Annotated in this window: 80 protein-coding genes and 1 tRNA gene (1 of these 81 running past the window's edge); 55 read left to right on the top strand and 26 right to left on the bottom strand. The window is 38.9% G+C overall.

Annotation, left to right across the window (positions count from 1 at the left end):
- Positions 1–297 precede the first annotated feature (297 nt).
- The gene (locus tag ABJN95_RS09120) at positions 298–501 is read left to right on the top strand and encodes a hypothetical protein (protein ID WP_348370073.1); all 204 of its coding nucleotides are present in this window, start codon (positions 298–300) and stop codon (positions 499–501) included.
- Between the two features lie 17 nt (positions 502–518).
- On the opposite strand, the gene ABJN95_RS09115 is transcribed toward ABJN95_RS09120, so the two are convergent.
- The 3 genes from ABJN95_RS09115 to ABJN95_RS09105 all read right to left on the bottom strand — a co-directional run bounded on the left by ABJN95_RS09115 (position 519) and on the right by ABJN95_RS09105 (position 6,857).
- Positions 519–2,501: a putative porin gene (locus tag ABJN95_RS09115; protein WP_348370072.1), complete on the bottom strand. Its 1,983-nt coding sequence runs from the start codon at positions 2,499–2,501 to the stop codon at positions 519–521.
- 113 nt (positions 2,502–2,614) lie between these two features.
- Complete coding sequence (locus ABJN95_RS09110; RefSeq protein ID WP_348370071.1) at positions 2,615–4,033, bottom strand: hypothetical protein; 1,419 nt, start codon at positions 4,031–4,033, stop codon at positions 2,615–2,617.
- A 10-nt stretch (positions 4,034–4,043) separates the two neighbouring features.
- Entirely contained in the window at positions 4,044–6,857 is a 2,814-nt protein-coding gene (locus ABJN95_RS09105; RefSeq protein WP_348370070.1) for a TonB-dependent receptor plug domain-containing protein, read from the bottom strand.
- A 226-nt stretch (positions 6,858–7,083) separates the two neighbouring features.
- On the opposite strand from ABJN95_RS09105, the gene ABJN95_RS09100 reads away from it, so the two are divergent.
- From ABJN95_RS09100 to ABJN95_RS09075, 6 genes are all read left to right on the top strand, one after another.
- Positions 7,084–7,680, top strand: a complete 597-nt coding sequence (locus tag ABJN95_RS09100) for a ribonuclease HII (protein WP_348370069.1) — start codon at positions 7,084–7,086, stop codon at positions 7,678–7,680.
- A 31-nt stretch (positions 7,681–7,711) separates the two neighbouring features.
- Entirely contained in the window at positions 7,712–10,168 is a 2,457-nt protein-coding gene (locus tag ABJN95_RS09095) for a ribonuclease HII (protein ID WP_348370068.1), read from the top strand.
- Positions 10,169–10,361: 193 nt separating this feature from the next.
- Positions 10,362–11,717 (top strand): OmpA family protein, encoded by a 1,356-nt coding sequence (locus ABJN95_RS09090; protein ID WP_348370067.1) that lies wholly within the window; start codon positions 10,362–10,364, stop codon positions 11,715–11,717.
- A 3-nt stretch (positions 11,718–11,720) separates the two neighbouring features.
- Positions 11,721–12,419, top strand: a complete 699-nt coding sequence (locus tag ABJN95_RS09085; RefSeq protein WP_348370066.1) for a hypothetical protein — start codon at positions 11,721–11,723, stop codon at positions 12,417–12,419.
- A 314-nt stretch (positions 12,420–12,733) separates the two neighbouring features.
- A complete protein-coding gene (locus ABJN95_RS09080; RefSeq protein ID WP_348370065.1) occupies positions 12,734–13,342 on the top strand; it encodes a hypothetical protein in 609 nt (202 codons plus the stop codon).
- 151 nt (positions 13,343–13,493) lie between these two features.
- Positions 13,494–16,292 (top strand): CHAT domain-containing protein, encoded by a 2,799-nt coding sequence (locus ABJN95_RS09075; RefSeq protein ID WP_348370064.1) that lies wholly within the window; start codon positions 13,494–13,496, stop codon positions 16,290–16,292.
- On the opposite strand, the gene ABJN95_RS09070 is transcribed toward ABJN95_RS09075, so the two are convergent.
- The 4 genes from ABJN95_RS09070 to ABJN95_RS09055 all read right to left on the bottom strand — a co-directional run bounded on the left by ABJN95_RS09070 (position 16,289) and on the right by ABJN95_RS09055 (position 19,022).
- Positions 16,289–17,026: a tetratricopeptide repeat protein gene (locus ABJN95_RS09070; RefSeq protein WP_348370063.1), complete on the bottom strand. Its 738-nt coding sequence runs from the start codon at positions 17,024–17,026 to the stop codon at positions 16,289–16,291. The genes ABJN95_RS09075 and ABJN95_RS09070 overlap by 4 nt on opposite strands.
- Positions 17,027–17,035: 9 nt before the next feature.
- Positions 17,036–17,638 carry a sigma-70 family RNA polymerase sigma factor gene (locus ABJN95_RS09065; RefSeq protein ID WP_348370062.1) on the bottom strand — a complete coding sequence of 201 codons (603 nt, stop codon included), beginning with the start codon at positions 17,636–17,638 and terminating at the stop codon, positions 17,036–17,038.
- Between the two features lie 340 nt (positions 17,639–17,978).
- The gene (gene lipB, locus ABJN95_RS09060) at positions 17,979–18,695 is read right to left on the bottom strand and encodes a lipoyl(octanoyl) transferase LipB (RefSeq protein ID WP_348370061.1); all 717 of its coding nucleotides are present in this window, start codon (positions 18,693–18,695) and stop codon (positions 17,979–17,981) included.
- A 171-nt stretch (positions 18,696–18,866) separates the two neighbouring features.
- Complete coding sequence (locus ABJN95_RS09055) at positions 18,867–19,022, bottom strand: YqaE/Pmp3 family membrane protein (RefSeq protein ID WP_138660057.1); 156 nt, start codon at positions 19,020–19,022, stop codon at positions 18,867–18,869.
- Positions 19,023–19,142: 120 nt separating this feature from the next.
- Between ABJN95_RS09055 and ABJN95_RS09050 the strand changes: the two genes are divergently transcribed.
- The 14 genes from ABJN95_RS09050 (at position 19,143) to gap (ending at position 36,394) form a co-directional block, all read left to right on the top strand.
- Positions 19,143–20,195, top strand: a complete 1,053-nt coding sequence (locus ABJN95_RS09050; RefSeq protein ID WP_348370060.1) for a LuxR C-terminal-related transcriptional regulator — start codon at positions 19,143–19,145, stop codon at positions 20,193–20,195.
- A 166-nt stretch (positions 20,196–20,361) separates the two neighbouring features.
- Positions 20,362–20,922 (top strand): thioredoxin family protein, encoded by a 561-nt coding sequence (locus tag ABJN95_RS09045; RefSeq protein ID WP_348370059.1) that lies wholly within the window; start codon positions 20,362–20,364, stop codon positions 20,920–20,922.
- A gap of 162 nt (positions 20,923–21,084) precedes the next feature.
- Positions 21,085–22,776 carry a lysine--tRNA ligase gene (lysS, locus tag ABJN95_RS09040; protein WP_348370058.1) on the top strand — a complete coding sequence of 564 codons (1,692 nt, stop codon included), beginning with the start codon at positions 21,085–21,087 and terminating at the stop codon, positions 22,774–22,776.
- Between the two features lie 150 nt (positions 22,777–22,926).
- Complete coding sequence (locus ABJN95_RS09035) at positions 22,927–25,662, top strand: PSD1 and planctomycete cytochrome C domain-containing protein (protein WP_348370057.1); 2,736 nt, start codon at positions 22,927–22,929, stop codon at positions 25,660–25,662.
- A 60-nt stretch (positions 25,663–25,722) separates the two neighbouring features.
- Entirely contained in the window at positions 25,723–27,234 is a 1,512-nt protein-coding gene (locus tag ABJN95_RS09030; protein WP_348370056.1) for a DUF1501 domain-containing protein, read from the top strand.
- A 169-nt stretch (positions 27,235–27,403) separates the two neighbouring features.
- Positions 27,404–28,276: a sugar phosphate isomerase/epimerase gene (locus ABJN95_RS09025; protein WP_348370055.1), complete on the top strand. Its 873-nt coding sequence runs from the start codon at positions 27,404–27,406 to the stop codon at positions 28,274–28,276.
- A gap of 23 nt (positions 28,277–28,299) precedes the next feature.
- Entirely contained in the window at positions 28,300–29,694 is a 1,395-nt protein-coding gene (locus ABJN95_RS09020; RefSeq protein WP_348370054.1) for a c-type cytochrome domain-containing protein, read from the top strand.
- A gap of 50 nt (positions 29,695–29,744) precedes the next feature.
- Entirely contained in the window at positions 29,745–31,175 is a 1,431-nt protein-coding gene (locus tag ABJN95_RS09015) for a DASS family sodium-coupled anion symporter (protein WP_348370053.1), read from the top strand.
- A gap of 195 nt (positions 31,176–31,370) precedes the next feature.
- Entirely contained in the window at positions 31,371–31,931 is a 561-nt protein-coding gene (locus tag ABJN95_RS09010; RefSeq protein ID WP_348370052.1) for a TetR/AcrR family transcriptional regulator, read from the top strand.
- Positions 31,932–31,980: 49 nt separating this feature from the next.
- Entirely contained in the window at positions 31,981–32,388 is a 408-nt protein-coding gene (locus tag ABJN95_RS09005) for a nuclear transport factor 2 family protein (RefSeq protein WP_348370051.1), read from the top strand.
- A gap of 27 nt (positions 32,389–32,415) precedes the next feature.
- Positions 32,416–33,396, top strand: a complete 981-nt coding sequence (locus ABJN95_RS09000) for an alpha/beta hydrolase (RefSeq protein ID WP_348370050.1) — start codon at positions 32,416–32,418, stop codon at positions 33,394–33,396.
- Between the two features lie 268 nt (positions 33,397–33,664).
- Positions 33,665–34,285, top strand: coding sequence for a pyridoxamine 5'-phosphate oxidase family protein (locus ABJN95_RS08995; protein WP_348370049.1), 621 nt, complete (start codon positions 33,665–33,667; stop codon positions 34,283–34,285).
- A 10-nt stretch (positions 34,286–34,295) separates the two neighbouring features.
- A complete protein-coding gene (locus tag ABJN95_RS08990; RefSeq protein ID WP_348370048.1) occupies positions 34,296–35,393 on the top strand; it encodes a serine hydrolase domain-containing protein in 1,098 nt (365 codons plus the stop codon).
- 11 nt (positions 35,394–35,404) lie between these two features.
- The gene (gap, locus tag ABJN95_RS08985; protein ID WP_348370047.1) at positions 35,405–36,394 is read left to right on the top strand and encodes a type I glyceraldehyde-3-phosphate dehydrogenase; all 990 of its coding nucleotides are present in this window, start codon (positions 35,405–35,407) and stop codon (positions 36,392–36,394) included.
- Between the two features lie 291 nt (positions 36,395–36,685).
- On the opposite strand, the gene ABJN95_RS08980 is transcribed toward gap, so the two are convergent.
- Positions 36,686–37,084 (bottom strand): hypothetical protein, encoded by a 399-nt coding sequence (locus tag ABJN95_RS08980; RefSeq protein WP_348370046.1) that lies wholly within the window; start codon positions 37,082–37,084, stop codon positions 36,686–36,688.
- A gap of 499 nt (positions 37,085–37,583) precedes the next feature.
- On the opposite strand from ABJN95_RS08980, the gene ABJN95_RS08975 reads away from it, so the two are divergent.
- From ABJN95_RS08975 to ABJN95_RS08955, 5 genes are all read left to right on the top strand, one after another.
- On the top strand, positions 37,584–40,073 hold the full coding sequence (locus ABJN95_RS08975; protein ID WP_348370045.1) for a zinc-dependent metalloprotease: 2,490 nt from the start codon (positions 37,584–37,586) through the stop codon (positions 40,071–40,073).
- Positions 40,074–40,275: 202 nt separating this feature from the next.
- Positions 40,276–40,428 (top strand): hypothetical protein, encoded by a 153-nt coding sequence (locus tag ABJN95_RS08970; protein ID WP_348370044.1) that lies wholly within the window; start codon positions 40,276–40,278, stop codon positions 40,426–40,428.
- Between the two features lie 268 nt (positions 40,429–40,696).
- Positions 40,697–41,143 carry a hypothetical protein gene (locus ABJN95_RS08965; RefSeq protein ID WP_348370043.1) on the top strand — a complete coding sequence of 149 codons (447 nt, stop codon included), beginning with the start codon at positions 40,697–40,699 and terminating at the stop codon, positions 41,141–41,143.
- A 292-nt stretch (positions 41,144–41,435) separates the two neighbouring features.
- On the top strand, positions 41,436–42,557 hold the full coding sequence (locus tag ABJN95_RS08960) for a VCBS repeat-containing protein (RefSeq protein ID WP_348370042.1): 1,122 nt from the start codon (positions 41,436–41,438) through the stop codon (positions 42,555–42,557).
- A 25-nt stretch (positions 42,558–42,582) separates the two neighbouring features.
- Positions 42,583–43,539 carry an MBL fold metallo-hydrolase gene (locus tag ABJN95_RS08955; RefSeq protein ID WP_348370041.1) on the top strand — a complete coding sequence of 319 codons (957 nt, stop codon included), beginning with the start codon at positions 42,583–42,585 and terminating at the stop codon, positions 43,537–43,539.
- Between the two features lie 5 nt (positions 43,540–43,544).
- On the opposite strand, the gene ABJN95_RS08950 is transcribed toward ABJN95_RS08955, so the two are convergent.
- Positions 43,545–43,943, bottom strand: coding sequence for a response regulator (locus tag ABJN95_RS08950; RefSeq protein WP_348370040.1), 399 nt, complete (start codon positions 43,941–43,943; stop codon positions 43,545–43,547).
- A 303-nt stretch (positions 43,944–44,246) separates the two neighbouring features.
- On the opposite strand from ABJN95_RS08950, the gene ABJN95_RS08945 reads away from it, so the two are divergent.
- The 4 genes from ABJN95_RS08945 (at position 44,247) to ABJN95_RS08930 (ending at position 46,202) form a co-directional block, all read left to right on the top strand.
- Positions 44,247–44,480 (top strand): thioredoxin family protein, encoded by a 234-nt coding sequence (locus ABJN95_RS08945; RefSeq protein ID WP_348370039.1) that lies wholly within the window; start codon positions 44,247–44,249, stop codon positions 44,478–44,480.
- Between the two features lie 62 nt (positions 44,481–44,542).
- Positions 44,543–45,268, top strand: coding sequence for a hypothetical protein (locus ABJN95_RS08940; protein WP_348370038.1), 726 nt, complete (start codon positions 44,543–44,545; stop codon positions 45,266–45,268).
- Positions 45,265–45,528, top strand: a complete 264-nt coding sequence (locus ABJN95_RS08935) for a DUF2024 family protein (protein WP_348370037.1) — start codon at positions 45,265–45,267, stop codon at positions 45,526–45,528. The genes ABJN95_RS08940 and ABJN95_RS08935 overlap by 4 nt, the downstream gene beginning before the upstream one ends.
- A gap of 53 nt (positions 45,529–45,581) precedes the next feature.
- Positions 45,582–46,202: a MarR family winged helix-turn-helix transcriptional regulator gene (locus ABJN95_RS08930; protein WP_348370036.1), complete on the top strand. Its 621-nt coding sequence runs from the start codon at positions 45,582–45,584 to the stop codon at positions 46,200–46,202.
- Between the two features lie 3 nt (positions 46,203–46,205).
- Here ABJN95_RS08930 and hemL read toward each other — a convergent pair whose 3' ends face one another.
- Genes hemL through ABJN95_RS08910 form a run of 4 tightly spaced genes read right to left on the bottom strand, consistent with a single transcriptional unit; the run spans position 46,206 to position 49,600 of the window.
- On the bottom strand, positions 46,206–47,486 hold the full coding sequence (hemL, locus tag ABJN95_RS08925; RefSeq protein ID WP_348370035.1) for a glutamate-1-semialdehyde 2,1-aminomutase: 1,281 nt from the start codon (positions 47,484–47,486) through the stop codon (positions 46,206–46,208).
- A 3-nt stretch (positions 47,487–47,489) separates the two neighbouring features.
- Entirely contained in the window at positions 47,490–48,356 is an 867-nt protein-coding gene (locus ABJN95_RS08920; RefSeq protein ID WP_348370034.1) for a glucosaminidase domain-containing protein, read from the bottom strand.
- Positions 48,353–49,258, bottom strand: coding sequence for a pyridoxal-phosphate dependent enzyme (locus ABJN95_RS08915; protein WP_348370033.1), 906 nt, complete (start codon positions 49,256–49,258; stop codon positions 48,353–48,355). Before ABJN95_RS08915 ends, ABJN95_RS08920 begins: the two co-directional genes overlap by 4 nt.
- 18 nt (positions 49,259–49,276) lie before the next feature.
- Positions 49,277–49,600 (bottom strand): hypothetical protein, encoded by a 324-nt coding sequence (locus ABJN95_RS08910; protein WP_348370032.1) that lies wholly within the window; start codon positions 49,598–49,600, stop codon positions 49,277–49,279.
- A 288-nt stretch (positions 49,601–49,888) separates the two neighbouring features.
- On the opposite strand from ABJN95_RS08910, the gene ABJN95_RS08905 reads away from it, so the two are divergent.
- From ABJN95_RS08905 to ABJN95_RS08890, 4 genes are all read left to right on the top strand, one after another.
- Positions 49,889–50,047: a DUF5522 domain-containing protein gene (locus ABJN95_RS08905; protein WP_348370031.1), complete on the top strand. Its 159-nt coding sequence runs from the start codon at positions 49,889–49,891 to the stop codon at positions 50,045–50,047.
- A 79-nt stretch (positions 50,048–50,126) separates the two neighbouring features.
- Positions 50,127–50,702, top strand: coding sequence for a DUF4136 domain-containing protein (locus ABJN95_RS08900; protein WP_348370030.1), 576 nt, complete (start codon positions 50,127–50,129; stop codon positions 50,700–50,702).
- A 235-nt stretch (positions 50,703–50,937) separates the two neighbouring features.
- Positions 50,938–52,689: an aromatic amino acid hydroxylase gene (locus ABJN95_RS08895; protein ID WP_348370029.1), complete on the top strand. Its 1,752-nt coding sequence runs from the start codon at positions 50,938–50,940 to the stop codon at positions 52,687–52,689.
- A gap of 173 nt (positions 52,690–52,862) precedes the next feature.
- The gene (locus ABJN95_RS08890) at positions 52,863–54,137 is read left to right on the top strand and encodes an acetylxylan esterase (RefSeq protein WP_348370028.1); all 1,275 of its coding nucleotides are present in this window, start codon (positions 52,863–52,865) and stop codon (positions 54,135–54,137) included.
- Here ABJN95_RS08890 and ABJN95_RS08885 read toward each other — a convergent pair.
- Positions 54,127–54,738, bottom strand: coding sequence for a DUF4230 domain-containing protein (locus ABJN95_RS08885; protein WP_348370027.1), 612 nt, complete (start codon positions 54,736–54,738; stop codon positions 54,127–54,129). The two genes, ABJN95_RS08890 and ABJN95_RS08885, sit on opposite strands and share 11 nt — an antisense overlap.
- A gap of 139 nt (positions 54,739–54,877) precedes the next feature.
- Positions 54,878–55,846, bottom strand: a complete 969-nt coding sequence (locus tag ABJN95_RS08880) for a GSCFA domain-containing protein (protein ID WP_348370026.1) — start codon at positions 55,844–55,846, stop codon at positions 54,878–54,880.
- 147 nt (positions 55,847–55,993) lie between these two features.
- Between ABJN95_RS08880 and ABJN95_RS08875 the strand changes: the two genes are divergently transcribed.
- Positions 55,994–56,815 (top strand): dienelactone hydrolase family protein, encoded by an 822-nt coding sequence (locus ABJN95_RS08875; protein WP_348370025.1) that lies wholly within the window; start codon positions 55,994–55,996, stop codon positions 56,813–56,815.
- A 59-nt stretch (positions 56,816–56,874) separates the two neighbouring features.
- Here the strand turns inward: ABJN95_RS08875 and alaS are convergent, their stop codons facing one another.
- Positions 56,875–59,502, bottom strand: a complete 2,628-nt coding sequence (gene alaS, locus ABJN95_RS08870; RefSeq protein WP_348370024.1) for an alanine--tRNA ligase — start codon at positions 59,500–59,502, stop codon at positions 56,875–56,877.
- Between the two features lie 99 nt (positions 59,503–59,601).
- Between alaS and ABJN95_RS08865 the strand changes: the two genes are divergently transcribed.
- From ABJN95_RS08865 to ABJN95_RS08845, 5 genes are read left to right on the top strand one after another with little or no spacing between them, the layout of a single operon-like run.
- Positions 59,602–60,579, top strand: a complete 978-nt coding sequence (locus tag ABJN95_RS08865; RefSeq protein WP_348370023.1) for a M23 family metallopeptidase — start codon at positions 59,602–59,604, stop codon at positions 60,577–60,579.
- Positions 60,579–60,908 carry a MerR family transcriptional regulator gene (locus ABJN95_RS08860; protein ID WP_348370022.1) on the top strand — a complete coding sequence of 110 codons (330 nt, stop codon included), beginning with the start codon at positions 60,579–60,581 and terminating at the stop codon, positions 60,906–60,908. The genes ABJN95_RS08865 and ABJN95_RS08860 overlap by 1 nt, the downstream gene beginning before the upstream one ends.
- A gap of 56 nt (positions 60,909–60,964) precedes the next feature.
- Positions 60,965–61,564, top strand: coding sequence for a LemA family protein (locus tag ABJN95_RS08855; RefSeq protein ID WP_348370021.1), 600 nt, complete (start codon positions 60,965–60,967; stop codon positions 61,562–61,564).
- Between the two features lie 9 nt (positions 61,565–61,573).
- Positions 61,574–62,011, top strand: coding sequence for a TPM domain-containing protein (locus ABJN95_RS08850; RefSeq protein ID WP_348370020.1), 438 nt, complete (start codon positions 61,574–61,576; stop codon positions 62,009–62,011).
- On the top strand, positions 61,992–62,786 hold the full coding sequence (locus ABJN95_RS08845; protein WP_348370019.1) for a TPM domain-containing protein: 795 nt from the start codon (positions 61,992–61,994) through the stop codon (positions 62,784–62,786). The genes ABJN95_RS08850 and ABJN95_RS08845 overlap by 20 nt, the downstream gene beginning before the upstream one ends.
- A gap of 76 nt (positions 62,787–62,862) precedes the next feature.
- Here the strand turns inward: ABJN95_RS08845 and der are convergent, their stop codons facing one another.
- The 4 genes from der to ABJN95_RS08825 form a co-directional block, all read right to left on the bottom strand.
- Positions 62,863–64,167, bottom strand: coding sequence for a ribosome biogenesis GTPase Der (gene der, locus ABJN95_RS08840; protein ID WP_348370018.1), 1,305 nt, complete (start codon positions 64,165–64,167; stop codon positions 62,863–62,865).
- 174 nt (positions 64,168–64,341) lie between these two features.
- Positions 64,342–65,862 (bottom strand): choice-of-anchor I family protein, encoded by a 1,521-nt coding sequence (locus ABJN95_RS08835; protein WP_348370017.1) that lies wholly within the window; start codon positions 65,860–65,862, stop codon positions 64,342–64,344.
- Between the two features lie 108 nt (positions 65,863–65,970).
- The gene (gene era, locus ABJN95_RS08830; RefSeq protein ID WP_348370016.1) at positions 65,971–66,855 is read right to left on the bottom strand and encodes a GTPase Era; all 885 of its coding nucleotides are present in this window, start codon (positions 66,853–66,855) and stop codon (positions 65,971–65,973) included.
- A complete protein-coding gene (locus tag ABJN95_RS08825; protein ID WP_348370015.1) occupies positions 66,842–68,206 on the bottom strand; it encodes an amino acid carrier protein in 1,365 nt (454 codons plus the stop codon). The genes era and ABJN95_RS08825 overlap by 14 nt, the downstream gene beginning before the upstream one ends.
- 192 nt (positions 68,207–68,398) lie before the next feature.
- Here ABJN95_RS08825 and ABJN95_RS08820 point away from each other — a divergent pair.
- The 6 genes from ABJN95_RS08820 to ABJN95_RS08795 all read left to right on the top strand — a co-directional run bounded on the left by ABJN95_RS08820 (position 68,399) and on the right by ABJN95_RS08795 (position 71,875).
- Positions 68,399–68,471 (top strand) — tRNA-Met (locus ABJN95_RS08820).
- 357 nt (positions 68,472–68,828) lie between these two features.
- Positions 68,829–69,200, top strand: a complete 372-nt coding sequence (locus ABJN95_RS08815; protein WP_348370014.1) for a VOC family protein — start codon at positions 68,829–68,831, stop codon at positions 69,198–69,200.
- A 245-nt stretch (positions 69,201–69,445) separates the two neighbouring features.
- Positions 69,446–70,432, top strand: a complete 987-nt coding sequence (locus ABJN95_RS08810) for a helix-turn-helix domain-containing protein (protein ID WP_348370013.1) — start codon at positions 69,446–69,448, stop codon at positions 70,430–70,432.
- Positions 70,433–70,526: 94 nt separating this feature from the next.
- Entirely contained in the window at positions 70,527–70,967 is a 441-nt protein-coding gene (locus ABJN95_RS08805; protein WP_348370012.1) for an SRPBCC family protein, read from the top strand.
- A 2-nt stretch (positions 70,968–70,969) separates the two neighbouring features.
- Positions 70,970–71,293: a hypothetical protein gene (locus tag ABJN95_RS08800; RefSeq protein ID WP_348370011.1), complete on the top strand. Its 324-nt coding sequence runs from the start codon at positions 70,970–70,972 to the stop codon at positions 71,291–71,293.
- A gap of 150 nt (positions 71,294–71,443) precedes the next feature.
- Complete coding sequence (locus ABJN95_RS08795) at positions 71,444–71,875, top strand: VOC family protein (RefSeq protein WP_348370010.1); 432 nt, start codon at positions 71,444–71,446, stop codon at positions 71,873–71,875.
- Between the two features lie 115 nt (positions 71,876–71,990).
- Here ABJN95_RS08795 and ABJN95_RS08790 read toward each other — a convergent pair whose 3' ends face one another.
- Positions 71,991–72,281 (bottom strand): hypothetical protein, encoded by a 291-nt coding sequence (locus ABJN95_RS08790; RefSeq protein WP_348370009.1) that lies wholly within the window; start codon positions 72,279–72,281, stop codon positions 71,991–71,993.
- Positions 72,282–72,329: 48 nt separating this feature from the next.
- Here ABJN95_RS08790 and ABJN95_RS08785 point away from each other — a divergent pair, with 48 nt between their 5' ends.
- From ABJN95_RS08785 to ABJN95_RS08750, 8 genes are all read left to right on the top strand, one after another.
- The gene (locus tag ABJN95_RS08785; protein ID WP_348370008.1) at positions 72,330–73,088 is read left to right on the top strand and encodes an SOS response-associated peptidase family protein; all 759 of its coding nucleotides are present in this window, start codon (positions 72,330–72,332) and stop codon (positions 73,086–73,088) included.
- 120 nt (positions 73,089–73,208) lie between these two features.
- On the top strand, positions 73,209–74,084 hold the full coding sequence (locus ABJN95_RS08780; protein WP_348370007.1) for a polysaccharide deacetylase family protein: 876 nt from the start codon (positions 73,209–73,211) through the stop codon (positions 74,082–74,084).
- 226 nt (positions 74,085–74,310) lie between these two features.
- On the top strand, positions 74,311–75,198 hold the full coding sequence (locus ABJN95_RS08775) for a hypothetical protein (protein ID WP_348370006.1): 888 nt from the start codon (positions 74,311–74,313) through the stop codon (positions 75,196–75,198).
- A gap of 85 nt (positions 75,199–75,283) precedes the next feature.
- Entirely contained in the window at positions 75,284–76,009 is a 726-nt protein-coding gene (locus ABJN95_RS08770) for a helix-turn-helix domain-containing protein (RefSeq protein WP_348370005.1), read from the top strand.
- A gap of 60 nt (positions 76,010–76,069) precedes the next feature.
- A complete protein-coding gene (locus tag ABJN95_RS08765) occupies positions 76,070–76,585 on the top strand; it encodes a VOC family protein (protein ID WP_348370004.1) in 516 nt (171 codons plus the stop codon).
- Between the two features lie 194 nt (positions 76,586–76,779).
- Complete coding sequence (locus ABJN95_RS08760) at positions 76,780–77,247, top strand: response regulator transcription factor (protein ID WP_348370003.1); 468 nt, start codon at positions 76,780–76,782, stop codon at positions 77,245–77,247.
- Positions 77,248–77,360: 113 nt separating this feature from the next.
- Positions 77,361–77,858: a DUF4199 domain-containing protein gene (locus ABJN95_RS08755; RefSeq protein ID WP_348370002.1), complete on the top strand. Its 498-nt coding sequence runs from the start codon at positions 77,361–77,363 to the stop codon at positions 77,856–77,858.
- A 36-nt stretch (positions 77,859–77,894) separates the two neighbouring features.
- The gene (locus ABJN95_RS08750; protein WP_348370001.1) at positions 77,895–78,323 is read left to right on the top strand and encodes a VOC family protein; all 429 of its coding nucleotides are present in this window, start codon (positions 77,895–77,897) and stop codon (positions 78,321–78,323) included.
- Between the two features lie 198 nt (positions 78,324–78,521).
- On the opposite strand, the gene ABJN95_RS08745 is transcribed toward ABJN95_RS08750, so the two are convergent.
- Positions 78,522–78,851, bottom strand: a complete 330-nt coding sequence (locus tag ABJN95_RS08745) for a YegP family protein (RefSeq protein ID WP_348370000.1) — start codon at positions 78,849–78,851, stop codon at positions 78,522–78,524.
- 546 nt (positions 78,852–79,397) lie between these two features.
- Positions 79,398–79,889 carry a DinB family protein gene (locus ABJN95_RS08740; protein ID WP_348369999.1) on the bottom strand — a complete coding sequence of 164 codons (492 nt, stop codon included), beginning with the start codon at positions 79,887–79,889 and terminating at the stop codon, positions 79,398–79,400.
- Positions 79,890–80,240: 351 nt separating this feature from the next.
- Between ABJN95_RS08740 and ABJN95_RS08735 the strand changes: the two genes are divergently transcribed.
- The gene (locus ABJN95_RS08735; protein WP_348369998.1) at positions 80,241–80,480 is read left to right on the top strand and encodes a YgjV family protein; all 240 of its coding nucleotides are present in this window, start codon (positions 80,241–80,243) and stop codon (positions 80,478–80,480) included.
- On the opposite strand, the gene ABJN95_RS08730 is transcribed toward ABJN95_RS08735, so the two are convergent.
- The 3 genes in view from ABJN95_RS08730 to ABJN95_RS08720 are tightly spaced (at most 41 nt apart) and all read right to left on the bottom strand, a layout consistent with a single transcriptional unit that may run on beyond the window.
- Positions 80,475–81,497 carry a Gfo/Idh/MocA family oxidoreductase gene (locus ABJN95_RS08730; RefSeq protein ID WP_348369997.1) on the bottom strand — a complete coding sequence of 341 codons (1,023 nt, stop codon included), beginning with the start codon at positions 81,495–81,497 and terminating at the stop codon, positions 80,475–80,477. The two genes, ABJN95_RS08735 and ABJN95_RS08730, sit on opposite strands and share 6 nt — an antisense overlap.
- 41 nt (positions 81,498–81,538) lie before the next feature.
- Positions 81,539–82,888 carry a TolC family protein gene (locus ABJN95_RS08725; RefSeq protein WP_348369996.1) on the bottom strand — a complete coding sequence of 450 codons (1,350 nt, stop codon included), beginning with the start codon at positions 82,886–82,888 and terminating at the stop codon, positions 81,539–81,541.
- 33 nt (positions 82,889–82,921) lie between these two features.
- Positions 82,922–84,543: the final stretch of an efflux RND transporter permease subunit gene (locus ABJN95_RS08720; protein ID WP_348369995.1), read on the bottom strand. Its footprint extends 1,642 nt past the window's final position; 1,622 of the gene's 3,264 nt are visible here — the last part of the coding sequence; its start codon lies beyond the right edge, outside the window; it ends in the stop codon at positions 82,922–82,924.

The raw sequence follows: 84,543 nt of genomic DNA, 5'->3' as shown, positions 1-84,543 counted from the left end.
ACAACCAAAAAAAAATCCCAGGCTCCGTAATCTCGATCTAATTCTTTTATATACCCAATCTCTCAAATATATAATTCGATTCTTTATAATATTACACAACATCTCTGTTGTGCGCTGTCTCTACAATTTGTCAATGAACTTCAAACAAAAAACCGAAACTCTTCTATCAAGGTATATACCTTTCATGCGAACTTCAGCTTTTCAAGACTTCAGGCGTATCTCAGCCTCAAAGCGGGTGCAAATATAAGATGGTTTTCTTGCTTACACAATAGCTAAATGATTTTTTTTGAAAACCTTATGAAAAAAAAATTCAACTGCTTGATTATCAGAATTAAGAAGATGAAAAATAATTTGATCGAGCTAGCGATAACTCCCTTGTTTGTATTCTTTTCTATACCATCAATCTTTATTGGCGGCATGAAAAAAGCGAGTGGTGATGGCCTTGCATTATTTTTTCATACCCCCATCACCACAAAACCAATAAACGAACCGCTTTTTTAAAAGTGTTTCATAATCAACTATGAAAAGAAATTCCACACTAAACCAAAACGTATCACAAAGTCTCGATACGGATAATCAGGGGCAGCAAAGTAATTGTTCTTACTGAAAGAAGAATTGAAGTGTTCGGCTTTTAAAAATATTCGAGTTTGCTGCACCTTGGCATTGATGAAAAAGTCAAGTAAAGGATAGCCTCCTAGTTTTTCGACATTCTGTGTATAGAACTCTCCTAAGAGCGGATTGTAAGCATCCATATTGTAGGCCGTAAAATACTTAAAGGTGACCCCAGTTTGCAAGAACATGGCTTTCTTAAAAATCTCTGAAGAAAAGTATAGCGTATTTCTGGTAACCAACTGAGGTACATTAAGTACATCATTCGACTGATTCACATTTTGATACATTATTGTATTATTCAAAGCAAAACCTCCGACTTTAAACTCCTTCCTATACTTTACCTTCAAATGCTGAATACTACCATCTTCCTGAAAGGGTTTGACAAAAATACTCTCGACCCCATCTTCAGCTATCACCGTTGGATCTACTGCAAAGTAGGTATAGTTATCTAAGTTGGTAACTTTCGCTGACAAATTTCCCCAAGTTTGCGAATCAAAACTCGCCTGAAGACTATTTATGCGCTCGTTTTTAAAGGTTGCGGTATTCTGCCAATTGTAGTTCAAGTAGTCGCTTTGATACAATAGAAAATTAAAATCGGGCATTCTCGCCGAAGTATGAAAAGCCACCGTCATTTTGTTCTTTTCATTGAAACGATAACTTGCCGATGCATCTATTATATTACCAGTGAGGTCACCTACTACTTTATACTTAATTCCTCCGCGCACCAAGAAACCTCCTATTTGCTTTTCATAGTTCGCACCTAGTGCAATCTCTTCTCCTTTTAACTGGCTTTCAATGCGCTGTGTATCTGTAACCAAAATACTATTGAAGGAATAATTGTAATTGTACAAACTTAAATTGGCTTGAAGGCTGCCCAAAGTGGCATTGTAAAAGTCAACGCTTACCTGATTGTACATGGTCTTCAGATTTGCCCTATCATTAATACTAGGTAAAAAACCTTCTCCAAAATAACTATTCTGCTGTGCTTGAATAAACTGATAGTACTTTGTTTCATAATTGAATTGATGACCAAGGGCCAATGAGGTTTTTTCAACTCGACTTGAATCTTTTTGTTTTTTAATGAGCTTGTACTTATGATCTAAAAAATACCGTTTCCCCAAGATTCTATTGCTGGCGGTTTCATTGTCAAACCTCACATCAATCTTGACCCTATTGGTAAAATCGGTATCGCCTGACTCGAATTGCTCTCGGTTTGTTAAACCTCCATTTTCCTCCGCATCTACACTTTGTGCAGCAATATGAGCCCTAAGACTGTATCTTCCATTTCTAGTCACATAATTGGTGGTTGCTCGAAAGTTGCCTGATTCTCCTTCATCAAAATTATATTTTCCCAAAGAACGCATGCCTTCGTAACCGATTGAAAAATTCAGTCTCCGTGAGGTATTGAATGTGAGCAGTGCATCTAACAATTGGCCTTGCTCGAAAGTGGTCTTAAAAAGGAGATCAGTCATTGGGGTAGCTACATTATAGTAGTTGATGTCCTCCATTTCTGCATAGTTAAAATGCTTGGCTTTCGCCCCAAGTCTAGGGTACAAATTCCTTCTTTCAAAATCGACACCTAATTTGTTATACGGCTGACCCACATTGGAGAAAGGCATTAATTCAAAATCATCAGTTCTTAGATAATTGTACTTATACTCCTTATCAATAGTTATGGTGGTATCTAAAAAAGTGGTATCTCGTCTGAAAGAAATTATCTTGTAATCTTTAATAGTTATTTCAGAAGATGTTGATTGTAGCACTCTTTTCTTGTCCGTACCAGGCTGCCTTGAAAGCGAATCAGATTCTTGAATTGGAGAAGGAGGGTCATCTTGTGCAAGTAGGCAGTTACCCATCATTATAATTACTACCAAAAGAATATATCTCATTGTATGCTATTACCGAGCAAAGTTAATTTTTTTTGTTCGTAATAAAATGTGAAAGTTTAGGCAAAAAAAATCCCCCGCTTTGCGGAGGATTTTTAGGTACTCTATGCTCAAAGTTATTCAAAGGGAACTACTTCGGTCGCACTTTTGTTTGCTACTAGAACAGCGCTTAAATCTATAGCTGTTGTGGCCGTACCAGCGGTAGCGTCATATGTTATAGCATCTAAATCAGCTACGACTGCTGAGATGAAGGATGGAATTAGTGGTGTAGTACCTGCGTCACCTTCATTGATATTCTCATTTAGGAGAATTTCATTTTCATCAATCACTAGCTTAACACCCATATCAACAAAACGAAGTCCTTCAGCAATGAAAACTTCTTGTCGCGTTCTATACAACAAGGTAAGGCCCGCGTCATCGTCTGCCATTGCCGCAATATCAGCAGCAGTCAAAGAAGTACCCGAAACAGAAGGAACATCAACATTACCAGCCTGTCGGTCAAGCACTAAACCTGATCGCCCATTTACAACTACCGTTGTTTTGTCGGGTCTTGAACCTGGTTCTACTTCAATTCTTGCTTCGATTGAATCGTCAATATTTCGAACTTCTCGAGTTCCAACCAAATCAATCAAGGCTGTTAAATTTGTTCTAGCAGCTGCGATATCATTATCTGATAAGGCCGCCTCTGCTAAAATTAACAAGGCCTCTTCAGCTTTCATATAGTGTACCGGTGCATCTTGTTCTGTATCTAAAAAAGAATATTTTGGATCTAGAAAATCTAATGTCGGTAACGGTTGTAAATCATCAAATGTCGCTCTTTCATAAAGTGCGTCTTCGAACGTATTGTCAGGATTATTTGCTTCGTCAAATATAGCCATCCTATCAAATGCAGGATCTAAAGCTAAGGCCGCATTAGCCGCTTGTACAGCTCCGGTCTTATTTCCCAAATAATAATTTGCTCTAGCTTTTGCCAAGTGATACTCCGGCTTTGCATTGGCGCTAATTGCAGCATCGAAAGCAGTGATTGCATTTTGATAGTGCTGTTCGGCAGCAATTGGAGCACCTAATGGCTCAGCAGGCAATGCAGAAAAGTACATTGCTGAGAACAAATAAGACAATCCTTCAAAGTAATTGTATTCAGCTTCCGTTGCAGCCGTAAAGTTCGGATCACCAGGTCCTACACTGTTCTTTCCGAATAGTGCAAGCTCTCTAAGACGTTGTATCGCCCGTTGGGTATCCCTCATATCAGGATCAGTGATCTGGATATTTAATCCATCCATAAACTGATTAAAGAAGGTTTGCGTATTTACATAGTTATCTGAACCTAACTCAGACAAAACTAAGGTCTCATTAAAAACAAGAGCTAGTTGACGCTCTAAACCAGTCAACCAAATGGTTGATGAGTTAGGCTGACCAACCACTGAAGCCTCTGAAAGGTTAGGGTTTTCAACTACTGTGAAGTCTACTACTTCGCCAAAGTCTCCCGAACATGAGAAAACCAGAATGGCTAAGAAAAATATTGTTATTTTTTTCATTGTTTTTTTTTTAAAATTCAAATCTTAGAGATGCAACGTAAGTTCTTGGTGCAGATTCCGTTCCATATGCAAATCCACCACTGGCAAAACCATTTTGAGCTGCAATACCAGAACCTGTTGTTTCAGGATCAAACTGACCAGCAGTCCAGTTGAATGGGTTGGTAACGGTAACCCCAAGACGAATATTACTGAACAAAGGACTAGCAATATCTCCAAAGTTATATGAAGCACCCAAATTTCTTACCTTAAGAAAATCATTGTCAAAAACAAAGAAGTTCACATAGTTGAAAGGAGAAGTAGTTCCCACTAAGTCTTCAGGAATACCGGTGTCGTCGGCACCTCTTAAATGACGTAGCAAGAAACTTAAATCGGTGATTTTACCACCAAATTGATAATCGGCAGTTGCGAAGAAGCTAAAATCTCCCCAAGAATAGTTTATACCCATAGAACCAAAGTTTGGTGCGAAAGTATCACCTAAAGCTGTATTCGCTTCAAAGGCATACGTGCCGTCATCTTGCAACACAGCTGCAGTACCTCGTAAGTAACCTAAACTCTGACCTTCCTCAACTACAGAACCAAGTACTGTAAATCCACCGACCACGAAAGCTGGTGCGCCACCAGAATCGGTCACTAAGTTCTCATTAGTGTTGTACGATAAATTTATACTTAAATTATGCTTGTCTGTTTGAATAGGCGTAGCCCTCAGTTCAAATTCATAACCTTTGTTTTCAACCTCTCCAATATTTTGAATTTGATTCAATTGACCTGAAGAAGGTGCAGATTGTGGTGTAAACAAAGCGTCCTCAGTAATACCCAGATATCTGGTTCCGCTTAAAAATAAGCGATCACTAAAGAAACCTAATTCAACTCCAAACTCTGTTGTTTTTACTCTTTCAGAAACTAATTCATCATTTCCAGGGTTGTTGAAAGTGAACGAAGGTCCACCTAAAAATGGATTTAATGCGAAGGTTCTGTCTTGCTGAAACGGTCTGGCAAAATTGGTAGCCTCACCATAGTTAGCTCTTAATCTAATAGTAGATACGATATCGCTAATTTTGGCTGCTTTATAAAAATCGTGGTCACTAAAGTTGTAAGTGATTCCCACCTTAGGCAATAGTAATGGTTTTGTATCCGAACCTGATGCCGTGTTTTTATCTAGCCTACCTCCAAATTCTAGGAAGGCCACATCATAAATACCTATATTTTCTAAAAAGTAAGCTCCGTAGTTTGCATTTTCAAGAACAAAATCTGAAAAAGCCTGTTCAGCAAAGTTATTTAAAGAACGCGTACCATCAACACCTCCAGAACCATCTAAACGATTTTGTCTATCACTAGTTCTAAAGAACTGTCCACCAAGAACTGTAACAAATGAAAAGTTTTCAGTATTAGCTCTGTGCGTAAAGTTTAAATCAGTGGTAAGGGTAAAAGCCGATCTAAGTACTCGACTTAGCGAACCTTGATCAGTTGTACCTTCGGCGATTGAACCTAAGGCAACTAAGAGTGCATTACTTTGCAAATCTTCCTGAACGGTATTTCTATTATCAATTCCGACAGTTGCGTTAATTTGAATAGCGTCGTTAACATCATAGATAAACTTGTTCGATGCGGTAACACGGTTGGTGGTACTCGTAATATCTACTAAAGGGCCTATATTGTTTGAACGCTCAAGCTCGCCTTGCCATTCTTCATCTGTTAACTCATCTAAGTTTCCGCGACCAGCACCCTCAAAAGCAGAAAATCTAGAAAAGCTAGTGTTCGCACTAAAATCTAGATTCGACTCGAAGTTAACAAAGGACAAAGAACCTTGATATCTCAATCTATCAGTCACTTTGGCTGTTAAACCAAATGTGAAAGATCTTCTAATTTGCTCATTTAATAAATTAAAGCTATCGTCTTTATATAAGCTACCTCCAAAATTATAAGAGAATTTATCGGAGCCTCCGCTTAAACCAACTTTGAATTCTTGAGAAATTCCATCATCAAATAATGCTTCAGCTGTACGCTCGTATTTTAAGTAGTCATCTGTAGCCTTGATAGCGCCAATATTACTTTCAAAGAAAGCACGGCTTTTACCGTCTCTACCTTTTTTGGTAATAATTTGAATAACCCCGTTCGCAGCATCTGCACCATAAAGCGTTGTCGCAGCACCACCTTTAATATATTCTATTCGCTCAATAGATTCAACAGGAATATCAGCCAAGGCAGAAACGTTTGCTCCACCTGTACCAATACCTAATTGCGGGTTGGAGTTTAGGTTATCAACTCGAACACCATCTATGATCACCACAGGAGTGGCAGAGGTTGAAGCAGAAATCGGCCCTCTAGTTCGTATGATAGCTGAAGTACCAGGCTGTCCAGAACTCAGACGTATTTGAGCACTTGGCGTTGTCGACTGTAATAGTTGGTCAATTTGATTCGCAGGAAGCCTGTCAATATCCTCAGAATCTAATACATCTACTGTTGTAGATAACTTTCTACGGGCGATACCTGAACCTTGTCCGGTAACAATTACCTCTTCCAAGGCTTCCGCATCTTCATCCATTTGAACATTCATCGTATTGGAAGAACCTACAATTCTTTCAACCGTTTGTTGTCCGAGGTAGCTAAAACGCAAAGCTTGCCCTTCTTCTACCATAATGGAATAATTTCCATCAAAATCTGTTTGAGTACCTGTTGTTGTTCCCACAACTACAATAGATACACCAGGTAAGGGTAAACTATTTTGATCAGTCACCGTACCTGAAACTGTGTTCTCTTGCGCATAAGAGAAGTTCATGCATAGCACCAACAATGGCACTAACATCCATGTTAATTTCTGTCTCATAAAGTAATTTTTAAATTAGTCTGCGGTAAAAGTGAGAATAATTCGCCACGCACACAAAAGTTTCACGAAATGCGACCATATTCTGTTAAAAAAAACCTGATATTTGCGAACAAATTACTATGCACGCATAATTAGTATACATTTTGCATTTTTTTAACATATTACGCAAAAAAAATCTTACAAATTTTGAATTTAATTGAGAAAATGTTAAAAAATCTCCTAAAATATGCTTAAAAGGCATTTTTGCTTCTCTAGAGAAGCTGGCACAGACGAGGCAGGAAGAGGTTGTCTAGCAGGTCCTGTAACTGCAGCAGCATTGATTTTACCGTCAACTTTTGAAAATGCACTTCTAAATGACTCGAAATTGCTTTCTGAGAAGAAGCGAATTCATTTGAAACCAATTCTAGAGCGAGATGCTTTGAGTTTTGGAGTAGCACATATTTATCCTAAAGAAATCGATAAGATAAATATTCTAAATGCCTCCATATTGGCCATGCACAAGGCCCTAGAACAGTTAACAACCCTACCAGAATTTATCATTGTGGATGGTAATAGATTTAAATCTTTTAAAGGTATACCACACAAATGCATCGTTAAGGGAGATCGTAAATATATGAGCATAGCTGGCGCCTCAGTTTTGGCAAAAACCGCCCGTGACTTATATATGGAAGAATTGCATAAGGAATACCCGATGTACAATTGGAAACAGAACAAAGGATATCCTACAAAAGAACATCGAGAAGCCATTCGAAAATATGGCATTACCAAGTATCACAGAAAAAGTTTCAGACAATTGCCAGAGCAACTTACGTTAAAGCTTTAAAAATCCTAACTTTGGTTAAAACCTCAGGTAAATGAAAAACGGCATTTTAGTCCTGCTCTTTTTTTTACTTTTTAATTGCTCAGACCAAGACAGCACTGCCTTACCAATTCTGAGCTATGTTCCTGAAAATGCATTTTTGATTGTTAAAATCGAAAATCATGAAGCGTTCAAAAATACAATTGAAAACAATGATTTCTTATCCGATTTAGCGACCTCAACTACCTACAATAGCATTCTTGAAAAAGTGCAATACCTCAAATACTTGTCACCAAAATCGGAGAGTATTTTAGCACTAACCCAAACTTCCGATAATCAATTTGAATTCGTATACGTTACAGACCAAACAGCCGATCTTATCAACTTAGATAGTATTCAAAACAAAACCGTGGAAAGCATAGCATTTGCGAATGCTACTTTTGATCGGTATACGATCGAAGACATACCTTTTTACAGTTTAGTGGCTAATCAAAAAGCCATTTTCAGTTCTTCAAAAATATTGCTAGAGCAATTGGAGGGGAAATTCACAACCCAGCAACCCGAAACACTTAAAAAACTTTACACCATTGCTAATGAAAACAAACCGGCATCGATTTTTATCAACTTGAATAACAGCAACTCGCTGATATCAACCATTGCTAAGGAAAATTCGAAAATGATGGTATCAGGCTTTTCTGATTGGATCTCCCTAGACCTCAAACCCAATCAAAAAAATCTCAATCTGAGCGGGGTAAGTATTGCCAATGATTCTACATGGAATTATATTGATCTTTTTGCCAATACCAAACCTTTGCCAAACCTTACAGCATCATTTGCTCCTGCGCAAGCCGACGCTATTTTATCATATACCTTTGAAAATTATGCCACTTTTGCGAAAAACCAGGAGCTCGCATTAAGAACGGTCTCTCCTGTAGACCCTCCTTTGAATTCGGTCGAAGAAATTGGCTTTATCTATATGAAGGGTGAAAGAGCCATCCTCTTGAACACCTATGGTGCTGAGGGTATTTCAGAATATCTGGTTAGCCAAAATACAGGAGTCATAGAATATCAAGGCCAAGAAATTTTGGAATTTCGTGACCACGACTTTTTAAATAGCCGCTTTGCTCCTCTTGTTAAAGACTACAAAGCGAATTTCTGTGTAATCCTAAAAAACGCCTTTGTCTTCTCTGAAGAGCAAGATATGCTAAGAACAATTATCCGCAACTATAAAAATGAGGCTACTTTTAGCAATACATCGGTCTTTAAAACCTTAAATGAGGAAATCGCAAAAGAATCAAGCATTCTTTTTGTTTCCAATTCAAAAAATGTCGAAAAAATCCTTAAGGAAGACTTTTCTACTGCCTTTTCTAATGATCTAAAGAAAATTAAACTTTCCGACTATGGTCTCGCAGCCCAAAGCATTGCAGACAAGAATTTTTATCATACCAATATCGTAATTCAAAAAATCAAAAATGAAACCAACTCCACTACTGGTGTCTCGCATCTTTTCAAGCTAAATTTGGATGCTGACATGGCTACAAATCCACAATTCGTAACCAATCATAATACAGGAAGAAAAGAAGTCATTGTACAAGATCAAAATAATATGCTGTATCTGATTTCCAGTACCGGAAAAGTTCTATGGAAAAAGCAGTTGGGCAGCTTAATTCAAGGGGAAGTCAAACAGGTAGACCTATTTAAAAATGGTCGCTTGCAATTGGCGTTTACAACCAACAACCAGTTTATGATTTTAGATCGTAACGGAAAAGAAGTTGAGAAATTCACGCACACATACCAAGGTGGAAATCTAAATTCATTAGCAGTTTTTGACTATGACAAGCAAAAGAACTATCGTTTTGTGGTGACTCAAGGAGAGAAGACTTTCATGTACAACAGTAAAGCTGAGATCGTAAAGGGGTTTAAATATATAAAGGCAGCGCAGCCTATACTAGCGGCTCCAAAACACATTGTATTAGGGAATAAAGACTTTCTTGTTTTCAAATTAAAGGGGGGGTCTCTAAAGATTTTAAACCGCGTTGGCGATGTACGGATTCCTGTTAATGAAAAAATAGATTTTTCAGATAATGAGGTTTTTAAATACAAAAACAAGTTCGCTGTAACGGATAAAAAGGGAGTGTTATATCAGATCGATTTAACTGGAAAACTAACCAAAACCAATTTCAACCTCTCCAATGATCATGGCATGGCAGCTACCGATAATACGCTGGTATTGATGAATGATAACATATTGACCATAAAGGGAAGGAAAATCGAACTTGATTTAGGGGTGTATACTCAACCCCAAATATTTTACCTTTACAATAAGATTTATGTCAGCGTTACCGATCTGCAGAATGAAAAGACCTATCTATTCGATAGTCAAGCAAAACCTATCAAAAACTTTCCGATTGATGGCTCTTCAAAAATAGATTTAGAAGATATTGACGAGAACAAAGACCTTGAACTACTAGTTAAAGAAAATAAGAACTCGCTGATCGTTTACAAAATGTGATCTGTTTACGCGATTTTCCGATTATACAGTATTTCATACCATGAGTACATTTTCAAGTGCCTTTTATAAGTTTGGAGTTACGGTAAGACGTTAACCTTTGTATTTTGACGGCATTAAAGGTTACCTGTAGATAGAATCAAAGCAATTATTACTGATCTTTTTTTGTAACTTATTGAACACTAAATTTTTACCCATGAAAAACGCACCCTTGGCCATTAAATTTCTTTTTTCTTTGGCATTTCTGTTTTTGTTTTCAAATCAAGCCAATGGGCAGATTTTAAAAAAACTTGCCAAGAAAGCCGAAAAAGCAGCGGAAAGAACCGTAGAAAGAAGAGTTGAACAAGAAGCTTCAAAAAAAACAGACCAAGCGCTGGATAGCATTTTAGAACCTGGAAAAAAAGGAAAACAAACAAAATCTCCTGTTCCTTCAGAAGAAAATCCATCAAATGTCGACAAGACTGATTCAGGCCCAAATTCTAGTGACACTCAAAATTCAGAAACACCAAATACTTCGGCTTCAAATAGTGCTCGCGAACAAATAAAAGTTTACAGCAAATTTGACTTTGTACCCGGTGATAAACTACTGTTCTTTGATGATTATAAAAATGATTTCATAGGTGATTTCCCATCCAAATGGAATACCGATGCGGGAGGCGAAATAGTTACTATCGGCGAGTCTCAGCAAAGATGGCTAGAACTGAAATCTGGTTACAGCATATTTTATATACCCGATGTGCCACAACTTCCTGAAGAATATACGGTTGAATTTGATATTGCAGCTATCGGCTTAGACCGCAAAACATCTTCTACAACAAAACTTGCAATGTATATAAGTGATGACGAAAATTTTAAAAAAGGAGATAATTATGCCTATGCCGAAATACCCTTCTGCCAATATAGTGCTATTGGCATTACTATTGAGAACCACATCAACAAAAAGCGGTTGATTCGCAGTACAGTAAAAGCTGATTTAAGGGATGAAATTTTAGACTATCCACATATAGCAATTGCCGTCAATAAGCAACGCTATCGCTTGTGGGTCAATGAAGTTAAATATATTGATGTACCAAGGCTAGTACCTACTGGAGCCATTCTTAATACCATAAAATTTCAGGCAAACGGTTTTCAAGATGGAAAGGAAAAAGTATTTATAACCAATTTAAAAGTCGCCGAAGGTGGTGTCGACCTGCGCAGAAAACTACTTTCAGAAGGAAAAGTTTCTACTAATGGAATTCTTTTCGATACGGGTTCTGCTAATATTCAACCACAGTCAATGGGTATCATTAGACAGATTTCGCAAGTGCTGCAACAAGACACCGCCATCAACATAAAAATTATAGGTCACACCGATGCCGATGGCCAAGAAGAAACCAATATGACACTTTCCAAAAAACGTGCAGAAGAAGTTATGAAGGCATTGATTTCCATTTACAATGTAGCTCCAGAACGTTTAACAGCCGAAGGTATGGGTGAATCTCAACCTGTAGGAGACAATAGTACACCAGATGGAAAAGCACAAAACAGAAGAGTAGAATTTGTAAAACAATAAAAAATGAAAAAAATAATCCTTACCACCCTTATTACTGTATTCGTCTCAGTTTGGGTTAAAGCCCAAGACAACTGCAGTTCATATTACCCTATGGTGGAGGGCTCTACATTTGAATATACCAACTATAACAAAAAAGGGAAAGTTGATGGCGTTACCAATTATAAAGTTTCAGCGGTTACTTCTGAAGGTGCGGCCACTAAAGCCTCTCTTGATTTAAAAATGTCAGATAAAAAAGGAAAAGAAATTTTTAATTCCGAATACAGTTTTACCTGCGAGAACAATATGGTCAAAATAGACTATCAATCATTATTTCCTGCTCAAATGATGAAACAATACAGCGAGATGGATGTGGAAATGGATATTACAGGAACAGATATCGAACTACCCAACGACTTGAGCGTAGGAGAAGATTTGGCCGATGCCAACGTCGCAATAGCGATGAACATGAGTGGCATTAAAATGAATATTTCGGTTGACCAAACCAACCGTAAAGTTATAGGCGAAGAAAAGGTAAGCACGCCAGCGGGCTCCTTCGACTGTATTGTACTTGCCGAAACTACAAGGACAAAAACAATGGGAGCGAATATGGAATTTAATTCTAAACTGTGGTTGGCCGAAGGCGTTGGCATGATCAAACAGGAAACCTATAAAAAGAATGGTGATTTGATGGGCAAAACAGAACTCACCAAGTTTTCGAAATAGTTCAACTTCAAATATTCAATAAAAAAAACCGAGTCAAATACCTCGGTTTTTTTATGTCTACTAATACATAATTTTACATCCGTACTTTGTTCCTTACCGTTTATACCACAAAGTAGGTCAGGCACACAAAATATACTGTATATCAGCCTATTACGACTATTTTTAATGGATGTTACATATGTGACACCCCTTGTTACATATGTAGTACGTTTCGAAGGTATTTGATTTTACATTTGAAACCGAAATAAACTAGTTAACCCTTCGAATTTTTGAACATTAAAAAAGTAAATGAATATCAACTAAAAATGGTAACAATGAAAACAAAATTTACCTTATTAATGGCATTTTGCCTTATTCTTTCTTCTTGTATAAAAGATTTTTATGCTCACCCTGATGACAAAAACGGAATTTTAACCGAAACAAATTACTTTTATTCAGAGGATTTTAAAACCGAATTTTTGCAAATTCAAATTGCAAAATTAGATGAGGAAATAAAAGAACTCATTGCTGGTGGAGCAGATGCAACTGATAGCAAGCTTATACTGGTTAAGCAAAAAAGAGAAGAAGCGTCAAATGCAGTTACGGCTATTGCATCATATAGAGAAGCGGTCTATAAAAGGCGTCCACCTATTCCAGGGCCATGCCCCAAAGACCAAAATTGTTATCCGAATTTACAATACCTTGCCGTACCACCGGGCCTAGCCTTTTATGAGCTACTAGTCTTTGATGCTAATGGTAGTGTTATTGGCAAAACCGAGGGAAACCCGGTTGCGCTTGATAATGTAGGTGGATTGTTGGATTATGTAGTTTTTAAGTTCGACAACCCAGACTATCAAGGGGCAATTCAAATACAGGTTAAAGAGAAACTCAATTCAGGAGATGCTATTTCTGAGTTTGTTTTAGATTCTAAAATCGGTCAATAGATATTCCTGAGTTTATCAAATAATTACTAGTCAAACTGGCTCCTCAACTAGGGGCTAGTTTGTTGACTGATGTTTCTAACCGAAGGAGCCGTAACCACTATCGGTTTTCAATTGGCGACTTTAACTACTAATTTCTAACAGTACCCAGGGCATGAAACTACAATCATATGGTATTTGTTTAGTATGCTTGATATGCAACAGCGGCTTTAGCCAAGACTATGAAGAACGCCTTGCTGCTCTTGAAGATAAGGCTTATCAACATTTCTACTCGAACAAAGATTCAACATACTATTATTTCGATGAAATCAATGAACTTGCCTTGGCTAATAACCAATTCGCAACGGCTATCGACAACCTGAATTATGTCTGCTTTTCTGCTGGTTACTTTTATGATCTTGATAAAATCAAATCTACTATTGATGAAGCCGACCAGTTGGTACAAAAAAACAGCAATGTCTTAGATACCCTGCCCGATCGCGGAGAATTTCAAAAAAACTACCTCAACTTCAACAAAGGTATTTACTTCCATAAACTGGAGGATTTTAAAAAAGCAAAGTTTTATTTCAGCGCCATTGTTAAACAAATATTGAGAAAACCAAACTATCAAGACAACATTGACTATCTAGATTTATTATCGCAATGCTATAACTTCATTGCTCAAATGAATGCTGTACAGAAAAGGTATGAAATAGCCAATGACTATTACGAAAAAAATATTCGCCTTTTTCAGCGTTTTAAATCCAACGATATAGAAGGGCTACATAAAGTTTACAATCTTTATGGAAATTCATTGTATGAAGAAGGAAATTATGAAAAAGCCAAAACGCTATGGTTAACTTCTCTCGCTTTCAATGAAAAAAACTATACCCAAAGAAATAGGAACAGCTTTGTAACCACTAGCATACTGCTATCAAAAGTATATAAAGACTTGAACCAAATAGATAGCGCAACCTATTTTCTCAATAAAATAAACCAATATAGTGTGGAGAATGATCCCTTTGTTGACAGATACCTCATAGCAAAGGGAGAGATTCATATTAAAGAAGCCAACTATACGAAAGCGCTACAAACCTTTGAAGATGCTATTCGTGTAAGTCTGGAAACCGATAAACCGCGTTTAAGAAAAAAAATAGGCGATCTGTATTTTGAAATGTCAGATGCTAAAAAGGCATTACAAAATTATGATAAGGGCATCACCGAACTCAGCGCAACACACAATTCGGTGGTCAACGAATCTAATCTTAATCCCGCTGCGGTTGGCCAAAAGAACACCCTGTTAAGTCTATTGGCGGCAAGGGCCAAAACACTGGCTACAATGCGAGATTCAAATGCCAAGCTCGCTGTTTTGGGTTCGGTTGATTTAGGACTAGAGACACTTGACCTCTTGAAGCCAACTTTCAAAAATCAAACGGATAAGCTCGGTCTCATCGAAGAAGCGTTTACACTTTTTGAAGTAGGCGTCGAGACGGCCTATCAACTTTGTAAAACCAGCAACGATCAAAAATACATTGATACCGCCTTTGAATATTTCGAAAAAAGTAAATCTGTTTTGCTTCTGGAAGCAATTTTGGGAGCCAAGGCCACGCAATTTGCCAATATACCCGATACACTCTTAGAACATGAACGTCGGCTAAAATCAGCGATTACCTTTATCGAAAAACAACTTAATCAGGCTACGAAAGCAGATATAGACAAGGAAGATCGACTTTTTGAATTACAAGAAGAGCATCGTCAGCTCATAAGCAAAATCGAGACAGATTATAAAGACTATTACGATCTCAAATACAATACCCAAACGCTACCGCTTATTGAGGCACAAAAACTCTTAAAATATAACGAAAAATTAATTTCGTATTTCTATGGAAACAAAGCTATTTATGCAATTGGAGTTGATAAAAATTCGAAACATATTGAACGTATACCGTTGAGTAGCTCACTTGAAAAGGAGATCAAAGAAGTACACCATATGTTGAGCGACCCAAAGTCAGCTATTTCAGTTTTAGCCACCTTAACTAATAAGCTTTTTTCAAAACTAGTTGCCCCAGTGGTGACACCTAATGAAAAGCAGAAATTGATTATCATTACTGACGGACTGCTGAACTATATTCCCTTTGGAGCTTTAAATACTAAAGCTAACGGCCTTGTTTATCTTATAGAGAAAAATGCACTTAGTTATGTAAATTCTGCAACCTTGTACGCCCATCTCTCAGCGCGCAATAAACAAGAAGGCAACTTACTCGCCTTTGCACCTAACTTTAGCGGAGAACAAGTGCAAATTGATCCTAATCGTGCTAATTTATTGCCGTTACCTCATAACAAAAGGGAAGTAAAACAAATATTAAACTCCTTCTCGGGGCGATCTTTTATCAATGAAAAAGCTTCACTCCAGAACTTTACTTCACAGCTTTCCAAGTATCGCATACTGCATTTAGCGACACATGCAGTTTTCAACGATGCCGCTCCTGAATACTCCTTCCTGGCATTCTCAACTGCGAATAAGGAAGAAAATTTGCTTTATGTTAGCGATTTGTACAATCTTCAGATTCGAGCCGAACTGATTACATTAAGTGCCTGTGAAAGTGGCGTAGGCGAACTGAAGCGAGGTGAAGGTTTTCTTAGTCTCGCGCGGGGGTTTTTCTTCAGCGGAGCATCAAGTATTGCTAGTACACTTTGGAAAATTAATGACGCTTCGACAACAAGCTTGATGGATTCCTTTTACAAGAATCTAGCCGATACGTACCCTAAGGATTTGGCACTTCAAAAGGCGAAACGTTCATTTTTAGACGCCAATCGTCAAAACGGATTGTCACACCCTTATTACTGGTCAGGCTTTATCATTTCAGGAAATACCGCATCTTTAATGACCAACAGTTATTGGGTTTGGATCGCGCTAGGAACACTACTAACGGTAGTAGCGGGATTTTTTGTTTTCGGAAAAAAGGAAGGTTAATCCAATTCCTTTAATAAAGCCACAGCCTTTTCCTTATTATAATCATAACCATTTATGAGTTTCTTAAGCTCAGATTCTGCTTCCGTTATATCTTTTTCCTTCAATGCAATCATGGCCAAATACCAATGCGATTCAGCAACAAAATTGTCTGCCTTAACAATCGTTTCTCTGAAATAAGCTTTGGCTTGGTCATTCTTTCCAGCATTCAAATAGGATTGGCCAAGAAAGAAATCGATATAAGGCTGTTTCACTTCCGAAGGTATTTGCTCGAACTTTTCAATAGCAGCATCGTAATCTCCAGATTCATATGCTACAAACGCATTTCTTTCTAGCGATTCTTCCGATCCGCTACGGGTAATGGCATAGACTGTGTTTGGATATTCTTGAAAGTTTTGGGCGTACAATTCTTCATATTTATTCGATGTGCCATCTATATATCCAATCCATGCCAATCCCATCAACAAGGTGATTGAGGCTGCAATAGCCAGACTGCGATACGACTTTTTCAGAGATGATTTTGGTATTTCTCTCGCAATTTCTTTCTCAAAGGAAATTAACTTGGCCTTTACATTCTGATTTTCTTCAGCCTTAATAGCACGTTGCAAGTTCTGTTCAAAATCGAACCTCGCCTTAAATTCCGCATCCGAATCTAAAAGTTCATCGAACATTTTCCGCTCCTCTTGAGTAAGCTGATTTGAAAAATAATTGGTTAATAATGCTTCCTTATCCATCATCGGTCTGTGTTAGTTTGCCGCTATACGTTCTCTAAGTGTCTTCATACACCGTGATTTGGCACTTTTTACTACATTTTCACTGTTGTAAGTGGCATGATCCATGATCTCCTGTATGGTAAATCCTCGATAATAAAATAGGGTCAAAAGTTCTTGACATTGCTTCCCAAGTGTACTAAAATATTTTTGCAACAATTTTTGCTCTGTAGTTAGACTGTTTTCCTCCATTTCCAAAGTACTTACCAATTCATCTTCCTCTCCAACAAGGGCTAAATCAAATTCAGAGCTTATCTTTCTTTTGTTTTTCTTCATCTGATCGAATATCAAATATTTGCCAATTCCGAAGAGATAAGTAGAAATACTACTCGTAAAACTTTCCACTTTTCCGCTCATTACATTATCATAAAAAATAACATACGCATCTTGATAAATATCGATGTTCTCCTCCTCAGACAAATGATATCGACGAGCAAAGTTTAAAAACTTATCCCTATTTTCTTCGTACACCCTTCTAAGGACACTGTCGGATCCCTTTCTCAATTCTTCGAGGGTAATATCTAATTGTTTCTTGTGCACTTTAATAGTTTGGAGGTGAAGAAGGTTAACAGCGTTCATAGCTAATTTAACATTTTTTAAAAAAGGAAACGTTTAGATCCTTCAAATACCCCTAAAAATCAGGCCTTTGTAGTATTCCTATTACAAATTATTACCTACTCGAGTATTTTAAGTTTCCGCTGTTAACCTTTCATAAGCACTTTCATTAAGAAGGGGAACCTTAAAATAAAACCTATGAATACTGAAGAGAAATTGGAGTTTATTAAACAGCTGTTGTTCTTAGCGCTAGCAATTGCTTTACTATTTCTTGTATATATAAATCAAGGGTAAAGAACCAGTAGAAAACTAGAAATCGTACACAATTATTGAATCCTATTTTAGAAATAGAAAGCCCTCGGCTCTAAACCGAGGTTTTTTCTTTCACCATTTCAGCTTCAAATAGGCCTTGAAAATGGCGAAGTAACTTTTGTTTTACTTCCGCTACATCGACCTCTTTTTTACCCAATTCTAGATTCAAAGACGTAACGGCTTTATCTTTAATTCCACAGGGAATCATCAAATCAAAAAATCCTAAATCAGCATTGACGTTCAATGCAAAACCATGCATGGTCACCCATCGCGATGCTCGTACGCCCATGGCGCAGATCTTTCTAGCAAAAGGGGTCCCCACGTCTAACCAAACACCAGTTTCACCTTCGGAGCGTTCTGCTGTTATACCGTATTCACTCAGGGTCAAAATGACCATTTCTTCTAGAAGTCTAAGGTATTTATGAATATCAGTAAAGAAGTTGTCGAGGTCTAGAATCGGGTAACCCACAATTTGTCCTGGACCATGATAGGTAATGTCTCCACCCCGATTGGTTTTATAGAATTTTGCACCCTTACGCTCAAGTTGTTTTTCGTCTACCAGAAGATTTGAAAAGTCACCGGTTTTACCTAAAGTAAAAACATGTGGGTGTTCTACCAATACGAAATGATTCGGAGTTTCTAGATTTGCCTCTTCCCTCCGATTCTTGATTTTGATATCTAAAGTTTCCTGAAAAAGTTGTTCTTGGTAATCCCAAGTTTCTTTGTAATCCTTTAGACCGAGATCTTGTAAAATGACCTTCTTATTCATAGGTGCAAAGATACTAAAATGTATAAGGGTAAGACCTCCCCCAAAGTTCCCCCGAAAAGGAGAAAGTCAAACCCTTTAATGATTATATGCTATTAATCAATAAACTAAACTTTGCTGTGACTACTAACCCGCTTTAGTTGGGTTTATAGGTTTTCAGTGATCAGAATCTGATCAATTCGGGTTATTTAAAATTACCAAAGCCGCAATCACCCCAGGAACCCATCCACAAAGGGTTAGCAAAAGAACAATTAGAAAAGACCCGCATCCCTTTCCGATAACGGAAAGTGGCGGAAAAATAATGGCAAGTAATACTCGTAAAAAACTCATTTGATTTGGATTTTTGATTGATGACCCCGCTCCTTTGCAGAGCAAGTGTACTTATATGTAGCAAATGTATCTATAATGTTACAAAATCTTCTAATTTAGAGGCTTATAAGCATTGCCCTTATGACAAGAAAGATCATTATCATAGCCCTATTGAGCCTAAGCTTTGCAAGCTATTCGCAGTACAGCTTTGAGGGTCAAATAGCGGAAAATGTGGAGGGAAAGACTGTTTATCTTTCCATAATCGAAGATTATCGCAAGCTTTCACGGCCGTACTTTGAACAGATCATAAAGAAAACCAAGGTCGATTCGCTTGGATATTTTAAATTTCAGGGAGATAATTTATCACTAAACAACCGCATATACCGTATTCACGTTGACGAATGTTCGGAAGAAGCTGTTGATACGAATCATTTTTTGGGAAGGTGTGAAAACAGCAAGAGTATTCTCTTTATCGCTAACAACACAGATGCGATAAGCTTCCCCACTTCGTTTGCCGATGAAGTTCTATGTGAAATTACTTCTACCAACTCTAAATCGGATGCCTTTCTTCAAATTGATGCTTTGAAAGAAGTAATGGCTATTGATTTTTACGATTACCGGAGTGAAGCCAATCAAAAATTGAATTCCAAAAAATGGTTCAAAAAACTGCAAGATTTTGGGCAAGATCTCGAAGAACCCTTGGCAGAACTCTATATTTTCGACTTTTTATCAGATAAACGCAACGAAACCTATTCTCATTATTTAAAAGATATATCCAAAAACGATTATTATAACGCATTAGGTCAGCGTCTTGTAGCAAAATATCCAAACACGGTTTTTACAGAATTGTACCAAACCGAGATTGCCACAGATCTGCAAATGGCTGCTCAAACCAAAGTGGCATATGCATATTGGAAATGGATTTTAGGCAGCCTACTGCTACTTTCTGTCTTATTCAACATCTATTTCATCGTTCGACAAAAATCTCTTCGAAAACATCACAAAGATCAAACTTTAGGAAAATTGACCACACAAGAGCAGAAAATTGTCAATGAAATTTTAAAGGACAAAACCAACAAAGAAATTGCTTCGGGTTTATTCATCAGCCTAAGTACGGTCAAAACCCACATCAATAATCTTTACAAAAAATTGGATGTTACCTCACGTGACGAAATAAAGCAGTTGTTTAGCTAACTCCTCTTGCCTCTCAAAAACCAGAAAGTGCATTAGGGGTGCTTTTGCATTTGAGCTTGAACTTTAAATTTCCACCCTGGGTCTAGTCCTTATTTCCATCCTATGAAATACTTTTTCGAATTTTAAATTAGACAACTTTCGGTCCTAAATTTTAAAACCGAAAATTATGAATCGAATCATTCAACTATTTTTTCTAGTGGCTCTTTCTGCAACCATTTCTGGGCAACAAATCAATCAAGAAGTTAAAATCGAGGGCAATCAACCCTTTATGGTGGGTCAAATTGACCTTGACGGACTCAACTCCAACTCATATCAAAATTGGTACAGTACCAATCACAATGCATACAAGGTCGACGCAGAAATAGTTTCAGCATTCAAAAATGATTTAGTGAAACATAAAATTCTAATCTTCATGGGCACTTGGTGCGGCGATAGTAAACGGGAAGTACCCCGATTTATTAAGATTTTGGAAGCAGCGGATTTCCCTATGGAAAACCTAAAAATAGTAGCTGTTGACCGCAGAAAAGACTACTACAAAAAAAGCCCGACGGGAGAAGAATGGGGTCTTAGCATCAAACGTGTGCCCACTTTTATTTTCTATAAAGATGGCAAAGAAACCAACCGAATTATTGAAAGTCCGATTACCTCTTTAGAGGCTGACGTTAAAGCGATTGTTACTGCAGCTGAATACACCCCAAATTATCCTACATCACTGCATTTTGATTAATGAGTTTTGCCCAGATGCTTGGTACGCCATGTCAGCAGTTCAAATTAGAATTCAAAGAAAGACATTGCGTATCACGCTAAGGGCATTAAACCTTTATTCAAAGCCATTCCACTTTAAAATAAAATCCTGAAACCCTATATTTGCGCCTTAAATCGTAGCGCAATGCAATTGTCGGAACAAGAAATCATCAGAAGAGAGAAATTGGCCAAATTACGTGAGCTGGGTATTGACCCCTATCCTGCGGCTTTGTATCCTGTAAATGCCACTTCAGAAGACATCAAAAAGAATTTCGTTGAGGCTAAGAAAGTGGTGGTTTCTGGTAGATTAATGTCACGCCGAATTCAAGGAAAAGCTTCTTTTGCTGAATTGCAAGATAGTGCCGGACGTATTCAGGTATATTTCAATCGCGATGAAATCTGTACAGGAGAAGATAAAACCTTGTATAATGAGGTCTATAAAAAGTTGTTGGATATAGGAGATATCATTGGAATTGAAGGTGAGCTTTTCACCACTCAAGTAGGCGAAAAAACGATAAAGGTTCAGCACTTTACCATTTTGTGTAAAACCCTACGACCATTGCCCCTTCCAAAAAAGGATGCCGATGGAAATATTTACGATGAATTTAATGATCCTGAATTGCGCTACCGCCAACGGTATATTGATTTAGTAGTAAATCCGCATGTAAAGGAGACTTTCGTGAAGCGCACCAAGATTACAAACAGTATTCGTCAGTTTTATAATGAGAAAGGATATTTGGAGGTAGAAACACCAATTCTTCAGCCTATTCCTGGGGGAGCGGCTGCAAGACCTTTTCTAACACATCACAACGCGTTGAACATTCCGTTATACCTGAGAATTGCTAATGAATTGTACTTAAAAAGATTGATCGTTGGCGGGTTTGACGGCGTTTATGAATTTTCAAAGGATTTCAGAAACGAGGGAATGGACCGTACCCACAACCCCGAGTTTACTGTAATGGAGCTCTATGTGGCCTACAAAGACTACCATTGGATGATGGATACTACCGAACAACTATTAGAAAAAGTAGCCATAGACGCTAATGGAACTTCTAAGGTAAGGGTTGGAGAAAATGAAATTGAATTCAAAGCGCCTTACGCCAGAGTACCAATTTTGGAAGCCATTAAAATTCATACAGGAGTCGACGTATCTGGAATGGGTGAAGTTGAGCTTCGTGAAACGGCGCAAAAACTGGGGCTTGAGGTTGACGAAACCATGGGTGTCGGTAAGCTTATTGATGAAATTTTTGGTGAAAAGTGCGAACACTATTACATACAACCCACCTTCATCACCGACTATCCGAAAGAGATGAGTCCGTTGACCAAAGAACATCGTGACAATCCTGCTTTAACAGAACGCTTCGAATTAATGGTTAATGGAAAAGAATTAGCCAATTGCTATTCAGAATTGAACGACCCAATTGACCAACGTGAACGTTTTGAAGAGCAATTACGACTATCGGAAAAAGGTGATGACGAGGCCATGTTCATTGATCAAGATTTTCTTAGAGCCTTGGAATATGGTATGCCCCCTACCTCTGGTATCGGAATCGGCATAGACCGTTTGGTGATGTTATTGACTAATAATTCTTCGATTCAAGAGGTGTTGTTTTTTCCTCAGATGCGGCCTGAAAAGAAAGCTGTTGAACTTACGGAAGAGGAAAAAGCCATTGTCGCCATTTTAAAACCGCAAGGTACGATGGAATTAGCAGTGCTTAAATCTCAGGCAGGACTCAGCGGTAAAAAGTGGGATAAGTCGATGAAAGCACTCTCCAAACATGGTCTTACCAAAGTCAACAAAACAGAAGATGGTTTGTTTGTAGAATTGTCTTCTTAGACGGCTAAGCGCATATTACCAATTACCATATTTGCAACAATTTCGGATCATTTTGATTACTTCGGCATTGTTGTGGAGGCTTTCCGAATTTTTTACCTTCAAAATTTCCTATATTTATGAGAGCTAGGGCATTAAGCTAGCTGTCGATCTATGAAAAAGTATGTACTTATCGTTGGGGTTCGGTTGCTGTCAGTTTGTCTCGGCATTCTTTTAATTCAATCATGTGAATCATCAGAGCGGGTCGACTTTAGCACTCAAATCAAACCCATACTCAACAACAAGTGCATCACCTGCCATGGCGGTATCAAAAAAAATGCCGGTTTTAGCCTTTTGTTTGAAGAAGAAGCTTTTGCCGATACCGAATCTGGGAAACCAGCAATTATCAGAGGAGATGCTTCTGGCAGTGAACTCATTCGACGGATAAAGGAAAACGATCTTGAACTCCGCATGCCCTATGAAAAACCAAAACTTTCCGATGCGGAAATCGAGCTATTGACACGATGGATCGATCAAGGTGCAGAATGGGGTGAACATTGGGCCTATTCGCTTCCAGACAAGGTGGAGCCTCCTGTCTTTTCCCAAGAAGCTAGCTTTACTTCGATTTCATCCAAAAAGTTCGTTCAAAATAGTATCGACAATTTCGTCGCAGCACGATTAGAGAGCGAACAACTCACCCCAAACGCTCCAGCTGAAAAAAATACGATAGCTCGCCGAGTCGCTTTAGACCTTACCGGCTTGCCTCCAAATTCCAAGATTTTTAACGCATTTGTTTCTGGTGATCTATCTTATGAAAACCTGATCGATAGTTTGTTGTCAGATCAGTCGTACGGAGAAAAATGGGCAAGTTGGTGGTTAGATATGGCGCGTTATTCTGATACCAAAGGCTATGAAAAAGACCAAGGTCGAAGCATTTATGAATATCGTGATTGGGTCATTAAAGCATTAAATAGAGACATGCCTTACGACCAATTTACGGTAGAGCAACTTGCTGGCGATTTGCTACCAGAACCGTCGGTAGATCAACTCATTGCCACAGCTTTTCATAGAAATACGATGAACAATGACGAAGGAGGAACAGATGACGAGGAGTACCGTGTTGCATCGGTTATCGACCGTGTTAATACCACTTTTGAAGTTTGGCAAAGCACCACCATGGGTTGTGTACAATGCCATAGCCATCCGTATGACCCATTCAAACATAAGGAATACTATAATTTGATGGCTTTCTTCGATAATACTAGAGATGAGGATATGCCCAGTGAGGCACCTGTGCTAAAATTCTATTCCCCAGAACAACAACAAACAGTTGACCGCATAAATGCCTGGGTCGCACAATATGGAAGCAAGAAAACTACAAAGCAATATCAAGATTTTCTTTTGTACAATGAACCCGTGTACAATTCACATCACTTAAAGGATATTCAGAACGGTTCCTACGACGACCATGCGTCTACCGTTCTTTGGGACGAAGGCACTGCAAGATTTGAAAATGTTTCCTCAGAGAGAGCTACAGCCTTGTATTTAAAATACAACGCTGGTATAAGTGGTACTACAATTACCTTCCGAAAAAACAGCTCGCAAGGAGAAATTCTGGGGCAAACCAGAATTAATAAAACCAAGGGAAGCATCATCCGTAAAATTCCATTTCAGAAAGTAGATGAAAAGTTTGACCTCTATATCGAAACCAATAATGATGGTGTCGCCAAAGAAGTTAATATTATCAACCTGTATTGGGTAGCCCTTTTGGATGAACTTCCTGGGAAAGAAAAATATGGGTATGCTAGTATAAACAACAGCCTATTACAAGTGCTGAACAGCCATACACCTACTGTACCGATCATGATCGAAAATCCAGATCATATGAAACGAACGACTCAGGTGTTTGAACGGGGAAGTTGGTTGACAAAAACGGATACGGTCTTACCCAACACTCCTAAAACTCTTAATGCATGGAATGACGATTGGCCAAAAAACCGATTGGGACTTTCACAATGGATAGTAAGCAAAAATAATCCGTTGACAGCTCGAACTTTAGTCAATCGCGTTTGGCATCAAATTTTTGGTCGGGGATTGGTTGCTACTATTGAAGACATCGGCTCGCAATCAGAACCACCATCTCACCCTGCTCTGTTAGACTGGATGGCGTTACGATTAATGAACGAGCATAACTGGAGTATAAAATCACTTATCAAAGAAATTGTGATGTCGGGTACCTATCGTCAAAGTTCTGAGAACAATCCTGAGCTCTATCAAAAGGACCCGAATAACGAACTGTACGCTCGTGGACCGAGAATTCGTTTGAGTGCAGAACAAATACGTGATCAAGCCTTAGCAGTATCCGGACTATTAAGTTCAAAAATGTATGGTCATGGCGTAATGCCACCGCAACCCGAAGGAATTTGGCAAACCGTTTATAGCAACGCCAAATGGATTGAAAGCAAAGGAGAGGATCGATATCGTCGGGCCGTTTACACCTATATGAAACGCACGAGCCCCTACCCCTCTTTTATGAGCTTTGACGGAGGCAGTAGAGAAGTTTGTTCGATACGTAGAACGGTAACCAATACACCATTACAAGCTTTGGTAACACTGAATGACCCGGTTTACCTAGAAGCTTCCCATGAGCTGGCCAAGGCGATGCAGGTCTCCGAAAACCCTGAGGAAAATATCAGCTTGGGATACGAAAAAGCGACCTATACCAAAATAACTCCGGTAAAATTAGAAGCGTTAAGAGAACTCTATGAAAACTCCTTAGAAGAATTTAAAAATGAAAATACCAATGAACCGTTCTTTCATTTAGAAAAGAAACCGAGTGCTGAACTTGCAGCACTGACCATAGTAGCCAATGCAATTATGAATCTGGACGAGTTTTTAACCAAGGCCTAAAAAAGGGATTAGCGTTGGTAGCGAATTGAAGTATAGTAAAGAACGTAGCGAAACAGATGGATGAAAGATAATCTTGAGAGTCTGCTTAAGGAATATTTACAGCGGGATGCGCAATCGACAACCCGGAGGCACTTTATTAAAAATTGTGCCCAGGGTGTTGGCGGACTAGCCTTAAGCTCTATTTTTATGGGCTGTGATCCGCTAGTAAGCCCGAAGAAAAAGACAACTATGACTTTTTCAGAACGAGATTTGAATCCGTTGGCAACTTTGGCACCACCCTTTAGTCCGAAGGTAAAATCGGTCATTTACCTGCATATGGCAGGTGCACCTTCCCAATTGGAAATGTTTGATCACAAACCCGAACTACTCAAATTAGACGGACAAGATTGTCCTCAATCGCTACTAGAAGGCAAAAAATTTGCATTTATAAAAGGAACTCCCAAACTACTGGGTCCACAGGCAAAATTCAAACAAGAGGGCGAATCAGGCAACTGGGTTTCTAATTTTATGCCACATTTCAAAAAAGTGGTGGATGATGTGGCCTTTTTGAAAGCGGTGCACACTGACCAATTCAATCATGGCCCTGCACAGCTTTTTATGCATACGGGTAGTGCGCGTTTGGGCAGACCGAGTATTGGGGCTTGGGCGACATACGGACTAGGTTCTGAAAACCAAAATCTCCCGGGATTTGTGGTTTTGACTTCAGGTGGCAATACACCAGATGCCGGAAAAAGTGTCTGGGGAAGTGGCTTTTTACCTTCTGTATATCAGGGCGTACAATGCCGTTCAAAAGGTGACCCCGTACTTTATCTTGAAGATCCTGAGGGGGTTTCGCGCAATTTGAAAAAGAATACAATCGAAGCCATCAATACCATAAACAAAGCGGAATATGCTAAATATGCGGATCCTGAAATTCTAGCTCGTATCAATCAATATGAAATGGCATATCGTATGCAGATTGCCGTTCCTGAAGTAATGAATATCAATGATGAGCCAGAGACTATCAAACAGATGTATGGTGTCGAACCAGGGGAAGAATCATTTGCCAACAACTGCCTTTTAGCCAGAAAGTTGGTTGAAGACGGTGTTCGATTTGTACAGTTGTTCGATTGGGGGTGGGATACCCACGGAAATATCCGTGAAGGTTCTATTGATTTAGGGCTTCGAAACAAGTGTCGCGAAATCGACCGACCTATTACTGCGTTGATTTTAGATTTAAAACAGCGTGGCTTACTCGATGAAACCCTTATTGTTTGGGGTGGAGAATTTGGTAGAACACCCATGCAAGAAAATAGGGGAAACAAAAAAATGGCCTACAAAGGGCGTGACCATCACGGAGATGCATTTACCATGTGGATGGCCGGTGGTGGTATTAAAAAAGGAGCTTCCCACGGAAAAACCGACGATATTGGCTTCTCGGGAATCGAAGGGCGCGTATCGGTACACGATGTTCACGCTACCATTTTGCATCTTCTAGGTTTCGACCATGAGCAATTTACCTATCAATTTCAAGGACGACCTTTTCGGTTGACCGATGTTGAAGGCGAAGTGATCAAGGAGATACTGGCCTGATTTTTTATTGGACGAAAGACCATATTGTGAATTGTCAAAAAAAACACCCTTCAATCCCCGATTACTAGAGGGAAAGTTTTTCTTCCCTCCTAGAAAGGTGGTATTGAGGGAGGTGTGAAAAAGTTGAATTACATTAAAAAGTTTATCAAGCAGATCAAATACTATGAGATTGAGCATTTTATTGATTCTTTCCCTTTTTACGATTACCTCTAATTCCCAACAACAAGGAAATCTAGAATTCTTTAATACCGACTGGGGCAGAAAGCTTTCCTGGGATGCCTTTTGCGAACGCACTAAAGCTGCAGGGTATGACGGTATTGAAATCTGGTTTCCATCGGAGGAGGAAAGTCAAAACAAATTAAAGGCGGCTTTAGAAAAACATAATCTAAAAGTTGGCTTTTTAAACGGAACAAATAAAGCTATTCCCTTTGAAGAAAGTCTACAGCAGTACACCGATCATTTCAAAACCCTTTTGTCTTGGAATCCCACCTATATCAATTGCCATACCGGGAACGATTTTTTCACCATGGAGAAAAATAAGTCCTTTATTGATGCAGCAAATAAAATAGCCAAAGAGAGTGGCACTCCTATTTATCATGAAACCCATCGCGGACGATTCAGTTACAACCTTCCTGATACCGAAAAATATATAACGGCAATACCCGATTTGAAATTGACGCTAGATATTAGTCATTGGATGGTAGTTCATGAATCCTTATTGGAAAATCAAGATAAAAATCTGACAGCAGTACTCAAGCGTTCACATCATATTCACGCGCGCGTGGGTCATGCCGAAGGACCTCAGGTAAATGACCCTGAAGCACCCGAATGGGAAAAAGCATTGCATCGCCATATCGACATCTGGGAAAAGGTAATTCTGCAAAAATGGGCAGAGAGTGACAAAGCTGTTACAATTACTACAGAGTTCGGTCCGCCTGATTATATGCAAACCTTACCACACACAAGAGTTCCTGTGGCCGATCAATGGAAAGCAAATGTTTTTATCATGCAGGCCATCAAAAAAAGAATGAACGTTCAATGAATAGTAGTTATCTTTAATATTCTATGGATGTTCTAAAACAGCTTTTAGGTCGCTTACACCCTATCATCGTTCACCTCCCCATAGGATTTATCATACTAGGGTTACTCTTGCAATGGTATGACAGAAAAAGAAACGAGTTCAACCACGCCATTCCACTAATCTTCCTATGGGCTGGTTATTTTGCTGTCTTAGCTTGTATAAGCGGTTATGCTCAGTATATAGGAGAAGGCTACACTTTTGAAACGGTAAAATGGCATTTATGGTTGGGAATAGCTACGGCAATTTTTTCCTTTTTGATGTATTTCAAAGTCGGAAGCACCAAAAAATTTGCATGGGTAAAACCCATACCTATTATCGTGATGACGCTATTGATGTTCATACTAATATCTGTTACCGGACATTTGGGTGGAACCATTACGCATGGCGAAGATTATCTCGTAGCACCGCTCCCCAATACTATTAAATCTGCTTTGGGTTTTGAAACTTTTGAAGAAAAGGAAATTACCCTAACCGAAGAAACTTGGAAAGAGGCACAGATTTACGAGGATATCATAAAACCTATTTTAAACAATAAGTGTATTAGCTGTCACAGTCCGAAGAAAAGCAAGGGCGAGTTGATGCTTCATAATGAAAAAGCCATTTTAAAAGGAGGTGAAAATGGGGTGGTTTTGGCCATGAACAATGCCAATGCAAGTGAACTCTTTCGTCGTATCGATCTTCCCAAAACGGATGAAGATCATATGCCTCCAAAAGATAAAACACAACCCAGTAAGGAAGAAATAAAACTTATCAGAGCCTGGATAGATATGGGGCATCCCTTTAATCAAACTATAAGTCAAGCAGGATTGGAGAAAGAACTCGTACTACCGTTCTTCCCAAAGCAACCAGACAATAATTATCCAGATATTGAGGTAGCTGAAGCTGCTCAAGATAGCGTCAAGATTATAGAGGCAAAAGGAATCCATGTAGATCCTATTGATAAGACCTCTAATTTTTTAAAAGTATCATGTATCAATAAGCCCAACTTTACAGATGCAGATTTTGCGATATTAAAACCCATAGCAACACAAATTGCCATATTGGATTTAGGTGCCACTCAAGTTACTGATGCGATTTTCGAAAAGCTTGTAACACTCTCGAATTTGACCATACTAAAATTAGATAATACTGCTATATCAGGGAAAAACATATCGCTTTTGGCTTCTAAGGAGTATTTAAAATCTATCAATATGACCAGTACCGATTTTGAAGAAACCCATGTACAAGAATTAGAAAACTTTAAGCGTTTGAAGAAAGTATATCTCTATAAGACCAAAGTCAACGCCCAAGGAACCAAGACGTTAAAAGACGGTCAAATTACAGTTTATTATGGTAATTATGAGCTGCCTCAAATAGCCGCTGACTCTATAATTTATTAATTTTCTTAATCAAGCGAAAAAACATAGCTTAGAGCCACCAAGCAAACCCTATGCATATCAGTAGCAAACTGGGCCTTTTTTTAGGACCGATTTTATTTCTTATTCTTATTAATCTCCCATTTGAATTGGTTTCGGAGCAAGGTGATATGGTCATCGCCGTGGCCGTTTGGATGGTCATCTGGTGGATTACAGAAGCTACCTCTATATCGGTTACTGCCTTGTTGCCCCTGTTGCTCTTTCCAATTCTAAAAATTATGACGGTAGGTGATGTAGGCGCGAATTATGGCAGCCCCATTATCTTTCTATTCTTCGGTGGTTTTGTACTCGCCTTGGCGTTGGAAAAAGTGAATTTGCATAAGCGAATTGCATTAAACATCATTAGAATAACGGGCACAACTCCGAATAAGGTGGTCTTGGGTTTTATGATAGCCACAGCTTCGTTAAGCATGTGGATTAGTAATACCGCGACCACCGTCGTCATGTTACCTATTGCGATGTCTGTTATTAGCCTACTTATAAATGATGACGACGGGTTTACCAAAAGCGATCAAAATTTTGCCTTATCCGTAATGCTTGGAATCGCTTTCTCCGCTAATGCCGGAGGAATTGCAACGGTTATAGGTACTCCACCGAACTCCGTAATGATTGGCTTACTCGAAAACGAATACAATATTGAAATTTCATTTTTAAAATGGATGGTCATAGGACTTCCGTTTTCGATAATAATGATTGCTATTATCTATTTGGTATTAGTCAAGCTGATGTTTCCAAACAAACAATTGAAATTTGCGGCCTCAAAAGAGGTCATCAATAGTGAGTTGAGAAAATTAGGCCCAATGAGCGGCAAGGAAAAAATGGTATTAGCCATTTTTGGGGTCACCGTTTTTTTATGGATTTTTAGAACAGTGATTAATGGTATATTTCCCGCCCTGAAATTAAATGACACGGTAATCAGTATGATGGGTGCCATTGCCATGTTTGCCGTTCCATACAATCTTAAGAAGGGAGATTTTATTATCAAATGGCAAGACACTTCGAAATTGGCTTGGGGTATTTTAATCCTTTTTGGAGGAGGTTTGGCCTTAGCCAAAGGTATGGCGGTAAGTGGAATCGTTGATATGGTCTCGGCTGCTATTGCCGAAAGCGATATCAGTATTCTGTTTACTGCCGTATTGCTCATCTTTTTGATGTTATTCATGACAGAACTGATGAGCAACGTAGCCCTTGTTGCTGTGTTAGCACCCGTTGTAGCGGGTATTGCAATAGGTTTGGAAATTCCTATTCTCTACTTACTAATTCCTGTAACTATGGCGAGTAGTTGTGCTTTTATGCTTCCAATGGCAACACCACCCAATGCAATCGTTTTTGCCAGTGGTTATATTAAGGTACATGAAATGGCAAGGGTTGGTGTTATTCTCAACCTTATAGCGGTGGCCCTTTTGGTTCTGTTGTTTCAGTTTGTGCTGCCATTGTTATTCTAAAACTTGTTCTAACGGTTTAGCTATTTAGACCTGCTCAGGGTAGTTTTTTTATGCGTCCGGTGGCGGTTTAAATTGCCATCACTTTACCAGTATTTAGCTTCGTAAATGAATCAATCAAATCGCATTGATAGCTAAAGTAATGTTAAAATTGAACAGACTTGTCTGTTTATAAATAATTAGAGCTATATTTGCCTCATGAAAAAGTTAGGTGTAAAAGAACGCATCATTGCAACAGCTTCAGATTTATTCTATAATCAAGGGTACAACCAGACCGGAATAAATCAAATTATTGAAGAAGCGGGTGTGGCAAAAGCAAGTATGTACCAGCATTTTAGGTCTAAAGAAGATATTGCCGTTGCCTATTTAGTTGCCCGACACGCGATGTGGATGAGAAAGTTGGAGGAAAGTGTAGCGAAGAAGAAAAGTCCCAAACATGAAGTTATTGGAGTTTTTGATTACCTCAGGGAGTGGTTGACGGCGGTAAACTTTAGAGGTTGTGGATGGCAGAATATTATTACTGATCTTCCTGAAGGCCATACCAAAATTAAAGATCAGGCCATTTTTCATAAAAACGAATTAAGAAACGTGGTACGTCAAAAACTTGTACAAGAAGAGGAGTTTTCATCCAAAAAGGCAAAAGAATTAGGAGATCAGGTAATGGTTTTGGTTGAAGGCGCAATTATCCTATCTCAAATTCAAAAAGATACTTGGCCCATAGTAACGGCTAAAAAAGCCTGCAAAAGGTTATTAGAATAATTTTTTTATACTAAAATAAACAGACTTGTCTGTATGATAAATGTAAGCAATGAAAAAAATAGTACCTCCCTTTACAAAAGAAACCGCATCACAAAAAGTGCAAGCCGCGGAAGATGCCTGGAACAGTAAAAATGCAGAAAAGGTGTCCTTAGCCTATACCATAAACTCTCAATGGAGAAACAGAGATCAGTTCTTTACCGGTAGAAGGGCCATCGTAGATTTTTTATCCGACAAGTGGAACAAAGAGCTTCACTACAAGCTAAGGAAACATCTTTGGTCCTTTACTGAGAATAGAATATCGGTCCGATTCGAGTATGAATGGCAGCACGCTCAAACCGGTCAATGGTATAGAACTCATGGAAACGAGCACTGGGAATTCGATTCGGAGGGCCTAATGAAGCTACGTGATATGAGTGCTAACGATGTTGAAATCAAGATATCAGAGCGAAAATTTTAATCAATTAGTAATTATAAAACAACAATCATGAAAACAATCAAATCAGTTTTAGGAATGACCTTTCTTACGGTCATGATCTTGGGGATATCTTCCTTTAGAAATTCAGTTGCAACAACAGACCCAGTCACATCATTAAGTGACGAACAACCTACATTTCATAGATCTACCTTAGTAAATGGTGTGGAAATTTTTTATCGCGAAGCCGGTACCAGAGACAAGCCTACTATTTTACTATTGCATGGCTACCCCACATCATCTCATATGTTTCGAAATCTTATGACAGACTTGTCTGTACAATACCATGTAATAGCCCCTGATTACCCTGGGTATGGTAGAAGTGAACAGCCAGCAATCAACGACTTTGATTATACGTTCGATAATATGGCAATCATTGTGGAAGGTTTTTTAGATGCATTGCACATAAATAAATATAGCATTTACCTTATGGATTATGGGGCACCGATAGGCTTTCGCATTGCCGCAAAATATCCAGAGAGAATAGAATCTCTGATTATCCAAAACGGAAATGCGTATGAAGAAGGCCTCCGTGATTTCTGGGTACCACTAAAGAAGTATTGGAACGATCACACGCTAGAGAATGGACAGGCCCTTGAAGGCTTTCACTCCCTTGACGGTCTAAAATGGCAGTACACCCACGGGGTAAAGGATTCTACCAAAATAAGTCCTGATAACTGGAATATCGATTTACAACATTTGACCAGAAAAGGTAATAATGACATACAACTTGCGATGTTTTACGATTATAGAACCAACGTTCCGTTGTATCCCCAATGGCAGGAATACTTTAGAAAATATCAGCCCCCAACCCTAATTGTGTGGGGAAAGAACGATTACATCTTTCCTGTTGAAGGTGCATATCCCTATAAGAGAGATCTGAAGAATCTAGAATTCCACCTATTAGACACAGGCCATTTTGCGCTTGAAGAAAAAGGAGGTGAAATCGCCGATTACATATTGAATTTTCTGAATAAGAACAATATCAAATAATGAAATTTTAGTAGTCAACGGTAAGGTATTAAAATCATGAAAACAGTAACGAACATTAACCGATCAAAAAGTGTGAATGCTACAACTAGTGAAGTTGTAAGACATAACCACTGGATCAGTAAAAGACGACATTCATTTGAATCAACAAGAATAAGGCTCTTGTAACCATAGAAACTAGCAGCTAGTTGATCGTTTAAGACATTAGGCAGCTAACAGAGGTAATTTTCAATCTGCCTAATGTCTACATACCGTAGAAAAAAGAATGCAAATGGAAAATAGAAAATCAGAATTTACAAGTGATATTGTTTTTACAAAAGCTGTAAAAGAAATACAGGAACGAATGGGTTCTCGCAAGAGTTATGCTGTCATGGAAGAACGAGGAGCTTGGCAAACCGAAATAGACAGTTCTTTGGAACAATTTATTGCCAATATCGATTCCTTCTACTTCGGTACGGCGAACGGTAAGGGTCAACCCTATATTCAACATCGTGGTGGCCCGATGGGGTTCTTAAAAGTTTTAGATAACAAGCGCTTGGCCTTTGCAGATTTTTCCGGAAACCGACAATACATATCTATAGGGAATCTAGCCGAAAATAACAAGTCTACGATCTTTCTAATGGATTACCCTAACAGGACCCGGATAAAAATATGGGGTACGACGGCGGTCGTAGATGACGACGCAGAGCTGCTGAAGTCGCTATCCGATTCTTCGTATCGCAGCCGGGTTGAACGCGCCTTAGTATTTACAGTTGCCGCTTTAGATGTAAACTGTCCGCAACATATTCAACCTCGTTTTACCAAAGAGCAGCTCGATCCTATTTTGAACCCTTTAAAGGAACGAATTACAGAATTGGAAAGCATCCTTAAAGAAAAGAAAATAGCATTCTAAAATCAAACTCATGAAACATTCTATACCCATTATATGGAAACTAATACCCGTCTTTTTACTACTCTCCCTGACGGTTAGTGGTCAATTGGCGGAACGCATTGATAGTTTAGCCTCGGCTTATGCTTCTAAAGGTTTTAATGGCAATGTGTTATACTCAATAAATGACTCCATAATCTTTACGGGTAATTATGGTTACAGTGATTTTTTAACGCACAAACGACTAAAAGATTCCACTAGTTTCGAGTTGGCATCCTGTTCCAAACAGTTCACCGCCTTGGGTATTGTACAGTTGGTAGAAAACGGGAGACTTTCTTATGAAACCAAAATCCATGAAATCATCAAAGGTTTTCCATACCGCAACATCACTGTAGAACAAGTACTCAGGCACCAATCTGGGCTTCCTGACTATCAAAAACTGCTTTCTAGCAAAAAACTTTGGGACAGAAAAAATAAAGCTACCAATGAGGATGTAATCAAGGTTTTAAACAATGCCAATGTAGAGCTGCACTTTGAGCCTGGTAGCCAATATGAATATAATAACACAGGATATGTCATTTTAGCATCTGTAATAGCGCAAGTTAGTGGGCAATCATACAAGGATTATATTGAACAGCATATTTTCAAACCTTCTGGAATGCTGTCTTCAAGAGTATATGCACTTGGAGAGCAATCGAGTTCGACTGAGAACGTTGCCCTTGGCTATACCTATAACCATCGACGCAACGTATATCAAAAAGCCGAAGATGATAAAAACCACAGGCACCTGCGCTGGATGAACGACATCGTAGGAGACAGGGGAGTCTACGCTTCAATCCTTGATCTTGAAAAATGGAAAAGAGCAATTCGATATAACCTATTGATTACAGCGCATAGCAAAAAGAAAATGATGTCGGCAGATAGCATTTCGACCAAATATGGGTTTGGTTGGGCTATTTATGACACCGATAGTAAAGGTAAGTGGGTCTATCACAATGGTAGTTGGTCGGGCTACAAGACCATGACGCTCTATCTGCCCAAAAGCAATGAACTTTTGATCATACTTAGCAACAACCGGTTTGTAGCAACCTATAAAAATTTTGAAGAAGACCTTTATCAATTAATTCAATAAAAAGCAACAAAATGAAAAGAATAGCAATAAACGGAATGGGACGAATAGGAAGAGCCTCTCTAAAGGTAATTTTAAGTCAACCCGAACTCGAATTGGTGGCAGTAAATGATATCATACCGATAGAAAATATAGCATACCTCATCAAATATGACTCGGTATACGGAATTTATGAAAAGGACGTGACGCATGATACGGAGAATTTAATCATTGATGGGCAAAAGATTAAATACAATTCTTTGAAGAATCCTGAAGAATTACCATGGAAGGAAAACGGAATTGACATCGTTATTGAGAGCACGGGATTTTTCACGACCAGCGAAGACGCCAGAAAGCACCTCAACGCAGGGGCAAGAACGGTCATAATTTCTGCACCCACTAAAAGTGAAGATACCCCTACCGTGGTTCATGGGGTAAACTCAAAGGATGGGAAGACGAGCATTTTTTCATGTGCAAGTTGTACTACCAACAATATCAGCCCAGTAGTTGAAATCTTAGGCCGTAGAGTCGGAATTAAAAAGGCCATAATGACTACAGTTCATGCGTATACAGCTTCTCAAGGTATTGTAGATGCTCCTTCAAAGAAGAATTTTAGAATGGGTCGAGCAGGGGCAGCAAATATCATACCTACATCTACAGGTGCAGCAATAGCAACTACCAAAGCACTACCCGAATATGCTGGCAAATTTGATGGTGTCGCCCTACGTGTACCAATTCCTGTTGGATCTATTTCCGATATGACTTTTGTAACAGAGCGGCCAGTTACCCTAGAAGAAGTGAACGCCATTTTCGTGGAAGAATCTAAATCAAGCCGGTATACAAATATATTGACAACAACAACAGAGCCCATCGTCTCCTCTGATATTGTAAAGAGTCCGTACGCCTCTACTGTTGATTTGAGTATGACTCGGGTAGTAGATGGCGATTTACTAAAAATTATGACCTGGTACGATAATGAATGGGGCTTTACAAACCAAATGATACGACAGATTCTGGAAATTTAGAATACGACCTATAGTATTCTGCAGGGGCGACTTCATATTTTCCCTGACCAAAACACAAGGTGGTTAGTCATACGCGGCACTAGTTTTTTTTAAAATCTGTTAAAATCATGAAGTATTTTAGTCATCTTAGAATTGGAACGTAATTCAAGAATTACCAAAAAATACTTCCTATTGATCTGTAAAAAAGGTGAGCAGATTATAAAAATTAAAGGCCCTGACTGGGTAAAAAACAAAAGACCTTCACTTTGTGAAGGTCTTTATGTTGCTGCTAACTCAAATATGGAGAACTCTTTAATTTATATACGGGTTAAAACCCTCAGGCAGATGTTTCTCTGCGTCGAAATCTAGAGTAAATGAGTCATTTTCATCAATGTAATTGATACTCTCCACATCGGTGGGAAAGGCATAGGCATCAAAACCTTCGGGCAGATACTTAGATAAATCGGCAATCTCTATTTCTTCCTCAACGTATGCTATGGCATTTAAATCAACATAAATTTTATGCGGATCGAATCCGTCTGGAAGATAATCGGTCACATCGAAACCTAAATCAATTACCTCTTCCTCTTCTATATATTCTACTGTATTAATATCAAAAACTTCAACGTCTTTATGTAGGTTGTTGGCAGCAATTCCTTTTACCAGAACCATACACAGTGATAGACTTAAAATAAAATTCTTTTTGTTCATAACGTTATAGGTTAATTTATGAGATAGTATAACGCCTTAGACGGTTATTATTGTTCAGCTTGCAGTTCGTCGATTACGCAAAAAAGCGTGAATTATAGTATTCTTAAAAAGAAGCTAAGAAAGCTATCAGGTTCATATTTTAACATTTCAAGCCTTAAGATCTTGATAGGAATCGCTATGAATTTTTACGAGAAAAAATTTCAGTTCAATAAGATAAGTGTGGATACAATGGTTTGCAAATCACCCGTTTATCGGGTTATTCCCAATTATTTCAAAAAAAATAAAGCCATTTACACAAGGTAAACAGCTTTATCATCGACTAATTCGCTAATTGAAAAAATGAATTTCTCTACTTAAAAGACGCAGCTAAAACCAAAATGTTACAGATTAGGTAAAAAAATTATTGAATTTAACGGTTTCAGCTTATGATTTCATTAACAAAAGGTGCCATTTATTTTTCAGTTCTTTGGACATCATAAAAATTAAAACCAACTACTATATGACGAAGTCCATCTTGGCGAAAGCACTCCTTGCCACCTTTATTTTGTGTGCGACTACCGTACAAGCTCAAATTTTTAAAAAGAAAAACAAACAAACCGAAAAGGCAGCTGAAAAACCTAAAAAAGGAAAAATTCAGTCGTACGACAAGGTAATTACCAAAGATGCAAAAACCGACAAAGGTTTGTTCGATGTGCATGTTGTAGATGACAAACACTATTACGAGATTCCCGATTCGTTATTCAACAAAGAAATGTTAATGGTAAGTAGAATAGCCAAAACTGCCTCTGGAATCGGTTTTGGTGGAGGAAAAATTAACACCCAAGTTCTACGTTGGGAAAAAAAAGGCAAAAAAGTATTGCTTCGCGTGGTGTCATATGGCATAGTTGCGGCAGATTCACTACCGGTACACGAAGCCGTTGTTAACTCGAATTTTGAACCTGTACTACAGGCATTTGATATTAAGGCATATCGCAAAAACGATTCTACGGCTTCTACTGTGATTCAAGTAGATGATTTTTTGGTGAAGGATGTCAATGCTATTGGCATGCCAGAATTCTATAGGAAAAGATATAAAGTAAGCCGTTTAGACGAAAAACGCAGTTACATCGATTCACTGCGGAGTTATCCACTGAACCTTGAGGCACGGCATGTAAAAACCTATTTCGCCAAAGAACCTCCATCGAACGGTACATTAGGTTCTATATCTATAGAAATCAATAACTCTATGATTTTACTTCCTGAAGAACCCATGAAAAGGCGTTATTTCGACAGGCGTGTTGGTTGGTTTGCTAGAGGGCAAGTTGATTATGGCTTAGATGTGCAAGAAAGCAAAACGATCCGGTTTTTAGATCGTTGGCGATTGGAGGTGAAAGACGAAGACAAGGATAAGTATGCCGCTGGAGAATTGGTCGAACCCAAAAAACAAATCGTTTATTATGTAGATCGGGCAACTCCTGAACAATGGGTGCCCTTTATCAAAAAAGGTATTGAAGATTGGCAAGTAGCTTTTGAGGAGGCAGGATTCAAGAATGCGATAATCGCCAAAGACCCGCCCACCAAAGAGGAAGATCCTGAATGGTCACCTGAAGACGTGCGATATTCTGTAGTGCGTTATTTGGCATCACCTATTCCTAATGCTAACGGACCTCATGTGAGTGATCCTAGAAGCGGTGAAATTTTAGAATCTGACATTAACTGGTATCACAATGTTATGACCCTATTGCGCAATTGGTTTTTTGTGCAAACCGCCGCAATAAATCCTGATGCACGAGGAGTAGCCTTTAAGGAGGAGGTAATGGGTCGGTTGATTCGTTTTGTTTCTTCTCACGAAGTTGGTCATACTTTAGGGCTCCCCCATAATATGGGTAGTAGTGTTGCCTACCCTGTCGATTCGCTACGATCGGCAACTTTCACCCAAAAATACGGAACAGCTCCTTCCATAATGGATTATGCCCGATTCAACTATATTGCCCAACCGGGTGATGAAGGTGTGGCATTGATGCCCGATATTGGTATTTATGACAAGCATGCCATCCGATGGGGATACAAACCTATTTTAGACAAAAATGCTGAAGAGGAGAAACCTATATTAGACCGTTGGATACTAGCACATGCAGGCGACCCCAATTATCGTTTTGGACATCAACAAATTGGAGATGTGGTCGATCCAAGCTCACAGACTGAAGATTTGGGAGACGACGCTATTAAAGCAGGAGCATATGGAATAGCTAACCTGAAACGTATCGTTCCAAAATTGGTAGAATGGACCGCAGAAGACGGGAAAGACTATGATGACTTAAAAACACTGTACGGTCAGGTACTCTCACAGTATAACAGATATATGGGTCATGTATCCAATAACATAGGAGGGGTTTACGAACACCATAAAACCTATGAACAAGAAGGTGCGGTGTATACGCATGTGGCTAAAGAACATCAAAAGAACTGTATGCGCTTTTTGCAGGAAGAGTTGTTTCAAACGCCAAAATGGATGCTTGATAAGGAACTCTTCTCAAAAATAGAATACTCAGGTTCTATAGAGCGTGTACGCAGCATGCAGGAACGCACCTTGAACAATATGTTGCGATTGGGTAAAATGGCTCGACTGATCGAAAATGAAACGATGAACGGTAGCAAAGCCTATTCTCTTTTAGAAATGATGCGTGATCTACGTAGGGGCATTTGGTCAGAACTACGTTCAGGAAAAACTATCGATACTTATCGCAGAAACTTGCAAAAAGTACATATTGATCGTCTGGCTTACTTAATGACGGCGGCGAATCAAAAAAAGAAGCCGAGTTTTGGCGGTTATCAAAAATCAACAGTGGTGAACACAAGTCAATCTGATATCAGATCGGTTGCCCGTGCAGAACTTAATACGCTAAAAAGGGAAATAAAAAGCGCCACAGGAAGAACCTCCGACAGTATGAGCAAGTATCACTTGCAAGATGCCGTCGAACGTATCGATATGATTTTAGATCCTCAATGACTCTTTGGTGTCATAGTCGAAAGAACGCCAAAACCGTATTTTTAGTAACTTCTCGTTGTACTGAATAAAAAATCCGACGAAGAAAAACGCTATTCAACAACATAGCGTATTTTGACATCATAAAAAGCCCATTTCACAACAATGGGCTTTTTCGTGCCCTTTTCCGCAGTAGTTTAGCTTCAGAATCAAAACCCAAATCGTTATGAATTACAAAACAAAAAGTCTTCTATATTTCGCAAGTTTAGTACTAGCAGTTGTAACCTACTACAACCTTGATCATACTGATACTGTGCAAAACACTGAATTGGCAAATCATACCATCACACAGGTTTCATCACCAGAAACACTGAACTAGAAAATATATTGAACTGCGTTTGGGCTTCCCATATGCCTTAGACGCGTTCACCAAGAACATTCCTACTTACCTCAACAAGGGGTGCTGAGCAATCGGCGCCCTTTTTGTTTGCGCATATTTCTCCCTCCGTTAAAAAAATCATAAATCCAATTCCCCTATTAAACCAAGTTATTTATCTAGGGTCTCAGATACAAACACATTAAATTTTAAACAAAATTTCCTCGCGACAACTATAGGAATCGAGGAAATACATTAAACTGAAGTAATTATGAGAAAAGTAGTAATCGCAATGATGTTGTTAGTGGGAGTTACGACACTAGCACAACGAGGAGAACGAAACAACCGTGGCGGGATGAAAGATCTATCGCCCGAACAAATGGCAACCTTACAGACCAAAAAAGCCACTTTAGCCTTAGACCTCACTGAGGCGCAACAAGCACAAATGAAGGCTTTATTCATCGAGAATGCTAAAATACGCAAAGCCAAGATGGAAGAAAAACAGGCACGAAAAGAGCGTGAAGACGCCACAAAGCCGACTTCCGAAGAACGTTACGCCATGGCCAATCGGCGTTTGGATCTTCAAATTGCCCAAAAGGAAAAGATAAAGCAAATCTTATCGGAAGAGCAAATGGAAAAATGGGAAAAGATACAACACCGCCGTGGCAAGCATGGAAAGGGAAAAAGATCAAAAAGCCAAAAGAAACAAAGAAAATAGTAGGTTAGATTAGGCTGGATTTTTGTTTGTTCCAAGGGACGCGCTGATAAGTGTGTCCCTTTTTTTTATCTATTGCATTGAGATTAAACTGCAGAACATATTGCCTCGTATCTGCTAGCAGCCCTTAATAATTGGCAATACCCACCTGGTTCCTACTACTATTCTTTTAGCGTTTAGTGAAATTTTAGCGGTTTTAAAGATCAACATATTGATAGTAGTTACATATTTGGCCTATATTTAAGGACCTTGTCATAGCGCCTTATTTGCGTTGATAACCTTCAATTAGTAAAATTTGAATAAAAAGCTCTTACTTCTTATCATTTTTTTCGGTGGCTTGGGTTGTTTTAGTTTTGCCCAACAAACTGACCTAACCACTAGCGGGCGTCTGATACTCGGCACCTACCAAGAGCGAACAGCTTCTGTGGCCAGCGGAGATATCGATGGGGATGGTGATAACGACCTTTTGGTAGCTAACGGCAGACATTGGCCGGGTCAAAATCGTATTTTTATAAACAACGGTAAAGGCATTTTTACCGTTGAGAAAGGTCTAGGGTCATTGCGAGAAACTACCTATGCAACTGAGCTTGCAGATCTAGATAATGACGGAGATCTTGATGTTGCTGTCGGAAATGATATGGCACCTCATGCCCTATTCATCAATGATGGCAAAGGTAATTTTAAGAAAAGTGGTTCTTTTGGGAAAACGTATTCCTCCACACGAAACCTTACACTTGCCGATTTAAATCAAGATGGATTTAAAGATATTCTAATAACTAATAGAGGCCGCCCTAACGAAATTTGTATAAACGATGGTAAGGGTAATTTTTCCGAAACATTAGATTTCGGAAGTTCAGAAGATTCAACCATCGATGTGGAGGTTGCTGATATAGATGGCGATAATGATCTTGATCTCATTTTGGCTAATAGAGATGGGCAGCCGAACTATGTCTACCTAAACGATGGTAATCTCGGTTTTAGTACGAAAATTGCGTTCGGTACAGGAAGTGACGAAACACGTTCGGTGGCTATAGGTGATCTTAATGGAGACGGGTTACTAGATATTATAACCGCAAATATTGGCGAGCCCAATCTCATCTATTTTGGTGCTATAGCGCAACCCTTTCGCGAATCGGTACGTTTTGACGCTAGCAATGCGAGAAGCTACGCTGTTGCTATTGCTGATCTTGATGGCGATAATGATATGGATATCATAATCGGTAATTCTGAAAGCCCCAATTTTGTGTATTTTAATACTGAAAATGGGCAGCAATGGCAGGGCCATGCGCTTAAGGACGAAGCATTTGACACCTATGATATTATCACGGCTGATTTAAATAACGACGGTTTTCCCGATATCATAGAGGCCAACTCTGACGAAATCAATCGCTATTATTTTAACCGGCCAAAAAACTAATTTGAAGCTCGTAAACCAACCTATCATGATCACTTTAAATAAGAAACGAATATCATGTTCAAAATCGATCCTTGTCAGTGCAATTTTTGCCATCTCCTTTTTTATTTCTTCCATAGCAGAAGCTCAAAATAACCCCATACAACTAAAGTATTTTGGAACAGCTGGTTGGGAGATAACCGATGGAAAAATAACCGTATTGTTAGACCCTTATATTACCCGAATGAAATTGGGAACAGGGCCAGGAATAAGTGCTGAAGACAGTCGGCAAACTGTTTTACGTTCTGATGTATTTGTATCAGACACCTTGTTAATTGATAGTTTGATTACCAAGGCAGATTTTATCCTTGTACATCACTCGCATTTTGACCATTTAGCAGATGTTCCCTATATCGCAAAAAAAACTGGGGCCAAAGTCATCGGCACGGAAACCACTCGAAACATACTTCGTGGGTATGGTATACCTGAAGAACAATTGTATCCCGTAAAAGGCGGAGAAGACTATCAGTTCGAAAATTTTTCAATTCAAGTGATTCCATCGATACATTCTGCTTTGAACGACAAACACTATATCGACTCTAGAACCTATACTGAAGTACCTAATACGCCTCTAAAAGTATCAGAATTTATTGAAGGAGGTTCGCTAATGTTCTTAGCGCGCTTTGCCAATCACAACATATTGACCATGGCATCGATGAACTTTATCGAAAGGGAATTGCTAGGTCAAAAACCAGACATTCTTTTAGCAGGAGTCAATCGTTCACAACTGGGATTGTACAATTACAATGAACGCCTACTGGCGGTGACTAACTATCCTAAAACCATCATACCTACGCATTGGGATAATTTTCGTTTGCCTTACGGTTTTTCGCAGCAAAGCGGGGTGGAACAAAAGCTGATTCCTTTTCAAGAGGATGTAAAAAGACTGTCTCCTCAAACAAAGGTTATCATTCCGAAACATTTGGGAACCATTACTATCGAGTAGTCAATCTAGCTTGCAGCCGTAGCAATCGGTTCTTCAAAAGTAAAAATCCTCTTTAAATCTAACACTCGCGCCACGGCCAGATCAAGTCTGGAAGTCGATAAGGGTTTCGATAGAAAATCAATCGCACCATTCGAATACGCTTGCAGCTCAAAAGATGCTCTAGTAGAATTCATAACAACCGCTACAGAGTCATTAAAGAATTTTTGAAGCGAGAATCCGTCAATTTCAGGCATTTCAATGTCAAGCAAAACCAAATCAATGTCTTGGCTATTTACCGTATTAAGCGCCAAAAAAGGATTGGTAAACGTTCCAACGAGATGTAAGTGCTCGTTTTTCTCAATTAATTTTGATGATAGTGCCAATTGCACGGCTGAGTCGTCGATTACAATAACATTTAACTTCATAGCAATAGGTGTTGTAGTTTTGGGCTAGTCCTATGTTAACTCCATATTGAAGTAAAAACTTACACAAATTTGACGAATCGCACATCTTTCCGATGAAATACCGTTTTAAATACAGAACTCCTTGATGGAGGATTCCCTTTTATAGGGTCAACCTGCAAAGCACAATGTTGCTATTTTCCTATTTCAGAAACGGACTAAGCAATTCTAGCAAAAAAAAAATAAAATCTCAAAACTTTGTTTAGTTAGGATTCCTTACTATATTTGCAACGGCAATGTTGCCATATCATATAAATAAGATCAACTATGAGTAAATCAATTTTTTATCACGCGGGCTGTCCGGTATGTGTGAGTGCCGAACAGGATATTGTAAATCTAGTGGGAGTCGAAAATATTGACATTGTGAACATTGGTGAAACAAAATCTAGAATTTCCGAAGCGGAAATGGCTGGAGTGAAATCAGTTCCAGCTCTGGTAACGCCCAATGGGAATATACTCCATATCAATTTTGGAGCTTCACTGGAAGATGTAAAAGGATAATTTGTAAACCATATAGTTAGGAGTCCTATTTAGTTGACTTCTTACTTTTTAAACAAGACAAAATGAAATCAACTGTTTTAGCATGTACGATAAGTTTACTTCTAGCCAGTACCACCTATTCGTATGCCCAAGAAAGCACATATAACAATACTGATTTTGCAATTGCATCAGTAAAGGTTACCCACAATACTGATTTTGATGTTACGGTCTGGCAAATGAATGTAAAAGGTACTGCGGGGTTAACAACGCCCACAAAAGTCGGTCAACTAGATGGGGCACAAGTTCTGGGATATGTATTCCCGACGAATTTAAAATCTGCTGATGTTGGCTTTAGTGAAAGCGATGGTATAGTAGCTTTGGCCCTTACGTCGCATCCTGACTTTGATGATACTCCCCTCTGGGACGAGAATAGCGATTCGATTTTTGACAATGATGGCATTGTTTGGCACCCACATTGGGTGGTTTTGATTGAGGACAAAAGAGTTGAGGGCGGACTCTCTGTAAAACAATTCAAAAAAGCAGCTAACACGGTGGTGTTACCACCAACAAATCCTGGAATGCCCATGTACATGGATTCTCCTGGTTATCCTGTAAAAACATCCGAAAGCACCATTAAAGTTGTGGTTCCTGATTATAGAATCAACAACAAAACTGATTTTAGTTTTGACGGTGTTACTGCCTTTATGAAGGTTAACACAAGCAACGCCGACCTACCAATGCTAGGCGTGTATGAAGTATTTAGCGTTGCCAGCGGCGATCTCAGCTTGCCATATCGCGTACAGCAATGAAAGTTTCTGTTTGGGATACCTATGTGAAAAGAAGTGATGGTCGAATGATGCATTTTGACATTATCGTTTCAAATGACTTGACAGAAAAACAAGTTGTTTATGGCTATGGTGGAAAGTACCTTAGACAAAGGCAAATTCAATCCGCTGCTATCACAACTAACGAATGTAAATTCTGTCATATCGAGCAGGCTACAGAAGAAATGATACGTCAAATTGAAGAGAACGGATATTATATTTTAGAGATGGAAAACTGTAATTGATTTAATTAGGATTACTAACTTTGCCTGTCGCATAATCTCGGCAGGCAATTCCTATGATGTACGAAGGTGTATTCAATCCAGAATTTCAGCAAAAAGACATGCCCAGCAAATTGGTAGCAGCGCTTGAGCGAATTTCCGAAGTCTTTAAAATTCTACTTTGGGAAAAAGCTAAAGTAGTTGGAGTTAGCCCAATACAAATTCAAATACTCATTTTCATTGCCTATCATAAGCAGGAGTTGTGCAACGTAAGTCATTTGGCTAAAGAATTCAATGTAACAAAACCGACTATTAGCGATGCCATTAAGATTTTAGATAGAAAAGAACTCATCATAAAAGATTATTCTTCCGCAGATAGCCGTAGTTATACCATTCAATTATCCGATTCTGGGAAGAAAGTTGTTGCAGAGACTTACGACTTTGCCAATCCTTTGAAAAGTCAACTGAGTAGTTTAAACCAAAACGAAATGGAAAGTTTGTTTAAAACCATGAGCGAACTAATTTATAAATTAAATCGCAATGGAATTCTTTCCATGCAAAGAACCTGCTATGGGTGCAAGTTTTATCAGAAAAATAAAACAACGGATTACTGCCATCTATTGGAAAAGGATTTAGTTCGTAAAGATATTCGAATCGATTGTCCAGAATTTGAACAAAAGCCAATAGGTACGGCTTAAAATCTAAAGCTGCAGTTCGTTTAGCGCTTGAATGGTTTCATCTAGATCAGCGTAACTCAATGCATCATTCAGAAAGTAACTTTCAAAGGCACTGGGTGGCAGATAAATACCTTTGTTTAGCATCCCGTGAAAGTATTTTTTAAAGGTATCGTTGTTACCTTTTGCCGAAGTTTTAAAATCAACTACTGCTTCATCTGTAAAGTGTAGCGAAATCATACTGCCGAAACGGTTAATTTGATAAGGAACACCCTTTCCTCGCAAAGCATTGTTAAAACCTTCGTGCAAATGTTCGGTCTTATTGGCCAAGCTTTCGAAGACCTCGGGTCGATTGTTCAACTCGGTAAGCATGGCTAGGCCTGCACTCATTGCCAGAGGATTTCCACTTAAAGTACCCGCCTGATACACCGGACCTTCTGGTGCCAAATGATTCATGATTTCGGCGCGAGCGGCAAAGGCCCCTACCGGAAGACCACCCCCGATGACTTTTCCAAACATTGCGATATCGGCGTTAACGCCCAAGGCTTCCTGAGCCCCTCCTTTTCCCAATCGAAATCCGGTCATCACTTCATCAAAAAGCAATAAAATACCTTCGTGGTTGCAGATTTCGCGAAGGCCTTCAAGAAATCCTGCCTGAGGAACAATACAACCCATATTGCCAGCAACAGGTTCAATAATTATTGCGGCTATTTCGCTCTTATTTGCAGCAACTAATTTTTCAACACTATCCAAATCATTATAATCGGCAAGCAGGGTATCTTTAGCCGTCCCTTGTGTTACACCGGGACTGTTCGGACTACCAAAGGTTACGGCGCCACTACCCGCTTGAATCAAAAACGAATCGGAATGGCCGTGATAACATCCGGCAAATTTTATTATCTTATCCTTTCCCGTGTAACCCCTTGCCAAACGCACAGCACTCATACAAGCCTCGGTACCGCTATTCACAAAACGAATTTTATCGATATTGGGCACCATAGAAACGGCCAGCTGTGCCAGTTCGGTCTCAATTTCAGTCGGCATACCGAAAGACGTACCCTTTCGTGCTTTTTCGACAACTGCATCGATTACTGGCTCATAAGCATGACCTAAAATCAAAGGACCCCAAGAAGCAATATAATCGATCAAGCGATTGCCATCTTCATCGTATAAATAGGCTCCTTTCGCTTCTTTGACAAAAATCGGATCACCGCCCACGGCTTTAAATGCGCGAACTGGAGAATTTACTCCGCCGGGAATATATTTTTTCGCCTCTTGAAACAGGGCGCTACTTCTTTGATAAATCATCTTTTAGTTGAATTTTTCAGTCTCCACGGTAAGTTTCTGACCAACCGATATGGTATCGCTATACATATAATTCCAGCGCTTTAAGTCATCTACCGAAACGGAATATCTTCTCGAAATGGAATACAGGGTATCACCTGCCTTAACCACATGTACCGCATTGGTCTTTGTCGTTACCACTCTTTTTTCCGCTACGACGACTTCTTTCCTTTTACCATATTCAGCTTTTGCAATTGCCTTGTCGAAGTTAGCTAACCCGTGTTGTTCAATGAGCGAAATCAATTTCTGTGGATAACGTTTGTCTGTCGCATATCCGGCTTTACGGAGCCCATAGGCCCATTTTTTATAATCGGTATTCTTATAATCAAAAAGGAAGGCGTATCGCGAGCGTTTGGTCAAGAATATACTATGATCACGATAGGAATACATGGGGTGGTTGTATTTACGAAAACACTCCCCTTTTGCATCATCATCATGAAAATCATAATCGCCTTGCCACCCTGTATGGCATTTTATTCCGAAATGATTGTTTGTTTTACGTGCCAATTCTCCTTTTCCAAAACCACTTTCCAAAAGTCCTTGCGCCAACGTTATGCTAGCGGGAATTCCGTAGGCCTTCATTTCTAACTGAGCTACCTCCGAAAAGGTGTTGATGTAGTCTTGAACACTTGAGAATTCCATTCGAATAAATCTACCCGTATCCTCAGGCATTGGGTAAAGTCCGCCATCATCTACTGTTGTTTTCGGAGCTGTTTTCTTAGGAATGTTGCGAACGGTCTCGGTCTTTCGTTTACTATAGGTGACTTTTTGTTTCACCTTGCATCCGACCAAAAATGTGCCCAAAAGGGTAACTAGAAAAATACGTTTTATCATATCGCAATCTGGGGTAGATTCTTCTTTTTCAATATAGGGTTCATTCCCGTAATACTTTGCAAACCGCCGGTATGAATAGCCAAAATTTTCGTTTTCGGCTTGAAATGATCTTTTTTGATCAAGTCTAGTATTCCGTACAACAGCTTTCCAGTATATATGGGGTCAAGGGGAATCTTTGTCTGCTTCTTAAAATCATTTATAAAATGAATAAGTTCTGCGGAAACTTTTGCATAACCACCAAAATGATAATCGCCTTGCAATCGCCAATTGTCCTTCGTTGTAAAATTACGAATATCTTCCTTTAAAAAGTCACCTTTCAAGGCAGGGAAGCCCAAAACCTTTTGATTTAGACCAGACGTATTGATGATTCCTGCAATTGTTCCTCCCGTGCCAATAGCGCAACAGATCACATCGAATTGAGCATCTTCAGGAGTCAATATTTCTTCGCATCCCTTCACAGCAAGGGTATTTGAGCCTCCTTCGGGTAATAAATAAAAAGACCCAAATTCTTGTCTTAATGTATCGGTAAATGCTTTTGAATGCTTTTCTTGGTAAGCTTCTCTCGAGACAAATTTAAATTGCATTCCATTTTTTGAAGCGAGTTTTAAAGTAGGATTCGATTCCCATTTCTGAGATAGTTCTTCCCCACGTATGACGCCTATGGTCTTTAGCCGATGTAACTTTCCAGCGTAGGCTGTAGCTGCAATATGATTGGAAAAGGCTCCTCCAAAAGTTAACAATGTCTCAAAACCTTGGGCCTTAACAGCTGCTAAGTTATATTTTAGTTTTCGGTATTTATTTCCAGCAATCAACGGATGCAGCAAGTCTTCCCTTTTAATAGTTAGGGATACCTGTTTCTGTCTTAAAATAGGAAGCTGTACGGATTGGTTTTCGCTCTGCAACTTTGAACTTTTAAAGCTTCAAAGATACTTTATAAAGCTAAAAACCTTTCGTTCGTTCGGGTAATTCAAATTGTGCTCATTGTGATAGGCTTCTTGTTCGAAACTGATATTCTGGTAACCTCGATAAAAGCTAAGAAGCCAAAGACTGCGCAACAACCATTCAGAAACATACCATATATAAAAGGGAAGTATCAACAATTCAAGCTGTTGCTTCAAATGAATCTTTTCATGATTGATCAATACGCTATCTGCTTTTAAAGAATCGTTCTTTAAGATGATAAAAGGCCAAAAAGACAAGCCAACGTAGTTCTTATAAAAGAGATGTTTAAAGACTAATATCATAGATTGATAGTAAAACGTCTACCTAACAAAGTTAATTGTTAAAACGTCATCGAGAAACATAACTCCATTATATTGCCAACAATTGTATTTTTTCGTTAAAATCCTATTAAAAGCCTATAAAGTGTATAATTCGAGCTTGTTTACCCTGTGTTATCAACAAAAAATCTCCTAATTTAGCTATAGAAGGGCTGTATGATCCACGCTATTCGCTAAGCACTTTTTTTACTTATTAAAAGAAGTGGCCCAAAAAGAAAATCACAATTGCGCGATTAGTGATTTGCCAAAATTATGAAAGAAATCATTCCTATTGAAGAAGGAGATTTTTATTGGTCAGAAGAAGGATATCGTGTTTTTACAAGGCAATATCATTTAAAAAGAGGCTATTGCTGTGAAAGTGGATGTAGACATTGCCCATATGGGTATGACCCAAAAACCAATACACAGTAGCGATTTTTCACTATTGTTCGGCATGGTTTTTGATACTTTTTAAAAGATTAAACTTGACGAATTCCAAAAAATAGTTGTTATGAAAAAATTGAAACTTCTCGCACTTCCATTATTTGTATTGCTCTTTTTAAGTTCTTGTACCTCTGTTCGTGTTTTGTCTGACTATGACAAAGACACTGACTTTAAGTCGTACAAATCTTATGCGTTTTACAAAACAGGAATAGACAAAGCCCAAATTTCCGATTTGGACAAAAAACGAATTTTAAGAGCCATAGAAACCGAAATGGGAACCAGAGGTTTTGTCAAATCTCAAAACCCAGACATTTTGGTAAGCATATTCACCAAAGAACGTGAACAGGTAGACGTTTACAACAACAACTTCGGCTGGGGCGGCTGGGGCGGCTGGGGCTGGGGTTGGGGCTGGGGTGGTTTCGGTCCAGGTTGGGGCTGGGGCGGCAGCAATGTCAGTACACGCACAGAAGGCTCACTATATATCGATCTGATAGACGCTAAGAACAAAGAATTGGTGTGGCAAGGTAAGGGTGAAGGAACGCTAAGCAACACCAAAAACATAGAAAAGAAAGAAATGCGTATTAAAGAATTTGTTGCGGAAATATTGACGCAATATCCACCAAACGCTGTGGCTTCGAATTAAGTCTCTCAAAGATTCGTCTTTGCCTTGAGTCATACGTAAGCTAGGTACTTCAAAATTTATAGAAACGAAGCAATTTGTAATCCTTCAAATAGGGTTAAACAAATTGCTTCGTTTTGTTTATATAATTCGAACCAATGCTTTTTGTTACTTCGCGTTTGACCTTTAGCAATTAACAGTTTTCAAACAAGACAAACTTTTGATTTTCGTAACTTTACTACCAGAAAAACGAAGATAGGTGTCGTACGAAAGCAATCCCATACTAGACAAGCTCCCAGAGCATTTGAAGCAATTCATAAAACCTCAAGACTATAGCGATTATACCGCCATTGATCAAGCGGTTTGGCGTTATGTGATGCGTAAAAATGTGGACTACCTCAGTAGGGTCGCACATAAATCATATGTTGAAGGCTTACAAAAAACGGGCATTGCGGTAGACCATATTCCAAATATGTACGGCATGAACCGAATTCTACAAGAAATTGGTTGGGCTGCGGTTGCTGTTGATGGGTTTATTCCTCCTTCTGCCTTTATGGAATTTCAAGCCTATAATGTGTTGGTAATTGCATCTGATATTCGTCAATTGGAACATATTGAATATACCCCGGCACCAGATATCATTCATGAAGGGGCTGGTCATGCACCGATTATTGCAAATCCTGAATATGCGGAGTATTTAAGGCGTTTTGGTGAAATTGGTTGTAAAGCGATTTCGAATGCCAAAGATTTTGAACTCTATGAGGCCGTTCGGCATCTATCAATCATCAAGGAGGCACATGGCACTCCTCAGGCTGAAATTGACCAGGCAGAAGCACATATAGAAGATTTGCAAAACAATATGGGTGAGCCCAGCGAAATCGCACTTATCAGAAACTTACATTGGTGGACTGTTGAGTACGGACTGATTGGCACTGTTGAAGATCCTAAGATTTACGGCGCTGGGCTCCTGTCCTCTATAGGCGAAAGCGCTTGGTGTATGACCGATGAAGTACGAAAAATACCCTATTCAATTGCCGCTGCCCATACTGCTTTCGATATTACCCAACCACAACCCCAGCTCTTTGTAACTCCTGATTTTGCTTTTCTTAGCCAAGTTTTGGAAGAATTTGCAAATGAAATGGCGGTACGAAAGGGAGGGTTAAGTGGCATTCAAAAACTTATAAACTCAAAAGAACTAGGTACTATTGAACTCAGCACAGGGCTCCAAATTTCCGGGAATTTTGATCAGGTACTTGAATTTAAAGGGAAGCCTGTGTTCTTTCAAACCACTGGCGCGACCGCCCTATCGTATCGTGAAAAAGAACTGGTAGGTCATAGCACAGCACACCATCATGACGGGTTTGGCAGCCCCATGGGAAAACTAAAGGGCATTAATTTGGCCATTGAGGATATGAGCCCAAGAGACTTAAAAGCCTATAATATCTTCGAGGGGCAAACCATCAGCCTAGAATTTGAAGGAGGCATCAAAATATCGGGAGAAATCATTACTGGAACCAGAAACCTAAAGGGTGAAATTATCCTAATAACATTCCGCAATTGTACCGTTAGGCACAAGAAAAAAGTCATTTTCAAATCTGATGACAGCTTGTACAGCATGGCGGTTGGCGAGCATATTGTTTCAGCCTACAACGGTCCGGCAGATCTTAAGAGTTTCAATCTCATTACCCACGAAATAGCCTCAACTACAATAAAAACCGAACTGTCTCCAGTAAGAAAACGATTGGAGAACTATTATCGTCAGGTGCGAGAATTTCGTGAGGGAATCAATACCACCATCTCGCGTCACAAGGTTTTTGAACAGATCGCAGAAGAATTTCCAGACGATTGGTTATTGTCAGTTGAACTGTACGAATTGGCAAAAAACAATGGCGATGCTGATTTTGCCCAAGAAATCGAAGCCCATTTGGAAACCGTGAAGTTGAACAATCCGAAGGTGGGCCATTTGATCGATGATGGATTGCAATTGATCAACACCAGTTTTGTTGCTTAAACTCCCCCCATTTTACGATTCAAGATTGAGCATTGCGCTTTGGTCTGAGACCTGCATGACCTGGAGAAACCATTTGCACTAGTTGTTTAGGGTATGATTACCAAATATGCATTGAATCGAAATGGTTAATTGTTAGAAAAACAGTACTTTAACTTTACTTAAATTCGTTTTGTATGAAAACGGCAGTTCATTTTTCAATCTTTCTTTTTGTATGTACTATGTCATTCGCTCAATTTGATACCAATTATGAAGAAAGCCAAGTTCGAGAATTTAACCTACCCAATCCGCTAACAACCTTTGCTGGCGAAAAGATCTCTAACATCTCAGAGTGGTCCGAAAAAAGACGCCCAGAGCTTTTCGAATTCTTTGAAAACCAGGTTTACGGTAAAGTGCCCGGCAAGCTAGATAGTGCCTCTTTTAAACTTTTGGAAGAAAATGAAAATGCCTTAAATGGCAAGGCAAGGAGAAAACAAGTGGAAGTTACTCTTAGCAAAAACGAAAAATCAATCCGCTTTACGATTCTGATGTTTTTACCGAAAAAATCTTCGGCTACTCCTATTTTTTTAGGTTATAATTTCTTTGGAAATCATACGATAACCAATGATGCAAACGTAATCGTATCTGAAGCCTGGGCGATGAATAGCGAAGAAATGCATATCAGCGATCATCGTCTAACAGAAGCATCACGCGGTCTGAGGGGACACAGGTGGGCAATTGAGAAAATTTTGGAGGGCGGTTTCGGATTGGCTACAATATACTACGGAGAAATTGACCCAGACAAATACGACCTAAGCGATGGTCTTCATGAGTTATTTTATGAGAAGAGACAAGAGCGACCCAAGAATAATGAATGGGGCAGCTTGGCAGCCTGGGCCTTTGGATATAGTAGCGCTTTAGATTATTTTGAACAAGACAGAGACGTAGACCCAACTAAGGTTGTTGTCTTTGGTCATTCTCGTTTGGGTAAGGCAGCCTTATGGGCGGGAGCCAGTGATCAAAGATTCGCAGGGGTAATTAGTAATGCTTCCGGATGTGGAGGGGCAGCACTGTCGAAACGACGGTTTGGGGAAACCATCAATGTTATTAATACTAGTTTTCCACATTGGTTTTGCCGTAATTTCAAAAAGTATAACAATAACGAAGAAGCCTTGGCAGTCGACCAACATCAGCTCTTGACCTTAATAGCACCGACACCAGTATATGTAGCGAGCGCTCAAGACGATCAATGGGCTGACCCTAAAGGTGAGTTTCTTTCTGCCTACCATGCATCCACAGTATACGCGCTTTTTAATAAGAAAGGGATTGCAACAAATCAGATGCCCGAACTGCACACTCCAATTCATACTGCTGTTGGGTATCACATTCGCGCAGGAAAACACGACGTCACTGATTACGATTGGGAACAATATATCAAATGGGCAAATGAGGTTTTAGAACTCAATCAATGATTCTAAGTTCACCCATGGTAGCTATAGGACGATCGCCATACACTAGTTTCCAGCCCATAGAATGGGTAAGCACATAGAATTTCGACAATTCACTGATCAAGCGATTTTCAGCATTGGCCTTTAAAGATGATACCTCCACCTTTTTTAGTAAAGAGGCATTCACATTTTTCTTGATTGTATTGTAGTCAGAAGCTTCAAAAGGATTTAGGTAATCAGCGGTGACATCGTAATACTCAAAATCAGGATTGATCTTGATTTCCGATTTTGGAATGCTTTTTATATGAAGGGTTTTGTTCACCTCATCTACTTCAAATTCGATTTTGCTTAAATCATAGGCCACGGTGACCTCTGCATTTACAACCACCAAAGCCTTTTTATCAGCAGTAATTAATGGCCCAAATAATTCTTGTGAATCCTTATAATTGTATACTTCGGCAAAATGACCTTCGGTTACAACGAGTTTACTAACGTTGGAAATTTGCTGTTGAATGAGCATTGAATTTTCTTGAAGGATAGATTTTTCTTTCTTGTCTTCCGAACAGGAACGGAAGATCAAGATGCCGGTTAAGAGGAGGATGATTGCTATTAATATTTTTTTCATTTCGTATACTCTTACAATACGTATTTGTGAGCGTTTCAGCCAAGCAATCTACCTATTGACCATTCCAAAGTTACAGATTACTTGGTGGTATCTCACCTTTAAGTTCTTCGTATTTTAGTGTCGCTACTCAGATATACGATCAGAATTTGATATTAGGATACTCCCCTTGAAGATACGTGATTTTCTTTTCGAGCGACTCCATAAAAGATTGATGCTGTTCAGATTCAGGATGAAAAGGTCGGTGTTGCATGCCTTTTTGAATAGCATCTACTTCTGCCATGGTGCGATGAGCAGTTGACGAAATCCACACGGTAACAAATTTTTCCCAGATATAGTCAATGGCCAACTGGTTTGGATGCATCATATCTGACGCGTAGAAACGATAGTCACGGAGTTCATCCATCTGGAGCTCATAAGAAGGAAAATAGGCCTCTTGACAGCGTTCTCCCTTAGAGAGGGTTTTAATTGCGCAGTGTACGGCGGCAATTAAATGTGCTTTGCTTCTTTGGTTTTCTACAAAACCATCTTTTAGGTGTCGCACGGGTGAAACCGTAAAAACAAATTGGATGGTATTGTTAAGCGCTTTAACTCTTTTTATAGTGGCTTCGAGACTATGCTTTATCTCATCAACAGAAAGCAATTCTTTGGAAAAATCTTTTTGAGGCAGTTTATGACAATTCGCAACTAGGGTGTTCGTGTCTATTTTTCGATACACCCAAGCTGTGCCTAAGGTGATCAAAATGTGGCTTGCCCTTGCAATTTGTTGCTTCGTATGTTGCAAGCCTAAATTCAGTTTTTCAAGCAATCCTGCTTTCGATCGATCACTTAAATCAGAATGTGCATCAAAACAATACCATCTTTCATTCAAGAAGAAAACATCTTTTTCAGTATAATATTCTGCTGTTGTAGCTTTTGAAATTAACTTTTCAATTGCCAAGGGATGAAATAAGATTCCAAATGGGTTCTGAAGTGTTTGAAATTTGAAATACTCCAATTTTTTACCCATATTTTGGGCAAAGCAAGAACCTAAAATCAATAACTGACTTTGATAGTTGATTTGACTACCCCCTTCAGGAATAGGAATAGGGATTTGGGTTTGAAGTTTCATACTGTTTTACAAGATGTAGCACAAAATACGAACTAAACTTCGTACTAAGGCAAAGGTGAAAACCAACATTCTATTTAAATTAACAATTTTCGGTTGTCGATCGAAAAAGATTTATAGTATATTACCCATGGTGATTACGTACAGGATATGAGAAATAGGCAAAAAGCTATGTTGTTATTTATGGCCCTAATTGGATGCATTTTGGGGTGTAGTGATAGTTTTTTAGATTCAGAAGACGCTCCTGCTCCTGAGACTATTAATTTTCCACCTTTGACCATCGAAGAAATAGACAGGGATTTTTCTGAACTTACCATAAATACAGGTATAAATGACTTTTCATTACCAATTGCAAATAATCAAACCTGGGATTTTAGACTGATTGCTCCAGAACTCAATGGCGATGAACTAGTTCCACTTTTTGTTAATCTTCACGGAGGGGCCTTAACCCCTAGAGATGATGCACATAAGGGAACGGCTTGTTTGATCGAACCAGCAATCGAAGGTATGAAAGCCTATATTTTAAGTCCTAATGCTAACGGACTCTTGTGGTATGATGTAGCAAACGAATCGCAGGTGGTAAATCTCGTTAATTTTGCAATCAAACACCTCAAGGTTGATCCAAAAAGAGTTGTTGTAGTAGGGTATAGTGATGGGGGAAATGGAAGTTGGTTTTTTTCTGATACGCATCCTGAGCTTTTTTCCGCGGGTATTCCAATGGCAACGGCCTATGGCCTTCGGTATGAAAATGGGATTCTCCAAAAAACCGAGATTCCATTGTACGTCATTCAGGGCGAATTGGATACGCTATTCCCTTATACCAATACCGAATCGGCCGTAGAACTTTCGGTAGCTACAGGAAGCGATATCACCTTGATAAAAGCTATTGGTTTAGGGCACTCTGTTCCATGTGAATATTTACCCTATTTAAAAGACGCCATGGTATGGTTGAATGATTACGTTTGGCAATAGGCAAACGTCAAAACAATACTACAACCTTTGTTGAAACTGACCAATTCGACTACGAAGTTCTAATTTAAATAGTGCCTCGCCTGCGCCAAAGCTTCTGTGATACCATCAGGGTTCTTACCCCCAGCGGTAGCATAGAAGGGTTGACCTCCTCCTCCACCTTGAATGTATTTTCCTAATTCACGAACAATAGTTCCTGCATTTAGGTTTTTGGACGTCACCAGTTGTTTGGAAATATAGCACGAAAGCAAAGCCTTACCATTTTGCTCGGTTGCGAAGAGCAGAAAGAGATTGTCTTTGTTGCTTCCCAATTCGAAGGAGAGATCTTTGATACCGGCAGCGTCTAAATCAACTTTTTTAGCTAAAAATTGAACCCCATTCACTTCTTCCAATTGATTGGCCAATTCTCCTTTCAAATTTTTCGTCTTATCCTTTAGAAACTGTTCGACCTCTTTTTTCAATTTCGCATTTTCTTCTTGCAAAGCCGTAACAGCCTTTAGCGGATCTTGGGCGTTATTTAAAGCATCTTTAATCTCAAAGAGCATTCTGTTATTCTCAAAATAAAAATCCTTAACGGCGTCGAAGGTGATTGCCTCAATTCTTCTGATTCCTGCAGCAACGGCACCTTCAGATTTGATTTTAAAATGCCAGAGATCAGCTGTATTCTTCACATGGGTTCCTCCACAAAGTTCGATAGATTGTCCGAAGCGAACGGTTCTAACGGCATCTCCGTATTTCTCTCCGAAAAGCGCCATGGCTCCTGCTGCCAAAGCTTCTTCCATAGGAACGCTTCTGTTTTCTTCAAAAGGAAGCTGCCCTGCTATTCTGGCATTCACAAAATTTTCAACGGCACGAAGCTCTTCCACCGTCAATTTAGAAAAGTGAGAGAAATCGAATCGTAGATATTTGGAGTGTACCGCAGAGCCTTTTTGTTCTACATGCGTACCAAGAACTTCGCGCAATGCCTGATGTAACAAATGCGTAGCTGTGTGATTCGCTTCTGTACGTTGGCGTTGTTTTTTATCAACTACCGCTTTGAACCTGCCATTAATTTTTTTCGGTAAGTTTTTGGTAAAATGAACAATCTCGTTATTCTCTTTTTTGGTGTCAACGATGTAAACTACATCTCCATCAGAAGCTTCCAAATAGCCCTTATCGCCTACTTGGCCACCGCCTTCAGCATAAAAAGGTGTCAAATTGAAAACCATTTGATATTGTTCACCGTCTTTCTTGGAGCTAATCTTGCGGTATTTAACCAAATTCACATTTGCTTCCAACAGGTCATACCCTACAAACTCCTGCTCTAGGTCGTCGGTCAGAATGGTCCAGTCTTCTTTTGAGGTGGCCGAGGCAGATTTAGAACGATCTTTCTGTTCCTGCATAGCTTTTTCAAAACCCTCTTCATCTAAAGTATACCCTTTCTCGCCAAGTATCAAGGCCGTCAAATCGATCGGGAACCCGTAAGTGTCATAGAGTTCAAAGGCCTTTCTACCATCAACTTCTTTCCCGCTTGTTTTTGAAATAATACTATCTAAAAGCACCAGGCCTTGTTCTAGTGTATTTAAAAAGGAATGCTCTTCCTCCTTAATGACATTCTCGATAAGTTGTCTTTGTTGCTTTAGCTCTGGAAAAGCATCTCCCATCGTATCAGACAGCACATTTACCAAGCGATACATAAAGGGTCGCTTGGTATCTAGAAATGTGAATCCGTAGCGGATGGCTCTCCTCAAAATTCTCCGAATTACGTAGCCTGCACCCGTATTACTCGGTAACTGGCCGTCAGCTATGGCAAAGGATACGGCTCGAATATGGTCTGCGATTACACGAATCGCGATATCGATTTCCTCCCCAGCGCCTTCGACATTTCCGTACTTCGAGTTGGTAATGGTTTCGATTTCTCTTATGATGGGAGTAAAAACATCGGTATCGTAGTTGGATTCTACACCTTGCAAGGCCATACAGAGGCGTTCGAAGCCCATGCCGGTGTCCACATGTTTTGCCGGCAGTGACTCGAGTATTCCATCGGCCTTACGATTGTACTGCATGAAAACCAGATTCCATATTTCGACCACCAGCGGATGGTCGGCATTAACCAATGAAGCTCCTGCAACCTTAGCCTTTTCTTCTGCAGAGCGAATATCTACATGAATCTCAGAACATGGGCCGCAAGGGCCTTGATCACCCATTTCCCAGAAATTATCCTTCTTATTGCCCATGATAATGCGATCATCGGGCACAATAGTTTTCCACAAATCAAAGGCCTCTGTATCCATTTTCAAGTTATCAGCATCATCGCTTCCCTCAAAAACAGAAACATAGAGACTGTTCTTATCAATTTTACACACTTCAGTTAGAAATTCCCAAGCCCATTGAATAGCCTCTTTTTTGAAGTAATCTCCAAAACTCCAATTACCAAGCATTTCGAACATGGTATGGTGGTACGTATCTTTTCCCACCTCTTCCAAATCATTATGTTTTCCGCTTACTCGAAGGCATTTTTGAGAATCTGCAATGCGCGGGTTTTTGGCAACAGTATTTCCAAGAAAGAATTCTTTAAATTGATTCATTCCCGCATTGGTAAACATCAAGGTAGGATCGTCTTTGATAACCATGGGCGCGGAAGGCACAATTTTGTGGCCTTTTTCCTTAAAAAAGTCTAAGAATTGATTCCTGATCTCTTTGGAAGTCATATAAAATGGTAAGTTTTACAAATTTTAACTATTTATACAAAACAATTTTTATATTTGTTTGTTCTGTAAAATAGACACAAAAATAGGTAAAATACATTCATGTCTAAAGTAAAGTACTATTACGATCCTGATACGCTCTCGTACCGTAAGATAGAGCCGAAGAAATCAAGACGTTACCGGAATATCGCTCTCTTCATCGCGGGTTCTGCTTTATTTGGGCTATTTTCTTTGATTCTATTATTGAATACCAATATGGTAAACACACCTCGTGAACTTTCTTTAAATCGCGAAGTCAAAAACTATGAATTGCAGTTTGAGTTGCTGGATAAAAAAATGCAGCAAATAGAGGAAGTTCTGGCCAATATTGAGGATCGCGATAATAATATTTACCGTTTGTATTTTGAAGCCAACCCTATACCTGAAGAACAACGTCGTGCAGGTTTCGGCGGTATTAATAGATATAAGTCTTTGGAAGGGTTCAACAATTCTGAAATGGTGATTGCCACAACCAAACGCTTAGATATTATTAAAAAACAAATGGCTATACAGTCTAAGTCGCTAGAAGAAATTGCCCTGTTAGCCAAGGAAAAAGAAAAACTCTTAGCCGCTATACCGGCTATTCAGCCTATAAACAATTCAGAATTGACCCGAATGGCCTCAGGCTATGGTTATCGTTCTGACCCTTTTACCAAGGCGCGTAAAATGCACCGCGGCATGGACTTTACAGCACCACGAGGTACTCCCATTTATGCCTCTGGAGATGGTAAAGTCACTAGGGCCGATAATAACTCTTCTGGTTACGGAAAACACATACGTATTGACCATGGCTATGGCTATATGAGCCTTTATGCGCATCTGAGCAAGTACAATGTAAATAAGGGTCAAAAAGTGAAACGCGGAGATCTTATTGGTTTTGTGGGAAGCACAGGGCGTTCGGAAGCACCGCATCTGCACTACGAGGTTTTTAAAGACAAAGAACGAATCAATCCTATCAATTTCTACTACGGAAGTTTATCCTTGAAGGAATTTGAAAATATGCTGAAATACGCAAATCAAGAAAACCAATCTCTCGATTGATGCATATAGAGCTGCCTGAAAAACGATATTACGGCATCGGCGAAGTCGCCAAAGCCTTTGGAGTAAATACCTCCTTGATACGTTTTTGGGAAAAAGAATTCGACGCGCTTAAGCCGAAGAAGAATGCCAAAGGCAATCGAAAATTTACTCCCGAAGACATCAAAAATCTGCAGCTTATCTACCACCTCGTCAAAGAAAGAGGCTTTACCTTAGAAGGAGCAAAAATCCACTTAAAGGAAAATAAAAAAAAGACGCTTGATAATTTTGAAATTATTGCCAAATTAGAGCGTATCAAGATGGAGCTTACCAAAATCAAAGAACAACTCTAGGTTGGTTCCTGTAACATTCTGCATTCATTTAACACTAACCTATAAAACACTATATCATGAAAAGAGGATTAATTATTTTAATAGTTCTTGGCGTAATAGCATTCGGACTTTACCAATGGGGAGTTGGTTTTAACAACACAGCAGTTGAATTTGAAGCAAATGCTAAAACTGCTTGGTCGAACGTCGAAAGTTCATATCAACGCAGAAACGATCTCATTGGCAATTTGGTCAAGACCGTTCAGGGTGCCGCAGATTTCGAAAAAGGAACGCTTAAAGAAGTCATTGAAGCCAGGGCAAAGGCTACTTCAACCAACATTGACGCCAACAACTTGACAGCTGAAAACATGGCCGCATTTCAACAGGCTCAAAGTGGACTCACCGGAGCGCTCAGCAAATTAATGGTCGTAGTGGAGCGTTATCCTGAATTAAAGGCAAATCAGAACTTCTTGGAACTGCAAGCGCAATTGGAGGGCACTGAGAATCGTATTAATGTTGCCCGTGACCGTTTTAATGAGCAGGTGAATATATATGATATTCATACCACCAAATTTCCAGGTAAACTTCTTGCTGGTCTATTCGGTTTTGAAGAAATGGCACGCTACAAAGCAGACCCCAGATCCGAAAATGCACCGGATGTGGAGTTTGATTTCAACTAATTCCACTACATGTCGCGCGTAGAACAATTTTTATCGGATGATGAAGAACAAGAAATTGTTCAAGCAATTCTTGAAGCCGAAAAAAATACATCTGGTGAAATTCGAGTACATATCGAATCACATACCCGATTAGCTCATTTTGACCGGGCCAAAGAGGTATTTCATGTATTGAAAATGGATAATACCAAAGACGCAAACGGTGTACTTATATACGTTGCTGTCAACGATAAGAAATTTGTCATTTATGGAGACAAAGGTATCGACAAAGTCGTACCTGAACAGTTTTGGGAGGCAACCAGAGACGTCATTCAAACCCATTTCAAAAGCGGCAATTATCAAAAAGGCATCGTGGCCGGCATTCAAAGTGCGGGTAAAGAGTTAGAAAGTCACTTTCCATGGAAGCATGGAGACCAAAATGAGTTGAGCGATGAAGTATCTAAGGGTTAATCTTCTTGTCGCGCTTCTATGGTGTTGTGGCTTTGCCTTTGCTCAGTTTCAGATTCCTGAAAAACCCAAAAAGCAAACGGGGGTTTACGATTACATTGATCTATTGGCGACGAGCCAAGTAAAGACTTTGGAAAAAAAGCTGACGCGGTACGCTGATAGTACTTCTACCCAAATTGTTATTGCTATTGTTAGTTCTACTGGAGGAGAAAACATCAACTACCTCGGTGCACAATGGGGGCAAAAATGGGGTATTGGACAGGCCAATGAAGATAACGGAATCTTAATTCTACTTGCAAAAGACGACCGCAGAATCGCCATCAACACCGGCTACGGCATTGAAGAATTCTTGACCGATGCGCTATCTAAAAGAATCATCGAAAATGTGATAGTGCCAGAATTCAAACAAAATAATTACTACAGAGGACTTGACAAAGGTACTGATGTCATTTTTCAGGTGTTAAATGGAGAATTCAAAGAAGAACGAACTTTTGAAAGCGACCAAGACTTTCCTTTAAGCAACGTTCTTCCCTTCATCATTTTTATTGTCATTTTGATCATCCTATCGAGTCGCAATCGCAGAAATGGCGGTCGCAATGGTGGAAAACGTTCAAGAGGGCTAGACCTATGGGATATCATCATTCTTAGCAATATGGGGAGAAGCGGAGGTTCACGAGGTGGATTCGGCGGCGGCGGATTTGGCGGTGGCTCTGGAGGTTTTGGAGGCGGTTTTGGAGGCGGTGGCTTTGGAGGCGGTGGTGCTTCGGGGGGATGGTAGTCTCAGTACGCCCTTGTTAGTTGGTCGTTGATACTAACGTCTACTTTTAACGCTTCACTACGAACTACTAACAAACCTACTTCTTACGCATAAAAATGGAAATCGGAACTCCTGAAAAATCAAAATTCTCCCGCAGCTGATTTTCCAAATAACGCTTATAGGGTTCTCGTACATATTGCGGTAAATTACAATAGAAAGCAAATTGCGGATAGGGTGTGGGCAATTGCATACAAAATTTGATTTTTATAAACTTTCCCTTATATGCCGGTGGTGGATAGTTTTCAATAATCGGCAACATGGTATCATTGAACTTGCTTGTCGGTATTTTTCTACTCCTATTTTCGTAGACCTGTACGGCAGTTTCAATTGCCTTGAAAATACGTTGCTTGGTCAACACTGAAATAAACAAAATCGGAACGTCGACAAAAGGTTCAATCGCTTGCTTTATGCGCTGCGTATACTGTTTCATGGTATTGGTTTCTTTGTCTTCAACCAAATCCCATTTGTTGACCAGAATTACAATACCCTTGTTGTTGCGTTGGGCCAACCAAAAAATATTCGCTACCTGCCCGTCAAAGCCTCGTGTGGCATCGACCAAGAGCAAACATACATCAGCATGCTCAATAGCGCGTACAGAGCGCATTACCGAGTAAAACTCCAAATCTTCTTTGACCTTGGCCTTTCGGCGTATTCCGGCAGTATCTACCAGGTTAAATTCAAATCCGAAGCGGTTGTACTTTGTATCGATACTATCACGTGTTGTACCTGCAATATCAGTTACGATATACCTTTCTTCTCCTATGAGTGCATTGATAAAGGATGATTTACCCGCATTGGGTCTTCCGACCACCGCAAATCGGGGCAATTCACTTTCTTCGGTATCCGTTTCAGGAAGCACATCAACCAAAGCATCTAATAGCTCTCCTGTACCGCTTCCGTTTATACTTGAAAGTGTGTAATATTCGCCTAATCCCAGGGAATAAAATTCCACAGCATCTTCAGCCCGTTTGGCATTATCAACTTTGTTTACTGCCAAAAAGCACGGTTTATTTACTCTTCTAAGGAGCTTCGCAACGTCTTCATCCATTCCGGTTACACCCGATTCGACATCAACCATAAAAATGATGGCATCTGCTTCCTCGATTGCCAATTCGACCTGTTTATCTATTTCCTGTTCAAAAATATCGTCGCTACCCAAGACATAGCCACCGGTATCTATAAGTGAAAATTCCTTGCCGTTCCATTCACTTTTACCATAGTGTCGATCACGGGTAACCCCGCTGACGGCATCAACTATGGCTTCCCTACGTTGGATTAGTCTATTAAAAAAAGTAGATTTCCCAACATTTGGCCTTCCTACAATGGCTACAATAGCACTCATACCTTTTATTTTTGGAGGTGCAAAAGTACTTCTATTTTCTTGAAATTAAGTGCTTTAAAATTAAGAACTATCCTGAGACAAAAAATGAAAATTCAATAATAGATGCTAAAACGAAAACCCCAGATTTCAAAATTCGAAATCTGGGGTTTAAAAAAGTTGAAAAAGTGGGGTTAATTATTTAATCTCGTATATTGAAATTGTATTGGAAACTTCATGCGTAAGTATGACTAAATTTTCTCCTGTGGGAGACTCACTTGCCGGAATTGCCAACAAACCTTCTGGTCCGACGTCTGTAGGGTCTACAATCCATTCCAAAAATTCAGGGCTATGTGGATTGCTAATGTCGTAGATCATGGCGCCCCCTGTGCGTTCAAGGCCAACAAATAGTAGTGTAGAACCGTCTACTTTAAGGGTAGTAACGGCTTCAGGTTCTGCTCCTTTATCATCACTTCGGCCATCAGCTTCACCCTCGTCATTATTAAATAAAGCAGGATTAATCTCAAATGTTTTCATGCCTATTTGATCACCACTATCGTAAACTACATTTCCAGAGGTATTCCAAATCGTGAACGAACGACCCCCGTACCCATATATTTGGTCAAAATAGCCGTCTCCATCGAAATCACCATTTGCAGTTGTTGTTTTCAATCTACCTAAATTTTCATCTTCTTGTAATTCTTCCGCATTAGGAAAAATGTCAGGATCTAACATCAAATCTTTGACACGTACCTCTTCGGAGTATCCGTCATAATCTCTGGCATCGCCTTCATTTGCGGAAATTATATAGCCGGTTCCATCAATTTTAGCATATGTAATGGCATCAGGATGGTAGTAACTTAATACGGGCCAGTTTTGGAAATTACCTAAAATATCATCCCTATTACTGGCATCCATGGTATTGCCTGTTTTTGAAAAGTCTTTAGTTCCTAAGCCAAAAACTTGGGTGATGGTCATTGCTTCTAAATCGACAACCGCCATACCGTTGTTCTCTTGCAAGGAAACATAGGCGTATTTGCTATCATCGCTAATGGCAACATATTCAGGTTCCACATCTTGAGAAAGTGTTGCGTTCGGCCCAAAAATTCTAAAATCGTTACCCACCATTGTTCCGTTGAAATTGCCAAAATACAGGGTATTTGTTTCCGATTTTTCCAAGTCAACGACCGTTATCGTTCCTTCAGGATCAACGGTATAATCGTCATTGGGTTCTCCTTCATTCGCAGCTACAAGGTATTTGCCATTTGGGCTAAAGCTTACCATATCGGGTAGCGCACCTGCATGATAAGTGTGCTGTAAGGTCATCGTCTCGGTATCGTAGGTGGCAATGACACCATTGGCTTGTTTATCAGCATTTTCAATAGCCACGGCCAAAAGGCCGTCATGCACATCAACGCTATTGGGAGTACTTGATAAGGGAATGGATGAAAGCTTGGTAGCAGATGTTGGGTTCGAAATATCCCAAACGGAAATCTCATCTTCATTTGGGTTAACTATAAACAACTTTTTGGTTTTGTCATCGTAAGCACTTATTTCGGCAAAACCCTCATCACCTGATCCGTTTGAAAAGGTGGCGATTTTAGAAAATTTGAGTTCTGAAGGCGGCTTGATAGGATCACCTACGAAGTCATCTATCAATTCACAGGAGCTCAAAAAAGTGGTAATGGCAATCGCTAAAGCGAGGTAATTTTTTTTCATCTTTCAATTGGTTTTTAGTAAACCCAAAGATGAACTTCTCGCTTAAATCAAAAGTTATTTAAAAAATAATCTAAGTTTAGCTTAACAAAAAGATAAGGTTATGAAGGTTTAGTTATTGTAACCAAATCGTTTTAATTGTCTTGTGTTACTGCGCCAGTTTTTGTTCACTTTTACGTAAAGCTCTAAGTGCACTTGTTTTCCAAAAAACTTTTCAAGGTCTTTTCTCGCCTCCACCCCTACTCGCTTTAGAGCGCTTCCTTTATGGCCAATGATAATTCCTTTTTGTGAATCGCGTTCCACCATGATCACGGCGCGCATGCGAATAATATCTTCATCTTCAAAAAATTCTTCGGTATCAATTTCAACTGCATATGGAATCTCTTTTTTGTAATGAATAAGGATTTTCTCGCGGATAGTTTCATTGACAAAAAATCGCTCGGGTTTATCTGTCAATTGGTCTTTTGGATAATAAGCGGGAGCTTCAGGTAGTAGTTCAACAATGCGTTCAAATACATTCTTGACATTGAAGTTTGAAAGGGCCGAAATGGGGTGCAATTCTACTTTAGGAAGCAATTCTTGCCAGTATTGCACTTGTTCTTCAAGCAACTCTTGAGTCGTGGTGTCGACCTTATTTAGTAATAGCAAAACCGGAATCTTACTATTTTTTATTTTTTCGAAAAAGGCTTCATCTTTTAGGGCCTTTTCACCTATTTCAACCATATACAGCAATACATCAGCATCTTCAAAGGCCGATTTAACGAAATTCATCATTGAAGACTGCAATTCGTAGGCGGGCTTGATAATTCCTGGGGTATCGGATAATATCAATTGAAAATCGTCTCCATTAACAATACCTAAGATACGATGTCTTGTAGTCTGGGCCTTAGAGGTTATAATCGACAGTTTCTCACCTACAAAAGCATTCATCAAGGTAGACTTACCTACATTGGGGTTGCCGATGATGTTTACGAAACCTGCTTTATGCTTTGTCATTCTTCAACTTTTTAAAATATTCCTTAGCTGCCGTGTTTACTTTTGGAGCCAGCAAAAGTACGGCAATCATATTCGGAATTACCATTAAAGCATAGGATAAATCTATAAGGTTTTTGACGAGTTCTAAAGAAGCAACAGCAGCAAAAATTATCATTGCGACAAAATAGACATTGTATAATTTTCCGATTTTTGCATTGGTCAAAAAAGACAAACTTTTTACACCATAGTACGAATAGGTGAATAGGGTAGACAAAGCAAATGCAGAGACAATAATCATCAATAAATCATCGCCAAAGCCAAACAGCGTGGTTTCAAAGGCAGATAGCGTCATAACAATTCCGCTTGAATCTTCTAAGTAAGCACCGCTTAAAATGATTACCACTGCCGTAAACGTACAAACCAAAATCGTATCGATAAACGGGCCCAACATAGCCACCAGACCTTCTTTAATAGGGTTATCAGTTTTTGATTGCCCATGATACATAGGAGCACTACCCAAACCAGCTTCATTAGAAAACATTGCTCTGCGAACGCCAATGATCACCAAGCCCCAAAAACCACCAGTGACGATTGTTTTAAAATTCCAAGCTTCTGTAATTATCATTTTAAGAGCAGGGAGTATTTGAGAAGCATTCAAGGCCATAACCACAATAACGGCAATCAAATAAATCGCGACCATAAAAGGTACTAAGGCCGAGGCAACCTTGGCAATACTTTTCAATCCTCCAAAAATCACAAATGATGTAATTATGGCGAGTACTATTCCAATAGTTAACTTCCAACTAAAATCACTCATGGCGACAATAGTATTAGACGGCTCTACAACACTCATAAAAGTCTCAGTAAACTGATTTGCCGTAAATACCCCAAGAAATCCGAAGAGTCCGCAAACTGCAAAGAAAATAGCGAGGGGTCTGGCTTTCTCGCCCAAGCCCTTTGTAATGTAGTACATAGGACCACCTTGCAGATTGCCTTCCGAATCGGTTCCGCGGTACATAACCGAAAGGCTACACGAGTAGAATTTGATACACATGCCTATCAAAGCGGTAACCCATATCCAAAAAATCACCCCAGGCCCACCATCGTGAATAGCAATTGCTACTCCCGAAATATTACCCAAACCTACCGTTGCAGCCACCGCTGCTGAGAGGGCTTGAAAAGAACTCACATCGCCTTTGGCATTCTTGTCATCATACTTACCAGCTGTAATAGCAATGGCATGACCAAAGAAGCGATAGGGTAAAAACTTAGAATAAAATACTAGAAAAAGCCCGCCTATAATAAGCAGAATAAACATAGGCCACTCAGTATAGGGCAGAGCTCCCGAAATAAAATCGTTGATTGCTTCCATAGAAAAGTATAAGACCGAAGGTATGGATTTTAAGTTTTTTCGAGCCTGAAGGTTTTAAAAAGATTATGCATGCAAGTTTTGAAAATACTAAAAATCGGTTGTATATTTGTGCCCCGCTACAAATAGTAGCGCACCATTATCTCGTCAGTGTAATGAACTGAAGTTGCAAGGCAAGTGAGATAAAACCCATATCGCGGGGTAGAGCAGTAGGTAGCTCGTCGGGCTCATAACCCGAAGGTCGCTGGTTCGAGTCCAGTCCCCGCTACTAGTAAGCAAAAGGCTCCCGATTTTTCGGGAGCCTTTTTTTATGCTTGGCACAACAATTTATTTTTTCAAATATCCATAATTTGAATATCCATTATTGGTTTTCAATAGATGCATCCTCATAGCTTCGTACCAAGTATGCAGAATGCGCTTCTCTTTGCTACCCATCATCTAGCAAACAGCCCAGACACAAGACATGCGCATCTTCTTTTGGAACATAGCGCTACTAAAACCACTGAAATTTACACCCAACCGACGAATAGATGGTTCATGCACATTTAGGATTTATTATCTTAGTCTACATAAGTAGGAGATCATCACTGATGCTATTTCTGTGTTGGGATTAATTTGAAAAAAAATGAAAAAGACAGTTGTACATTTTGAAATAGGCTGCGGTGATATTGATAAAACATCTGATTCTTATAGCGCAGTTTTTGATTGGAAATTAAATAATCACGGAAATTCTTCGATAATTGACACCAGAAATGAAGATGCTTTAAGTGGACATATCAATAAATTAGGACCGAACGACCCTCAAAATTATGTAACCGTTTATATTGAAACTGATGCACTACATTCCGACCTTGAAGCAATTGAATCAAACGGTGGTGAAATATTTGTGAAGCCTATTAAGCTGCCTGATGGAAGAGAATTTGCTTGGTTAAAAGATGTGGCAGGAAATCTAATTGGACTAATTACACCTACACCCAAGCAAATGGAATTTGAATGAAAAACAAATGCCAGCAATGGCTATTAATAATTGCTTATTCTCGCTACTTCTGAAAATCATAGTGGAATTTCAGACCCGTGTGTACTTGCAAAGTTAAGTGCTAAACCCGCAACCACTCATAGCCGAGACCGTTAGCTGTAATAAGAATGACAACTTCTTTGCAAATAATAAATGCCTTAATCATTTACGGAATGTGCCAAGCATTTTTCATGGCTTTTGTTATTGTTCGGTCGAAAAGGAGAACAATGTTCAAGAAACTGTTTTCCGCTTTACTAATAGTAGAAGCAATAATTCTATTGGAAAGACTATTGGTCGAAACCTCCATCATTGAATCCATGCCTCACTTTCTTGGAATTTCTTATCCAATAAGTTTCTTAAAACCGCCTTTGATGCTTTTAATGGTATTGGCCTTAACAAGAAAGGACTTTCGCCTGTCGAAATTTCATTTTTGGCATCTTATCCCATTTGGGTTAATTCTCTTGATGAATTTACCGTTTTACACATTAAATGGTAGTGAGAAATTGGACTTAGTGAAATCTTTTATGGAAAACGTTCCATCGTATAAAAGTTTTGAGTTCTATTTTACCCTAAGCTTTTTCTTATACATTGGCGCATATATTTTCTTAAGCGTTAAGAAACTTAATGTTATCAGACAACAAGTCATCAATAACACTTTGATTAATTGGTATCGAATCGTATTAATATGCTATTCTGTTTTTCTATTGGCACATCTCATTTACTTCGTAATTCAACCACTAGGAGGATTGAGCTTTGAAATTGTAAATCAATTAAGCATGCTCGCCATGACCCTGATCATTCAGTCAGTTGCCTTTAAGTTAATTGAGCAATCTAATTTGCTTAACTCCAGAACTCCGGAAATTGAGAATATAAATCAACGAAAAGTTGATTTGGAGCTAATTATTAAGGCCTTCGATCAGGATAAAATCCATTTAATTGACGATCTGAATCTTTCAAAATTCTCCAATGAGCTGAACCTTAATAAGGATTATGTTTCTGCTCTGATCAATCAAAAATTCGATTGTTCCTTTTCAAAACTTGTCAAAACTTACCGTTTAGAAGAAGCAAAATTGATACTCAAAAATTCAGATCCAGCAAAAATTAAATTAATTGATGTAGCATTCGATGCTGGTTTTAACAATAAGGTTTCCTTTTATCGTGCCTTTAAGGAAAGTGAAAACATGTCTCCTTCCGATTATTTGAAAAAGTTGTAATGGAAAAAGATCTTTTTTTGGTTACAAAAGTGTTTTGTAACCTGTATTGTTGATCAAGTCGGTATAATTGTCTCTCAATTAAATTTTAGACGACATGAAATACACAGGCTACATCGACATTAACAAACCCATTCAGGAGGTTGTAGATTTTTTCGCCAAATCCGACAATCAGAAAAAATGGCAAGATGGGTTTATTAAAAAAGAACAACTTAAAGGTAATGGACGCGAAGCTGGTGCGGCAATAAAACTGTACTACAAATTTGGTAAAAGAGATATGATTCTTACTGAATCTGTAATTTCCAATAACCTACCCAACTCCTTTGAGTCAAGCTATCATCACACGCACATGGACAACACCATGAAATGCTCGTTTGTACCATTAAGTGAAGAGAAAACAAGATATCAATACGAATTTGAATACACCCGTATCAGTTGGATCATGCCAAAACTCATGGCCATATTATTCCCAGGAATGTACCGCAAACAAGGAGAAAAATGGATAAGACAATTTAAGGAAGTAATTGAAAAACAATAATTATGTGGGACGATAAACTAAAAATATATGACAACCTTATCTCAAAATGTTCGAAAATTCAGAGAAAAGGGAAATCGGTACCTTATACTTCAGCAAACGGGTATATGTTCTCCATATTAAATAAAGATGGTGATCTAGGAATCAGGTTCTCCAAAGATGTGCAAAAGAAATACATAGAAGACTGGGGAACCACTTTTTTCAAATCTCATGGCGCTACAATGAGAGGATATGTCTTGGTTCCAGAATCCATGTTACATGATCTAGATAACCTAGCTACTGTTTTAATGGAGAGTTACCATTATGTAATGGGACTAGAGCCTAAATAGCAAAAACTACAGCTAACAACATCTAAAATTCATAACTCGGGCTTTTCCGTGAGGAAAATCTAAAGCAATTTCATTAATTTCGGTCACGCGCAACCCTTATGCCTCTGTAATTCTAAATATCAAGCGCAAAAAGCTTCTGTAAAAAAAAATATGGCAACAATCAACACCTATTTAAGCTTTATGGGTAACACTGAAAAAGCATTTAATTTTTATAAATCAGTATTTGGTACTGAATTCGTTGGCGGAATAAGACGCTTTGGAGATATGCCTGCTAATGATAAAATGTCGGAAGATGACAAGCAAAAAGTAATGCATGTGGGTTTACCAATAGGGCCTGGAAATTTCCTCATGGGTACAGATGCACTTGAATCTAAGGGACAATCGCTAACTTTTGGGAATAATTATTATATATCTATTAGTCCGGAAAGTAAAGAAGAAGCTGTTCATTTATTTAACGGACTTTCATCAGGTGGAACCATAACATCGCCACTTGCTGATACATTTTGGGGTGCATACTTTGGAACATTTACAGATAAATTCGGAGTGCATTGGATGGTAAATTATCTTAATAACAATAGTTAAAAAGTGAAATACATCAATAGCTAAACTAGCTGCCATTAGGTTTATCAACACTGGCACGAGCAATTTCTAAAAACCAAGAATGGCCAGATATTAATAAACAAAGCACCTATTTATGTCAACTGATTTTCAATTTCCGTTTGTAATACCGCTCCCCATACTTCTTTCCTATATTTAGGTACTCACCCATTATTCGCTCGGCAATGCGTCTCGAGTTCAGGTCCCATCTAGGTATCGCTACGATAGTTTCAACTTCCGATCTTACGTTTCGAAGCATTTCGGTTAATTTGGCCTTCGCTTTGCTCTCACAATCGACAAAGAAAGGATCGCATACCGCCTTGCTGTATTCTCTGTAATGCTTTCTAAGCACTCTTTGGCAAATCTTCTCGTATTGATCTTGTGTCGTCATAAGGTTGCTTAAAATTAGTTATATTGGTAACACCAAACCAAATTAATTATGTGTTACTCCATAGAGCAACGCAAACCCTTGAAGGAACTTGAGTTCAGGTTCAAAGTAAAGGCCGTTTTACGCAACGAAGTGCTAGCGGAGCAGCTACAGTTCTATCATAGCAATGGGTTTGCCCATCAGATGGTGGCCGTTATTCCACAGGAGAATCCAAAGTTCATAACCCCTTTGATGTGGGGATTGGTGCCTTATTGGGAGTCTAGTGCCGGTTATAAGGATTATTACAAAAATAGTATCAAATACGGCAGTGGACTCAATGCCAGAAGTGAAAAATTGTTCTCTTCCAATATGTATATGGGCAGTGCTATGGAAAGACGTTGTATCATTCCCCTAACCGGATTCCACGAACCTCATCATACCCAGGCGAAGTCAGGTAGCAAACCTTTTATTGTTCCCTTTAGATTTGCTCGTAAAGACGACGGTTTTATGAACATTGCCGGTATCTATGATTTTACGAAAGATGGCATGGCTACTTTCTCCATTCTTACCAAGAATGCCACGCCCTTATTTTCTATGGTGCACAATAAAAAGAACAGCCGACCAGTCATATTGCGCGACAAGGACCTAGATAAGTGGCTTGACAATGGTACAACTCGTGAGGGTATTCAGGAATTGATAGACAACGATATGCCAGATGAGCTGTTGACCGCCTACCCAATACATAGAGATTTGTATAAAACGAAAGTCGATACCAATACGGCTGAGATTATAGCAAAAGTTGAATACGACGAAATCGAAATTGAGTATTGATACCAAAGAATAAATAGTTCAACTTAGTTGCTATAAGTAGGATAGCATTAATGAGGCTATTCGATCGTTGTACAATTCGGATAAAAAAATTACACTTAAATATAAAATACCTGATTGAAAATGAACTCAGCACAAAGATTGGGATTCTCGAAAGGCACCAAATTATTAATAATACACGCAGATGATGCAGGACTTTCCCATTCTGAAAATAGGGCAACAATACAATCGCTAGAGCAAGGAATTGTGAACTCATATAGTATAATGGTTCCCTGCCCGTGGTTTTATGAAATGGCTGTATTTGCTAAAAACAACCCTCAATTTGATAACGGAATTCACTTGACATTAACCTGCGAATGGGAAAATTACAAATTTGGCCCTGTTTTACCCGTTTCCGAAGTGCCAAGTTTAGTAGACGAGAATGGTCATTTCTATAAAAAAAGGGAACAACTTAGAGAAAACGCCTCAGTTGAAGATGTTAAAAATGAACTTGAGGCACAAATCGAAAAAGCAATTAAATTCGGATTAAACCCAACTCATATTGATTCGCATATGTATAGCGTTGGAGCAAGCCCTGAGTTTTTTGACATATACAGAGAATTAGGCAAAAAATATAAGCTCCCCGTTTTAATAAATGAACAATTGATGAAAATCGTCGGACTGAATTCTGAGGTGAATATCAAACAAGAGGATTTTCTAATTGACCGCGCTTATTTTGGAGAATTTGAATATTTCAAGACTGGTAAACTTAACGACTTCTACGATTCCATTTTAGAAAAATTGACAGGCGGACTGAACCTCATTTTAATACATCCTGCATTCGATGATAATGAAATGAAAGGCATTACCGTCAATCATCCAAATTTTGGTTCTGAATGGAGACAGATCGACTTTGACTTTTTCGCAAACGAAGAAAATAAGTCAAAACTGAAGGAAAATAGTATCGAACTAATTACTTGGAATGACATACGAAAAGCGTATAACGATGGCTCTAATTAATATGGGTTTTCGCGCATAATCCAAAGTTCAGGGCTCTTGTCTAAGTCTAACAAATTATTTTAAAGGCCTTTAAAAAATATAAAACCCGGCATAGGTCGCAAAGCAAAAAGTTTTGGCTAAGTGTTTCATTGAAAGTTCACTACTTTTATTACCCTACTTGGCCTAGTTAAACCGTTGGCAGTATACGCTAAAACACAATTCAATTACGTAATCAAATCTTGACATTATGAAAAGAAGAGCATTTACCAAACTGACAGGGCTTAGTGTAATAGCCATATCGACAACAGGATTTATAAGATTCAACGGCAAATCTTACGAAGGAGATTGTGTAACCACGACAGATATATTAGGGCCATTTTATCGTCCGAACAGCCCTGAAAGAGAAAATTTGGTAATTGCCGGTATGCCCGGAGAGATTGTTGAACTATCTGGAATAGTAAGGCACAAGGATTGTCAAACCCCTTATAAAAATGCGAAAGTAGAACTTTGGCATTGTTCGTCTGACGAAATCTACGATAATGATTCTGATGAATATCGATATAGAGGAACAACCTATTGCGATGTTAACGGCAGGTATAAATTCAAGACTCAAATGCCTGTGCCATATGATGCCGGCGGTGGCTTTATTAGGCCAGCACATTTTCATCTAATGGTTTCTGCTCCTGGGTATCAGAGTTTAATTACTCAAATTTATTTCCAAGGTGATCCTTACATTGAAAAAGATCCTTGGTCAGCAGCTAAGAAAGCCGAATACAGAAAACTTAAAGTAGAAGAGAATAATGGAACAAAGAAGGTTGTATTCGATTGTAATATGAATGACAAACTCAATGTTTCTGTTTCCTCTCTAGATCAAATTATCGGAAAGTATACAAATGACAATAATGGTAGCATCAAAGAGTATTTTGAAAAGGATGGTCTATTATGGTCTAAAAGTGAAGTTTTTGGAGAAAGTTATGAATACGTAGGCGACAACAAATTTCAATACGCTGGAATGCCTACTGGTTTATATGAAATATTACAATTTGATCTTCAACAACAAGGCACAATAAAACTTCAATTGACCGCTGTATGGGAAGATGGGAAAGAAATAAAGGAATCATTTACAAAACTTTAAATCTCTAGTTTCATACGGCAAACAGAAATTAAAAGGTGCTAAAACTGCGGTTTATGCAGGGCATAGAAGGCAACATTAACAAACTATGTATCAAGAGATAAGACCATCAAAAAGAAATGATAATATAATCGATACTTTTTGGACATTCTCGAATAATAAAGAATGTGAGAATTTCAAAATATTGCCTGATACTTGTGCAGATCTGATTTTCGACCTAAACCAAAACACGGGTTTTCTCTCGGGGGTTATGACAAAATATCAACTTCGTGAATTAGCTTCCGAATCGAATTTAATTGGAGTACGTTTAAAAGTCGAAAGGCTGGGCTTGCTAATTAAAATACCTCTTGACCAAACCAAAAACTTACGTCTTGAATTATCGAATATTGTTCCTTATAACACCTTTAATACCTTAAATGAACTTACTGGCTTAGAAAAAATAACAGATAAAATAAACTTTCTCGAAAACCATATCACAACATCATTTATACAAAATTCATTCAGACAAGACCAAATCGTTTTATCGGTCGCACAGAAAATAAGATCGTTGCGAGGCATTGTAAATGTTAGAGATTTAGCCAAATTGCATTGTATAAGTTTAAGACAATTGGAAAGGCGATTCAAAAGTTATATCGGCTTGACCGTAAAGGAGTTTTCAAACATTGTACGTTTCAACAATGCCAAGAAATCGATAGCGACCTTCACCAAAACTAGCCTTTTGGAAATAGCATTCGATATGGGGTTTTTTGACCATGCGCATATGACTTATGAATTCAAACGTATTTCTGGAGAAAATCCAAGCTATTTTAGGTAATGTCGTTTTTTTACAAAACAAGAATTTTACAGCCTAGTAACTTTGTATCAAAATAACGATATGAAATTTTGGTTTTTAGCAATCTTGTTAATTCTAGTCAGCTCTTGCAAGAACGAGCTTCGTACTCCAGAGGAACCTATCGTTGCGAATTACGAACTTAAAAATATGGAAATGGACATTCAGTACGCATACACCATCCTTTACGTAAAAGACATACCGGAAACCATTGAATTCTATACAAAAGCATTTGGATTTGAACAAAAGTTCCTAACCACAGAAAATGACTACGGCGAAATACTTTCAGGTAGTACTACAATCGCTTTTGCGAACCTTGAACTCGGTAATTCCAACTTTAAAAAGGGTTTTAAAGAAAGTAAACTAAGTGAAAAGCCCTTTGGAATTGAATTGGTTTTCTCAACTTCAGAGGTTGAAAAAGTAATGGAAAATGCCATTAAAAATGGAGCAGAACTTATAGCAAAGGCAGTAACAAAACCTTGGGAACAGCAAGTTGGTTATTTGAGAGATTTGAACGGATTTATAATTGAAATCTGCACCCCAATTCAAAATCAGGAATAGAAAAACCTAAAGACAACACAACCTATATGCAATACCCATTTTGGTGCTAACTCGAAGCTCTATTTCATTTTATTAAAGAATATTATGATATAAAAAGTAGTGGCAAATTGTCTGCTACCACTCATATACATGAGCTTTTTGTAATTTAGTAAAAATCAGTCCATAAAAATTTCTACAAGATCAAATCACGGAATATGGAAGTAGATAAAGGTTTACGGCACATCCTATTATATGGATTAGTAATGGCAGGTCTAATCCTTGGGCTGAAATGGCTTCAGTGGAATTTTCTGATAGTTGAAAATGCAATAGATCTATACATTGGAATGATAGCTGCTATATTCACAGTCTTAGGTGTTTGGATTGCTTCTCAATTGATACAACCAAAAACGCATACCGTTGTTGTGGAGAAAGAAATTATAGTGCATCAACCCAAAACATTTGTCCTAAACCAGGCTGCTTTGGAAAGTCTTCAACTCACCAAGCGCGAATATGAAATTTTACAACTTATCGTTCAAGGATACAACAATGCTGACATAGCCAACAACTTATTTCTTTCCCTTAGCACTATAAAAACCCATGTCTCCAATCTTTATTCTAAGATGAATGTAAAAAACAGATATAAAGCCATTTCATTGGCAAAAAAAATGGAAATCGTGGCGTGAGGGAGCTTCAACTTCGGTTTGATAATATTGATTCAAGAAAATCGGTACCAAAGTATGAAGTTATTAGTTCTTAAATAGTATAGTTTCGACTTAAACTATATAATCCGTTTGTTATGAAAAAAATCATCCTAATTTTCGGTGCTGTGATAGGCGTGCTATTAACGACCAATTCGATTATTCATCTAAAAATCATGTATACCAATCCTAACTATCAAGGAAACGATCTGTTAGGGTATGCAACCCAAATCGCTATGTTTTCTATAATTTACTTTGGTATCAGAAATTACAGAGACAATTTTCTTGACGGCAAGATTAGCTTTTCTAAAGCAATCAAAACTGGAGCATTAATTTGTTTGGTTGCTTCTACGATTTATGTTGTAGTTGGCTTGTTGTATTACTATTTGTTTATCCCAGATTTCATGGATGTTTACACAGATTATAGAATAAGAAATAGCGCACCAGAGGAGGTAGAAGCTGTGACTGTTCAAATGGCAAATTTTAAGGAAATGTATAAGAACCCTCTATTTGCCATCTTAATTAGCTACATTGAAGTATTACCAATAGGAATGATTGTGGCTTTTTTCTGTGCCTTCATTCTCAAAAAAAAATAACAAGCAAGTATTTAGCCAATAGGTAATAGCAACAAGATGAACACAACGACATTCCTCACATTCGTAGGTGACCAATGCGGAAAAGCCGGAGAAGCCATCGCATTTTACACATCAATCTTTCCAAATTCAGAAATTAAGAGCATAACAAAATATGCAGAGGGCGAAGCAGGAGGTACACCTGAACTTATTAAGTACGGTGTTTTTTCATTAAATGGAACCGATTACATGGTTGCCGAAAGTAATTATAATCATGCCTGGACTTTTACCCCCGCCGTTTCACTTTTTATACGTGACCCATCTGCTGATGTGATACAAACACTTTTCGAAAAGCTTTCTTCAAATGGTGGTCAAGTAATGGTACCCTTAGATGACTACCAAGGCGAAGGCGATTATGGTTTTGGTGAAAAATTCGGATGGTGTCAAGACAAATATGGTGTCTCGTGGCAATTTGTGCTTTCGGCATAATTTGGCCTACCTCCCTTATAGAAATCAAAAGAAAGTTAATTTAGCTTGTGGTAAGGGATTGTAAAATTGAGGTCGCGGCTATCTAAAGTAGAAAAAGCGGGTTCATAGCTTGCGACAAAGCCAAAAAAAGACAGCCTTAACCCGGCTGTCTTTAAACTATTTACTTTAACTATAAAATTATAAGTGACTTCTTTCGTACTAGGACAAATCTGAAATAGTAGCTTTCGGTGCATTCTTAACTACCGAAGCAATACCATTCTCCATAGACGACTTGGAAGAATACATTTCACTAGATCCTATGACCTGACCATTGGTCGATTTAAGATTGAAATAGGGGCTGCCATCTTTGGCGGTCTTTCTTTCAAACATTTTATCATTTTTGGAATTTTTCCGTACAGATTCAATTCCATTATCGCAGGAAGCTCTTGTTTTATAAGCCTCGCTACTTAGAATCACCTGATGATTGCCAGCCTTTAGATTGAATCTGAACTGTCCGCTCTTATCTTTTTTTATTTCAAATTTTCCCATGATGTTAGTCTATTTTTTGTTTGACTAAACTTAATAATAAAAAAGCAAAAATCAAAGATACCACTACGGAACTCCTATAAATGATCTGAGAAAATCGGATTGCATATTGTTCAGGTTTTAAAATTCCTGTCCGGTCTATGAGCAACCTTTTGTTAGTTTCCGAATCTATCATTTAAACGGCTACTATTAAAGTAGATAATGGAAACACCCCCCCTGCTTGGGGAGTATATAAGATTTGGCATGAATTCACTACTTTACTTTATAACCTTAACCGCGCTACTTATCTCAGCAAATATTGTCTTGTATGTAATTGGGTGGCTAATTAAACGCAGATGAAGCCTGTAACGTTTGCCATTTATTTTTTCAGCGCACCGTCGCAGTACAATCTCTTGAACACAGCTCGCAGTACACCCTAGTTGATCCGTAAATAAAAAACACTGAAACATCTCGTTTCAATGACATGATCTTTCATTTGAAGACGCCGTTGCATCTCTCTAAAAAAGGTTTGGGTTGCTACACCAGTAGAAAATACCACCCCAACTCTTATTACATATACCTTTCTTTAATAATTTTTAAATGGTGTTCTTCATGCCCAACAATAGATTTTAGAAAATCTTCCAATGAGATTTCATATTGCCCGGCCATACCTTTTATTTTCAATTGGTTTTCAGACAAGGTATCTATAAAACTAATAGACGCCTTTCTTACGTTTACATAATCATCAACCAATTGCTTCATAGTTAAATCTTCAAAACGACTGTGGGTCACCAAGAGGTCTTGGTCATAGCCCCATAACGCCACAGGGGCTGTTCGACTTAACAAAAATGCGCGAAACATTTTTATTCTTTCGTGATCAGTAATGTGTCCAACGATTTGCTTAATGCTCCACTTATCGGGCGCGTAGCGGTAAATGGCATTTGGTTCACTTATTGAGCTTAGCAATGCAGCGGTTGAGGAGCTAGCAAAAAGTGACTTACAATCTACATGTTTTACCAGGTCAAAATAATATGGGAAACCATCTTCAGGTGTATATTTCATGTTATAACTGATTTTAAATCAACCTATTCTCTTCCTTTGATTTTCACCCACAGGTTGTACAGTATACTAAAAAAACATCCTGCCACTGCCTGAACCTGTAAATTATTGATTAATTAAAAATATACTTAATGCTTAAATAAAATACTATTGTGGCCAACACGCGTTGGGTTATAAGCTAAAAATTAGTGACAAGTCTTGAATCATTTGTTTTCGATCTTCTAACACAAAGGTTTTCGGTTCGGTAGAAACTTCAAAATAGTGCCCACTATAAAGTACATCTGAAGCACATCTGTACTTTTTATTTGAGCTATTTTGTAAAAGGAGATGGCATATTGGCTTAGCTTTGCACCTATGGAAATAAACCCGACTGAAATCGTAGGCTACCTGGCCAGTCTCTTTGTACTACTCTCATTTTTTAATAAAGATATTCGTCGGCTACGAATCATCAATTCTATTGGATGTGCACTTTTCGTTGCCTACGGAACAATGCTACCTAGCATTCCGGTGATTATTACGAATGTAGCTATTCTCTTGGTGAACGGGTACTACCTTTTTTGGAAGAAACCCCAAGTAAAAAATTCGAAGTTATAATCGCACCAGTTGCCCTTCTTTGGAAGAGCGGTAGATTGCCGAAATGACTTCAACTGATTTTCTAGCCGCTATACCATCGACCATGGGTGAACGATTTTCTTTGATAGCATCGATCATATCTTGTAGTACGATTTTATGATTTAAATGACCAATACTAGTGGGGTCAGAAGCCCCGCTTGCAGAAGTATCGTTGTTCATTAATGCTGGGGCAGATACATGTTCCACATTCCATTGAACAATTTTGCCCGCTTCTAATACAACACTTCCCTTTTCTCCAAACACTTCCAAACGTTCAGGATAGCCCGGGTATAAAGAAGTTCCTGCAGTAATGGTGCCAAGGGCCCCATTTTTAAAATGAAGTAATCCTGCTCCCACATCTTCGCCCTCAATGTCGTGTACCATCGTTTGTACATTTCCAAAGACAGAATGTACCGGTCCCATAACATTCAAGAGTAAATCTATGGTGTGAATACCTTGATTGATGAAAGCTGCTCCTCCATCGAATCGCTTGGTTCCTCTCCATTTGCTTTTAGCATAGTAGTCCTTATTGCGATACCAATTGATATACGCATTCCCCATCAAAAGTTTCCCTAGTGTTCCTCCATGTACTGCCTTATATAGCAATTGATAATCGGGAGTACACCGATTCTGAAATACGCAACCTAAAATGACTTGCTGCTCTTTGCAAATTGCAATGACTTCATCTATTTTTTCGGGGGTAACTTCGAGAGGTTTCTCGCAGAGCACATGCTTGCCAGCCTTCGCTGACTGTGTTATAGCTTCGCCATGGTTACCACTTTCGTTACAAACACACACCAAGTCTATTCCTGAATTATCTAAAAAGGCATTAATATCATCAAAAGCACCAACACCAAATTGCTGTTGTACTTCTTCAAGGCGGTCAGCAGATTTTGTGTGCATAGCAACGAGATCAACATCTACCAATTCGGAGATACATTTTGCAAAGGTTTTTGCAATTGAACCTGTTCCAATAATTCCGATACCTAAATTAGCCATACTATGAAGTTTTGCAGCTAATTAAATATACGGCGAAGATTTTAGAATTCTATATTTAGCAACTGCCCTGTTAGCTGAAGTAGTTGCAATTCTGCTAATTTCGCATCGTATTTCGCCAGATTCTTATTCGTCTGGGCGTTTAATAGGTTTATTTGTGCCTGACGGAATTCAATCGAAGTAATCCTACCCAATTGAAACTGTTCTTTTGAGCGCTCGAAGTTGTTTTGATTGGTCAGCACATTTTGTTCTTGAATATTAAAGATGTTCAATCGATTCTCATAGATAGCTAGGGCATTTTGAATATCGCGATTGACTTCCAACTCCACTTGTTGCTTTAATAATTCTTGATTTTCGTAGGCAATCTTGGCATTCTTAACCCTAACGGTGGTTCCTCCGCCATCGAATAGATTCCAGGTTAGACTTGCTCCTAAACCAAAATTCCAAGTGGTGTTATTGGTACCTGGAAAGAAAGCAGATGCTGCACTTTGATTTAAATTCCAACCGTAGGATCCATTTAAACCTATCGTCGGTAAGTAGCCAGATTTATTCACTTTGATATCGTAAGCATTGATCGCCAAATTCTTCTCGGTTTGAAGAAGTGCAACGTTATTCAATTTGGCTTGTGCTACGAACTCTTCCAACTGTAACTTAGGGATAAAACCTACCAGAGTATCGACTTGAAATTTCTCATTGAGATCTTGATTTAAAACAACGTTCAAATCACGCTTGGTATTTGCGAGCTGCTGTCTCGTATTTAATAGATTGATACTATCGTTGGTAACATCGACCTGAGCATTTAGAATATCAAGTTTGGTGTTTTGTCCATATTCAAAGGCATATTCCGCTCTTTTAATACGTTGGGTAGAAATCTCAAGTGCCTGTTGTAATACATTTTCGTTTTCCGTTATTCGAGCAACTTCAAAATATACACTAAAAAGCTGTAGCATCGTATTTTCAATAGTCTCCCTAGCTTGAAGCTCACTCAACTGAAACTGTTCTTTCAGTCGTTTGTAATTATAAAAGCGACCCATACCATCAAAGAGCGTGTAATTTGCGCTCAAGGTGGAGTTGTAACGTTGAGCCTCTGCTTTATTTATCTCCACATCGCTTCTTGGGCTACCATCATCATTGAATACCCCTGGAAATTCAATGACCGAGTCATCGCGATTATAAGCAGCAGTGGTAGAATTGGTCAAAGTTGGTAGATAACCTGTATTTAAGACACTCTTGTTATTCTTAGCAATTTTAACTTGGTTACGCGCTACTTTAATTCCGAAGTTATTCTCCAAGGCTAAATTTACAGCGTCCTCCTTGGCCAATAACTTCTCTTGAGCGGAGAGCGAATTGCATGCAAATATGAAAAGAATGGGGATTAAAAGTCTATTTCTCATTATACGGATACTTCAAATACTAACTTAGATTTTCTAATCGGTTTCGGAGATTTCAGCAACACGCTCTTCTACTCCATTTTTATTTGGTTGCATTTCCCCGTGCATGTGGAGTTCCTCTTTTTGCTCCTTTATAGCGCGCTCAACCTCCTCTTTGGTGATCACATTGCCCGTTGCCAGCCATTTAGTGTTCACCTTCATCTTATTGCTAAAGGAAAGAAATAGTGGTAGCATAACCAATGTCAATACAGTGGCAAAACCTATCCCATAAGCAATCGAAACTGCCATGGGTATTAAAAACTTGGCCTGTCTACTTGTTTCAAAAATCAAAGGGGTCAAACCAGCAATAGTAGTAATTGAAGTCAAAAATATAGCTCTGAACCTAGAACGGCCAGCTTCGTAGATGGCATCGTCAAATTTCATCCCAAGCCGAAGGTTGCTATTGAACTTTCCTATCAAGACCAATCCATCGTTGACCATAATTCCTATTAGCGCAATGATACCAAGTACGGAAAGGATGTTTAGCGGTAAATCATGCGCCCAATGTCCAAGAGTTACAGCTGTCAAACTAAATGGTATTAGCAAGATTAACATCAATGGTTGACTAAAGCTCCGAAAAGTGAAGGCAATGGTCATATAAATCAATGCTAAAACCGAAAGACCAACAAAACGCAGTGAGCCAAACAACTTTCCCACCTCACGATTTTGCCCTTCATAAGAAGCCGTCACGGTAGGGTATTTAGACTGAATTTCAGGCATGATAAGCTCGCGAATTTCGGTCATGACATCGGTAGGGCTGTCTTTTGCGTTTTTCATATCTGCTGACACTTGAATCTCGCGTTGGCCTTTCAAATGATTAATGGCTACATCACCACGTTCGATACTATATTCCGCTATTTCTTTTAGAGGTATTCGGGCACCGCTTGGTGTTACTATTCGCATTTCATCCAAATCGGAAATTGACGAACGATTTTCACGATCATAGCGTACCCAAACCCGAATTTCATCTTGCCCTCTTTGAAATCGCTGCGCCTGATTGCCGAAAAACCCGGCCCTTACCTGATTCATTACAGTTCTAAGGTCAAGACCTAGTAAATACGCATTCTCCTTTAATTCAAGTCGTATTTCTTTGATACCTGCAGGGTCATTATCAGCCACATCTTTTAACAGACTATTATCTAATAAGGCAGTTTTAAGCTCCTGCTTGGCTGCCTTCAGTTCACCTATATTGTTACCCAGTAGCGAAACCGATACGGGAGATCCTCCAAAATTACGGCCAGAGCCATAAATCAAACTCTCGACACCGATTATGGGGCCTACCAACTCGGTTAGTCTTCCTGTTACCATGGTGGACACAATTTCATCAGGTCTTTCTTCACCAGGCAATAGATTTATCCTCAAAGTGGCAGCAGAAGAGCCTGGGCCAATTCTTCGTATTACGTTTCTAAAGAGTTCTTTATCGGTTCCTTTCAAGTATTTTTCGGTAAGCTCTTGATTTACGATTTCAGCTTTCTCCTCGATCATGGAAATTATGGAGTCAGTAACCTTCTCGTTGGTGCCGTTAGGCATATTCAATTCAATCTGAACCAGGTCGCTCGCAACCTGCGGAAAAAAAGATGTGCGCACTATTCCCCCACCAATAACACCAAAAGAAAGCA

The organism is Maribacter sp., from assembly GCF_039974175.1.
Lineage (GTDB): Bacteria > Bacteroidota > Bacteroidia > Flavobacteriales > Flavobacteriaceae > Maribacter_C.
The sequence above is the reverse complement of the archived record's forward strand: the minus strand, read 5'-3'. Positions and strand labels throughout refer to the sequence as shown.

Excerpts from the sequence above, each read along its gene's own strand:
- ABJN95_RS09120 (WP_348370073.1), top strand. The coding sequence starts at position 298 with ATGAAAAAAAAATTCAACTGCTTGATTATCAGAATTAAGAAGATGAAA.
- ABJN95_RS09115 (WP_348370072.1), bottom strand. The coding sequence starts at position 2,501 with ATGAGATATATTCTTTTGGTAGTAATTATAATGATGGGTAACTGCCTA.
- ABJN95_RS09110 (WP_348370071.1), bottom strand. The coding sequence starts at position 4,033 with ATGAAAAAAATAACAATATTTTTCTTAGCCATTCTGGTTTTCTCATGT.
- ABJN95_RS09105 (WP_348370070.1), bottom strand. The coding sequence starts at position 6,857 with ATGAGACAGAAATTAACATGGATGTTAGTGCCATTGTTGGTGCTATGC.
- ABJN95_RS09100 (WP_348370069.1), top strand. The coding sequence starts at position 7,084 with ATGCTTAAAAGGCATTTTTGCTTCTCTAGAGAAGCTGGCACAGACGAG.
- ABJN95_RS09095 (WP_348370068.1), top strand. The coding sequence starts at position 7,712 with ATGAAAAACGGCATTTTAGTCCTGCTCTTTTTTTTACTTTTTAATTGC.
- ABJN95_RS09090 (WP_348370067.1), top strand. The coding sequence starts at position 10,362 with ATGAAAAACGCACCCTTGGCCATTAAATTTCTTTTTTCTTTGGCATTT.
- ABJN95_RS09085 (WP_348370066.1), top strand. The coding sequence starts at position 11,721 with ATGAAAAAAATAATCCTTACCACCCTTATTACTGTATTCGTCTCAGTT.
- ABJN95_RS09080 (WP_348370065.1), top strand. The coding sequence starts at position 12,734 with ATGAAAACAAAATTTACCTTATTAATGGCATTTTGCCTTATTCTTTCT.
- ABJN95_RS09075 (WP_348370064.1), top strand. The coding sequence starts at position 13,494 with ATGAAACTACAATCATATGGTATTTGTTTAGTATGCTTGATATGCAAC.
- ABJN95_RS09070 (WP_348370063.1), bottom strand. The coding sequence starts at position 17,026 with ATGATGGATAAGGAAGCATTATTAACCAATTATTTTTCAAATCAGCTT.
- ABJN95_RS09065 (WP_348370062.1), bottom strand. The coding sequence starts at position 17,638 with ATGAACGCTGTTAACCTTCTTCACCTCCAAACTATTAAAGTGCACAAG.
- lipB (WP_348370061.1), bottom strand. The coding sequence starts at position 18,695 with ATGAATAAGAAGGTCATTTTACAAGATCTCGGTCTAAAGGATTACAAA.
- ABJN95_RS09055 (WP_138660057.1), bottom strand. The coding sequence starts at position 19,022 with ATGAGTTTTTTACGAGTATTACTTGCCATTATTTTTCCGCCACTTTCC.
- ABJN95_RS09050 (WP_348370060.1), top strand. The coding sequence starts at position 19,143 with ATGACAAGAAAGATCATTATCATAGCCCTATTGAGCCTAAGCTTTGCA.
- ABJN95_RS09045 (WP_348370059.1), top strand. The coding sequence starts at position 20,362 with ATGAATCGAATCATTCAACTATTTTTTCTAGTGGCTCTTTCTGCAACC.
- lysS (WP_348370058.1), top strand. The coding sequence starts at position 21,085 with ATGCAATTGTCGGAACAAGAAATCATCAGAAGAGAGAAATTGGCCAAA.
- ABJN95_RS09035 (WP_348370057.1), top strand. The coding sequence starts at position 22,927 with ATGAAAAAGTATGTACTTATCGTTGGGGTTCGGTTGCTGTCAGTTTGT.
- ABJN95_RS09030 (WP_348370056.1), top strand. The coding sequence starts at position 25,723 with ATGAAAGATAATCTTGAGAGTCTGCTTAAGGAATATTTACAGCGGGAT.
- ABJN95_RS09020 (WP_348370054.1), top strand. The coding sequence starts at position 28,300 with ATGGATGTTCTAAAACAGCTTTTAGGTCGCTTACACCCTATCATCGTT.
- ABJN95_RS09015 (WP_348370053.1), top strand. The coding sequence starts at position 29,745 with ATGCATATCAGTAGCAAACTGGGCCTTTTTTTAGGACCGATTTTATTT.
- ABJN95_RS09010 (WP_348370052.1), top strand. The coding sequence starts at position 31,371 with ATGAAAAAGTTAGGTGTAAAAGAACGCATCATTGCAACAGCTTCAGAT.
- ABJN95_RS09005 (WP_348370051.1), top strand. The coding sequence starts at position 31,981 with ATGAAAAAAATAGTACCTCCCTTTACAAAAGAAACCGCATCACAAAAA.
- ABJN95_RS09000 (WP_348370050.1), top strand. The coding sequence starts at position 32,416 with ATGAAAACAATCAAATCAGTTTTAGGAATGACCTTTCTTACGGTCATG.
- ABJN95_RS08995 (WP_348370049.1), top strand. The coding sequence starts at position 33,665 with ATGGAAAATAGAAAATCAGAATTTACAAGTGATATTGTTTTTACAAAA.
- ABJN95_RS08990 (WP_348370048.1), top strand. The coding sequence starts at position 34,296 with ATGAAACATTCTATACCCATTATATGGAAACTAATACCCGTCTTTTTA.
- gap (WP_348370047.1), top strand. The coding sequence starts at position 35,405 with ATGAAAAGAATAGCAATAAACGGAATGGGACGAATAGGAAGAGCCTCT.
- ABJN95_RS08980 (WP_348370046.1), bottom strand. The coding sequence starts at position 37,084 with ATGAACAAAAAGAATTTTATTTTAAGTCTATCACTGTGTATGGTTCTG.
- ABJN95_RS08975 (WP_348370045.1), top strand. The coding sequence starts at position 37,584 with ATGACGAAGTCCATCTTGGCGAAAGCACTCCTTGCCACCTTTATTTTG.
- ABJN95_RS08970 (WP_348370044.1), top strand. The coding sequence starts at position 40,276 with ATGAATTACAAAACAAAAAGTCTTCTATATTTCGCAAGTTTAGTACTA.
- ABJN95_RS08965 (WP_348370043.1), top strand. The coding sequence starts at position 40,697 with ATGAGAAAAGTAGTAATCGCAATGATGTTGTTAGTGGGAGTTACGACA.
- ABJN95_RS08955 (WP_348370041.1), top strand. The coding sequence starts at position 42,583 with ATGATCACTTTAAATAAGAAACGAATATCATGTTCAAAATCGATCCTT.
- ABJN95_RS08950 (WP_348370040.1), bottom strand. The coding sequence starts at position 43,943 with ATGAAGTTAAATGTTATTGTAATCGACGACTCAGCCGTGCAATTGGCA.
- ABJN95_RS08945 (WP_348370039.1), top strand. The coding sequence starts at position 44,247 with ATGAGTAAATCAATTTTTTATCACGCGGGCTGTCCGGTATGTGTGAGT.
- ABJN95_RS08940 (WP_348370038.1), top strand. The coding sequence starts at position 44,543 with ATGAAATCAACTGTTTTAGCATGTACGATAAGTTTACTTCTAGCCAGT.
- ABJN95_RS08935 (WP_348370037.1), top strand. The coding sequence starts at position 45,265 with ATGAAAGTTTCTGTTTGGGATACCTATGTGAAAAGAAGTGATGGTCGA.
- ABJN95_RS08930 (WP_348370036.1), top strand. The coding sequence starts at position 45,582 with ATGATGTACGAAGGTGTATTCAATCCAGAATTTCAGCAAAAAGACATG.
- hemL (WP_348370035.1), bottom strand. The coding sequence starts at position 47,486 with ATGATTTATCAAAGAAGTAGCGCCCTGTTTCAAGAGGCGAAAAAATAT.
- ABJN95_RS08920 (WP_348370034.1), bottom strand. The coding sequence starts at position 48,356 with ATGATAAAACGTATTTTTCTAGTTACCCTTTTGGGCACATTTTTGGTC.
- ABJN95_RS08910 (WP_348370032.1), bottom strand. The coding sequence starts at position 49,600 with ATGATATTAGTCTTTAAACATCTCTTTTATAAGAACTACGTTGGCTTG.
- ABJN95_RS08905 (WP_348370031.1), top strand. The coding sequence starts at position 49,889 with ATGAAAGAAATCATTCCTATTGAAGAAGGAGATTTTTATTGGTCAGAA.
- ABJN95_RS08900 (WP_348370030.1), top strand. The coding sequence starts at position 50,127 with ATGAAAAAATTGAAACTTCTCGCACTTCCATTATTTGTATTGCTCTTT.
- ABJN95_RS08890 (WP_348370028.1), top strand. The coding sequence starts at position 52,863 with ATGAAAACGGCAGTTCATTTTTCAATCTTTCTTTTTGTATGTACTATG.
- ABJN95_RS08885 (WP_348370027.1), bottom strand. The coding sequence starts at position 54,738 with ATGAAAAAAATATTAATAGCAATCATCCTCCTCTTAACCGGCATCTTG.
- ABJN95_RS08880 (WP_348370026.1), bottom strand. The coding sequence starts at position 55,846 with ATGAAACTTCAAACCCAAATCCCTATTCCTATTCCTGAAGGGGGTAGT.
- ABJN95_RS08875 (WP_348370025.1), top strand. The coding sequence starts at position 55,994 with ATGAGAAATAGGCAAAAAGCTATGTTGTTATTTATGGCCCTAATTGGA.
- alaS (WP_348370024.1), bottom strand. The coding sequence starts at position 59,502 with ATGACTTCCAAAGAGATCAGGAATCAATTCTTAGACTTTTTTAAGGAA.
- ABJN95_RS08865 (WP_348370023.1), top strand. The coding sequence starts at position 59,602 with ATGTCTAAAGTAAAGTACTATTACGATCCTGATACGCTCTCGTACCGT.
- ABJN95_RS08860 (WP_348370022.1), top strand. The coding sequence starts at position 60,579 with ATGCATATAGAGCTGCCTGAAAAACGATATTACGGCATCGGCGAAGTC.
- ABJN95_RS08855 (WP_348370021.1), top strand. The coding sequence starts at position 60,965 with ATGAAAAGAGGATTAATTATTTTAATAGTTCTTGGCGTAATAGCATTC.
- ABJN95_RS08850 (WP_348370020.1), top strand. The coding sequence starts at position 61,574 with ATGTCGCGCGTAGAACAATTTTTATCGGATGATGAAGAACAAGAAATT.
- ABJN95_RS08845 (WP_348370019.1), top strand. The coding sequence starts at position 61,992 with ATGAAGTATCTAAGGGTTAATCTTCTTGTCGCGCTTCTATGGTGTTGT.
- der (WP_348370018.1), bottom strand. The coding sequence starts at position 64,167 with ATGAGTGCTATTGTAGCCATTGTAGGAAGGCCAAATGTTGGGAAATCT.
- ABJN95_RS08835 (WP_348370017.1), bottom strand. The coding sequence starts at position 65,862 with ATGAAAAAAAATTACCTCGCTTTAGCGATTGCCATTACCACTTTTTTG.
- era (WP_348370016.1), bottom strand. The coding sequence starts at position 66,855 with ATGACAAAGCATAAAGCAGGTTTCGTAAACATCATCGGCAACCCCAAT.
- ABJN95_RS08825 (WP_348370015.1), bottom strand. The coding sequence starts at position 68,206 with ATGGAAGCAATCAACGATTTTATTTCGGGAGCTCTGCCCTATACTGAG.
- ABJN95_RS08815 (WP_348370014.1), top strand. The coding sequence starts at position 68,829 with ATGAAAAAGACAGTTGTACATTTTGAAATAGGCTGCGGTGATATTGAT.
- ABJN95_RS08810 (WP_348370013.1), top strand. The coding sequence starts at position 69,446 with ATGTTCAAGAAACTGTTTTCCGCTTTACTAATAGTAGAAGCAATAATT.
- ABJN95_RS08805 (WP_348370012.1), top strand. The coding sequence starts at position 70,527 with ATGAAATACACAGGCTACATCGACATTAACAAACCCATTCAGGAGGTT.
- ABJN95_RS08800 (WP_348370011.1), top strand. The coding sequence starts at position 70,970 with ATGTGGGACGATAAACTAAAAATATATGACAACCTTATCTCAAAATGT.
- ABJN95_RS08795 (WP_348370010.1), top strand. The coding sequence starts at position 71,444 with ATGGCAACAATCAACACCTATTTAAGCTTTATGGGTAACACTGAAAAA.
- ABJN95_RS08790 (WP_348370009.1), bottom strand. The coding sequence starts at position 72,281 with ATGACGACACAAGATCAATACGAGAAGATTTGCCAAAGAGTGCTTAGA.
- ABJN95_RS08785 (WP_348370008.1), top strand. The coding sequence starts at position 72,330 with ATGTGTTACTCCATAGAGCAACGCAAACCCTTGAAGGAACTTGAGTTC.
- ABJN95_RS08780 (WP_348370007.1), top strand. The coding sequence starts at position 73,209 with ATGAACTCAGCACAAAGATTGGGATTCTCGAAAGGCACCAAATTATTA.
- ABJN95_RS08775 (WP_348370006.1), top strand. The coding sequence starts at position 74,311 with ATGAAAAGAAGAGCATTTACCAAACTGACAGGGCTTAGTGTAATAGCC.
- ABJN95_RS08770 (WP_348370005.1), top strand. The coding sequence starts at position 75,284 with ATGTATCAAGAGATAAGACCATCAAAAAGAAATGATAATATAATCGAT.
- ABJN95_RS08765 (WP_348370004.1), top strand. The coding sequence starts at position 76,070 with ATGAAATTTTGGTTTTTAGCAATCTTGTTAATTCTAGTCAGCTCTTGC.
- ABJN95_RS08760 (WP_348370003.1), top strand. The coding sequence starts at position 76,780 with ATGGAAGTAGATAAAGGTTTACGGCACATCCTATTATATGGATTAGTA.
- ABJN95_RS08755 (WP_348370002.1), top strand. The coding sequence starts at position 77,361 with ATGAAAAAAATCATCCTAATTTTCGGTGCTGTGATAGGCGTGCTATTA.
- ABJN95_RS08750 (WP_348370001.1), top strand. The coding sequence starts at position 77,895 with ATGAACACAACGACATTCCTCACATTCGTAGGTGACCAATGCGGAAAA.
- ABJN95_RS08745 (WP_348370000.1), bottom strand. The coding sequence starts at position 78,851 with ATGGGAAAATTTGAAATAAAAAAAGATAAGAGCGGACAGTTCAGATTC.
- ABJN95_RS08740 (WP_348369999.1), bottom strand. The coding sequence starts at position 79,889 with ATGAAATATACACCTGAAGATGGTTTCCCATATTATTTTGACCTGGTA.
- ABJN95_RS08735 (WP_348369998.1), top strand. The coding sequence starts at position 80,241 with ATGGAAATAAACCCGACTGAAATCGTAGGCTACCTGGCCAGTCTCTTT.
- ABJN95_RS08730 (WP_348369997.1), bottom strand. The coding sequence starts at position 81,497 with ATGGCTAATTTAGGTATCGGAATTATTGGAACAGGTTCAATTGCAAAA.
- ABJN95_RS08725 (WP_348369996.1), bottom strand. The coding sequence starts at position 82,888 with ATGAGAAATAGACTTTTAATCCCCATTCTTTTCATATTTGCATGCAAT.